Here is a 105093-nt window from a genome sequence, read left to right on the forward strand (position 1 = left end):
CGCGCCGCCGTTCTCCGGGGACCTGCCGGTCGTCCAGCGGCACTCGCGCGCCACCACGTCCATGTCGGCGACGTACGTGCCGACGTCGCAGGCGGTGACGTAGCGCCCGCCGAGGGAGGCCACGAACCGGCCGTAGGCGAGGAGCAGTTCCTCGCTCTTGAGGGTCTCGGGGTCGCCGATGATGACGGCCTTGCCGCCGCCGTGGTCGAGGCCGGCCATGGCGTTCTTGTACGACATCCCGCGGGCGAGGTTGAGGGCGTCGGCGACGGCCTCCTGCTCGCTCGCGTACGGGTAGAAGCGCGTGCCGCCGAGGGCGGGGCCCAGGGCGGTGGAGTGGATGGCGATGACGGCCTTGAGGCCGCTGGAGCGGTCCTGGCAGAGCACTACTTGCTCATGACCGCCCTGGTCCGAGTGGAACAGGGTGTGCAGTACATCAGCAGGTGCGCCGGATACGTCGGTCACGGTGGTGACTCCAAGGTAAAGAGCGGCGGTTGACGTGCGGGTCCCGTATGGGTGGCGGGCTTCCGTGGCTTGAGACTAGAGCCTGGGCGGGGCCGCCATCCGCGCAGTGTTCAGGATCACCCTCCCCCGGAGTACGGTCCGTCTCGGCCGTGGCACGATTCGCCATGGTTTCCCGGTCGCTTGTGCGTGGGTTGCGCGGGTTCGCGCCGGGTTTCGTGTCCGGTCGGTTGGGGAGTGAGCAGGCGTGCCCAAGGTGTCCGCGGTGATCGTCCCGTACGCGTCCTATCTGCGTGTGTACGAGCCGCTGGCCGCCTTCCCGGAGTCGGAGCGCGGCCACTGGGAGCGCTACGCCCGCCGCCCCGAGCGCCCTTCCTACCAGGACGAACTGCGCCGCTCGCTGGCCGACTTGCTGCCCACCCCGCCGGTCCCCGTGCCGGTGCACGAGAGCGCTGACGCGTTCGTGGTGGAGGTCGACGGCGTGGTCTGCGTGTGCCCGTGGCGGACCCGGCTGCGCGGCTGGCAGGCGCTGGGCGAGCTCGGCGAGGAGCTGCCGGAGTCGGTCCTCGACTCGGTCCTGCCCCCGCTCGTACGCCGCCAGGCCGCCCTCGACTACGAACGCTGGCTGGAGCGCAACCCCGACGCCCGCCCGTGGATCCGCACCTCGACCTGGCAGGTGCCGCTGAACTGGTTCGTGCTCGTCTCCGACGAGGAGCGGCTGTACGAGAAGGGTGCTGGAGCCGACGGAGCCGCGCCGGCGCTGCGGTACCGGACGCCGATGGTGCAGGCGCGGCGGCGGACGGCGCGGGCTCTGAAGACGCTCAGGGACACCATCCAGGACGGGCCGCTGATCGACGGTCTGCTGGAGGTCGGGCGCTGGCTGGAGGAGTTCCACCCGCGCTCGCTGGTCGAGCTGGACTACGGCGGGCTCGTGCACGTGCTGCCCGCGGGCGAGCTGGAGGGCGATCACTCGGCCGCGGACGTCCACGAGGGCATCGAGGCGCTGCGCACCGGGGACGGGGCCGCGGCGGGCGAGGCGTACGGGCGGCTGGTGGAGCGCTGGCGGTCGGTGCGCGACCGGCAGTCCGCGAACTGACGTACCGTCGTGCCACGCGTCCGGCGTCGGCCTGTGCCGTCGTCACATGCCGGGCGACTGCGACGTCCGCGCACGGTGGGGAACACTCATCACGGGACGTAGGTCCCTAACCGGCCTTTTGTGTCAATGGCGTGTCAAGCGTGACGGATGGCACTTTCCTGGCCCTTGCGCCCCTTGCCCCTCCTCGTGCCAAAATAGGACAAGGAGCCCGGGGGAGGGCTCCGTCCGCCCACGTATGGGTGGAATCTCAGCATTGCACGCTATGGGGGGTCTCGTGACTCCTGATCGTCCTGTGACTGATCGTCACAGTGGCGTGACTGTCCGCTATGGCATGGTCCATCGGCTTCCGTCGCTGATGAACACCTGGGAGGGCAATTCCATCGGTTTGGCCGACGTGGCTGGACGGATGGTGTAGTTGTAGTGCCGAGGACAAGCCGTTCGTCCTATAACCGACTCGGCCCGCGTCCGCCATTTCGGGCAACGCGGGTCAAGGTGCAGAATTTAGAGGAATGAACCGAGAAGGTTCGGTTCTCCCGAGGAGGCCGCTCATGACCGCTCGCACCCCTGATGCCGAGCCGCTGCTGACCCCGGCTGAGGTCGCCACGATGTTCCGCGTGGACCCGAAGACGGTCACGCGGTGGGCGAAGGCCGGCAAGCTTACGTCCATCCGCACGCTCGGCGGGCACCGCCGCTACCGCGAAGCTGAGGTCCGCGCGCTACTCGCGGGTATCCCGCAGCAGCGCAGCGAGGCCTGAACAAGCGCATAGCCGGGCAAATCGGTAGGTCCCCCAATCTGCCGACTCGTCCGAACCACAGCTCCAAGCGACGCGGGTCCTGCCCCAACGGGACCCCCGCCCGACCCAATTCCATAAGCTTCAAGGGTGCGTCGTAGGTCGCGCTGGACTCCGCCGGGTCCAGCGCGATCTTTTTTGTGCGCTGGTTGCGCACCGGTCGTGCGCTGGGTGACGGGTCTGTGAGCGGGCTTGTGGAAGTCTGGGGAGGGGTGTCGGATCTCCTGTGGGTGTCCTCGCAGGCTGGTGCAATTGCACATATTAAATTGACCAGTTGTAGGTGAGGTGTAAGTTCCTGGGTTTCCAAAAATCATGCGGTGACACCCGTCACATGCCAGAGTCCTTGTCCCCTGCGACGCCTCTGCGCTAGGGGAGTTGGGGGCTCGTGGCGGCTTCGTCCCCGTCGGAGCCTCCGGCGCGGTCGGCCTCGTCGGGGTCCTCCTCGCCCTGTGGCGCGGGTTCCAGGGCGAGCCGCAGGAGCCGGTGGCAGATCGGGCAGTGGCGCGTCAGGTGGCGGTACCCGGAGGCGGCCGCGAGATGGGCGCGGAGCAGGGCTCGCGTCTCGTGCCGGGCGTACGCCGCCATACACACCTCCAGGGCCCCACAGGGGGCGATAGCCCTGGTTTCTGGGTACCGGCGGAATGTGACGACGTCAAGACATGCGCGGGGGCCGGGGCTTCGGGGGCATGACGAAGGCCCCGCTCCGTCGCCGGATGCGGGGCCTCTCGTCTGCTGCGGTCCTGACGGGATTTGAACCCGCGGCCTCCACCTTGACAGGGTGGCGAGCACTCCAAACTGCTCCACAGGACCTTGTTTCGCAGCCACTTGGTCGTGCGCTGGGCTGCGAAAAGAGACTCTACAGGAGGGTTGGGCCCGTGGTCGAACTCACCCACCGTACCCGTGCTGTCACGGGGCGAGAGCGTCGATCGCCTTCACGATGCGCTTGTCGGAGACGGGGTACGCCGTGCCGAGCGCGTGGGCGAAGTAGCTGACGCGGAGCTCCTCGATCATCCAGCGGATGTCCAGGACCTGCCGGGGTACCGGCCGGCCCTGCGGAAGCTGCTCCAGGAGCCAGGCGTACTCGTCCCGCATCTCGTGGACCTTCTCCATCCGGCTGGTGTCGCGCTGGACGTTCGTCGGCATCTGCTGGAGGCGCCGGTCGGCCGCGACCAGATAGCGCATCAGGTCCGGGAGACGGCGCAGCCCGGTCGCGGTGACGAAGCCGGGCCTCACGAGGGCGTCCAGCTGCGCCCGTACGTCCGCGAGGTTCGCGAGCAGCGTCGGGCTCCTGGTGCCCTTCAGGCGGCGCTCACAGGCCTGCCAGGCGGCGAGGACCTGCTGTACCTGGCCGACCGTGCGGACCGTCGTGTCGACGATCTCGGCGCGCACCTTGTCGTAGAGCTTGCGGTAGGACTCCTCGTCCCAGGCCGGGCCGCCGAAGTCCGCGATCAGCTTGTCGGCCGACGCCGTCGCGCAGTCGTCGAAGAGGGCCTGGACGGAGCCGTGCGGGTTCGCGGACAGGGCGAGCTTCTGCGCGTTGCTGAGCTTGTCCGAGGCGAACTTGCCCGGGTTCACCGGGATGTTGCGCAGGATCAGCCGCCGGGTGCCCTTCCACATGGCCTCCGCCTGCTCGGCCTCCGTGTCGAAGAGCCGTACGGAGACGGTGTCGCCGTCGTCCACCAGCGCGGGGTACGCCTTGACCGGCTGGCCGGCCCGGCGGGTCTCGAAGACACGGGTGAGCGAGCCGATCGTCCACTCGGTGAGGCCCTTGCGCTCCAGGGACTCCCCGCCCTCGCGCTCCGCCGTCGCCGCGGCGGCCTGCGAGATCGCCTGGCGCGCCTTCGGCTTCAGCCGGAGTTGCAGCGCCTCCAGGTCCTTGTCCTCGGCGAGCTTTCGGCGCCGCTCGTCGACGATCCTGAAGGTGATCCGCAGATGGTCGGGGACCCGGGACCAGTCGAAGTCGTCGGCGGTGAACGGCACGCCGACCATGCGCTTCAGCTCGCGCGCCATCGTCACCGTCAGCGGCTCCTGGAGGGGCACCGCCCGCTCCAGGAACTTCGTGGCGAAGTTGGGGGCGGGCACGTAGTGGCGGCGGATCGGCTTGGGCAGGGAGCGGATGAGCTCGGTGACGACCTCTTCCCGCAGCCCAGGGATCTGCCAGTCGAAGCCCTCGTCCGTGACCTGGTTCAGGACGTGCAGCGGGATGTGGACGGTGACGCCGTCCGCGTCCGCGCCCGGCTCGAACTGGTAGGTGACGCGGAACTTGAGGGGGCCCTGGCGCCACGAGTCGGGGTAGTCGTCCTTGCTGACGTCCCCCGCCCGCTCGTTGATGAGCATCGACCGCTCGAAGTCGAGGAGTTCGGGCTCCTCGTGCCGCTTGTGCTTCCACCACGAGTCGAAGTGCGCCCCGGACACCACGTGTTCGGGCACCCGCTGGTCGTAGAAGTCGAAGAGCGTCTCGTCGTCGACGAGGATGTCCCGGCGCCGGGCCCGGTGTTCCAGCTCCTCGACCTCGGTGAGGAGCCGGCGGTTGTCGGCGAAGAACTTGTGGTGGGTACGCCAGTCGCCCTCCACGAGCGCGTTGCGGATGAACAGCTCGCGGCTGGCCTCCGGGTCGATCCGCCCGTAGTTGACCTTGCGCTGGGCGATGATCGGTACGCCGTACAGCGTGACCTTCTCGTACGCCATCACCGCGGCCTGGTCCTTCTCCCAGTGCGGCTCGCTGTACGTGTGCTTGAGGAGGTGGCCGGCGAGCGGCTCGACCCACTCGGGCTCGATGCGCGCGTTGACGCGGGCCCACAGCCGGGAGGTCTCCACCAGCTCGGCGGACATCACGAAACGCGGGGGCTTCTTGAAGAGGGCCGAGCCGGGGAAGATCGCGAACTTGGCGCTGCGGGCGCCCAGGTACTCGTTCTTGCCCGTGCTTCTGCCGCCGCCCTCCGCCGAGGCCTCCTTCACGTCCTTCATGCCGATGTGCGACAGGAGGCCGGCGAGCAGGGAGACGTGGACGCTCTGCTCGGGGGCGTCGTCCTCGGTGGGGTGGATGCCCATCTGCTTGGCGACGGACCGCAGTTGCGTGTAGATGTCCTGCCATTCGCGGATGCGCAGGAAGTTGAGGTACTCCTGCTTGCACATCCGGCGGAAGGCGGAGGAGCCGCGCTCCTTCTGCTGCTCGCGGACGTACCGCCACAGGTTCAGGTAGGCGAGGAAGTCGGACGTCTCGTCCCGGAAGCGGGCGTGCTGCTGGTCCGCCTGCGTCTGCTTGTCGGCCGGGCGCTCGCGCGGGTCCTGGATGGACAGCGCGGCCGCGATCACCATGACCTCGCGCACACAGCCGTTCTTGTCGGCCTCCAGGACCATCCGGGCCAGCCGGGGGTCGACGGGCAGCTGGGCGAGCTTGCGGCCGGTGTCGGTGAGCCGCTTGCGTACGTCCTTCTCGCTCGGGTCCAGCGCGCCCAGTTCCTGGAGGAGCTGGACGCCGTCGCGGATGTTGCGGTGGTCCGGCGGGTCGATGAAGGGGAACTTCTCGATGTCGCCGAGACCGGCGGCGGTCATCTGGAGGATGACGGAGGCGAGGTTGGTCCGGAGGATCTCGGCGTCCGTGAACTCCGGGCGGGCCAGGAAGTCGTCCTCGGAGTACAGGCGGACGCAGATGCCGTCGCTGGTACGGCCGCAGCGGCCCTTGCGCTGGTTGGCGCTGGCCTGTGAGACGGGCTCGATGGGCAGCCGCTGGACCTTGGTGCGGTGGCTGTACCGGGAGATACGGGCGGTGCCCGGGTCGATGACGTACTTGATGCCCGGGACGGTGAGCGAGGTCTCGGCGACGTTGGTCGCCAGAACGATCCTGCGCCCGGTGTGCGGCTGGAAGACGCGGTGCTGCTCGGCGTGCGAGAGGCGGGCGTAGAGGGGGAGGACCTCGGTGAAGCGGTAGTTCCTCTTCGTGATCGCGTCCGCGGTGTCGCGGATCTCCCGCTCGCCGGACAGGAAGACCAGGATGTCGCCCTTGCCCTCGCCCTGGAGCTCCTCCACGGCGTCGCAGATCGCGGTGATCTGGTCGCGGTCGCTGTCGTCGCCCTCCTCCTCCAGGAGCGGGCGGTAGCGGACCTCGACGGGGTACGTACGGCCGCTGACCTCGACGATCGGCGCGTCGCCGAAGTGCCGGGAGAAGCGCTCCGGGTCGATGGTCGCGGAGGTGATGACGACCTTGAGGTCAGGCCGCCTGGGCAGCAGCTGGGCCAGGTATCCCAGCAGGAAGTCGATGTTGAGGGACCGCTCGTGGGCCTCGTCGATGATGATCGTGTCGTACGCGCGCAGCTCGCGGTCCGTCTGGATCTCGGCGAGCAGGATGCCGTCGGTCATCAGCTTGACGAAGGTGCCGTCGGGGTTCACCTGGTCGGTGAAGCGGACCTTCCAGCCGACGGCCTCGCCCAGCGGGACGTCGAGCTCGTCCGCGACCCGCTCGGCGACGGTCCTGGCGGCGATCCGGCGGGGCTGGGTGTGCCCGATCATGCCGCGGACACCGCGGCCGAGCTCCATGCAGATCTTGGGGATCTGGGTCGTCTTGCCGGACCCGGTCTCACCGGCCACGATGACGACCTGGTGATCACGGATGGCGGCCGCGATGTCGTCCTTCTTCTGGCTGACCGGCAGCTGCTCGGGATAGCCGATCGCGGGCACCCGGGCGCGCCGCTCGGCCATCCGGGCCTCGGCCCGGGTGGCCTCCGCGTCGATCTCGGCGAGCACGGCGGTACGGGCTTCGGGCTTGCGTATCTTGCGCGCGCCTTCGAGCCTGCGCCCGAGCCGGTGCGCGTCGCGCAGGGACAGCTCGGCCAGACGGGCGGCGAGATCGCCGAGGGCGGGGGCGGGGTGCGTAGACATACGCCGTCCAGGATCTCACCTCGGCGAAATGACTGGCGAACGCTTTTGCGTGGCGGACACCCGGCCCGGCGCCCGCGTGGCCTGGCGCGGGGGACGGACACGGCCGGCGGTGCGGAGAAATATCCCTTGAGCGGCTTTAGGTTGTGCGTTATGTCCGAGATGTCGCACGGTGCCCATGGCAAGCCGCCCACCCGCGGGGAACGGTGGACGTCCTTCAAGGAGTCACCGTTCCTGCCCGCGACCGTGCTCGTCCTGATCATCACCGCGGCGGCGGGCCTCTTCGCGGGCTCGTACACCTACACCATGGCGAATCCGACGCCGCGCCATGTGCCGACGGCGACGGTGGGGGAGTACGACGAGGAGCGCGGCAGGGCCTTCGTGGACGGGATGGAGAAGGCGCTCGACGCCTCGCTGAAGATCCGGTCGTACGAGAGCCGGGCGGCGGCCGTCCGGGCGGTCGACGAGCAGAAGGTCTTCGCGATCCTCGACGTACGGGAGTCGGGCCGGCAGGTCACGCTCGACGTGTCCGGGGCGTCCGGGGCCTCGGTCGCGACGCTGCTGGCCGAGGCGGGCCTGGCCGTCGGCAAGGAGACGGGGGTCGCCGTCACCGTCGCGGACATCAAGCCGCTCCAGAAGGGCGACCCGCGCGGTCTGGCCATCTTCTACATCTCGCTCGCCGCCGTGATCATCGGCTTCGTCGGCGCGATCCAGCTCAGCGTGCACGCGCGAGGGCTGAACCCGTGGGAGCGGATCGCCTTCACCGCCTGCTACGCCCTGCTGGGCGGCTTCACGATCGCGGCGGTGGTGGACTGGCTGCTGGGCGCGCTCGATCTGCCGTTCGTCGAGTCCTGGCTGATCCTCGCGTTCACCATGTTCACGTCGGGCATGGTCTTCACGATGTTCAACACCCTCTTCGGGCGCTGGGCGATGATCCCCACCTGGGGCCTGATGGTCCTCCTCGGCAACCCGTCCTCGGGCGGCGCCGTCTCCTGGCCCCTGCTGCCGTCCGTGCTCGGCTTCATCGGCCGCTGGCTGCCGCCGGGCGCCTCCGTCAACGCCCAGCACACGGCGGTGTACTTCGCCGGCTACCAGCACGCGTTCCCGTTCCTGGTCCTCGCCGGGTGGGCCCTGGTCTCCTGCGCGGTCTTCTGGACGTGGCGGCACCGGCACCCCGGGGGCCGGACGGCCGAACCGGCGCACGCGGCGGACTGACTCGGCGAGTGCCCTGGGAAACGACCCTGCGAAACGGCGAAGACCCCGTCCGCCGGACGGGGTCTTCGGGGTGGTGGCTGGGGCCGGGATCGAACCGGCGACCTATCGCTTTTCAGGCGATCGCTCGTACCAACTGAGCTACCCAGCCACGAAGTTCCTCGCGGAACTTCAGCGGTCCTGACGGGATTTGAACCCGCGGCCTCCACCTTGACAGGGTGGCGAGCACTCCAAACTGCTCCACAGGACCAAGCTGTTGTGTGCGGCTGCGTAAGAAAGTGTCGCACACGGTTTTCCGTGCCCCCAACGGGTGCACATGCAGATGGTTGCAGTTCTGACCAGCGGTGTCCAATCGGTATCGGCCTGCTCGTCATGGAGAGAGAGCTAGCTCACAAAGGCGCCGGTTCACTCGCCCGCGAGCCGTCTGCGGACCATCTCGAACTCGACGTCGGGCGTGAACTCGGGCTCTCCGCCGTCGTGCCGGACGAGCCTGGTGAGCGTCCCCGCGTGCCACCAGTAGACGTCCGGGCTGACCGGGCCCACGGCGTCCCTGAAGTTGGCGGCGGCGAAGACCGTCATGCCGTACAGCGTCGGGAGCAGGGTGGTGTCCCGGTCGGCGGCGATGGGGCGGAGGACCAGTTGGTGGCGGTTGGGCATGGCGACCAAGGCTCCGTCGGGGCCGAGGTCGCGGCCGCCGAGGTCATGGGCGAGCTGGTCGGCGGCCAGGACCCGGCTGGAGGTGAAGAAGGAGTCGCCCGTCACCACGTCGAAGCGCATGTCGTCGGGGCCGTGCAGGACCGTGTGGCTCTCCACCGGGAGCTCGCGGAGGTTCTCCAGCGCGCGGATCCGCAGGCCGACGATGCCGCCCAGCGGTTCCAGCAGGTCGTCGGGGAGTGTCATCACGCTCTCCTGGAGGTCCAGGGCGAGGACCTCGCACAGGCCGGGTGCGACGACGCGGGCGTGCAGGTACGCGCCCGCGTTCGGCTCGATGAAGTCCCGCGCGACCACCCAGGGGCGCAGCCGGGCCAGGAGTTCGTCCGCCGTCATGAGGTCGAGCGGGGAGGGCCCGTCCAGCACCCGCACCAGGCGGCCGATGTGTCCGCGGATCAGCTGGGGCCACCATCTCGGGCCGCGGGGGTCGTTGTGGCAGATCGCCGCGATGTTGCCCAGGCCGAACCGGCGGCCCGCGCTGTCGATCACCGCCCCCGCCAGCAGGGTGACCTCCAGGCCCTGCTCGGCGAAGGCCTCACGGACCTGCGCCCGGAAGTGGGCGGCCTCGTCGACGGAGAAGAAGCCGTACTCGGCGTCACGGGGGGCGGCACGGGAGGCGGCCCGCCGGTCACGCTCCGGCGATCGGCGAAAGTTCCACATGAGGCGGCCTTCCGGGTCGGGTCGATGGTGTCGATCGAGTCCCCTGCTGTCAGGCCACAACGTCGGCCGCCGCGTAAGGGTTCAAATCGGCACCGCCGTGAATCGCCCGGATGCCTTGTCCTGTACGGGATGCAGGGGACGTGCGGGTTGCACGGGATGCAGGAGAGGTACGGGATGCGCGGGGCCCGCGGTGCCCGGCAGTTGCCTCGGCTCCGCGGGCCCGTCCGGTCCGCCTGTGGTGATGCTCGGGCGCGCGCTACCCGTCGGTGCCCTTGCGCAGGGTCACCGCCGACCGCTGCCACCGGGAGACGCCGTCGGCGATCTGGGCCCCGGCCGTTCCCGACCACGCCCGTGCCGCCCGCTCGGTGATGGCCGCCACCTCCGCCTTGGCCGCCGCCGAGATGACGGCCGCGTTCGGCTCCTTGTACCAGGGGCGCAGCCGGATCAGCGCGGGGCGCACACCGGTCGCCAGGAGCAGGGCGGTGCCCTTGGGCAGGGCGCGGATCTTGTCCGGGGGCAGCACCGGGTCCAGCCGGTAGGAGTACGAGCGGGAGGTGCCCTCCTTGCTCCTGGAGATGGAGGGGGTGCGGATGTCCTGGTTGCCGACGAGCTTGGAGATCTTCTCCACGAAGTCGGCGTCGTCCAGACCCGCGCCGAGGAGTTTGACGGTGGCCGCGCTCCACAGGGCGTCCATGCCCGCGTCCCCCCACACCCGGCTGCCCTGGCGGTAGCTCTGGAGGAGGGTGACGACGTTGATCCCGCGGGAGCCGAGGTGGCTGTAGAGGTCGGGCAGGTCGGAGATGCGGCAGACGTTGGCCGCCTCGTCGAGGACCGCCGTCATGGGCGGGTCGAGCCGGCCGCCGGTGCGCTCGGCGGCGACCACTCCGGCCCGCAGCGTCGCGTCGGCGAGACCGGCGATCACGCCCGCGGCCGAGCCGCCGCCGTCCTTGGACAGCAGGTAGAGGGTGTCCTTGCCGAGCACGTGCACGTCCGGCCTGAACTGCGGAAGGCTCGGGTCGGGCGTCACCCACTTGACGATCTCCGGGTCGAGCAGGCAGGCCACGCACTGCCGGGCGGTCTCGTAGATGCCGTCACGGGTCTCGACAGCGCCGCGGACCGTGCCCTGCAACTGCTCCGCCATGGCGACCATGTTGACGTCCCGCAGCAGGTCCACCGGCGTGCGGTCGGCGGGGTCGGCGAGCCAGGCCAGCAGGTCGAGCACGGAGCCCTTGCCGCGGGCCGCGGCGAGGAACAGCGCGGTCAGGGTGTTCTGGGCCGCGGAGATCCAGAAGTCCTTCTTCGACTGGTCGTCGTTGACCGAGGCCACGAAGTGCCCGGCCAGCCGGCGGGCGCCCTCGATGGTGTGGCAGTCGGACAGGATGTCCCACCACATCTCGCGCGGGGCGTGCGCGATGCCCTGCGGGTCGAAGGTCCACACCGTGCCGGCCTTCTCGCGTTCGGCGCGCGTGACGGAGTACACGTCGGACTTGTTGGAGGTCAGCAGCACCGCGCCCTGCGCCCGCAGCACGCGCGGGACGGCGATGCCCGTGGACTTACCGGCGCGCGGGGCCATCAGGTCGAGCTCCACGTCCTCGTAGGAGGAGCGCAGTTCGGGGCCGCTCGGTTCGAGGTCGCCGAGGAGGTTGCCGGTCTCGTCGGGGTGCAGGTGCTCCCGGCCCTTGAGGGAGGGGCGCAGCTCGCGGGCGCGGGCCGCGATGCCGGCCGGACCCATGCCGGCCAACTCCCGCCGTCCGGCGAGGCCCTTGGGCCGTGACACCCAGCGCATCACCAGGCGCGCGACCACGAGGACGACCGCGACGAGGACGCCGAAGAACACCACGATCCCGGCGATCACGCCGGTCGTCGAGGCGTCCGGCCAGAGAGTTTTCGGGCCGTCGGAGAGCAGGGTGCCGAAGGTCGCCAGGGCGAACGGCGGGGGGTTCCAGCCCGAGCCGGTCACGGCGGCGCCCACGGTTCCGCCGAACCAGACGCCCCCGAACATCAGCATGAACCCGCCGGCCACCATCACGATCGCCCACGGCATCAGTTCGCTGCCGTACGTCCGGCCCTTGGGCGCGCCGCCGCCTGTCATGGGGTGAACCTTCTGGCCTGGACCGCGTTCGTGATCACGCGGCTCACCTCCTGTCCATCGGTGTCTTGGAGAGGTCGGGAAGATGCCCGTACGGGTCGTCGGGGATGTGCTCGAAGCCGCCCTCGTTGGCCGGCTTGTTCGCCACCCAGCGCTTGTTCGTGTCGTGCAGGTGCCGCTCGGTGTCGGTGATGGCGACCTTGATCGGGATGCCTGGGCGGCCACCGACCTTGATCAGGAAACGGCCGCGGCCCGGCGGCTCCTCGCGGTCTCCGTGCGCGGCCCAGCCCGGCGGCGAGGACCAGGAGGAGACCAGGGTGATCTCGCGGCGGGACAGGCCCACGATCTGGCCCAGCTCCTCCATCTCCTGGCGCGGCAGTCCGGCGACCACCACCATGCCGGCGCGTTCGACGAAGCCGCGCGCCTTGACGCGGTCGGTGTCGCTGCCCAGCGACTCGGCGTCCTTCAGGGTGTGGGTGATCTTGGCGTCGCCCAGGCCGAGGCTGCGGTTGAGGCGGGTCAGGGCGTCGATGCGGTCGACGATGCCGGAGGCGGCGCGCAGCGGCCGCCACAGCTCGTCGAGCACCGTGAAGAACCAGCGCCGGGGCGCGAGTCCGGCGTCCGCGAGGGCGTGCGAGGCGGCCACCGTGCCAAGGCCGTCGGACCACGAGGCCAGCATCGCCGCCGCGGTGAGCTGGGTGTCGGCCTCGCCGATCCGGGAGATGTCCATGCACACCGCGGTCGAGTTGAGGTTGATGCGGGTGGAGGTCTCGGAGGCGAAGGTGTCGCCGAGCGGTCCGTCGAGGATGCCCAGGAGCGAGCGGTGCAGCGGGTCGACGGCGTCGCGGTAGCGGCTCTCGTCCCCGCGGTCCAGGGTCACGGCCCGCACCCGGTCAGGACCTTCGACGAGGACCTTCACCAGATCGCCCAGCAGCGGCGCGCGGTTCGGCGGGGTGCGCTCGCGCAGATGGTGCAGGGCCGCGGACAGTACGGACTGCTCGTGGTCGTCCATGGGGCGGTCGCGCACGATGGTGATGAGCGCGGCGACCATGTTGAGGACGCGGCCGTGGGTCTCGGCGTGCAGTACGCGCCCCGCCTCGCCGCCGATGCGCCGGGCCGCGGCGCCCATGGCACCGGGGTCCAGGACGTTGATGCCGCCCATGCCGCGGCCGATGGAGATGACCTGGCCGCCCAGGGCGCGCACGGTGTCGGCGTAGTCGGGCTTGAGGTCGCCGAGGACCAGCGGCACCACACCGGTGGCGGCGAGGCCGATCAGCATCCGGTTGATCAGGGTGGACTTGCCCAGGCCCGGCATGCCGAGCATGAACAGCGAGGGGTTGGAGATGTAGTGGGCGCGGGTGAACCACGACAGCGGGTCGCCGCAGACGGTGGCCCCGGTGTAGAGGTGCTGGCCCAGTGGGACGCCGGTCATGGGCGCGCCCGAGCCGGCCGCGAACGGCCACAGTCCGCACGCCTGCACGGTGGTGGCACGCCACATCGTCGGCGGGTCCACGTTGGCGACCTGGCCGCCGCCGGGGCCGTACCAGCCGCGCGGGGGAGCCAGCTTCTCCCTCGGCTCCCTGGGCGCGGCGCCGGGCTTCTTCCTGGCCTCCGCCTTCTTCTTGTTGTTCTTGCCGTCCTTCTTGGGGTTGAGGTCGGGGCCCTCGTCCTTGTACGTGATCGGGGCGTCGTCGTCCTCGAAGGCGGCCTGGTCCCTGCCGCGCGGGTTCTTGGTCCTCACAGTGCTTCCTTCAGTTCGCGCGGCACCAGGGTGTGTTCCCAGGGGAGGATTCCGGCGGGCAGCGTGCAGCTGAACGCCGCCGCCTGCATCCGGTCGGCCGGTCGCATCAACAGCCGTGCTCCGGCGAGCAGGTTGCGGACCGTCACGTTCGCGTCCTCCAGGTCGGCGTCGGAGTCGACCGTGACCGTGACCATGAGCGAGAACTCGACCAGGCCGGCGCCGGTGGCCTCCTCGACGGCCGTCTGCTCGGCGGCGCGCACCTCGTTGGCGGCACGCGCCTGCACCATGCCGCGCTTGGAGGTGGCCATGAACTGCGCGGCCCGTCGGTCGGCCTCCACAATGCGTGCCGAGGTCGCCGGGTCGATGGGCCGGTACAGCAGCGCCACCCGCTTGCGGCGGGTACCGGGCGCGTCCTCCAGCAGACCGCGCAGCACCTGGGCGCGTACCGTGCCGCGCGGCGCGAGGGTGAGCATCCAGGTCCGGGAGACCCCGGAGTCGTGCTGGTAGGCGTTGACCTTCTCCACGGCCGCGGCGGGACCGGCGTCCTCCCATTCCAGGCCGGTGCCGCCGTGCAGGGCGCGGGCCTCCAGGACGTCGGCGGCCACCGCCGGGTCGTAGGCCACGCGGACGACCTCGGCGATGCGCTCGGCGGACAGCGGGGCGGCGGGACCGCCGCCGGCGCCCACGATTCCCTGGAGCAGGCCGGGGATGCGGATGGCGAGGTCGGTGAGGATGTCCTCGGTCTTGCGCTTCTGGCCGGGGGTGACGCCGTAGGTCAGGGCGAGGTAGGTGTGCATCTCGGAGGACGCGCTCGGATACCGCTGCACGACCTCCTCCATCACGGCGCGGGCGGCCGGCGGGGCGTCGGCGGTGATGCGCGGCAGCACCTCGTTGGCCAGCCGGGTGCCGGTGTCCGGGGCGGTCTCCACCACCACGGAGGCTCCGCGCAGACCCGGCTCGCTGGACAGCCGGGCCAGCCACTGGCCCCAGGACGCCACCCAGTTGTCGACCTGGTCGGGGTCGACGAGCGATCCGCCGTCGGGCTCGCAGCCGAGCACGATGGTGTAGAGGTTGCGGCTGCGGTGGTGCAGCACGCCGAACGGCTGGTCGTAGGCGTCCCTGCCCTCGATGACCGTGACCCGGCTGAGCAGTCCCGGCGGGCGGAACTTGCCGCCAGGACGCGGGGACAGCGGACCGGAGATGTAGGAGGTCGATCCCTTGGCCTTGCGCCGGAACCAGCTGATGCGCACGGCGAAGAGCTGGTAGACGTTGCGCCCGTCCTGCGTGCGCACAGCGAGCGGCAGCAGGAAGAAGGTCTGGATGACGAGCACGATCACGGTGAGCTGGAGTGAGACCAGCGACATCATCAGGTCGACGACGAGCCCGCCGAACACCGCGACGGTGCCGATGAGACCGAGTGGCCCGAAGCCGGCTCGCCTGGGCCTGCGCCAGTTCCCGTATGTGGGGTCGACGGCAGCGGCTTGGGTGGACATGGGTTACCTGCTTCCCTTCCGGTGGGTGGAACTGGGGTACGGCGCGGCGGAGTTGGGCCGCGCCCCCGTGCTGTGTCCGGGGGCGCGGCCCCGGCCGCACATGCCGTGCGACCGGGGCACCCAGGGGGAGGTCCACGCCGTACCCGGCCTGGTGGCGGTCAGTTGCCGTCTCGGTCGTTGGAGCCCTCGACCCCGCTCTTGGCGACGTCCGTGACTCCCTTGCCGATCTTCCCGGCCACTTCCGCGGCCATGACCATCGCGGCGAGGGCGGGGCCTCCCGCGGCGGCCTTGCTCGCGCCTCCGCCGCCTCCTCCTGTCGAGGACCCGCTGCTCTTCGTATGGCTGCTGCTGCCGCCTTCGTCCCTGCTCGAACCGGAAGGGCTGCTTCCGTTAGCGCCCGAGGGTCCGGAGGAACCGCCGCCTCCGCTTCTGCCGGCCGAGTCGGCCAGGGACTTCGCTCCGGAGGCCAGGCCCCCGGCGACGCCCATGGTGGCGCTCCCGACCGAGTCGCCGCCGAGGGCCGCGGTCGCCGGGACGATCAGTCTCAGCAGTGCCGGCAGGGCGACGGCCGACAGCAGCAGCAGGCCCATTCCGGCGATCTGGGTGTCGACGTCGCTGTGGGTCTCCGACGAGTCGACCATGATGGCGCCGGAGTACAGCACGAGGGCGACCGTCGGCTTGTACAGCAGCCAGGCGACCAGCCAGCCGATGTGCTTGCGCCACCAGGTGCCGCCCCAGTCCGTCATGGACGCGGCGGCGGCCATCGGGAGCGTGCCCACCAGGACGATCATCACGCCGAGCCGGATCCACATCAGGAGCGAGTGGATGATGCCGGAGATGATGAGCAGGCACCCGACGACCAGCAGCAGCATGTCCGGAACGTTGCCGTTGCAGTTGATGCCCTCCAGCAGGTTGAGGAGGGCGCCCTTGAGGAGGTGGTCGGAGAAGTCGTCCATGAGTTTGACGAACAGGCCGATGACGCTGGTCGCGGCCGTACTGACCAGGATGACGCGCAGAATGCCCCTGAGGGCGGTCGCGCCCGTGTCGCCCTTCCGGTCCAGGGCCATCTTGGCGGCGGCGAAGAGGATCGAGCCGCACGCGAGGTAGACGGTGATCCATTGAGTCTGGACACTGATCTTGTCCGACGCGGCCGCGTTGGTCGAGGAGATGCCTCCCACGGCCAGGAAGATCCCGATGGCGCCCTGGATGATGATCTGGGCCACCATGTTGATCATGGTGCCGATGGGGTCGCCGAACATCCCGAGGAAGTCGAGACCTCCGTCGCACCCATCGCCTGCTGCGGCCAGGAACATCTCACGCCTCCCACATGATGAAGCCATTGGGTGTCGCCTGTTTCACGGACGGGAAGAGAGACCCGTCGTCCAGGAGCACCACCTTCCAGTCGCCGTCCCGCCAGCGCACCGATACCGACGTCGACAGGTAGCCGCCCATCGGATTGGTGACGAGCAGCCGTACCGTCGCGGCGTCGTCCGCGTACGACTCCACGGCGAAGCCGGCGAAGCGTCCGACGGCGTTCTCCCCCGAGTTGGCCTCCTCGGCCTCGGCCTTGCTGACGACGAAACTGTCGCGCGACTTCCCGGGCACGACCTGCTGCTCCGCGACGATGCGCCAGGAGGCGCCGCTCAACTGGACGGGAATGACGTGCGCCGCCAGCACTGCCCCGGTGGGTGTGTGGGCGAAGCACCACCACATGGTGGCGTCGGTGTGCAGCGGGCCTGCCGACGGCGAGACGGGCGTCATCATGGTGACGAGCTGCCGCCACTTCACGTCCGTCGGCGCCGCGGTCGGCCGGGCCGTGTCCCCGTCGTCGGTACGACAGTTCTCCGGCCGGCCGCCCGGCCCCGTCCGCACCTGCTGCGGATCGCCGGGAGACAGCGGGCCGCCAAGCCCGGCGAGCGTCTCCCGCTGGCTCGCGGCGACTTCGCCGCTCGGCGGGTTGACCACGAGGGCCACCAGGGACATGACCACGAAAAAGCCCAGGAATATGGCCGAGTTGATCCAGCCTCGCTGTTTGTAGAAAGGCCCGACAACCGGGTCTCTTTTTCGTTGTGCGCCGAACATGTCGATGGCCTCTCCTGTGATCGGGCGCTACTAGAAGAGGAATTCGACGATGGGTCCCGCGGTGGACACGAGTACGCAGCCGCCCAGCACCATGCCGAGTCGGCTGAAGTGCTCGGAGCTCTCGCCGCGCTTCATGGACACGGCCATCATGATTCCGGTGATGAGGACGCCGGCCACACCGGCGGCGGTGCCCGCCCAGGCGGCTATGCCCAGGACGGTGTCCACCGCCTTGGCGAGGTCGTCCGGCGCGCCCGACACGGGCTTGGGAACTGTGGAGGCGGTCTCGCCGTCGGCCACGAGATTGTGCCCGGCGGCGGAGAGAGAAAGCAGGGTGTCCTTCACGGGATTCTCCAGGTGTTGCGGTCAGCGGTGGATGTTTGACGGTCAGAGAATTGGCACGAGTACGAAATTGACGAGCGGTCCTGCGGCGGTGCCGAGGACGCAGGCGCCAACGACGAAGAACGCCCCTCGGAAATAGGTCGCCCCCTCGCCCATTTCGCCGCGTCGCAGCTGCATGGCCATCTGGATGCCCACGATCATCAGGCCCGCCACAGAGGCGGCCGACACGACCCAGGTGAGGATGCCGAGCAGTTCGGCGGCTTGGTTTCCCGGGACGAAGGGGGTGTCGGGGGCGAACTCGTTGGGGTTGATGTCCGCCCTGAAGATCTCGGCGACCGAGAGGATCATCGCGACCTCCTCGCCTTGCCCGCCGGGGCCGCGACACGCCGTGCCAGCGCCCGCACCGCCCTGGGCAGTTGGTCGATCTCGTCGCCGAGGCGCCAGGCAGGCACCCACGGAACGCGGTGCACCTCGGCCGCCGAACGCAGCACGCGCACGCGCCGGCCGAGTGCGCGCGGCAGCGATCCCGGCGCGTCGGCGACCAGCACGATGGCGACGAGCTCCAGTCCCGCGGGGTGGTCCCCCTTGCGGAGCGCGTTCAGGGCGTGGGACGCCGCCCGCATGCCCGCGTTGTGCGTGCGGGCCACCAGCAGCACCTGGCGGGGTTCGCCCTTGGCCGGGTCGGGCCACCTGCGGCCGAGGTCCGCGCCCCCCAGGACCCGCGCGAGCGTACTCGCCCCGGCCCCGCCGTGCGTGGTGATCCAGGCGACCTGCTCACCGTGGTGCCGCAACGGCGAACTGCTCTCCGGTACGGGTGGTTTGGGCAATGCCGTCCGCACCGAGGGCCGCGCCTGCCTGGCCGGTGCGGTCGGTGCCGTCGTTGCGGTCGGTGTCGTCGTGGCCGTAGGTGCCGGCGCGTCCTGCGCCGGTGCGGCCGGTTGTGCTGTCGGCCCGCGGACCCACATCTGCGAGCCGGCGGATGGTGCCGAAGGGACGCCCATGTGCATCCCCCCCTTCCCTCGTGTCGCGTACTGCGACGGATCCCGGATTGAACTGATGGGCCGTCGTGTCCGTTGCGGCGTGCGTGTCCGCGGTGATCCGTCGGGCAGCGACTACGGGAAATCGGGCGACCTGGTTCAAGGGAGCCCGGGGACGCATGTTCGGCAGGCGAAAGCAAGGGGTGTGACGGGCCGTGGGCGCAAGTGGTGGCGGGGAAGAGGAGAGTTCCTCCGACGCCGGGAAAAACACCGTCTACATAGCCGCCGGTCTCGGCGCCGGGGCCTTCGGCTGCATCATCGGGCCGCTGCTCTTCCTGCTTCTCCTCGCCGGGACGATCGTGATGTGCGCCCTCGGATGGATCTTCTGGCCGATCGTGCTCCTCTGCGAGATCGGCATCCTGCCCTGCGACGCCGACAACAGCGGCGGCGGGGGAGTGGACACCGACCAGATCGTGTCGGCGTTCAACAGCGACGGGAAGGCCGCGCTGAAGGAGGGGGCCGTGCCCGACGAGTACCTGTCGGACATCAAGGACGCCGGGGCCGAATGCAGTCAGATCGGCGCCATCGTGATCGTTTCGCAGATCCAGGCCGAGTCGCAGTTCAACCCGAAGCTGGTCGGACTCGACGGCAAAGAGGGCATCTCCCAGCTGCCGCCGGACAAGTTCAAGGAGTTCGGCGAGGACGACGACGACAACGACAAGACCTCGGCCCTGGACGCCTCCGACTCGATCATGGCGCAGGGCCGGTACATGTGCTCGCTGGCCAAGGAGATCGACACCCTTGTCGCCAACAACGAGGTCAAGGGCAACGTCCTGGACATGACCCTGGCGGCGTACACGTCCGGTCTGGACGCCGTCAAGGCGGCGAAGGGCGTACCCGATACCGACAAGGCGCAGAGCTACGTCGTCAGTGTCAGGTCGTCGTTCGCCCTGTACACCGATTCCGTCGACCTGGGGGAGGACGAAGAGGAGTACCCCAGCCTCAGCCCGCGGCCCACGCCCAGCACCACCTGACCGACAGACCGGCAGACCAGCACAGCAAGGAGGCACGACGTGTTCAGCAGGCGCATCCGTCCGGACCGACAGGGCGACATCGCACAGGACCACAACGCATGGGACGACATCGCACAGGACGACAGCACACCGGACGACTCCGCGCGGACGGCGTCCCCCTTCGACGTGCTCATCGGCCACGACGGCAGAGCGACGGTGGACGGTGAACCCCTCCAGGTGCCGGCGGGTGAACCGGTGCACGTCGCCGTGCTCGACATGCTGCACCGCCACGCCCAGGCCGGCGGCGGTCCCGTCCAAGGGGTGATCTTCGACAGACAGGGGGGCGAGGTCACCCTGGTCGAGGTCGCGCCCGACGGTTCGAGCCAGGTCCTGCTGCACGAGAAACACGACGAGGCGGCCTCGGGGGAGGCGGAACCGTACCCGTCCGCCCCACCGCCGACCGAGGCCCCACCCACGGCCCCCGCCCCACCACCGGCGAGCTCTTCGCCTCCCGAGGCTGCCGCTCCAGTGCCGGTGAGGTCTTCGCCTCCTCCCGAGGTTGCCGCCCCAGTGCCGGTGAGGTCATCGCCTCCTCCCGAGGCTGCCGCCCCAGTGCCGGTGAGGTCATCGCCTCCCGAGGTCGCCGCTCCACCACCGGTGAGGTCATCGCCTCCGGTCGGCGCTCAGCCACCGGCGCCGGGGCCTGTTGCTCCGCAGCCCGTCGCCGCGCAGCAGGTAACGGCCACGCCCCCGGCTGCTGTTGCCCCGCAGCCGGTAACCGCCGCGCCGTCGGCCGTGGTTGCCTCGCAGCCGACAACGGCTGCGGACCCGGACCCTGTTGCCCCGCAGCCGGTAACCACCGCGCCGCCGACGGTCGTTGCCTCGCAGCCCGCCGTGGCCGCGCCCTCCCCCGCCTTCGCCTCGGAGCCCGTGTCGGCAGCGGCGCCGGGGATCGCTCCGCAGCAGGCGACGACCCGGCCCCCGGCGCCTGTTGCCCCGCAGTCGACAACAGCCGCGCACCCCCACCCTGTTGCGCCGCAGCAGGTAACCGCCGCGCCCCCGGCCGCTGTTGCCCCGCAGCCGGTAACGGCCGCGCCGCCTACGGTCGTTGCCCCGCAACCGACACCGCAACCGACACCGCAACCGACCCCACCCCCCACCGCAGCCACACCGCCGGCTCCCGGCCACCCCGACGCCCCGCCGCCCGTCGGCGTGACGCACCCGTCGGCCCCCGAGAACGCCCGCCCGGACGGAACACACCCGGCCGCTGTGGGTGGACGGGTTCCGGAGACGGTGGCAGAGGCGGTTGCCTACCCGGTTCCCGAACCCCGGCCGGAGGCCGTTCCGGACGAACTGGCCGAACTCGTTGCGCTGGTGCGCCGCTCGGTGGACGCCGGCGCGCTGGAACAGGCGGCGGCACTCGCCTTCCGGCTGCGCGAGCACACCGCACGCGCCTTCGGCCCGGAGCACCCGTACACCCTTGAGGCCCACGCGCTGGAGGCGTTCGTCGCCCACCGGAGCGAGAACCACCGTCTCGCGACGGCCACTTGTGTCGAACTCGCCCGGATCCGCCACCGCCAGGGCGACCCCCGTGTGCACGAGGAGTTGACGCGGGCGGCCGCCGCCTGGCTGTTGGTCGACGACGTGCCGACCGCCGTTGACCTCGGCCGCGCCCTGCTCGCCGTACTGCTGGCCATGTCGGCGGACGACGCGGAGCACGGCGGCCGGACGGTCGTGGACGCCGCGTTGCCGCGGCTCGTCAATCGGCGTATGCACGACCTGACTTCGGGGTCGGACACCCGGATAACCGGAGCGGCCTGACCCGGAAAGCCCAGCTCAGACCAGCGACAGCGGTGGGGACGTCCCGGTGCGGACGGCCCCACCGCCATGGATGTTTGGGCTCCGGTTGCGGCTTGAACCGCCCGGGGCATGTCAATCACTCGTCAATACGACGTGGAACCCGGCTCGCGAGACTCCCAGCGATCGGGGCTGTTGGACCGGCCTCGACGCCCGACCTTCGCCACGAGGTCACAGAACGAGGGAGTACGACCTTGAGCTGGACCGTGATGGGATCAACTGGAGCGGTCGCCGCCCGGGAACGAGCGATGCGCACGCTGTACGACGACCACGCCAGAGACCTGTACCACTATGTCCTGCGCCTGCTGGGAGGCGATCGGCACCGGGCCGAGGACGTGGTGCAGGAGACGCTGCTGCGCTGCTGGCGCACCCAGAGCATGGAGGACAACCAGCCGCTGCGGCCGTGGCTGTTCCGGGTGGCCCGCAACCTCGTCATCGACGAGTACCGGCTGCGCATGGCCCGTCCCCAGGAGGTCGACGGCACCGCGTGGCTCGACGAACTGCTCGCCAAGTCCGACGACGTGGACCGCCTGCTCTCCTCGATGATCCTCCAGCAGGCGTTCAAGTCGCTCTCGTCCAAGCACCGGCAGGTGCTGTACGAGACCTACTACACCGGCAGATCGACGCGCGAGGTCGCCCTCGTGCTCGGCATACCGCCGGGCACCGTCAAGTCGCGCCTCTACCACGCGGTGCGGGCGCTGCGGATGGCCCTCGGCATCGTCGAGACCCCCGACGAAGTCGTCAGCGGCAAGCACCAGCCCCAGTGGCACACCCCCGCCGCCTGAGACCCGCCCGGCACCGGCCTCACGTGGCCGTCCGGCTCTCCTGTGCGGGGCGATCCCAGGACGGCATCGGGCGCCGCTTGCGCGCGGCGCCCGGCGAGGCCGCCGGCGGCTGCTGTCCGCCCGCGGCGTGCGACGACTCCAGCCACGCCCGGTGCTTCAGGGCGGCGGTGAGCGCCGAACCGTCCTCGCCCGGGATCTGGTTGCGCAGCCTGACCACGGCGATGCCGGCGGACAGCGCGGGATCCAGCTCGGTGATCTCCATCCAGAGCGCCTGGGCACGGACCGCCGCCGCTTCGGCCCGCTCGCCGTTCCCCTGGTAGTGCCAGCGCTCGGCGACGTCACGGAACAGGTGTACGCCGGCCAGCGCGTCGCCCGACAGGGCGGTGACGCGGGCCCGGATCTCGCGGATGCGCAGGGCGTCGGGGTGGGAGACCCCGAGGGTGCCCGCGGCCTGTTCGTCGAGCCGCGCGGCGAGTCCCGCGGCCTTGGCCACTCGGCCCGTCTGAAGAAGCTTCGTGACCAGGGCCAGCGCCCCGGCGTACTCCGCGGGATCCGAACCGGAGTCCGTCCCGAGCGCCGTGGCGAGATCCGTGGCGGCATCCGTCACGCCGCCGGGCTCCGGGTCGGCCTCGGTCCCGCGGCCGGCGGCGGCCGCCTCGGGCACGGACCGGTTCGACGCGGCAGCGGGGCCGAGGTGACGCGCCGCGACCACCCTCGTACCCGGCCCCGTCCGGCCCAGGACAGCCGTCCGGGGACGCCCGGCGGACCCGGCCTCCGACGCGGTCCCCACGATCACGTCCACGTCCATCTCATCGGCGTCGGCGTCGGCTTCGTCCTCGTCGGCCGCCGGGAACGGCGAACCGACGGGCTCGGGGGCCGTGTCCGCGGCGCGCGCGGCGGCCTTCTCCTGGCGTTTCCTCGTCGCCTTGGCGCGCTGTCCGCCGCCCGGGAGCTCCGCCACCGCTCCGTCGGGGGAGATGACCAGAAGCCACACGGTGCCGTCCGGCTCGGTGGCCTCCGCGCGCACCGGACGGCGCAGGCGAGCGGCCGCCTCCGCCACCGTGGCGACGGCCGAGGCGCGGTTGGGGTGCCCGGCGGCGGGCACCAGCGGGCCGGAGACGTCGACCCGGCCGTCGTCGTGCACGGCGAGGGCGTACACCGGCCAGGCCGGCACCTCCGCGTGCTCGTACGTCGTATGCATGAAATCCCTCCGGGCTATTGGACGGTGACGTCGGCTACCCGCCACGTCCCGTCGGCCGCCGTGCGGGTGAGGTGCAGATACGCCACGACGACGGTGGGCTCGCCCGCCCAGTCGTCGCGGCCGAACGGCGTGGCGGTGACGGTCCACTGCCCCCACGCCTCGGTGTCGGTCTCGCCGGGCATGGCGGCGTCCTCGGCCTTGCTCAGCGTGACGACGGTGTAGGCGCGGTGGCCGGCCCACTCCCGCCACTGGGCGCCGGGCACCGAGCGCGGCTGGTGCTCGCGCAGCCGTGCCGCGTACGCCTTGGTCAGCCACCCCGCGTCCGCGGCTCGCAAACCGGCGTCCTGCGGGCCGCTGTCGACGACCGTGTCGGACGTCCACATCACCTTGAGCGCCGACCAGCCGACCGCGTCGGCGTCCCGCTGGTCGACGTCGCGGGGACGGGCCACGCCTCCCTTGGGGGTGCCCTTGGCCCCCGTCGGCAGCGGCTCGGCCTCTCGGGGAGCGGACGGGGTCGGATAACGGCCGGTGTCGGTCGCGGCGGGAGCCGACGCCCGGTCGGCGACGTCCTGTCCGGAGCCGGAGCCCTTGGCCGAGCCCGAGCCCGAGCCCTTGGACGAGCCGGTGCCCGAGCCGCACCCGCCCAGGGCGAGGGCGAGCGCGAGCACCGTCGCGGCCACGGCCGTGGTGTCCCGCTTGCCGGGGAGTGTCATCCGAACCGCCTTACCTTCTGGGACTTCTGCGCGTAGTAGGGCTCGTCGAGGCTGTTGATCCTGACCACGTCGCCGGTCTTCGGCGCGTGGATGAACTGCCCGTGCCCGATGTAGATGCCGATGTGGTCGAAACTGCCGTTCAGGTTGAAACCGATCACGTCACCGGGCCGCATGTCGTCGCGCTCCACCGACTCGCCCGCCAGGACCTGGAGTTGGGAGACGCGCGGGAGGAGGGACTCACCGCCGCTGGCCTGGTAGACCGAGTACTGGACGAGGGACGAGCAGTCGAACCCGATCGTGTTGGCGCCCTGGGCGAATCCGCGTCCGGGCCCCTCGGGTCCGCCGCCGCCCCACGAGTACGGGGTGCCGAGCCACTTCTTGGCGGCGGCCACCACCCGGTCCCCGAACTCGCTCGCCTGCTCGGTCGGTTGAGCCCCGGTGAAGTCGGTCATCGACTCGATGATCTTGGTGACGTAGGCCTGCGTCTCAGGGTACGGGGGCACGCCGTCGTAGTCCTGGACCGCGCCGGGGCCCGCGTTGTAGGCGGCGAGCATCAGCCGGGTGGTGTCGCCGCCGCCCGCGCCGTGCTTCTTGACCTTGCCTGCCAGCCAGCAGTCGTAGCGCGCCTGGGTCATGATGGCGTCGCCCGGCGTGAACGGGTCGGCCACGCCGTCCGGTTCGGGGCTGCCGTCCCGGCTCGCCGCGTCCACACCCCAGGTCGCCCAGGTGCCGGGGATGAACTGGCTGAGCCCCTGGGCGTCGGCGGGGCTCACGGCGGTCGGGTCCCAGTTGGACTCCGCCTTGATCTGCGCGGCCACCAGGGGCGAGCTGACCTCGTCGCACACCTGGCCCGCGCGCTCTATCCACTCCACGTACTCCGTCGGCACGCCCTTGGCGTCCAGCGTGGTGGCGAACCCGACGGGCGCGGCCTCCTTCTTCTGGTCCACGCCGCCCACCACCGACAGGCCGACCAGGGAACCGATCAACACCAGGACGCCGGTACCCACCAGCATCGTCGATCGTGCCTGCGTATGGCCGGTCATCTGCAACCCCCCAAGGAAACCTGCGATCCAGGAACCAAGCGCTCCGGAAGAGCCTCAACTCGCCCTAAATTTCGTATTTCTGATAAATAATGACTTGTGTTGTATTGCTAACTTATGTGTACTATGGGCTTGTTGAGTCAGCAGTGGAAGGAGTTGCCGTGGCGGGTGAGGTACCGGTCGTCAATCCCTGGTTGCCGCAGTCACGCCCTTCCGGGGGCAGCAACGGGAAATCCCTGCGATCGGTTCAGGACGTGTCCACGGAACTCACCGGCCCGGTGGCTCCGCAGGGGGCGGGAGTGCCGCGGCCTGAGCAGGGGCTGCCCGTCGCGGGGCCGAAGTCCGGTGCCGTGCAGGGCTGGTGGTGGCTCGGCGTGCACGGGGGTGCGGGGGTCAGCACGCTGGAGCGGGCCGTGCCCGGGGGGCAGGACGCGGGGCTCGCCTGGCCCGCGGCGGCGCAGTCCCCGGCGGTCGTGCTCGTCGCCCGGTCCAGCGCGAACGGCATCAAGGCCGCGCAGAACGCCGCGCGGCAGTGGGCCTCGGGCATGGTCCCGGGCGTGGACCTGCTCGGCCTGGTCGTCGTCGCCGACGCTCCCGGCCGGCGCCCCCGGGTCCTGCAGAACCTGGTGCGGCTGGTCTCGGGAGCCGTACCCCGCTTGTGGGAGATCCCCTGGGTGGAGCCGTGGCGACTCGGTGAGTCGCCCATGTCCCACCTGCCCAAGGAGTGCGCGCCGCTGGCGCGCGACCTGTCCCGACTCACCCGACCCGCTTAGGGAGACCCGCGTTGTCCAGCCTGTTGGCGGCCGTTCTGGACGCCTCACCGCACCTGACCCCGCTCGGCCAACTGGCCGCGGCGCCCACCGGCCCGCCGGACGTCGGCGGCGGCGAGGCGCCGCCCGGCGCCGAAGGTCTGCTGACGGTGCTCAAGTGGGTGGCCTGGTGCGTCACCGCACTGTGTGTCGCGGGCATCTTCGGCGTGGCCGCCAGGATGGCGCTCGACCACTCCCGCGGGGGCGGCCGCGAGCACGTCAGGGGGCTCGGCTTCGTCCTGGGCGCCTGCCTGCTCGTCGGCTCCGCCTCGGGCATCGTCGGCGCGCTCGTATAGAGACCGATCCGCCGGTGGGCGACCGTCGGTGATCGATCCATTGGAGACCGACCGCCGGGGATTGACTGCCGGTGGCCGATCCGCCGGTGGCCGACCGCCGAAAGTCGACCGCCGGAAACCGCTCCACCGGAGGTCGCCCGCCGGTGACTGATCTGTCGGCGGTGATCTGCCGGTGGCCGGTCCACCGAGGTCAATCCGTCGGAGGCCGACTGCCGGGGATCGACTGCCGGTGGCCGATCCGCCGGTGGCCGATCTGCCGGAGGTAGACCACCGATGGTCGACCACCGGAGACCACTCCGCCGGAGGTTGACCGCCGATGGTCGGTCACCGCCGGTGACCGATTTGCCGGTGACCGACCATCGGAGACCGCTCCACCGGAGGCCAATCCGTCGGAGGCCGACCTCCGGTGACCGGCCGCCGGTGACCGACCGCCGAAAGCCGACCCCCAAGGTCGGCCGCCGGTGACCGACCGCCGGACCGATCCGTCGGTGACCGACCGCCGGAGACCGGCCCACCGGAGGTCAATCCGCCGGTGACCGGCCTCCGAAGGTCGGCCTCCGGAGCCCGATCCGCTCCGTCGGAGACCGATCCGCCCCAGGTCGATCCACGGGGCGGGCCCGGAACGTCCGGTGTCACGGCCGAGAACCTGACGGTAGGTCAGGGGGTCGGCCGGCATCGTGCGTTGCGACCCGCCCGTCACCCGTCGTCCGACACCCCACGAGGATGAGAGAGGGACCATGGCAGAGCCCGGCGACCGCGCGTCGACGAGCGAGCCGCGCAGCCCGTGGCTGAGCGGCGGTTTCGTCAGCGCCGCCGCGTTCATCGGCTTCATCGCCGTCATCGGGACAGTGCTCGCCGTCACCTCGGACAACTCCGCGGAGAGCGTCCCCACCGCACAGGCGCCCGCCGTCCGTTCGACCGGCCCCCAGCCTTCCGGGTCCGTCGCCGACGGCGCCCCGTGCCCCGAACTGTCCGACGAGCGGCAGGACCTGCCCGCCTCCGCACCCGCGGGCGTGACCTGGAGCCTGTACGACAGCGTCGCCCTCCCCTCCTCGAAGAAGGCGGGACCGGCCCTGGCCGGCAAGGACGTCGCACGCTGCTACGCGCACACCCCCGTCGGCGCCCTGCTGGCCACCAGCCAGATCAGCGTGCGCTACCTGGCCGCCGACGACTGGCTGGAGGTCACCCGCACCCAGACCGTCGGCGCGGGCCGCGACGCCTACATCACCGACCGGACCAAGGCCGAGGCGACGGCGGTCCCGGACGACGGCGCCGGCGGTGGCGCCCACGGGCAGATCGCCGGATTCAGGTTCGTCACCTACAACGACACCACCGCGGTGATCCAGACGGTGTGGCGTTTCCCGGACGGCCGGATGCAGGCCGCCACCACGACGGCGCTGTGGCAGGAAGGGGACTGGCGGCTGGAGTACCCGGCCGACCCCGCCGACCCCGCCCCGGTCGACTCCCTCGCCGGATACATCGAGTGGGGAGGCGTCTGATGGCGGGCTGCGACTTCGGCTGGGTACCCCCCACGGTCGGCGGATACTGCGTCGGCGACGGAACGGGCACGACCCCCAAGGACCTCGGCGACACCGGGTTCGACGACATCGCCGAGAGCGCCGCGCAGGCGGCGAGCACCACGGTCAAGGCGCTCGGCAGCGCCTGGATGAACCTGGGCAGTCCCGACCTGGGCGAGGAGGGTGGCCCGGTCGCGTTCCTGCGCGGCTCCACGATCTGGTTCACCACGTTCACCGCCGTACTGTGCCTGGTCGTCGCGGCCGGGCACCTCGCCTGGCAGCGCCGCGGCGAGCCCGCCCGGCAGGCCCTCCAGGGGCTGCTCAACCTGGTGGTGGTCTCCTCCGCCGGAGTGGCCACGGTCAATCTGCTGGCAGTGTCGGGCGACAAGTTCAGCGTCTGGATCATCGACAGGTCCACCGGCTGCCGGCAGATCAGCGCCACCGGGGACCCGGTGGCCAGCTGCGTGGCGGAGTTCGAGAAACGCACCTCGGCCATGCTGGCCCTCGACAGCGCGGACTCGTCGTTCCTCGTCCTGATCATGGCCATGCTCGTGATCGCGGGCAGTGTCGCGCAGATCGCGCTGATGATCGTACGAATGGCCATGCTGGTGATCCTCACCGGCACACTGCCGCTGTCGGCGGCGGCCAGCTCCACCGCCACCGGCCGGGTCTGGTTCCGCAGGTCCGTGGGCTGGCTGCTCGCCTTCGTGCTGTACAAACCGGCGGCGGCCATCGTCTACGCCGCCGCGTTCTCGATGACCGGCGAGACCCAGGAGAACGAGGTCGTCTCCATGGTCTCCGGCGTCGTCCTGATCGTCCTGGCCTGCTTCACCCTGCCCGCCCTGATGCGGTTCGCCGCCCCCGTCGTCCAGGCGGCGGCATCCGGCAGGGGAGGCGCGGGCAAGGCCTCCGCCGGCGCCGGCAACGCGGCGGCGGCCACGGGCGCGCTGCCCGTACCGCAGCTGCGCGGTCCGGCCGCCGGACGGTCGGTGTCCGGGGCCGCGGTGAGCCCGGACGGGCACGGGACCAGCGGGGCGCGCGTCACCCCGGGCGCGAAGGGGAGCGGGCCGACGCCCGCGATGGGCGCAGACGGGGCACGCGGTGCCCCGGACGGCGAGCGCACCGCGGGCGACACCACCTGGCCGCCGCGTCAGGCGGACCCGGCGGAACCGGACACCGCAGAGACAGAGCCCGAGCACCGCTGGGAGGAGCCGGCCGCCGTGCTGTCGCCGGCCGGCCGGCCCACCGAAGACCAGCAGGAGGATTCCCGTGGCAGCCATTGAGGCGACCCAACCCCGCACCTACGGCAACTTCCGCAAGCCCCGTACGTCCGGTCTGCGCGGTCTGTCCCTCGGGGCGACCCTGCTGCTGTTCGCCGGGCTGATCGCCGTCGTCCTGGCCACACTGGTCTCCATATGGGCCGCGCTGGTCCTGGGGCTGGTGCTGGTGATGGTCCTGGCCCCGCTGGCCATGCGGGACCGGCACGGCCGCACCCTCATGCAGCGCGGCGCGGTCCGGATGGCCTGGCGGCGCACCACCTCGTCCGGCGGCCACCACTACCGCTCGGGTCCGCTGGGCCTGACCGGCTACGGCACCTGCCAACTCCCGGGCCTGGCGGCCGAGTCCACGCTGACGGAGGCGCGGGACGGCTACGGGCGTCCGTTCGCCGTGATCACCATTCCGTCGACCGGACACCACACCGTCGTCATCTCCTGCGACGCGGACGGAGCCGCCCTCGTCGACGAGCAGCAGGTCGACACCTGGGTGGCGCACTGGGGCCAGTGGCTGTCCGCCCTCGGCGCCGAGCCGGGCCTCGTCGCCGCGAGCGTCACCGTGGAGACCGCCCCCGACTCCGGAGTCCGGCTCCAGCAGGAGATCGCGGCCAACGCCGTCGACGGAGCCCCCGACCTGGCCAGATCGATGCTCAGGGAGGTGCTGGCCGCCTACCCCGCGGGCTCGGCGCAGATCGCCACCCGGATCGCCCTGACGTACTCCGGCGCGGCCCGCGAGGGCACACCCCGCCGCAGCGTCGAGGACATGGCGCTGCACATCGGCACCCGGCTGCCGGGCCTGACCGCCGGGCTGTCCATGACCGGCGCGGGCACGGCCGTACCGATGACCGCGACCGAGCTCGCCGAGGCGGTACGCGTCGCCTACGACCCCACCGTGGCGTCCCTGGTGGAGGAGGCGCGCGGCACCGGCGGCACCGGGCTCACCTGGGACCACGCCGGACCCATGGCCGCCCAGGAGTCCTGGGACCACTACCGCCACGACGGGGTGTTCAGCGTGACCTGGGCGATGACGGAGGCGCCCCAGGGCGAGGTGTTCTCCAACGTCCTGACCGCGCTCGTGCAGCCCAACCGCGACATCGCCCGCAAGCGGGTCACCCTGCTGTACCGCCCGCACACCCGCGCCGAGGGCGCCCGCGTCGTCCAACAGGACTACAAGAACGCCCTGTTCAACGCCCAGCAGTCACAGATCGGCCAGGCGCGCGACGACGCGGAGCTGACGGCTGCGCGCAGGACCACCGAGGAACAGGCCCAGGGCCACGGCGTGATCCGCTTCGGGCTGCTGATCACGGCGACCGTCAACTCCGCCGCCGAACTGCCCAAGGCCGCCGCGACCGTGGACAACCTCGCCCCCGCCGCCCGCATCGCCGTACGGCCCGTCTACGGCTCCCAGGCGGCCGCCTTCGCCGCGGCACTCCCCCTGGGCCTGGTGCTGCCGCTGCACACGGCGCTGCCGCAGACGGTGCGGGACTCGATGTAGCGCGGCCACGCGTCACGGGACCCGATCCAGGACAACTCGACCCAGTACAGGGGATGTTCGATGGCACGCAACACCAAGGAACGCCGCCCGCCGCGCCCCACCCCCCGGGGCTGGCCCGGCCACGGCGGCGGCATGGTCGGTTACGTGGATCCCGCCCCGGAGTGGCGTGGCACCTCGGTGCAGGTGTGCGGGCTGTGGCCGTTCGGCGCCGGCGCGGGTACGCCCATGGTCGGCGTGCCGCTGGGCCGTGACCTCGACTCCGGGGCCACGGTCTGCTGCGACCCGGTGTCGTGGTTCACGCGCACTGGCCTGCTGGCCAACCCGTCGATGTTCGTGCTGGGCCGGCCGGGCCTCGGCAAGTCGACGATCGTACGGCGGATGGCGCTCGGCCTGTCCGGCTACGGCGTCCACCCGCTGATCTTCGGCGACCTCAAGCCCGACTACGTGGACCTGATCCGGGCGATCGGCGGACAGGTCATCAGCCTGGGCCGGGGCCGGGGCAACCTCAACGTCCTGGACCCCGGCGCCTCGATGGGCGCCGCGGCCCGGCTCACCGGCGACGCGCGCCACCGGCTCCTCGCCGACATCCACGGCCGCCGCCTCCACATGGTCTCCGCGCTGATCACCATCCTGCGCTCGGCCCCGCCGACCGACCGGGAGGAGACGATCATCTCGGCGGCCCTGAACGTCCTGGACGAGCGGCACGGCCCCGGCGACGTCCCGGTACTCGGCGACCTGGTCCGGGTCATCAAGGAGGCCCCGGAGTCGGTGCGTTCGGTCGCGCTCGACCGCGGCGACATCACCCGCTACCGCGACATCACCGAGAACCTGGAGGCGTCGCTGACCGCACTGCTCGGCGACGGCCGGCTCGGCGGCACCTTCGCCCAGCAGACCACCGAGGAGATGAAGCTGGACCGGCCGGTCTGCTTCGACATCAGCGGCATCGACGACAGCGAGGTCCTGCTCCAGGCCGCGGCGCTGCTGTCCTGCTGGTCCTACGGCTTCGGCGCGGTCTCCGCGGCGCACGCGCTCGCGGACGCCGGACTGGAGCCGCAACGCAACTACTTCCTCGTCATGGACGAGCTGTGGCGGGTCCTCCAGGCGGGCCGCGGCCTGGTCGACCGGGTCAACGCGCTCACCCGCCTCGACCGGCAGCGCGGCGTCGGCCTCGCGATGATCACCCACAGCCTCGACGACCTGCTCGCCCTCCCCACCGAGGAGGACCGCACCAAGGCCAAGGGCTTCGTCGAACGCGCGGGCATGGTGATCTGCGCGGGCCTGCCCCCGGCCGAGATGCCGCAGCTCGCCCAGGTCGTCGAGCTGACCGAGCCGGAGAAGCGTCTGCTGGTCGACTGGTCCACCCCGCCCGCCTGGGACGGCGCCAGCGGCCGCAGGACCGACCCGCCCGGCCTCGGGAACTTCCTGATCAAGGTCGGCAACCGTCCCGGAATCCCGCTGCACGTGGATCTGACGGAGGCGGAACTGGCGGTCAACAACACCAACAAGCGGTGGAACAAGTAACGCGGTTCCGGCACGCGAAGGGGCGGGGCCGGGCGGAGTCGACTCCGCCCGGCCCCGCCCCTCGTGCTCACACGGTGAAGCGGACGGCCTGCAACCAGAGGGAGTTGTCCTGGGTGCCGCCCCAGATGAAGTTGCCGGCCGCCTGGCCCTTGGGCTCGTCGCACGCCAGGCCGCCCCAACGGCCGTTGACGGCCGCGTTCTGGCAGACCGCGCCGTCACCCACGTTGATGACGAAGCCCAGGATGTACGGGTAACCGGCCTTGGTCCTGCCGATGTAGTTGTCGACGCCGTCGGCGGAGCCGTTCCAAGGCTCCTTCCACTTGTCGATGTGGACCCAGGCGCTGGACGCCGTGCCCTTCGTACCAGCCGTCGCCGTGTTGATCGACTCGATCTTCTGGCTGGTGCCCACCCGCCCGGACGTGGTGCCGTCGCAGACCGGCTTCTGCCAGCCGTCCTTGCTCAGGTACACGCGGTAGCAGATGTGCCGCCCGGGATCCCTCACCTGCAACTTCATGACGGCCTCCGCGGCCGTCTCCTTGTGCGGCTTGGGCTTGACCGTCGGCTTGGGCTTCACCGTCACCGTCTTCGTCGCCTTCGGCTTCGGTTTCGGCTTGGCCTTCTTCGAGGCCGAGGCCGAAGGAGAGGCCGAGCGGGAGGGCGAGGCCGACAGCGAGGGGCTGGGGGAGGTCGAGTAGCTCGGCGTGAGCTCCAGCGGTGTGGGCGGAGTGGTGTCGGTCACGGTGGAGGAGTCGGCGGCCTGGTTCTGACCGTCGTGACTCCCACCGCCTCCCGACCCGCTGCCGAGCATGATCAGGGGGACGATGACGACCGCGGCGGCGACGACGCCTGCCAGTCCTATGCCGAGTGGGCGTTTGAGGAAGGCGGGTGGTTCGTATTCGTCGTCGGACTGGCGTTGCATTCTGCTGCGGACGTTGCCGAGGTTGTTGCGGACGTTGCCCAGGCCGATGCTGGGAACGCTGAGGGCGGGGGCCGAGATCCGTGGCCGTGCCCGCTCCGGCCCGATGGCGACGGCTTCTTCCTCGTCGTCATCGTCGTCGTCATCATCGGCATCGTCGTTGAGGGCGGTGCTGGTCGCGGCGGCGTAGCGATCGTCGCCGTCGCCGTCGCCGTCGCCGTCGCCATCGCCATCGTGTTCGTCATCGTCGGAGTCTTCGTGTTCGCTGACGATGATCGGTGCGGGTGGCCCGGTGGTGGGTTCTGTCCGCTGCTCGACTCCGGGGTTCCCGGTCGGGTTGTCGTCCTGGAGTTGTTCGACGAGTCGGCTGGAGCCGTCGGGTGCGACTTCGACGATGGCGATGTATCCGGCGGCGGGGTCGGAGATGGAGGCGGTGACGGTGGTGTCGCGGTTGCGTGCGTATCCGTGGAGTGTGTCGAGGATCGCGATGTCGACGGATTCGCCGCCCATGACGGGTACGGGGACGCCATCGATGGAGGCGGAGCCGTCACCGGCGACGACCACGGGAATGACCCCGGACGCGGCCGGAGCGGGACCCTGTGAGCCGCCGGCCACCGGTTCCCCGGGCGCGAAGTGCTTGTCTCCCGAGATCGGTTCGTCCTCTTCTTCACCCAGGCTCATGCCCATCCCCTCCTGACGTTGCCGCCCGTGTGGCCCCGGTCCGGATCCTCGAAAACGAACCCGGGCCGTCCGGCCAGAACACGGACGCGGTCCCTGCACGACGCCGCAACGGGCCCGGAGGGGAAACAGTTCAATCCGCGGCGCCCGACAGCCTTCGTGGAGCCGGGAGGTGAACCGATCGGCCCTCTTTCCCGTGGAGGTGGCGAGGGCGCCATCCCCCCGGTTGCCCTCCCAGTCGGCGCCGGACCCGGCGGCTCCCATGTCTCGTCACCGGGTCCGGTCCTCTGGAGTCGGACGCTCCGCCTTCACTTCCCCATCGACGCCACGAACTGGAGCCGCAACCGTGGGAATACTGAACACCCTTAAACGGGCGGCGAAGTTTGTCGGAAAGAAGATTCTGAGTACGGCGGTCATCTGGGGGCCCGCGCTGATCGGAGTCGGCATCGGCCTCGCGATCGGAGGCCCGCTGGCCATTCCGCTGGCGATAGCGATGGGCGCCGGGTTCGGGTACCTGGGCATGCGGTGGAAGACGCGCCAGCTGCAGGAACGGAACGCGGCACAGGCGGAGGAAGCGAAGAACTCGGCGAAGCGGGAGCAGTCCCCGGGACAGGATCCGCGGTCGGGGGTGCCGATGGATCCGGCGCAGTTGAAGAGGTTCGAGCAGTTCCAACGGTTTGAGAAGATCCAGGAGCTCGAAAGGGATTTGAAGGCTCTCAAGGCATTCGGGGCATACGAGGGATCACAGGAGGCGGACAAGCACGCCAGGACTTCCCAGCCCCCGACTCCCGCGTCCCGCGATGGTCTACAGCGCTCGGAGAGCGTCCGTACCGACAGGGAAACGTCGCGGTCGCGGTCGGTATCGCCGGCACCGTCGCATTCGGCGGAGATAGCCCGGACAATGCCTCCCGGCTTCTCCACGGACCGGCGGGGCTCGCATGGTCGTGGGGATTCCAACGCGGTGAACGTGCCCACGCAGAACCGTGAACGGAACGCGGGCCGCGGACGCGGAAAGGGCTGAGGTCGTCGACCCCTGCGAAGAAGGGACGCGGCTCGTCAACTCGCAGGTTCCTGCCCGGTGTTTCGCTGACCGGGCACCTCCTCGGGTCACCTTCTCGCCGCCCCGACACAGTCGAAGTCCGGCTGCACCATGAACGCTGGCACCGAGCCGTGCCCATGTCCCGTCCCCGACAGGCCTCTTAGTTCCCTACCTGCTGCGTGACGACGATGTGCCCGGCGTCGGGATCGAGGCTCCCGCCGAGCCGGTCGAACGCTCCGTCCGTCAGGTCGAGGCACTTGGGCTCCTGCGGAGTCTGCGCGAACGTACCCCGGTCGGTGATCCGCACCACCAGGGAACGGCCGTTGGCGACATTGGTGACCTTGACCAGGGTCCCGAACGGCAGTTGGGGCTGCCGACTGAGTGAAGTGGCGGCCGTGTCCGCGTTGTTGTCGTAGAGCTCACCGCTGGAGGTGAGCGCGCCGGCCGGCTGGGCCCCGTAGTGGGTGGCCCAGCACTGTTCGCCGGCGGGCAGGGCGACGGCCAGACCGGCGGACGCCGTCCACTTCTGGTTCGCGGCGCCGGTGCAGGTCCATATCTGGGCCCGCGAACTGTTCGCCGGGTCGTTGTCGGTCACGTCCAGGCATTTGCCGGCCTGCGGATTGACGATGTCGTGCGCGGAGTTGACGGACCAGACCTGGTTCGCCCCGCCGTGGCACGTCCACAACTGCGCCTTGGCACCGTCGGCGGTCGAACGGCCCGTGACGTCAAGGCACTTGCCCAGCGCGCGCAGGGTCCCGTCGGAGCCCACGGTCCACTCCTGGGCGACGGTCGCGTTGCAGTCGTAGAGCTGTACGGGAGTGCCGTCGGCCGGGTTCGCGCCGGCGACGTCGAGACACTTGCCCGCCAGACCGGTGACCGTGCTGGGGACGGGCCCGTCCTGGGCCGTACTGAGGAGGCGCAGGGCGGGGGAGACGCCGAGCAGGCCGAGCGGGAGGGCCAGGACGCCGAGAGCGAGGGCGCCGCGCAACGCGGCGGAACGGCCGGGGGTGCGTGCGACCACGGGGAGGATCACAGCCTTCGTCTGCGGGGGCGGGAGTTGGGCCGGTACGGCTCCGTGTGCCTCATGTCCGACGCCTCAGCAGGCGAGGGTGCCGTCGGGCGTGACCCCGAGGATCCCGGTGAACCGCTGGTAGGCGCTGACGCGGGACCCGACCTGGTCGGGCCGCTTGCCGTCGCATTCCATGGCGCCGTTGATGGAGCGGATCGTCTGGCCGAAGCCCGCCTTGTTCACCATGGCGTCGTGCGGGGTCATGGTGCCGGGGCCCGACTGGGTGTTCCAGTACCAGAGGGCGGTCTTCCAGGCGACGGAGGAGTCGTTCTGCACCAGGGAGGGGTTGTGCAGCAGGTCGATGCCGAGCGCGTCGCCGGCGGCCTTGTAGTTGTAGTTCCAGCTGAGCTGGATGGGACCGCGTCCGTAGTAGGCGCCCTGTCCCGCGGGACAGCCGAAGGGCCGGCTCCAGTCGCAGTAGACACCGTAGTTGGCCACGTTTTCCTCGACGATGCCCGTCAGGGCGCCGGTCTCGTGGCTGACGTTGGCGAGGAAGGCGGCCGCCTCCTGCCTTCTGACGGTGTCGTCGCCGGTGGTGGTGAAGCCGGGGTAGGCGCTCAACGCCGCGGTGAGCCCGCTGTAGCTGTAGAAGGAGTTCCGCTGCGGGAACATCTGGTTGAACTGCGCCTCGCTGACGACGAATCCGGACGGGGTCCCGCCGCCGCTCCGCACCGGCGCCATCTTGGCGATCCACTTCTGGTTCGCGGCGCCCGTGCAGGTCCAGATCTGCAGGCGGGTCCTGTTGGCGCTGAGGTTGTCGCGCACGTCCAGGCACTTGTCCGCGGCGGGGTTGACGATGTCGTGGGCCGAGTTGATCACCCACTGCTGGTTGGGACCCCCGTGGCAGTCCCACAACTGGATCGCCGTCCCGTCGGCGGTACCGAAGTCGAGCGCGTCCAGGCACTTTCCGAGCACTCGCAGGGTTCCGTCACCCGGGTCCGACACACTCTGCGCGACGGTCGTGTTGCAGTCGTAGAGCTGTACGGGAGTGCCGTTGGCCGGGTTCGCCCCGTCCACGTCGACACACTTCCCGGCCAGTCCGGTGATCGCCCCCACCGGCACCGAAGCCTCCGACGCCAGCCCCAGCCTGACCGGCCCGACGGTGAACAACGCGGCGGCGGCAACGGCCAGCACGGCACCGACCGTGAGCCCGACCCGGACGGGCCTCCCGGGCGAACGCCATGCGGAGTGGGGGCTGCTGGACATCATGGACGTCACTCCCTGTGGTCCTCGGTGGATACGGGCGGGCGCCCGGCGATCGTTGTGTCGGCCGGTGCGCGCCCCGGCCGAGCTGGGACCGCCGGGCGCCCTTGCTTGCCCAGGTGGATCGGATCACTCAGAGGCGGTGGTTCAGCGCCTCTTGCCCTTCTTCTTGGGCGCGGTGTCGCTCTCGCTGGCCGAGTCGTAGACGGCGTCCTGCCGGTTGTCGTAGGACTCGTTCGGGAGGTAACCCCCAGCCCCATAACCCCCATTGCCGCCAGACATGTTGGCGTCGGCCATGGTGTACGACCGCGAGTACGCCGGGCTCGTCATCGTTGAGTAACTGGCTCCCGTCGTCGCCGGGTACGAGTCGTAGCTGCCCTGCGTAGTGGGCGCGTACCTGGAGCTGTAGTCGAACCCCGAGCTGACCGCGGGTGCCGTGGCCGTGGACGACGAGTAGTCCGCCCCCGTCGTCATCGCCATCGTTGCCGGAATCGAGGGCATCGACTCCGCCTGCGATGTCGCCGGGAAGTACGAACCCGGCTCGTGGTGCGGCGAGTTCATGTCACCTGGCGACTGGAACGGATCGAACTGCGGGTTGATCTGGGTGCTGAGGTCGTAGTTCGGCTGCTGGAACGTCGGTGGGTGGCTCGTGCTGCCGGCGAAGCTGCCGCCAATCCCTATCAGTCCCCCCCCTTCGAGGCCCTTCTGCTGGCTCTCGGAGGGCCAAGGGGAGTTGCCTGCCGCGGAAAGAAGCCCTCCGACAACGCCGGCCGCCTGGGACGCGGTCTGGGAGAATTCCTGGTTCTCGTAGTTCTGGTAGAGCCGCCTGCCGTCTACGACCGCCCGCGCAAGGCCGCCGCCTGCCGCGATAACGGCGCCCGTGGTGTCGTGCCCCATGGCTTGGGTGATTTTGCCCACGCCTTGGGCGACCTCAGGGACGACAGGACCGATGAACTTGGCGGCGCTCAGGGCCAGGTCGTACAGGTGGCCCTTGTTTTCCGTGACCCACTGCTTTTGGCTCCTGACATACCGCGCGATGGCCCACTCGCCGTTTTCCTTCTGCTTGGCGGCGAACTTGTGCTTCGACGACGACCCCTTGAGCGGCTGCTCCTCGATCTCGAAAAGCGTGTTGTGCCTCTTGGGCGGCCTTGGCCCGTCGACGTACTTCTGCGTCGCTTCGAGGGTGGTGGAGGACCTCCTCCGAGGATTGGGGTTTGCGACTTCGGTCGCGCTGAAACGGCGGTACTGAGGTGTTGCGGATGAGCTGGCGGAACTTTCTCCGTCCATTTGCGGATCTCCTTTCGTCGTGTACCAGATCTGCCTTGCGGAGGGCACAACGGAACCGGAAGGTGGACGGTTCATCGGACGTTCGGGTATGCGGGCCAAGGGCCGCGCCCGGGAAGGCCGATGCGGTTTGACCACACCGCGCCCGGGACCCCTGAGCCTGTCGTTGTCGGCCACGGAGCTGCCTGACAGGATCCGCACCACCTCCACGCCGTCTTGTGAACCGTTCACCGCTCGTCCACGTGGTTGCGACAGATCCGGGGCGCATATCGGAGAGCTGGAGTCCCTGAGGACCAACGATGCCTCTCCCCGCCCGGAGGGAAGAGTGCAGCCGAGAGAAAGCAGGACGGTCATGTCCACTGAGACCGCCGACCTCAACGGAGGCGGGCAGGGCGCCGCTCCCGCGGAGGACCCCGGCGCGAAGACACAGAGCGCGGCTCCCCAGGGGAAGCCTCTGACCCCTCCGCGCTTCATCCTCTACATGGAGGGGCGCGCCTACGCGGAAACGCTACGGCAGTTGACCCTGTGGACCCACCACGTGCTGCTGCCGGTCTACGGCAGGGAAGTCACCTCCTCGGCCCCGTGGTGCTCCCGCTGGTGGGAACACCCTGAAGCGGTCGCCCAACTCCACGGTCTGTGGCTCGCCTGGGGTGACCTGACCGGTCCCGGCTCCGGGATGAGCGGGCCCGCGAACTGGCACCGTGACTACCTGACAGGGGTGATGAACTCCCTGCGGGATCCGATGGGTCCCTTCGCCGGGTGCAAGCCTGGTGGCCACCGGCCGAAGGAGGTCCCTCCCGTCGACGCCAAGGACCCGTTCGGTCCGCCTCCCGGTCCGGCCCGGTAGAGGCGCCACGGGCACCCCCTATACGAACCGGCGGATGTGCGCCTACGCGCACATCCGCTCGTCGTTGCCCGCCACCCACCCAGCTCCCTCAGCTCTTCGGGAAGCTCCACTCATGGTCGTCACGGGCGCTGCACGGGAAGACCGTGACGTTGGTGGTCTCCGTCGCCCTGCTCGTGCGGGCCACGTCGAGGCACATGTCGCCGCTCTTCTGGTTGCGGATCCAGTACGTGCCGTTGGGGCGCTTCTTGAGCCACCAGAGCTGGTTGTCCGTCTCGCGGCCGGGCCGGCAGTGGAACACGCTGACCGGGGTCTGTGCCAGGACGGTGCCGTAGTTCGGCAGGTCCAGGCAGAGGTTGGAACTGACGTTGCGGATCAGATAGAGGCTGGCTCCGCCGGTGCCGCCGTTCCTGGAGACCAGCTTGAGGACCCAGTCCTGGTTGTCGCCGGACGGTTTGCAGCGGTAGTCCTGGACCTTGGTGTCCACACCGACCGAGCCCTCGCCGGGAAGGTCGACGCAGACGCCGTACTTCTTGTTCTTGATCAGCACCCTGCCCGTGGGGATACCGGCCGGCTTCGTCGTCTTGGGAGTCGACTTCGGCTTCGACTTCACCTTGGGTTTCGGCTTCGGTTCGGGATTCGCCTTCGGCCCGGACGTCGCCTTCGGCTTCGTCTTGGTCTTCGCCTTGTCCTTCTTCGACGCGGAGGCCGAAGGCGAGGAGGAGCGGGACGGCGAAGGCGACAGGGACGGGGAGGGGCTGAACGAAGGCGAGTAGCTCGGGGTGAGTTCGAGCGGGGTCGGAGGCGTCTTGTCCTTGACGGTGGAGGAGTCGGCGGCCTGGTTCTGACCCGACGCGTTCCCGGCACCTCCTGATCCGCTGCCGAGCATGATCAGGGGGACGATGACGACCGCGGCGGCGACGACGCCTGCCAGTCCTATGCCGAGTGGGCGTTTGAGGAAGGCGGGTGGTTCGTATTCGTCGTCGGACTGGCGTTGCATTCTGCTGCGGACGTTGCCGAGGTTGTTGCGGACGTTGCCCAGGCCGATGCTGGGGACGCTGAGAGCGGGGGCCGAGATCCGTGGCCGTGCCCGCTCGGGCCCGATGGCGACGGCTTCTTCCTCGTCGTCATCGTCGTCATCGTCTTCGTCCCAGGAGTCTTCGTCGTGTTCGTCATCGTCGGAGTGTTCGTGTTCGCTCACGATGATCGGTGCGGGTGGCCCGGTGGTGGGTTCCGTCTGGTGTTCGACTCCGGGGTTCCCGGTCGGGTTGTCGTCCTGGAGTTGTTCGACGAGTCGGCTGGAGCCGTCGGGTGCGACTTCGACGATGGCGATGTATCCGGCGGCGGGGTCGGAGATGGAGGCGGTGACGGTGGTGTCGCGGTTGCGTGCGTATCCGTGGAGTGTGTCGAGGATCGCGATGTCGACGGATTCGCCGCCCATGACGGGTACGGGGATGCCGTCGATGGAGGCGGAGCCGTCACCGGCGACGACCACGGGAATGACCCCGGACGCGGCCGGAGCGGGACCCTGAGGGTCGGCACCCACCTGTTCCCCCCGTGCGGGGGACTCGTCACCCCGGTTCGGCTCGTCGTCTTCTTCGCCCAGGCTCATGCCCACCCCTTTCCTGGTGTGCCGTTCCTGTGATGTCGGTACCGGATGGCGGTACCGGGGACCGCCGCGGCCCGCGAGCGGCCACAGACAGGGCGACACAGCGGCCCCCGCACCCCGCAACGGGTTGGGGAGGGAAACAGTTCAACTCCGGTGCGGACGGCGCGGATCGGAAGCGGAATCCGTACCCGCGTGCCGGGAGAGGCGGAGAGGGCCGGTGAGCGGCGGCGTTCGACGGCGCGGTCGCGGCGGCCGGTACTCCGGGGCAGACCCCGGTGCCCGCAAGGACATCCGGAGGTTCCCCCGAGGGTCCCTCCACCAGCGCGGCAGGACATCAACTGCCGGTATTCAGGGGCCTGTTACATGTAACGGAAGGGCAGGTTCCGTGCAACAGCGGAACCCCGAGGCCGTCTGGCCCCATCGTTCAATGTGTGAACACAGCATACGAGAACTCTGGACGCTTAACTGATTCCGTGCGATTCGCTGTGCTGGGGCCGGTCCGGGCATGGCGCGGAGACCAGGAACTGGACCTCGGTTCACCACAACAACGCGCTGTACTGGGGGCGTTGCTGCTGCGGCGTGGACGTCCCGTCACGGTCGGCGAGCTCGTCAGCGCGGTCTGGGGCGAGGAGCCGCCGACGGCGGCCGTGTCCGTTCTGCGTACGTATGTGTCGCGGCTGCGGAAGGTGCTGGAGCCCGGCCGCGACGCGGGCGGCTCGCCACAGGTGGTCGTCTCCGCCGCGGACGGATACCTCGCCCATGTTCCCGAGGACGCCCTGGATCTGGGGGTGTTCGAGCAGCGGGTCGCGGGGGCCAAGAGGCTCCGCGCCGCGGGCGAGGTGTCCGCCGCCGCGGAACTGCTGCACGCCGCCCTCGACGAGTGGGAGGGAACCCCGCTCGCGGGACTTCCCGGACCGCTGGCCGAGGCCGAACGTTCCCGGCTGCACGAGGAGCGGCTGAACATACTGGAGAACCGTCTCGATCTCGACGTACGGCTCGGGCGCCACGGTGACGTGATCGCCGAGCTCACCGCACTGATCGGCGAGCACCCGCTGCGGGAGCAGCTGTGCCGGATGCTCATGCTGGCGCTGTACCGGTCCGGACGGCAGGCCGACGCCCTCGCGGCCTACCGCAGGACGCGGCGCACCCTGGTGGCCGAGCTCGGCATCGAACCCGGCGCGGCCCTGCGGGAGTTGCACGAGCGCATCCTGGCGGCGGACTCGTCCCTGGAGCTCTCGCCGTCGGCGAAGGGCGCCGATCCCCCGGCGGCCCCCGCCATCGCGCCGTCCACGTCCGCGGCGGGCCCGTCCCAACTCCCCGCCGACCTCGCCACCTTCACCGGCCGCCGCGCCGAACTGGAGCACGCACAGGCCCTGTTGCCCGACACCGGTAACTACCCGTCCACCGTGCTGATCAGCGCGATCGGCGGCATGGCCGGCATCGGCAAGACCACCCTGGCGGTGCACCTGGCCCACCGGATCGCCCACCGCTTCCCCGACGGACAGCTCTTCATCAACCTGCGCGGCTTCGACCCGACCGGCACGATCGTGCCGCCGAGCGAGGCCATCCGCATCTTCCTCGACGCCCTCGGCGTCCCCCCGCACCGCATACCCGCGGGCCTCGACGCCCAGGCGGCGCTGTACCGCAGTCTGCTCGCCGGCCGCCGGATACTGATCCTCCTGGACAACGCCCAGGACACCGAACAGATCCGCCCGTTGCTGCCCGGCACCCCCGGCTGCCTGGTCATCGTCACCAGCCGCAACCAGCTCACCGGCCTGATCGTCAACGACGGGGCGCGTCCGCTGACGCTGAACCCGATGGCGCCCGCCGAGGCACACGACTTCCTCGCGAACCGTCTCGGCGCGGGCCGGCTGGCGGCGGAGCCCGAGGCGACGGACGAACTCATCGCGCACTGCGCCCGGTTGCCGCTCGCACTGGCCATCGTCGCCGCCCGCGCCGCCACCAACCCGGGCTTCCCGCTCAGCGCCGTAGCCACCGAACTCCGCGACAGCCACGGCAGTCTCGACGCCTTCGCGGGAGGCGACCTCACCAGCGACGTACGGGCCGTCTTCTCCTGGTCGTACGAGGCCCTGTCCGCCCCGGCCGCCCGCCTGTTCCGCCTGCTGGGTCTGTACGCCGGCCCCGACATCACCGCGCCCGCCGCGGCCGCTCTCGCCGGGCTTCCCCTCCGGGAGACCCGCGGTCTGCTCGTCGAGCTCACCCGCGCCCACCTGCTCGCCGAGCACCAGCTCGGCCGCTACACCCTGCACGACCTGCTGCGTGTCTACGCCGGTGAGCGCGCCCAGGCCGAGGAGGCCGGGCAGGACCGCGACCAGGCCGTCGAGCGGCTGCTGTCCTGGTACCTGCACACCGCGGACGCCGCCTACCCGTTCCTCACCCCGCACCGCAGACGGGTCCCGCTCGAACCCCCGCCACCCGACTGCCAGCCGTTGGCGTTCACGACCCACGAGCAGGCCCTGAGCTGGTGCGAGGCCGAGCGGACCCACCTGGTGGCCGCCGTGCACCAGGCCGCCGCGACCGGCAGGCCGGGCATCGCGTGGCGGCTGACCGGCGCCCTGTGGGGCTTCTTCTACCTCCGCAGCCATCTGCACGACTGGTACGACAGCGCCCTGACGGGCCTCACCGCCGCCCGCTCCGTCAGCGACCGCGGGGGCGAGGCCTGGAGCCTCGGCGACGTGGCCGCCTCCCTGGTGCAGATGCACCGCTTCGATGAGGCCGTCGACCACCTGCGGCAGGGAATGACCCTGTGGCGTGAGCTCGGGGACGCGCAGGGCAGGGCCCAGTGCCTCGGCAACCTGGGCAACGCCTATCTGCAGAGCGGCCGGCTCGACAAGGCCATCGAGTACAGCCGCCGGGCACTCGCCGTCTACCGGATCGTCGGAAGCCCGTGGTCCGAGGGGATCATGCTGGCCAACCTGGGCGACGCCTACCAGCGTCTCGACCGGTTCGACGAGGCCATCGAGTGCCTGGAGGAGGCGCTGGTCGTCCTGCGCGCCATCGGCAACCGCTGGGTCGAGGGCGTCACCCTCGACATCCTCGGTACGGTCCACCGCCGGCTCCGGCGTCACGACGAGGCGCTGGAGCAGTACCGCCAGGCGCTGGAGACGCACCGCGACGTCAGCAACCGCTGGGGGGAGGGCCACACCCTCGGCCACGTCGGAGAGGTCTATCTGGCGGCGGGCAGGCTCGAATCCGCCCGCACCACCTGGAAGCAGGCCCAGGCGATCTTCGAGGAGTTCGACCACCCGGACGCCGAGGACATGCGCAGGAGGGTCGACAGCCTCGACGAGGACGCCCGCGCCCTTCCCCCGGGCACCCGACCGGATCCCACGACCGAGAGGTGACGCCGGGTATGTCATCCCCTGATCCCGTTCCTGAACGCACGGTCCGCAGTGGTCGCCGCCGTCGCGGCGAACCCGCGCGTACCGCTCATCAGGAAGTCCTCCAGGGGTGGTCCCGTCATACCGCCCGGCCGGAACACGGCGGCTCGGAACACGGCGGGTCGCATGCCGAAACGTGCCAGACGCGAAAACGGTTCAACTTCCGCCTCCCACCTCGCGATCGTGCCGCGTCGCCACATCCGTGACAGGTCGTACGACGGTGGCGTCGCGGCGATGAACTGTTCACCTCGGCAGCCCGTTGTCGCCTTCTGTCGGTGTCTCCGCCCCATGAGAGAAGGGCACGATGGCCACTCCCGCACCGGATTCGCAGCCGAAGGTGTTGACCGAGCCGCCGCCGCCTCTCACTCCGGAGAAGGAGGACGCGCTCTGGAAGAGCCGTGCGCAGCAGTTGATCAACGAGAACCTGCGAAGCGCCGGGCAGGACGTGACCGAGGAGACCACGAAGAAGGCCTCGCGGCTGCGCGCCTTCTGGGACTACCTGAAACGGCTCTTCTCCTCGCGGCGAGAGCCCGCGTCCTCGACCGGCGGAGGAGGGTCTCAGGAACGCTCCAGGGGCTCTTCCGAGACGGTTGACGCCGACGCGCCTGCCGAGGAGCGGTCGGCCGACAAGTCTGCGGAGCGGCAGCAGGAGTTCTCGACGAAGGACATCGCCGAGCTGTCCGTCGAGAGTGCCGAGAAGCTCACCGCCCACCTGCTGGATCTGATCGTGAAGGACGACAAGTACCGGGAGGCGTACGACAAGAGACAGCTCCCGGTGCTCGAGATGCTCCTGGAGAAGACGGACCCCAAGAACGCGGAGAAGGTCGCCGCCGAGGAGACCGAGTCGACACGCGGCAGGACGTCCTTGGACGCGGCGGAACGGTTCGGCCGGGGTCCGGTGGGAGAAGTCGGGAATGTGGGCGTGAGCGCGACGCTGAACAGTTCCACCGAGGACTTGAGAAGGGCCACGGAATTCACGCAGGGTCTGGACTCGGCGAAGGATCCGGTGAAGAGGTCCCCGACGTTGGCGTCACCGGGTGCTCCACCGCTCGGGCCGTCCGTCGCCTCCCATGTGCTGGCTTCGCATGACTTCCTTGCGAGGAACGGAGATTTCAGGCGTTCCAACAGCTCCAGCGGCAACTCCGTAGCCAGCGAGCCCGTTTCCCCGGCGACGAGCCGTGCGAGCTCCCCCGCACCGAGGAAAAAGAGCCGCAGCTGACACCGCCCCTCATACGCCCCCACGCCACGGGCCGCACCGTTCCTCCGGTGCGGCCCGTGCCGTGTGTGCGGGCACCCACCCGTCAGGAACCCCCGACGAGCGGCACCCTCGCCTCAGTGGGCGTCGCGATAGGCGTTGCCGCTGCCGTTCGGAGCGGTGCCGTTGTAGAGGCCGGTGGGGCTGGTCTGGGTGGACAGGGCGAACCACGCGTAGCGCTCTACGTAGTCCAGGCCGTCCAGCATGGTTGTCGAGGACTGGATGAAGGCGGTCTGCTCCTGTTCGCTCGGGTAACGGGGGGCGCCCTGGGACCAGTCGGTGAGGGCGTACTCCGTCAGCCAGATCGGCTTCTGGTAGCGGTCGTGGACCCGCTTGAGGTAGTCGGCGAGCTGCCCCGCCGCACCCGGCCCGAAGTCGGCGCCGTACCAGTGCACGGGGATGAAGTCGACGCGCAGCCCACGCTGGGCGGCTCCCTGCATGAAGCGGTCGAGCCAGCCGCCGGCTACGTCGGCGTTGGTGGCGACCGCCGGGGCACCCATCCGCAGCCCGGTGCTCTGCAGCCGGGGCCACAGGTCCAGGGCCTGTTCGGGGCTCATGTTGGCCTGGGTGGGCGAGTCCGGCTCGTTGAAGCCGAGCAGGTTCTTGCCCTCCCGTGCGGCGTTGCCCAGTTCGGCGTCGGTCACCGACCCGGCACCCCAGATCGTCGGCACGAACTCCGTACCGGCCGGCTTGGCGAGGTCGCCGCCGGTGGAGGCCCAGTTGTGGTACCAGGTCGAGCCGGAGTCGGCCAGCGCCTGTGCCGTACCGGCGAAGGGGTTGAGGGCGACGCCCTTGTGGGGCGCCGCGACGGTGTCGACGGGACGCTTGACGATGGTCGGGCCGGGGTTGGGGTTGCCGGTGGTGGCGGTGCCGTGGAAGGCGACGGTCAGGCCGCTGCAGCTGCTGCACTGCCGCACGGTCTGGTTGCCCGCCTCGGCGTCCTGCTTGGACCACGCGTACGCCTTGGGGCACTGCTTGGTGATCGCGTCGCTGTACGCGGTCTTCGCGTCCCGGTTCGGATTGACGCACACCAGCGGCTTGTTGGTGCCCTGCTCCCTGGTCAGGTTGTCCGGCGGGCACACGGACAGCAGGTCGCCCGGACAGCCCATCTCGGCGCACGCGCCGCCGTTCGCGGGTGGCGCCACACCGTCGGGGGTGATGGTGATGGGTACGGAGACGGCGTTGACGTAGCTGACGTTGTACCAGGGGGCCAGCGTGTCGGCCGTGTCGAAGTTGAACTCGGCCAGGCTGGCGGGCTGTTCACCGAGGGAACAGCGATCGGCGTACGGTCCGCAGTCGCCGACGGCGCAGTGGAACGTACTGCCCTCCTCGCCGCCGCAGCCCTGGCGGGCGAAGAACTTGCCGCGCCAGTGTCCGGCCCCCGAGCGCTCGGGGATGGTGATGGTGGCGGACTGGCCCGGGTCCAGTGTCGGGAGCCCGGCGAGCGGGGTCGAGCCGTCGGCGTTGACCGTGGCGCCGACCCAGACACGGGCGTCGGTCTGGTTCTTGAAGGTGACGGTGTGCTCGGCGGCGGCGCCCGCCTTGGCGAAGCTGTCGCCCGAGTCGCCGGATCGGGCCTGGACCACCGCGACTGTGCCGGACACACCCACGATGACCAGTAAGAAAGCGAACAGAAGTACCCGGATGCGCATAGGCATGCCTCTCCAGTCAGGCTTGCGTCGGATCGACGATCCAGAGATCGCCTGCGCAGGCACGACGGATGCGCGCGGTGGAAGGTTCACCGAGGTCAAGGAAGGGTGTGGAGAGATCGCGAAGGAGAGCGGCCCACGAGCGGCCTACGAGCGGGACCGGCGACACCGGGGGTGCGGACAGGGCTCGCCGCCCGACGCGGCACAGAAAAATGTCCTCGACCGCGGCATGAGCGCGACAAACGGACCGGATGCCAGGAGAACGTCCCGAACGGATCGAGACAGGACTGGCTGGTGCCCCCAACGGGATTCGAACCCGTGCTACCGCCTTGAAAGGGCGGCGTCCTAGGCCGCTAGACGATGAGGGCTATCGGCCCGCCTGGGCGCCTCACGGCGCGTCGGGGACGTGAGAAGCATATGGGATGGCAGGAGGTATCGCCAAAACGCTTTTAGGGGGCGCTCTCGGACGGAGTCGCGGGCGGCGGCGCGGGCCGCCCCGCAGGCGGGGCCGGAGAAGTCGCGGAGGACGAGGAGGACGCCGAGGACGCAGAAGACGCTGACGAGGGTGTCGTGGCGGACGGCGTGGGCGACCGGACCTCGCCGCCGGGCTTGTTCTCCTCCGGGAGATGGCGGCTGACCTCGGCCGTGGTCAGACCCAGGCCGCCGAGCCGGATCTCGTCCCAGGCCTGGAGCCGGCGGGTGTCCCGGTCGAGGTAGAGGACGGAGGCCTCGATGGGGTCGGGGTGCCGGCCCTCCAGGGCCCGCAGCCCGCTGCCGCCCGTCGACCCCTCGATACGCAGCCGGGTCCCGCCCTTCAGGACCTCCATCTCCTGGTGGTGCAGATGGCCGGCCAGGACCAGCGGCACCTCGCTGTCCGTCTCGCGGGCCGCGTCCGGTTCGTGGGCGATGGCGATGTCGACGGGCGTACCGGCCGCCCGTTGGTCGCGCAGCGCCGACGCGAGCCGCGCCCCGGCCAGCTCCTGAGCCTTGGCGCCCCCCTGGGCGACCGTGCGGTCCGGGGTGAACTGCGGGTCGCCGATACCGGCGAAACGCAGCCCGGCGACCGTGACGGCCCGGCCCTCGTCCAGGACGCGCACGTTCTTGATCTTCTGGAGGTAGCTCTGGGTGATGCGGGAGTCGTGGTTGCCCCTGACCCAGACGTACGGCGCTCCCAGGTCCGCGATCGGGTCGAGGAAGCCGTTCTCGGCCGCCGTGCCGTGGTCCATCGTGTCGCCGGAGTCGACGATCACGTTGATGTCGTACTGCTCCACGAGCGAGGCGATGATCTTCCAGCTCGCCGGGTTGAGGTGGATGTCGGAGACGTGCAGGACCCGGATCGTGGTCGGGTCGGGCTCGTATCCCGGGAGCGTGGACGTGACGTCGTACAGCTTCGTCACGTTCGTCACCAGGCGCGCCAACTCCTTCTGGTAGACGTCGAATTCGCTGACGATGTTGCGGGCGTTGCCGACGAGGGAGGGCGCGGAGGAGAGGAGCCCGGAGAACTTGGGCTCCAGGACCGAGTTGGGGTTCCAGGTGGCGAAGGCGGTCCCGCCGGAGGCCGCGAGGAGGGTGAGGGCCAGGCCGCCCGCCGCGAGGGCCCGACGGGGACGGCGGTAGACCGCGAGGCCGAGTGCGGTGGCCCCGGACACGACGGCCACGCAGGACCGTACGGCCAGGTCGAGCGTGCCGTGCTCCACGTCCCGCGCGACCTCGTCCTGGAGCCCGGAGATCCGCTCGGGGTGGTCGACCAGCGCCTGCGAGCGCTCCGGGTCGAGCCGGTCCACGTCCACGTCCAGGCGCAGCGGCGCCTGGTGACTGCTCAGTTCCAGCGCGCCGAGCGGGGCGACATTGATCTTCGTGCCGCCCGCGAGGGAGGGCCGCAGGGTCATGGTCGTGTCCATCGGCCCGACCGGCACGCGGACGTTCCCGACGATCAGCAGCCCCAGCCAGGCGCCGAGCAGCACGACGGTCATGAGGCCCAGGATCCGGGCGTACGGGTGCGGCTGCGGGACGAGTTGGGTCACCGGGTGGGGGCGGCGGGCCCGGTAACGGCGGCCGAGGGCGACGAGTGAGCGGACGCGGGGTGCCGTCCACGGGGTGCGGGCGCGGTTTCCCCGGGCGGTCCGTGCGGCTTGCTCGGGTCCAGTGGAGGGTGCGGGTCGAGCGGAGGGTGCGGGTCGGGTGAGGCGAAGGTGACGTATGCGGTGCAGGGCGGTGGACACGGCAGCGGGGACGCGGACCATTGGTCGCGTATGCCCAGGTGTGGGGGCGGGTATGCCGGGACGCACCCCCGGGCGGTCCCGGACTCGGTGACTCGGTGACTCGGTGACTCGGTGACTCAGCCCCAGCCCAGTTCGTGCAGGCGCTCGTCGTCGATGCCGAAATGGTGGGCGATCTCGTGGATGACGGTCACGGCGACCTCGTGGACGACCTCGTCCGGGGTCTCGCACATCCGCAGGGTGGGCCCCATGTAGATCGAGATGCGGTCGGGGAGTACGCCCGCGTACCACTCGCCCCGGTCCGTGAGCGGCGTGCCCTCGTAGAGGCCCAGCAGCTCGGGGTCGTCGGCCGCAGGCTCGTCCTCGACGAACACGGCGACGTTGTCCATGACCCGGGTCAGCTCGGGCGGGATCTTGTCGAGGGCCTGGCTCACGAGTTCTTCGAAGGTTTCGCGCGTCATCTCCAGCACAGGGCCATTGTCAGGGGTCGGGCACCACCGCGCTCAGCCGTTGCACCTCCGGGTCCGTGAAGTCCGCGTGACCGGCGGCGGCCCGGACGGTCACGGCTCACGGGCGGCGCGGGTGGCGTTCGTCCGGTTGTGGCGGGTCGCACGCCGGCCGCGCGTGTCTTCTTGTGGGCGGCGGGAGTTGGGCAGGGGGACTCCCCGAACCGCCCTCGGAGGTGGCTGCCCGTGCGCGCCTTGTACGTACCTGTCCGTCTGGCCGCCACCGTCATGGCCGTCGCCGCGGCAGCCGGCTGTATGAGCGTGGGTGACGACGGGGACCGGCCCGCGCCCTCGCACTCGGCGGGGCAGCGGGGCGGCGAGGCCCCCGACGGAGGGACCGCGGAGAGCGGAGGCGGCACCGGGTTCCACGGGGCGAAGGGGTCCCAGGGCGACGGCGGTTCGCCGAAGCCCGGTGAGTCCGTCTCCGGGTCGGCGTCCCCGTCGGCCTCGCTGTCCGCGGGCGCCGAGCCGTCCACGAGGCCCACGGGGAAGGGCGGCCAGGGCGGGCCGGCGGACCCCGCGCCGACCAAGGGGGAGCCGACTCCCACCCGTACGACGGAGGAGCCGGCGCCCGAGCCGCCGGAGCCCTCCGTGTCGACGCCGCCGGTGGTCGAACCGAGTACGGCGGAGCCGTCGTCCTCGGCGCACGAGCAGGCCACGCAGCTGATGGAACGGGAGCCCGCGCCGCGGGCCGGGCAGCCGGTCTAGCGGGTGTCCGGGCGTCACTGTCCCGGACACCGACTCGTGCTCTGACCTGCGATTATCCACACGGTTTGCCTTCGGGGGGCACGAGTGCGTATGGTAGTAGATCGTTTGATACCAATTGCCTGGCGCCGATGAAGAGAGCGCCGCGTGGCGCGTACTCTCCCTTACCGTGGCCGGACCGCATAGAGGCGGTCGATCGCGACTTCACGGAGTTTGGGCGCGTGCCGTAGAACTCCGGAAGGTTCGCATTTCGCATGTCTGTTTCCAGTACTGATCACGTCGTCGTGCCCGAGAACAACGAGAACGACACCGTCACCACCGAGAGCGTCCAGATCGCCGAGACCGTCGAGACGGTCCAGCCGGCCGTCGACGCGACGGTCGAGTCCGCTCCCGAAGCGTCCGAGCCGGCCGAGTCGGCTGACTCGACCCAGTCGGTCGAAGCGTCCGAGACCTCCAAGGCGTCCGAGACCCCGGAGATCACCTTCGGCTCCCTCGGTCTCCCCGACGGAATCGTCCGCAAGCTCGCGCAGAACGGCGTGACCGCCCCCTTCCCGATCCAGGCCGCGACCATCCCGGACGCCCTGGCCGGCAAGGACATCCTCGGCCGCGGCCGCACCGGCTCCGGCAAGACCCTCTCGTTCGGTCTGCCGCTGCTGGCGGCGCTGGCCGGTGGCCACACCGACAAGAAGAAGCCCCGCGGCATCATCCTCACGCCGACCCGTGAGCTCGCGATGCAGGTCGCGGACGCGCTCCAGCCGTACGGCGACGTACTCGGCCTGAAGATGAAGGTCGTCTGCGGCGGTACGTCGATGAGCAACCAGATGTACGCCCTGGAGCGCGGCGTCGACGTCCTCGTCGCCACCCCGGGCCGTCTGCGCGACCTCATCAACCGCGGCGCCTGCTCGCTGGAGAACGTCCAGGTCGCCGTGCTCGACGAGGCCGACCAGATGTCCGACCTGGGCTTCCTGCCCGAGGTCACCGAGCTGCTCGACCAGATCCCCGGCGGCGGCCAGCGCATGCTGTTCTCGGCCACGATGGAGAACGAGATCTCCACGCTGGTCAAGCGCTACCTGACCAACCCGGTCACGCACGAGGTCGACAGCGCCCAGGGCAACGTCACGACCATGACGCACCACATCCTCATCGTGAAGCCCAAGGACAAGGCGCCGGTCACCTCCGCGATCGCCTCCCGCAAGGGCCGCACGATCATCTTCGTCCGCACCCAGCTGGGCGCCGACCGCATCGCCGAGCAGCTCTGCGAGTCCGGCGTGAAGGCCGACGCGCTGCACGGCGGCATGACGCAGGGCGCCCGTACCCGCGTCCTGGAGGACTTCAAGAAGGGCTACGTCAACGCGCTCGTCGCGACCGACGTCGCCGCCCGCGGTATCCACGTCGACGGCATCGACCTGGTCCTGAACGTGGACCCGGCCGGTGACCACAAGGACTACCTGCACCGCTCCGGCCGTACGGCCCGCGCGGGTCGCAGCGGCACCGTCGTGTCCCTCTCGCTGCCGCACCAGCGCCGCCAGATCTTCCGGCTGATGGAGGACGCGGGCGTCGACGCCTCGCGTCACATCATCAACTCCGGTACGGCCTTCGAGCCCGAGGTCGCCGAGATCACCGGCGCCCGGTCGATGACCGAGGTCCAGGCCGAGTCCGCCGGCAACGCCGCGCAGCAGGCCGAGCGTGAGGTCACCAGCCTCACCAAGGAGCTGGAGCGCGCGCAGCGCCGTGCCGCCGAGCTGCGTGGCGAGGCCGACCGCCTGGTCGCCCGTGCCGCGCGTGAGCGTGGGGACGACCCCGAGGCCGCGCTGGCCGAGGCCGCCCTCGTCGTGGAGGCCGCGGCTGCCGAGGCCGCCGCGGAGCAGGCGGCCGTCGCCGCGGCGCCGGTCCGTGAGGAGCGTCCGCGCCGTGACGACCGCGGCAACTACGAGCGCCGTGACCGTCGTGACGAGCGTCCGTCGGGCGGCTCGGGCGGTTTCCGTCGCGATGACCGTCGTGACGACCGTCGTGACGACCGCGGTGGCCGTTCCTTCGAGCGTCCCGCGGGCAACTCGGGTGGTTTCCGCCGCGACGACCGTTCCTCGGGCGGCTTCAACCGTGACCGTCGTGACGAGCGTCCGTCGGGCGGCTCGGGCGGTTTCCGCCGCGACGACCGTCGTGATGACCGCGGTGGCCGTTCTTTCGAGCGTCGTGACGACCGTCCCTCGGGCAACTCGGGTGGTTTCCGCCGCGACGACCGTCGTGACGACCGCGGTGGCCGTTCTTTCGAGCGTCGTGACGACCGTCCCTCGGGCAGCTCCGGTGGCTTCCGCCGCGACGACCGTCCCTCGGGCGGCTCGGGCAACTCCGGTGGCTTCAACCGCGACCGCCGCGACGAGCGGCCCTCCGGCCACCGTGGCAGCGACCGTCCCTTCAACCGTGACCGTCAGGGCGACCGTCCCACCGGCGGCTTCCGCTCCGGCGGCCACGACCGCCCGACCGGCCGCCGCGACGACCACCGTGGCGGCACCGGCACCGGCACCGCCACGGGCTCCTTCGGCCGCCGCGACGACAAGCCGCGCTGGAAGCGCAACGGCTGACGTCCACGCGTGACGCCCGACGTCCGCGAACACTGAGCACCGCCGTGGCCCCCACCGATCCGGTGGGGGCCACGGCGTTTTCATGCTCTCGCCACCCTCACTCGAAAACCCGTTCAGACAGGCCGGTGAACTGGTTGTAAGATCAACCGACTTCCGAGACGGATGCGACGGCCGGGGGGCTGGAGCATCGACAAGCGGTGCGCACCCGTCTCGAACCCTGGGGAGGGTCTTTCGTGCCTCGTCGTTCCTTCGTACGCCTGCGCCTGTTCGCCGCTTCCGCGGTGCTCGCGGCCGGCCTGACCCCGCTGCTGCCGTCCTCGACGGCGCTCGCGGACACGCCCATCCCTCAGGAGACGGTGGTACCGGCGACGTACCGCGGTACGTACACATCGGCGACGCTCCTCAATCCCGACTCCACCGTCGGTGGGGACGGGGCGGGCGGCCAGGGTGTCTTCCACCGCCTCGAAGGTCACTCCGACCCGGTGTGGACGCGCTACGCGGACGGCAGGTCCTTCGACGCGCCGCCGCCGGCCGCCGGCCTGGTGATCCGTGGCGGGACGGGCAGCGACGTCCTGGCGACCCGCTACGGCGACGGCCACGTCGATCTGTGGAACGCCGTCGACGGCACGACCAGCACCCTCCAGGTTCCGGAGGGGCAGAGCGTGATCTCGGGCTTCTACGGCAGCATCGTCATCACCCTGCAGGACGTCACCGCCGAGGACGGAACCGTCACGAAGGTCATCCATCTGCTGACCGCGGGTTCCGACGGGAGCACGCGTGACGTGACCGTCGGCGGCGTGCCCGCGGGCATGAGGCTGGGCGGGCCGGTGCGAGGCGACGGCACGGGGCTGCTCTTCCGCGCGGCGATGGACGGAAGCCCGCGTCTGGTGGTGGTGGACCCGGGGACCGGCCAGGTCCAGAGCTGGTCGCCGCCTCTGCCGACCCCGTACTCGGTCAAGGTCTCGCCCGAGTACCTGGCCGTGTACGGCGGCAGCGGCAGCTCGCAGGTGGCCGTGTACTCCCGCGCCGACCTGACGGCCGCCCCCGTGGAGGTGACCCTGGACGGCGCTGACACCGCGACTCCCGCCGACGACCTCTCGGTGGTCGGCGACTGGCTCGTGCACCGCCCCGGCAGCGGCGGCGTGGTCACCGCCACGCCGATCGACGGCGGTGACCCCGTCACGCTGTTCACCTCCTCGAACAGCGGCGTCTCCGCCGGACCCGACGGCAGCGCCGTCGTCATCGGCCGCACCGGCGCCGACGACTGGGGTGTCCATCGCATCCACGCGGGCGAGGACGGCAGGCCCCTCGCGACCATGGTCAAGGCGCTGCCGAAACCGCCGTACACGATCCAGGGCCTGGCCCTGGAACAAGGGCGGCTGCTCGTCGGCGACGCCAGCTGGGGCAACACCCGCGACAGTTACGTACGGACCGTCGCCGCGACCGGCACGCCCGAGTTCGGCGCGCGCTCCTCGTACGACGGCAGTGACTCGATGCTCTACAACTGCCCGGTGACGGACGTGGGCTGCTCCCAGCTCCACGGCACCGCCGACGACCGTGCGGCGTGGCTGATGAAGGGTTCCGCGAACCATGACCGGCTCTCGGTCAACGGGCCCGCCCAGTACGGCTACTGGAATCGCAACGTCAGCTCCGGCGGGCAGATCACCGACGTATCCGGTGGGTACCTGATCCACACGACGGCGACCGCGCAAGAAGTCCTCAGGATCGACAACGACGGCACCGCCGCCGTTACCCGTGCTCCTGGAGCCGCCGCCCTCTCCGGCGACCTGCTGTGGACCGCCGGTGCCACGCCGGGCAGCGTCACGGCGTACGACCTGAGCACCAGGGGGACCACCGAGACCCTCACCACCGACGCCGGCTGCGCGCCCACCGAACTCCAGGCGCTCGGCCGCTACCTGTACTGGACCTGCGACGGCCGGGCGGGCGTCTACGACCGTACGGCGAAGAAGTCCGTGCCCGTACCGGCCGGCGAGGCCAAGCTCGGTGACGGATACGTCGTCACGCACGACAAGCGGGCCGGAAAGCTGACGCTCACCACGGTCACCGGCGGGACGGCGGCGAGCCGGGTCATCGGGGAGCTGCCCGACACCGGGGTCTCGCAGCGCGATGTGCGCTGGACCGTGGACGAGTCCGGGGCGAACGCGGCGTACGTCGACGACAAGGAGCAGGTGCACCTCGTGCCGTCCGGGGTGCCGCAGCAGCCGCTGCGGCTGCTCGGTCCGGCCCAGAACGCGCCGTACGTCGACGCCCACGAGATCGACACGACACTGGACACGCTGACCACCGTCCTGCTGTCGAAGCCGTCCGCGAGCTGGCGGCTGACCGTGCGCAACCCCGCCACCGGCAAGGTCGTCGACACCCGGGACGGCGGCGCGGCGCGCGGCGAGCTGAGCGTCGGGTGGGCAGGCGACGACCCGACGGTGGGAGGGGACGTGTTCCTGCCGAACGGCCGGTACGACTGGACGCTGTCCGTCTCGCCCGCGGACGGCATAGGCGCGCCCCTCGAAGTCACGGGCACGGTCGGACTGCGAAACGGCAGCCCCGTGCGCCACGACCACCTCGGCGACGACGCAGTCGGCGACCTGCTCACCCTCGACTCCTCGGGCTCGCTCGCCTTCCAGCAGGGCACGGGCAAGGGAACGTTCTCCGGGAAGGTCACCGGCACGGGCTGGACGACGAGCGTCAAGGCGGTGCCCGTCGGCGATCTCAGCGGAGACCGCTGCAACGACGTGATCGTGCGCCTCTCCAGCGGCGCGGCGCGCCTCTACAAGCCGGGCTGCGGTGCCGCGCTGAAGACCTCGACGCCGTACACCACGCTCGTCACCGGCGGCTGGAACGGCTACGACGTCCTCACCGCCCCCGGCGACGTCACCAAGGACGGCCGCCCCGACCTGCTCGCCCGCAACGCCTCCACCGGCGCCGTGTACCTCTACAAGGGCACCAGCACCGGCAAGTTCGCCACGCGCGTGAAGCTCTACGACAACTGGAAGACGTACAAGAAGGTCGTGGGAACCGGCGACCTGAACGGCGACGGCATCGGCGACCTGGTCGCGCAGGACAGAACGAACGCGCTGTACCGCTACTACGGCACGGGGAAGGGCACCTTCGCCTCGCGCGTGAAGGTGACGGCGACCTGGGGGATCAACTACGACGTGGTTGTCGGCCCCGGCGACATCACCGGAGACGGCAGGGCCGACCTGGTCGCACGCGACACCGCGGGCAACCTCTACCGCCAGAGCGGCACCGGCACGGGCTCCTTCGGGACGCGCGTGAAGATCGCCACCGGCTGGCAGAGCTACAAGGGAATCTTCTAGGCGCGGTTTTCGGCCACGTCCTGACGCATGTCGGGCCCCCGGCGAGGGAATCGCTGGGGGCATGACAAACTCAACGCCTGATGCGAGAGCCAGTGGGCTCCCGGAGGGAAACCTCTCCGACGAGGAACGGCTCGCCCAGCTCGGCTACACGCAGGTCCTCGCCCGCCGCATGTCGGCGTTCTCGAACTACGCGGTCTCCTTCACGATCATCTCGGTCCTGTCGGGCTGCCTGACGCTGTACCTGTTCGGCATGAACACGGGCGGCCCCGCCGTGATCACCTGGGGCTGGGTCGCCGTCGGTCTGATGACGCTGTTCGTCGGCCTCGCGATGGCCGAGATCTGTTCGGCGTACCCGACCTCCGCGGGCCTCTACTTCTGGGCCCACCGGCTGGCCCCGCCCCGAACGGCCGCCGCCTGGGCCTGGTTCACGGGCTGGTTCAACGTCCTGGGCCAGGTCGCGGTGACCGCGGGCATCGACTTCGGCGCCGCGTCCTTCCTGGGCGCCTACCTGAACCTCCAGTTCGACTTCGAGGTCACGCCGGGCCGCACGGTGCTGCTGTTCGCCGGGATCCTGGTCCTGCACGGGCTGTTGAACACCTTCGGCGTCCGCATCGTCGGTCTGCTCAACAGCGTCAGCGTGTGGTGGCACGTGGCGGGTGTGCTGGTCATCGTCGGCGCGCTGACCTTCGTACCGGACGAACACCAGTCCGCCTCCTTCGTGTTCACGGAGTTCGTGAACAACACGGGCTGGGGCAGCGGCGTGTACGTCGTCGCCCTCGGCCTGTTGATGGCGCAGTACACCTTCACCGGGTACGACGCCTCCGCGCACATGACGGAGGAGACGCACGACGCGTCCACAGCCGGCCCCAAGGGCATCGTCCGCTCGATCTGGACCTCGTGGATAGCGGGCCTCGTCCTCCTCCTCGGCTTCACCTTCGCGATCCAGTCCTACGACGGCGCGCTCGGGTCGCCGACCGGGGTGCCGCCGGCCCAGATCCTGCTCGACGCGCTGGGCGCGACCACCGGCAAACTCCTGCTGCTCGTGGTGATCGGCGCGCAGCTGTTCTGCGGCATGGCGTCCGTCACCGCCAACTCCCGCATGATCTACGCCTTCTCGCGCGACGGCGCGCTGCCCTTCTCGCACCTCTGGCACACGGTGAACCCGCGCACGCGGACGCCGGTGGCGGCGGTCTGGCTCGCCGCGCTCGGCGCGCTGGTGCTCGGTCTCCCGTACCTGATCAACGTCACGGCCTACGCGGCGGTGACCTCCATCGCGGTCATCGGCCTCTACATCGCGTACGTCATCCCGACGCTGCTGCGGCTGCGCAAGGGCGAGGCGTTCGAACACGGGCCCTGGCACCTGGGCCGCTGGTCCCGCCCGATCGGCATCGTCTCCGTGGCCTGGGTGGCGGTCATCACGATCCTCTTCATGCTCCCCCAGGTCTCCCCGGTCACCTGGGAGACCTTCAACTACGCCCCCGTCGCGGTCCTCGTCGTCCTCGGCTTCGCCACGACCTGGTGGCTGGCCTCCGCCCGCCACTGGTTCCTCAACCCCGACCACGAACGCACCCAGGCCCGCGAAGCGGCCCGCAAGGGTGCTCCCGAACCGGTAGATCCGTAACCTTGTACGCGTTCGGCGCGGCCGGGTCCCCGATACCCGATCGGAGTCCCGGCCACGTCCGGCTATGCTCGGGGATGCGTCGCCACAGCGCCCTCAACGGGACCGCCGTGCCCCGACGCGTGGACCCTTAGCTCAATTGGCAGAGCAGTGGACTTTTAATCCATTGGTTGTGGGTTCGAGTCCCACAGGGTCTACCGGGAAGCCCCAGGTCAGAGCGTTCTGAGCTGGGGCTTCGGTGTGTTCTGAGGGCTTGGAGATCGTTAGCTCAGCCAATGCTCAGCCGAGCGGAAGCGATCATGAATCGCGAACGTCGGAACGACTACTCGTTCCGGATGTCGAGGGCCTCGTCGGCAACTTCGCTCCGGGACGCCGGAGATACCACGCGACGAACTCCCGCAGGATCGCGGACCGGTCGGTGTCGTCGGGTAGGGCCTCGCCGAAGGCGCGCCATTCTTCCGCGGCGATGCGGAAACGGCTGACTGGGGTCTTCGGCTGGTTGGGCATGTGGAGACGGTACCTGGGTGTAGCCACACGGACCAGCGCTAGAGCGCTTGAGGTGTGGCCACACCCGGCGTAAGGTGTGGCCACACCCGGAACTCTTCCGGCTGCAACAGAACGGCCCCACCGCAGTGGTGGAACACCGCGGCAGGGCCTCACCGAGCACCTTGATCACAACAAGGAGTCGGCTCCATGGATCTTCCCATGCCGTCCATCACGTCCGGCAAGCCTTCCGACCCCACCCGCGACCTGCTCGCGGCCGTCCTCGAAGCCCTCGACATCCCCCACCCCGCCACCGTCGGCGACAGCGAGACACACGACCGGATCCTCAGCGACCGCGCTTGCCACGCGAAGATCGCCCTCCGCGCCGTCCTCGATGACAAACCGCTCGGCATCGAGTGGACCACCCAGTACCTGCGCGAGCGTCTCGCCGAGCACTCCGTCACCGGATACGTCACCGCCGACCAGGCGCACGCCGCACTCGACGCCGGCGCCACCTGGTCCGAGGCCGTCACCCTCCCCGCCGGGGAGGACCAGTGAACGCCGAGCCCCGCACCGCCGTGCTGAACATCCTCGTGACCAAGGCACTGGAGATCGACGAACCCGACTGGTGCAAGGGCCACGACGACGACCACGCCGGGCACAAGGGTGACATCACCCACTACGGGCACGAGCACGTCTTCGAGATCAACGGCTTCCAGACGGCGACCGCGATGTTCGCCCGCTCCCCCTACTCGCCGAGCGCCACCCGGGACACCGTCCTCTACGTCGAGTCCGGCTACATCACCGGCTCGTACACCCCCGACGAGGCCGAGCAGCTGGCCGACGCGCTCGTCGAGACTGCGGCACGGCTGCGCGTCCTCGGCCAGCAACTTGCCGAGCTCCTCATTGAGCAGGGCGGTGCGTGATGGCTGCGATGTCCCGTGCGACACGCCTGATCGTCGTCGCGCACCTCACGGAGCGCCACATGACCGTGCCAGAGATCGCCGCCGAGCTGGGGGTTTCCAAGGAAACCGTCCGCAGGGATCTCCACAACCCGCCCCCCGCGGCCGAGCCTGAGACGCCCCCGAATGTGGCCCCGGATGAGCCACCAGTGAGCGCCGACCCGCGGCCCGGCCCGGAGGGCGTGACCCTGCCACCGAGCGAGCAGTTGGGGAAGGATCTGCGACTCCTCGCCGCCTCGTACAAGGGCCAGCCGGAGGACATCGCGCGCCTCCTCATCCACCAGGCTGCGGAGGCCGTGCGCACCCGCATGGCGGCTCGCTTCGCTGCCGCTGAGGCGCAGGGGGTGCGGTCATGAGGTGGCTTCTCCTCGGCGCCCTGTTGGGCCTGCTCCTGGTGCTCTGCCCGTCCGTCGTCCTCGCGGTGGCCGCGAACTCCCTCGTCGTCGCCTTCGGGGTGGGCTTCGCGGTCCGCCCGACGGTGGCCCGGAGCGTGCGGAGGTGGGCGCCGTGACCGAGCCCGTACAGCGGCAGCAGATCGGCTACGACCTCGCGGGCAACCCCATGTACGCCGCGCCCTACGTTCCCGGCCCGGCCCCGGCCGTGCAGCCGCTCTCCCCGATCGTGGCCCGCCCGTGGGGCGCGTACGTGGCCGGCGGATGCCTCGGCCTGCTCGCCCTGGTCGTCGTAGCGTTCATGGTCGTGGCCATCCTGATCGGCCTGTCGATCGCGCTCGTCGTCCTGGCCACCGGCCTCGTCGCCCTCGTGATCTGCCTGCTCGTGCTGCGCGACATGTGGCGTACCTCCCGCAAGGGCTGACCTGGCCCTTCCGTCCTCCGTCAACCACGGTCACCGGGGCCGCGGTTGCGGGGGCGCGGTGGGGCCGGACAGCCCGGCCCACGATCAAGGAGGCCTCATGGCCAAGGAGCCGAAGCTCACCGTCTGGGAGAAGGCCCGCATCGCCGCCATCGAGGCGCACGGCATCAAACGCGCGCTCGCCGGCATCACCGACCAGCCGGACATCGACCGCCGCATCAAGCGTGTCAAGGACAAGGCCCGCCGCCGGGCCAACGGCAGCAAGTAGATCCACCACGGGGCGGCCGCACCCTGCCAGGTATACCGGCCGCCCCGTGCACCCGAACGTCCCGAAGAACGACCGGAGAGACCAGGATGACGGACACCGTCGTTTCCCCGACAGACACGCCACCGAGCACCCCCCAAGCAGCTGCACCCGACCAGCCGAGTGCGCCCGTACCCGTCGACAACCCAAAGCTCCCCGAGCCCGGGGTCACGACCGAGAAGCGGCGCCCGATCCTCGCCCCGTGGCTCCGGTCGACACGCGACTTCCGCGCGACCGTCGAGCGCGCGGCCGGGCATGCCGGGTACGCCACGACCTTCCACGGGCTCCGCCTCCCCTGGTACGGCATGCAGCTCACCCTCATGGCCCCGCGCGGCACGGCCCGCCTGCTCACGTCCACGAACCGGTGGGTGTGGGACCGCGAGGCCGCACCCCTGCGCGACTGGGCCGTACGCCAGGACGACGTAGACGAGTACATGCGCCTCGCCCGGCTCCGCGGCGGACGCGTCCGGCTGCGCGGGTTCGTGACCGTCGTCGCCGCGGTGTTCGGCCTCGGCTTCGCCCTGTGGCTGTACGTCATGGCCCCGGAGCTCCTGTACGTGTTCGCGGCCGGCGGCGTCCTGACGCTGGGCTACTTCGGCCAGCAACCCGACGCCCCGGTCATCGGCCCCGCGGTGATGCGCACCGAACTCCAGAAGCTCACCGGCTCGATCGTGCTCCGCGCCCTGGACGCGATCGGCAACGCGAAGATCTCCGCCGCAGTGAAGAAGGGCGGCGACATGAACGGCATGCGCTTCACCTCGGAGATCACCCGCGACGGGCCCGGCTACCGGGCAGACCTCGACCTCCCGTACGGCGTGGTGCCCGAGGACGTGATGGAGGAGCGCCAGGCCCTCGCGTCCGGCCTGCGCCGCAAGCTGGGCTGTGTGTGGCCGTCCGGCGACCCGACCGAGCACGAGGGCCGGCTGATCCTGTGGGTGGGCGACAAGCCCATGAACGAGACGACGAAGCCGCCGTGGCCGCTGCTGAAGGAGGGGCAGGTCGACCTGTTCAAGCCGGTCGTGTTCGGCAACGACCAGCGCATGCGGGACATGGCCGTGACCCTGATGTTCGCCTCGATCGTCGTCGGGTCCATCCCCCGCATGGGCAAGACGTTCCTGCTGCGCCTGCTCCTGCTCATCGCCGCCCTTGATCCGCGTGCGGAGCTGTACGGCTTCGACTTCAAGGGCACTGGCGACCTCGGCCCGCTGGAACCGGTCATGCACCGGTACCGGTCCGGCGAGGATGACGAGGACCTCCTGTACGTCCTGCACGCCATGCGGGAGCTGAAGGAGGAACTGCGGCGCCGGGCGAAGGTGATCCGCCACCTGCCCAAGTCCCGCTGCCCCGAGTCGAAGGTGACCCCCGCCCTGGCCAGTGACAAGAGCCTCGGTCTGCACCCGATCGTGGTCGGGTTCGACGAGTGCCAGATCCCGTTCGAGCACGAGAAGTACGGCGCTGAGCTGGAGTCGATCTGTACGGACGTCGCCAAGCGCGGCCCGGCGCTGGGCATCGTGGGCATGTTCGCCACCCAGAGGCCGGACGCGAAGAGCCTCCCGTCCGGGATCTCCGCGAACGCGGTGCTGCGGTTCTGCCTGAAGGTGATGGGCCACACCGCCAACGACATGGTGCTCGGGACCGGGGCGTACAAGGCCGGTATCCGCGCCACCATGTTCAGCCGCTCGGACCGCGGCATCTGCTGGATGGCGGGCGAGGGCGATGACCCGTCGATCGTCGCGTCCGCGTTCGTCGACGGCCCGGCCGCGGAGCTGGTGGTTGCTCGGGCCCGGCAGCTGCGCGAGGACTACGGCAACGTCACAGGGCACGCGCTCGGTCAGGGCCCGTCCGCCTCGCGCGGGATGGACGTGCTGGGCGACGCGCTGAAGGTGTTCCGGGCAGACGAGGACGCGCTGTGGTGCGAGCGGATCGCGGCCCGGCTCTCCGAGGCATGGCCGGACGTCTACGGCGCGTGGACGACCGCGGCCGTCGCCCCGGCACTCAAGCCCTGGGGAGTCGCCACAGCGGACGTGTGGGCGACTGCGGAGGACGGGAAGGGCACCACCCGCCGCGGCATCAAGCGGGCCGACCTGGCCGCCGCCCGTGCCCGCCGCGACGCCGACCGGGCAGCCGCGTAGGAGCCGCTCGACGCGGTGCTAGGCCAAGCACCCCACCCTGCTTGGCCTAGCACCCCCACTAGCACCAGAAACCGGCCCTGAGCAGGCGCCTAGCGCCTAGCAGGGCCACCCGCAGGAAACGGGAAACACCCCTCAGAACGGGAGTACAGATGCTCACCCTTGGTGCGTGCGTGGCGCTGGCCGGATGGCTCGCCTACTACCTCGTGCTCTGCGTGGTCCGGCCGTTCGGCCAGTGCCGGCGGTGCGACGGATCGGGCGAGGTCGAGCGGTGGCGGACGACGCGGACGTGCCCCCGCTGCCGGGGGAAGAGACTGCGGCTGCGCATCGGCCGGCGGGCACACAACGCGTGGCGGCGTACGTACGAAGGCGGAGTCCGCTGAGGGCATGGAGCGGCCCCCGTGACGGGAGACGCGTAACCGGTCACGGGGGCCTGAACCCGCCCGCCCCTTCGGGCACGGGGTGCGGGACGGGCGGCTTGACTCGTCACCGGCGCGATCGGCGGCGCACCGGTGACGAGGTCTACCAGCTGGTCTTGCTGTACGGGTGCCAGTGCCGCCCGCTGTGGCCGGTGGGCTCGGTGCAATGCACGGAGGTGCGCGGGTGTTCAGCCCAGCAGTAGCCGCCGAGGCCGAGCGTGTGACGGGGCAGGGTGGAGGCGCTCACCATGTCCTCCGTCCGGCGGTGATCTCGCCGACCACCCAGCGCCACCGTCGGCGCAGCCTGCCAGCATGAGGGCATTCCGTCTCAGGGGTCTCTCGACACCGTGTGCACGTCGTGCAGTGGGTCACCAGGTCCTGGTACTCCGCGGTCGCGACAGGCCGCCGCTTGGTCCGGCTCACGCTCGCGTGCCCTTCTCGGGCGCGGGCTGGTCGGCGAGCGGCACCAGGTCGTAGGCGTTGCGGCAGGGGCGGCAGGCGAACAGGCCGCCGCCACCGAATGCGGAGCCCTGCTCGACGATCCGTACCAATCGGGTGTCATCGCTGACCCCCTTGTGCCAGGCGCACCAGGCGTAGCTGCCCCGGTCCAAGCAGGGCGTGGTGTCTGTCTCGTTGGTGGTCATCCGAATGCCTCCGCGGGAAGTCGTCCGCCGGGCCCGAAGCACGCGCCGAGCACGGTGGTATCCGTCAGGCGCCCGCTGCCATGGGGCCGCGCGAGCCATACGCGGCCGTTTGTCGGGCGGTTGACGGGCGGGCAGTACAGCGGCCACGTAGGCGGGTGCACGGTGAGCCGGGCGACATCGTCCAAGTGCTCTGCGGCGTCGAGCGGTACGAGCCACCAGGCCCGCTCAGCAGCCGGATACGCGAGCACGGGCCCGAGGGTGTCGGGTGGTATCCGCTGCATCGCGTCGACGCTGTGCAGGAGGGGCGCCTCGACGGCGAGCCAGCGCAACCCCGAGGGGACAAGCGCGAGTTCGCCGGCCGACCAGGCTCGGTGTACGGCGTCAGGGGTGGGGGCGCAGTCGGCGAGCCAGTCGCGGCCTGCGTGGCGAGTGCCCGGATTGCGTGTCCGTGTGGCCATGAACAGGACCGTAGGGAGTTCGGTTGCGCGGACGCGCGCCGATTGCGCGGGATTGCGCGAGGAGCCGAGGGTGTTGGGGCCGGTTGCTCACGCGAGGTCGAGAGAGGCCCGCGCACGGGCGATGAGGCGGTGCGCCTGAGGGCCGTAGACGGCTCCCTCATTGAGGCTGTCCCACACCCGCTCGTACAGGGCGACATCCTCGGCCGATTCGAGCGCGAACTCCGTGTTGATCGTCTCGACGACTACCCGCTGTTCGTCGAAGATCCAAAATCCGTGCTTCGGGGTGAGCTTCAGCGGCACACCGAAGGGGACGATGCCGAGCGAGATGGCGCTCATGCCGATCAGTCCGGCGAGCCGATCGAGCTGCCCCGCCATCACATCGCGCGGGCACACCAGGGCGTGAAGGACGGCTTCCCAGATGAGGACACGGAACGTCTTGCCCGCCTCGTACAGCACCTCCTGCCGCCTCATGCGGGCGCGTACGGCCTCGTCGGTGTCCCGTGGGGACTGCATCAACTCGGCGTTGTGGATCAGGAGATGTCGGGCGTAGTCCGGGGTCTGGAACAGGCCCGGGATGACGGTGGCTTCGTACCCCCGCACGGTGGCGGTGCGGCGGTACTCGACGACGTACTTGTCCTGTACCGAGCGGTGACCCGCAGCGAGCTGCCGACGCCATGAGCGCTGCTGTGTCTCCAGTCCGCGCAACCGACTCTTGAGGTCGTCGGCCTCGGTTGGCGCCCCCACCACATCGGCCCACGCGTCGAGGTCCTGCGGTGTCGCGGTCTGCTTGCCGTTCTCCAGGCGGGAGACCTTGGAGCGCTGCCAGCCGAGGCGCTCGGCGATGCCCTTGCCGTCGTACCCGGCCTCGGTACGCAGCTCGCGCAGCCGCGCACCGAGGGCCTCGCGGGCGGTCTGGTAGTCCGTGCTCACACGGAGGAACGTACCTGCGTCCAGGCGTCCGCAGTAGGGACCGCGAAGTGCCGTGCGGCGTCGCGGGCCTGGCACATGGCGAGCACATCGGCAGGATCCTCGATGACTTCCACGCCCGTGGTGGTGTCGGTGTCGTCGATGTGGAAGCGGATCAGGGTGCGGGAGTCGAACAGCCATAGGTCGTGGTCTGGGAGCTTCAGCCGCTTCGCCTCGGATCGGGGCAGCACGCGGATGTCCTCGCCTGCCTCGATGTTTCCCTGCGCGGTGGCCATGAGGAACCGCTGTCCATCGGTAGGCGGCTCGTCGATGATCCGTACGCGCTCGAACCGCTTGCCCTGCGCGGTCTGCGTACGGACGTTGACGTTCCACGAGTGGTCGGGCTCCGGGGCCGGCATGACGCCGCGCATGAAGGCCTTGAAGCGCTCGCCCTGGCGGTCGGAGGCGTAGCCGCGGCGGGTCTCCAGGCGCCATGCAGTGTGCTCGAACTCCGTGAACAGGTAGGTGATCTCGTCGAACGGGACCAGGTCCGGCACTCGGTCTACTCCTTGGGGGCGAAGCGGGTGAGCAGTTCGCGCGGGATGCGTACGAACGTCTCCGAGTCCTTCACGTCCCGCAGCTGCGCGAGGTGCTCGGGGTCCGTCTCCACTTCCCCCTGGACGAGGATCTCGCCAGTCTCGACGACCTCGTACAGGGTGGGGCAGTTGCCGTGTTCTGACGTGGTGCCGAGGAACCTGAGCGTCATGGTGCCCTCCATCTCCGCTGGTTGGAGGTCCAGGATGCTGTGGATCGCGCGGTTGCGCTGGAGGATTGCGCGAGATTGCGCCCACTGCCGGTCAGGTGATCCGTTGCGCGCAACAGCGCCCGGCCCCTCGCGATGAGGTGCCGGGCGCCGGGCGGTCCGCTTCAGCGGCGAGAGCGCTCAATCACTCCGGGCCGCACTTCACGCCCCGGGTCCCTGGGCTCCGCCGTCGGATGGTCCTTGATCCGGGGCCAGTCGTACGCCTCCTGAGGCTTCGGCACAGGCGTGAAGTCCTGCCGCTCGAACCCGTGGAGAGGGCTGCGGCCGGCCAACGCCTCGCGCAGCTCCCGCGCCTCGTCGACCATGCCTTTCTCGTCGAGGTGGAAGTCCGTCCACGCGCGCACGGTGTCCAGCTCACTGTGGTCGACAGCGAACGTGAGGACCGCCCGGCGCGTCGCGTCGTCCCCGAACCGCTCAGCCTCGGCGAGCATCCGCATCCGGCCTGCACGGTCCGCCTCCTGCGCTTCCTTCCATGCGGCCCGGAACGCCGTCATGAGCACGGCCTTGTCCGCGGGGGTGGCGTTCTCGGCGATGCCGGTCCCGACCGGTACCAGGGACTCCAAGTAGGCGAGGCGGTCACGGCGGCGGGTAGTCAGCCGCTCGTACGCGTCCGCGGTTTCCTGCACGTGCGCGTCGTACAGGCCGGAGACCTGCTCCGTCTTGAAGCGGTCCGAGGTGTTGAAGTTCTCGCGGACCGCGCGGGCCTTGGCGACGAACGTCAGCTTCGAGGCACGCGCGGCGAGGTGGTCGACGTCCTCGTTGGGGTGCGCCGTCACGGGTGCGGGGATTGTCATGGTCAGGCGTCCCTTCGGATCAGGGCGTGAACGTTCGTGGGCAGGCCGGAGCCCCGGTCGTGCAGCTCTCCGTCGCGGCCCAGCTCCCGGCCCACGTTGTAGTTCCGCATCTCCCTCGGGTACGTCGCGAGGACGCGGTGCAGGACAACGGCGAGCAGGACCGCGGGACTCATCCGGCGGTAGACCTTGTGCTCGATCGTGACGTTCTCCCCGCCGACCATGTGCGCGAGGGCGCCCTCGGCGCGGCCCTCGCCCTGGATGGGCTGGATGCCGGCCTGCCCCATCAGGCGGCCCCACTTGGCGATGCGGCCGTTGTGGGCCTGGACGGCTTCGCAGACGCCTGTCACGGCGGCCTGGAACGCGTCCACGGCCTTGATGATGCTCTCGGCTCCGTCAAGGTCGGAGGCGGCTTCGGCCCGGATCTGCGCCTTGATCTCTGCCCGCTGGGCTGCGATGCGGGTCTCACGGATCTCGGCGTGGCGGCGCTCGGCGGCCGGCACCTTCAGCGCGGCGTGCTCGGCGGTGGCGCGCAGCTCGGCAAGGTGCTTGGCGGTGAGTGCGTCGGATGCGGGCCCGTGGTTGCCCTTGAGGGTCTCCTCGGCGGTGCGCAGTCGCTGAGCGGTGACGTACGCCTCTTCCTTGGCGTCGGTGAGGATCGCGTCGACCTCGGCGTCAGACATCGTCAGCGGGTCGGGCGGGGCGTTGGTCGGTGTGGTCATGAGCGGGTCCTCCGCAGTTCGGCGAGCCGGTCGGCGTCCTCGAGCGCCCATCGGCCGTGCGCCACGCGCGTGATGCCCGCAGCGGCGGCCAGGCGCCGGACGTGAAACCCCGTCACCCCGAGGCGGCCGGCAAGCTCCCCGGTGGTGACGAGGTCGGTACGGTCCGGATCGTCGCGCGATGTGCGTTTGTCCTGCTCGGGATCGCACATGTGGGCGTACGCGGAGGCCCTCAACACGTCCATCGCGGCCACGACTTCGGGCCGGATGTGGCCGCCGTCCGCGCGGTGGCGGGCGAGGCTGTCGCGGAGGGGCTTCCAGAAGGCGAACGCGACGGACGGCGGGAGGTAGACCCCGCCGTCGTCGAGAACGGCCGGGAGCGGGCCGTGGGCGGGCTCACGCGGCGTCGTCACCGTCGGGCCTGTCCTGGACGCCCTGACGGCTCGCCAGGGCGGTGATGACGGGATCCGGGGCGCGCAGCAGCAGGCTCACGATCTGCGGCCAGTCCGCGGGCCAGAAGCCGTGCGCGTCGAGGCCGGCCTCGCGGTACGCGTCGACCGCGGGCAGTGGCTTGCGGCGGCCCGTGCGCAGCCAGAGGAGGAGCATGCGGGGGCCGCGTACGAGGATCAGGCTCGGGTCGTGTCCGCGCTGGTTCTCGCGCTGGGGGGTGAAGGCGGTGAAGCCTCGTTTCTGGGCTTCGGTGGTGACGCGGTCGTTCCACTCAAGTTGTGCGGATTGGAGTCTCATGGTGCCTCTGATCTGGGGTGATGGTGTTCCCGCGCGCGCATGAACGCGCGGGGCTGGCGGAACCGGATGCCGGGCGGCTCAACAGGTGACGTGTCGGTCGTGGCCGCGTGCGGCCCACTCGGCGTCGAGAGGGAGGTTGCAGGCGATGCAGATGGGGCTGGGGTGCCCTACCTGCCCCCTCCTAAGAGAAGGGGAGGGGGCAGGCAGGTCTGAGGCGCCATGCCCCGACCTGCCCGCAACCTGCCCTGGGCAGGTCTGATCTGGGGTTTCGTCCTGCCCTGCCCCCGAGTCCGGGGCAGGTTCTATTACTCGCGAGTAGGGCAGGCTTGGGGGCAGCCTTCCGCCGCGTTCCTTACGGACCCGAACGACTTCCTCGATCTTCTCCTTGGCGGCCTTGATGCCGAGTTCGTTGAGCTTCTCGGCGGTGCGAGGACGGCCCCAGGAGTAGGGCACCTGCTCTTGGTCGAGCCTCCGGACGATCCACTCAACGGTGCCTTCTGCGGGACCGCGATCGGGCAGCGCGTCGAGGGACTCGAGCACCAGCGAGGTGACGGGCCGGCCGTCGGGCTTGAACTCCCCGTCGAGGCTGACCTTCTTCATACCGAACTGGTGGTCCTCGTCCTCGTCCTCGTCCTTCTGCTTGCCGGACTTGATCGTGAGGGTGGTGTTCGACAGCCGGTCGCCCTTCCGCGAGATCTTGATCTCAGACTGGAGGGAGCCCTTCACGGAGCTGGATCCGCGGCCGTGCTCGCCGACGTGCCCGGTGTGGTGGATCAGGGCTACACAGGCCCCGGTGGAGGTGCGCAACTGGTCCAAGCGGTCGATGACTTGGCCCATCTCCTTGGCGGAGTTCTCCTCGACGCCGAGGGTGACGCGGGCCTGTGTGTCGACGCCGATCAGGGCGGGCCTGATCTCTTTCAACACCTCGATCAGCACCTCCCACTCCGGGCTCATCGCCTGCACCGGCCTGGGGAGGAACAGCACGTTGTCCATGCGGACGCCGTGATGCTGTTCCCAGGCGCGGACGCGCTTGCGGATGCCCTGCTCGCCCTCGGCGACGAGGTAGACGACGTTGCCCTGTTTCACGTACTGGCCGTGCCACTTCATGCCCGTGCCCACGCAGCCGCACATGTCGAGCAGGACGAACGACTTGAAGGTGCCGGACGGGCCGACGAGGCGAGCAAGGGTGTTCATAGCGAGCAGGTCACCGACGAGGGGTTCAAGATCAGGGATCTTGTCGAGGTCGTTGGTGCCGAGGAGTTCCGCTCGGAGGGATTGGACGCGAGCTTTGAAGTACTCCTCGGAGGACATCGTCTCTGGGTTCGGCCGACCGTCGCGGCTGGGGACGTACAGGCCCGAGTCGGTGCGCTGCGGTTCGTCGTCGAACCACAGCGGCCCCGGGGCGGCCCCCGCCGCAGCTCCGGACGCGAGGGGCGCCCGTACATGGAGCGGCGGCGGGGGCACGTCGTGCATGGTCACTCGTTCCCCTGTGCTCTGTTCGTGGGTAGATCGACCTGCTGTCCGTTCACGAGATGCCGGTACCAGCCGGGCCGTCCGGGGATCGCGATGGGCGGCCAGCCCTTGGTGGCCGTGACCTCACGCGGCGGCCGGTTGCCCGCGCGGGCCTGCCTCGCCCGCACGTCGGCTGCGGACTCCATGGCGCCGATCGCCCGTACGCGGCGGCTGGTCTCGCGACGGGCTTCGTCGGTGATCTCGGCCCACCAGACGTCCGGCTCGTTGTCCATCAGCCAGTCGACGCGCGCCCGTTCGTCCTCGGCGCGGCGATGGAGCTCCGCGGCCTCGAGCGTCGCGACGTAGACGCGTGCGTCCTGCGGGTCGAGTCGGAGCCACTCCACGGAGCCGTACGAGGGCCAGTTGTGCACTCCGAGCGCGGCCACCTGCGTCTCGGCCCGGAGTGCGGTGATCTCGCCTGGCGTGGGGTTGGGTGGGACGGCGCGCAGGGGCCGCCCCGACGCCGTGGCGGCGTCGAGGCGGCCCTGCTCGGGACGGGAGTTCACGCGCCGGCCTCGGCGGCCATCATGTCGACCCAGTTGCGCAGCGCGCGCCGTGTCCTGGCCGGGCTGTCCGACAGGCTCAAGGCCCGTTCCATGGCCTCGATGGCGGTGCTGAACGCCTCCGCGCCCTGGGCCTCCTTGAGCGGCATGTCACCGACGTCCGGCCGCGCGAGGTGCTCCGCGGAAACGTCGTCGATCGCGCGGTGCAGCTGCTCGGCGCGGTCCCGGGGGTGGGTGGTGAGCCCGGCCAGGCTCGCGGCCACCGCCTTGGTGATGGCGTCCTCGGCAGCTGCGACGGCGCTCTCGGTGCGGAGCCGTGCGACAACGCGGGGGACCTCGGACTTGACGACCTGCGGGTCAGTGCCGTGCTTGAGGCTGTCCGCGAGGAGATCGAAGATGAACCCGACGTCTTCACCGCTCTCGGCGCGGCCGTGTTCGACGACGATGTAGGCCCACAGGAGTTTGGCGGCCTCAGGCAGCACGGCCGCGGTGACGTCGGGCGCGATGTTCGCCTCTCGGAACGACCGGGCCAGGACGTCGGGCAGGGCATCGGCGATGTCGTCGAGGGTCTTGGCGGGGGCGGCTTCCTTGCGTGCCTCGTCGTAGAGCTTGGTGACGATGTAGATCGCGGCGGCCTGGTGGGTGAGGCGCGTCTCGCCGTCGGTGTGTTCGCTGGTGCGCTGGTCTCTGGAGTCCGGCGTCACCATTGACGCCTGGGGGATTACGCTGGTCATGAGCGTGCTCTCTTCTACTTGCCAGTGGATTCGGTAGTGCGTTCGGCAAGCGGCGTCAGGGGTGCAACCCTGGCGCCGTCGCCGTTCTCCTCGGTGATGCCGAGGAAGCTGAGAAGGTCGCTGCGGCGTGCACGGAGCTGTCGGCCCACCCGCAGGACTGGGATGGGCAACGCGCCCTCGCGCGCCAACTGATAGGTGGCCGTGCGGCCGAGCTGGCAGGCGGCGCCCACGGTCGGCCAGACGTCGAACATCACGGGGAGTTCCAGAGCCTCCGTGATGGTCAGCCCCTTACGGCGGGCAGCGACAGACGGTTGGGTCATTTTGGAGCAACTCCTAGCCATGTTCGGGTCATTCCGACTCGATCGGTGGCTGGACTCTACGGCACGGGTTGACACGGTGCAACCTCTCGCGCATCTTGGATCGATATGGAGCAAGAGGACTGGGTGACACGCATTGGCACTTCGATCGCCAGGGAGATTCGGCGTCATCGGCTAGCTGCCGGCATGAGTGCTCAACAGTTGTCGGACGCGTGCGGCAAGCTGGGGGCGCCAATCCCGCGCACGGTCATCTCGAATATCGAAAACGGAAGGCGAACGAATGTCTCCGTAGCAGAGGTGATTGTTCTGGCTAGGGCATTGAGGATTCCTCCCATCGCCTTCATCTTCCCTGCGGGGTACGAAGCGGAGGTGGAGTATCTGCCGGGGCGTCGTATTGACACTATTCGTGCAATCAACTGGTTCTCTGGCGTGACGCAAATCGACGAAAGGTCGACCTTGGATGTGATGCCACGCGACGAGTGGGCACTCACTATTTCCCGTGAGCATCGGTCACTTGAGCACCGCATCAGCCGCATCTACAAGGACATCTTCGAAGACGATATCTCACACGAAAACGATTTCTCAGGTCCAGAAGGCGACGCTGCTCGGGAACGTGCGAATATGCTAAGTCTTGAACTCAAGGCGCTTCGCGAAGAGATGGTGCGACGGGGCTTGAAGCTGCCGAAAACTTATCTGAAGGTCGACGATTTGCCAGTGCCCGAGAATTCTTCAAAGGAAGGCGAAGGGTACTGGATGTACAAGGGGCAATTCCCGCCGTTCTGACGTCAAGAGAGGTCCACATGCCTCACGCTCGCCGCGCCGGCGGCATCAGCAAGCGGTGTGAGTGCCGCGGCACGGACGGCAAACGGCTCGGCACGAAGTGCCCGCAGCTGCCGAAACGGTCGCACGGCAAGCACCGCGTCAACCAGGAACTCCCCGACAGCGAAGACGGCACCCGGCGTCGCTTCCAGCGCACCGGCTACACCACAGTCAAGGACGCGCAGGCCGACCTTGACCGCATCCGCGCCATCCTCGACCTTCCCGGCGACGACGAGGACGGGCAACGCCGAGTCGGCGACCTCCTTGCCGAGCTGCAGACGTCGCGCGGCGACATCCCCGACCCGACCGAGGTGTCCCGCAAGCTCGGCGTGGGCATCCCGCTGGACGGCAAGACGCTCATCGGCGACTGGCTCGACCAGGTCATGACCAAGAAGGCGACCAGGACCACCACGAACCACGGCTACGACAGCCACATCCGCGTCCACCTCAAACCCGCCATCGGGCACCTGCGCCTGGACCGCCTGTCCGTCGGCCACGTGCAGGACATGTTCAACGCGATCGACGACCGCAACGACGTGACAGCCGCCGAGAACGCCGCACGCCGCGAGCAAGTCACGCGGTCCAAGCGAGGGAAGCCCGGGGCGCCGAAAGCCGCCGAGCGGGCCCAGCTCGCCGCCGAGCGGGAGAAGCTCGCGGGCATGCCGCCCTTCCGCCGGATCACCGGCCCCGCCACGAAACAGGCGATCCGCCGCACGCTCCGCATGGCGCTGAACAAGGCGATCGCCGCACAGCTCATCACCTTCAACGCCGCACAGCACGTCGAACTGGCGACGGCCGCCCGGCCGAAGGGCCTGCTGTGGACGGACGAGCGGGTCGCGCGCTGGCGGGAGACCGGGTCGAAGCCGTCCCCCGTGATGGTGTGGAACCCTGCCCAGCTCGGAGCGTTCCTCGACGCCGCCGAAGGCGACCGCCTGTACGCCTTCTTCCACCTGATCGCCCACCACGGCCTGCGCCGCGGCGAGGGGGTGGGCCAGGACTGGGAGAACTTCAGCGCGGCCAAGAAGACGATCCTCGTAGCTACCGAGATCGTGGTCGACGGCTGGACGCCGATCGAGACGACTCCCAAGACACAGGACTCCGCGTCGACGGTGAAGCTGGACGCGGGCACGGTCGCCGTCCTCGAAGAGCACCGAGCCCGGCAGCGAGCCGAGCGCGACGCCTGGAACACACGGGCCGCCGCCGAGCGGGAGCAGGGCAAGGACACGGCGGACTGGGTCGACACCGGCAAGATGTTCACGACCGAGTCGGGGGAGTGGCTGCACCCCGACGTCGTCTCGAAGGCATTCAAGCGGATCATGGAAGCCGCCGACCTGCCGCCCATCAATCTCCGCGACCTGAGGCACGGCGCAGCGGCGCTCGTGAAGGCCGGCGGCGGAGACATGAACGACGCGAAGGTGAAGCTGCGGCACTCGACCTACGTGCTCACGGTCGACACCTACATGGAGCTGTTCGAGGAGTACGAGGAGGAGCTCACGGAGAAGGCGGCGGCCGCCGTGCCGCGCGCCAGGCGGGCACAGAGCGAGGCCCCGCCGCCGGGTGCTGCACCGGAGACGGGGCCTGCCGCGTCGCAGCCAGCGAGCGCTGATGTGGATGGCTCCACGATAGTTGGCAGCACTGACAACGGGGAGGGCCCGGCGTAGAGTTGAGTGGAACGAACGAGGCCTCGTCACCCCAGGTGGCGGGGCCTTTCTGCTCAGCCAATGCTCAGCCGAATGCCCCGGAAGTAGTCGACACGGAGCGGCACAGAGCGACAGTACGAGGGGTGCGCGGATTGCGAGTACCTTGCCGTGACCAGCACGGACCGGTGCACACCGACAGAGGGCGACACAGGGCGGGAAAGTCCGGCCCAATGGATCCACAGACTTTTAATCCATTGGTTGTGGGTTCGAGTCCCACAGGGTCTACCGACAAGGCCCAGGTCAGAGGGGATCTGACCTGGGCCTTCGGTGCGTTTTGAGGACCTGGAGACCGACAGCTCGCCCCATGCTGGGTCGAACTGTCAGCGATTTAGCTGTGATGCGGCAGGGAGCGAGCTCACGGGATCTCCCCGCTCTGCGAAGGATGCCGGGGGCGCTTCGGGCAGCTCGGTCCGCACTCGTAGACCTCGACGCTCAGGTCGTGCACGCCGGTCTTGCCTGGCGCCCGGCCGGCCGATCTCGCGCCCCGGAGCAGTGGTGTGCCGCACCAGCAGCAGTTCCAGCCGGAGTACTGGGCGTGCGTCAGGTGATCGACGTGCGGAGGGGTCGGCTGCCAGTTCATGGTCGGTCGGCGAGGGTGACCGGGTCGTGACGCCGTGCGCCGGGACCGGCACCACAGTGCGTGCTCGTGCCCCCCACAGGCTGCATGTCCACTCCAGTCCGGTGTCGCGCGGAGGACGGCCCGCCGCGTTCTGGCAACACTTCTCGACGCGGACCCCGCCCGGATGCACCCGGGCGGGAAAATTCTTCCGACATGCCAAACCCCGGCGCACGCCGCGGTGTTGGGCTTCCGCGGAGCGCCGGGGTGGGCGATGGAGAGGGGGGATCGGGACGCGCGTACGTCAGCCCGCCGTGAGTTCCGTCAGCTCACCCAGCGGGAGCGTGTGGTGGGTCTGGAGGACCTTCGCGCGGAGGTAGCGGACGTTGTGGGCCGTGGTGAAGACGCCGGTCGGGACGCGGTGGGAGACGGTGACGCCGAGGTCGCGGAGCTGGTCGGCCTTGTCGGGGTTGTTGGAGAGCAGGTCCAGGGAGTCGACGCCCAGGGCCTGGAGCATCTGCGCGGCGGCCGTGTAGTCGCGGTCGTCCTCGGGCAGCCCGAGCGCGGCGTTCGCGGCGTACGTGTCGAGGCCCTGGTCCTGGAGGGCGTACGCGTCGAGCTTGTTGTAGAGGCCGATGCCGCGGCCCTCCTGTCGGAGGTAGAGCAGGACGCCGCCCCGGTCCGCGATCCGTTCCACCGCCTCGCGCAGCTGCGGCCCGCAGTCGCAGCGGGCCGAGCCGAAGACATCGCCCGTCAGGCACTCGGAGTGCAGCCGCACCAGCGGCGTCGCCCCGGGGTCGCCGAGGACCACGGCCAGGTGTTCCATGCCGTCGGCGAGGCCGTGGAAGGTGACCAGCTCCGCGTCGACCGAGTAGCCGTCGCCGAAACGCAGGGGCACGGCGACGCGGGTGCGCACCGTGGCGGTGGGGAAGTCGCGCATGTTGTTTCTCCGGTCCGGCGGGCTCGTTCGGGTCGACCCGACGCTTCAGATTTGAAGCACATCGTCGGAATCAGACAGTACACGCTGCTTTAAAGTTCAAGCAATCACGTCCGAGCAATCGAGTTCGAGTTCGAGCACTCAAGCTCAGGCGATGGAGTCCGAGCAGTACGTGTCGCCGCTTACGCGGTGTCCCGTACGTCTCACCGTTCGCGCAGCCCGCGCCTCATGGCGTGGATGATGTGGATGAACGTCGCCGCCACGGCAGATCTTCCCCGTACAGGCCCGGACTCCCGCCCTGGATCCCCCGCGTGACGCTCCCGCAGATCTCCTCCAACTGCCCCACCTGCTCGGGGGTCAGATGGTCGAAGAGCGCCGCCCGGACCGTCGCCACATGCCCCGGCGCCGTCCGCTCCAGCACGGCCATGCCCTCGTCCGTGAGGACGGCGACGTGCCCGCGCCTGTCGGTGGGGCACCCCTCCCGGCGTACCGTGCCGTCCTTCTCCAGCCGCGTCACGGCGTACGTCAGCCGGCTCCGGGTGATCTTCAGGATCTCCGCGAGTTCGGTCATCCGCAGCCGCCGGTCCGGCGCTTCGGAGAGCATGGCGAGGATGGAGTAGTAAAGGTGGGGCATCCCTGCCCGCGCCTGGAGCTGCCGGTCGATCGCGTCCTCCAGGAGTGAGGTGGCGGAGACGTACGAGCGCCAGGCGCGCTGTTCGGCGGGGGAGAGCCAGCGGGTCGTCATGCCCTCAGTCTAGGTATTGTTTAAAACTTGAACCACTGAGAGCCGAGAGCTCGGAGCTGGAGGCGGCACCCCATGCCCCACCCCTACGTCCTGCTGTCCGCCGCCGTCTCCCTCGACGGCTTCCTCGACGACACCGGCCCCGAACGGCTGCTCCTCTCCGGCGCCGCCGACTTCGACCGGGTCGACGAGGTACGGGCCTCCAGCGACGCGATCCTGATCGGCGCCGGCACCCTCCGCACCGACAACCCCCGGCTGCTGGTCAACTCGCCCGAGCGGCGCGCGGCCAGGGTCGCGGCGGGGCGCTCCGCGTACCCGCTGAAGGTCACGGTCAGCGGGTCCGGCGACCTGGATCCCGAGGCGCGGTTCTGGCACACCGGCGGCGAGAAGGCCGTCTACACGACCGACAAGGGCGCCGAGCGCCTGCGCGGCCTCGGCCTGCCCGCCGACATCGTCCCGGTCGGTCCCGAGCTGGACTGGCGGGCCGTCCTCGAACACCTGCATGACGTACGGGGTGTGCGGCGCCTGATGGTCGAGGGTGGCGGCCGGGTGCACACGCAGTTGTCGCGGGAGGGCCTCGCGGACGAGATCCAGCTCGCCGTCGCACCGCTCTTCGTCGGCGAGACGGACGCGCCCCGGCTCTTCGGGCCCGGCCCCTACCCCCCGGGGCGGCTGCGGCTCGTGGAGACGCGAGCCGTCGGGGACGTCGTCCTGATGCGGTACGTCCCCACCGCGCCCGGAGCCGGCGGGCTCGCCTCCGCCGCGGACCGGCGCCGGCTGGAGACCGCCTGCGAGCTGGCGGCGCTGTGCCCGGCGTCGGAGACCGCGTTCAGTGTGGGGGCGGTCGTGGTGGCCGCGGACGGGACCGAGCTGGCGCGTGGGTACTCCCGGGAGGGTGGGGATCCCGTGGTGCACGCGGAGGAGGCGGCGCTCGGCAAGATCGACCCCGCCGATCCTCGGCTCGGGGGCGCCACGGTCTACAGCAGCCTTGAGCCGTGTGCGCGGCGGGTGTCGCGGGCCGTGCCGTGCGCTCGGCTCATCGTCGATGCGGGGGTGCGGCGGGTTGTCACCGCGTGGCGGGAGCCGGACACGTTCGTCGCCGGGGCCGACGGGAACGGGGTTCTGATGGCCGCGGGGGTCGAGGTCGTCGTGCTGCCGGAGTACGAGTCTCGGGCGATGGCGCCCAACCTGCATCTGCTGGGGTAGCTCCTCCGTAGCCCGTGTTTTCTCGCCCCCTCCGCCCCTTCCCGTCCCGTTCCTGGGGGCTGCGCCCCCAGACCCCCCTTTCGCGCTTCGCGCTCGTCCTCAAACGCCGGACGGGCTGAAAGATCGTCCCCGTGCGGGCTAAGAGATCCTGCGACCCCCCGCTCCCCACGTCAGGCTGCTCCTGAGCCGACTCGGAGGTAGGAGCAGCCATGGGTTCAGTGGGGCGGCGTTTGACGGCGGTGCTGTTGGCGCCGGTGCTGGTCGGGGTGGTGGCGTCGTGCGGGATGTCGGCGCAGACGCGGACGGTGCGGGCGCGGTCCGCGGACGCGGCGTTCGCGCACCCCGGGGTGCTGGTCAGCAAGGACCAGCTGACCGCCGTACGCGAACACGTGGAAGCCGGAAAGCAGCCGTGGCTCCAGGCGTTCCTGGACATGCGGGACAGCAAGTACGGGTCGTACAGGTACGAGGCGAAGCCGTACACGACCGTGGAGTGCCCGCCCGGCGACCGGGCCGGGCACGGTTGCGTCGAGGAGCGCGAGGACGCGATCGCGGCGTACACGCAGGCGCTGCTGTGGAGCATCACGGGCAAGCTGGAGCACGCGGACAAGGCCGTCCAGATCATGGACGCCTGGTCGGCGAAGGTGAAGAGGCACACGGCGGGCAACGCCGGTCTCCAGACCGCGTGGGCCGGGTCGACGTGGGCGCGGGCCGGGGAGATCGTGCGGCACACCGGGGGCGGCTGGCCCGCGGCCGGCGTCGCGCGGTTCCAGGGCATGCTGCGGACCGCCTATCTTCCCGAGGTCAGCAGGAAGGTCCCCGACTACAACGGGAACTGGGACCTCGTCATGACCGACGCCGCCATCGGCATCGCCGTGTTCCTCGACGACCACAAGGCGTTCGACGACGCCGTCGAGCGGTTCCGGCAGCGGGTGCCCGCGTACTTCTACCTCGCCAAGGACGGGAAGGTGCCGCTGACGCCCGCGGGCAGCACCGTCGACACCCCGCAGAAGCTGACCACGTACTGGTTCGGGCAGCAGCGGTACACGGACGGGGTCTCGCAGGAGACCTGCCGCAACTTCAAGCACGTCGGGTACTCGCTCGCCGCGACCGCGCACATCGCCGAGACCGCCTGGCACCAGGGCGTGGACCTCTACGGCGACGTCAAGGACCGGCTGAAGGCCGCGCTCGACTTCCACTCCAGGTACCAGATGGGGGAGACGGCGCCCGGGTGGCTGTGCGGCGGGCGGGTCGACCGGAACATGGGGCCCGACCTGGAGGTCGCGCTCAACCACCTGGAGGACCGGCTCGACGTGCACGTCCCGGCCGCCCACCGGCTGGCCGAGCAGACGCGGCCGGCCGGCACGGACGATCTCTTCGTGTCGTGGGAGACGCTCACGCACAACGGTAATCCGGCCGGCTGAGGGGTGGGCGGCAACTGTGGTGCGGGGCGTCCTGCGAGTGGCGTATAGTTGGGTTTAACGACGCGGGGTGGAGCAGCTCGGTAGCTCGCTGGGCTCATAACCCAGAGGTCGCAGGTTCAAATCCTGTCCCCGCTACTTGTGGCCTAGGGCCGGAACTCGGATTCACGAGTTCCGGCCCTAGGTGTTTTCGCGTAGCGGCGCTTCCGCCTGGCGGTGCCGTCTTGCGGTGTTTCCGTCTCCCGTCCCGTCCCGTCCCGTCGGTCGCGGATCCGGTCCCCGGCGTCGCCCGGTCGGCCCACACCGGTCGCCGCCCGGCCCCGCTGCCGGAAACCTGGACGGGTGCGGCAGCGAGCAGGTGCGCAGCGGTCGGGAGACCCGCCCGGACCGGCGGGAGAGAACCGGCGCGGGATCTCCGGCACGCGAAGGTTCGTCCGGGTGCTCCCCGTGCTGCTCATCCTCACCGGGGCCGTATACGAATACTTCACCCCGCGCGACTTCACCGGCGGCCCCCTCCTCACCGCGGCCCCGCTCGTGGCGGCGCCCCTCTACACGCTGCGCGGCACCGTCCTCACCGGCGCCGGTGCCGTCGTCCTGCTGGTCGCGATCCACATCAGGCTCGACGTCGTCCTGCTGGCGGAGGCGGTCACCGAGACGGTCACGGTGGCCACGGCCGCGGTCCTGGCCGCTTTCATCAACGTCCTGGTCCGCCGCGGTAACGCACGGCTCGCCTCCGTCCGCGAGATCGCCGAGGCCGCCCAGCGGGCCGTCCTGCCGCAGCCCGAGAAGCGGATCGGCGGGCTCGACATCGCGGCGCGCTACGAGGCGGCGCAGCAGGACGCGTTCATCGGAGGTGACCTGTACGCGGTGCAGGACTCGCCGTACGGGGTACGCGTGATCCTGGGCGACGTACGGGGCAAGGGCATGGGCGCGGTCGCCGTCGTCGCCGTCGTCATCGGGGCATTCCGGGAGGCCGCCGAGCAGGAGGCGTCGCTGGAAGCGGTGGCAGGGCGCCTGGAGCGGGCTCTGGCGCGAGAGGCCGGCAGGCGCGACGACCTGGACGCCTTCGAGGGGTTCGCCACGGCGGTGCTCGCGGAGATCCCGCACGGCGCGGAGACCGTACGGCTCGTCAACCGCGGCCATCCGCCGCCGCTGCTCCTGCACGCGGACGGCTCGCTCGTCGTGCTGGACGCCGGGGAGCCCGCGCTCCCGCTGGGCATGGGCGGGCTGAACGTCTGGGCCGACCTCGCGCAGGAGGCGGTGTTCCCCGAGGGGGCGACCCTGCTCGCGCACACGGACGGGCTGTCCGAGGCGCGTGACGAACGCGGACGTTTCTACGATCCCGCGGCGCGCCTCGCCGGGTGGACCTTCCCGGCGCCCGAGGCGCTGCTGACCGCCCTCGCGGAGGATGTCCGGCGGCACTCGGGCGGCGGCCTGACGGACGACATGGCGCTGCTCGCCGTACGTCGGGCACCTCGCAGCACCGCGTCGACGAGTGGACCGCCCCCTTGGTCACCGGGAGTGATCGAATGACGCCCCTCCGCATAACAACTGACATACCGTCAGCGGAGGTGTGACGGAAGCGGTGTGGCCAACTCGCCCGTTTTACTCCGGTGATGACCTGAAAGTCCTGGCCGCGAGCGTTAATGATCAATCAGAACAGCTTGGAATCCAGGGCCCGCGTCTATTAACGTTCGATAACGCAGCGCGGTCGTCCCAGCCGTCACGAGAGACGGCTCCGTGCGCACGCGCCTAATCCCGAAAGGGAGCCGGGGAACCACCAACTTGGGGTGAATCGAGCGTCTTTCGCGGTGGAGACACCGCCGTTTGACGCGCGTAGGAGACCTTCCTGCTCCGAACCCGTCAGCTAACCCGGTAGGCGAGAAGGAAGGAAAGGAGCACGCCCACGTGGCGTCCAACGGGCCTGCCCAGGCACCCTCGTATCCGCCGAGCGGAACGCACACCTTCGGTTTCGGCGCTGACGACGAGGGCCCCCGGGAGGAGTGGAATCCCACCGCGGACTCCCTCGCTCCCATCCGCGGCCGGCACCGCGTCTCCAAGCAGCGTGGAGGCGGCGGACTCGCGCGCAGCTCCACCGTTCTGGGCGTCGGTGTCATAGCCGCCGTCGGCGCGGGCGGTATGGCCACCGCGGCCCCCGGCAAGCCGCCGGTCTCGATCTCACTGCCCGACCTCCCGTCCGTGGGCACGATCCTCTCGGACGACACCTCCCCCGAACCCGCGGGTTCAACCACGCCGTTCACCTCCGCCGGCCTGACCACGGCCGACACCGAGCAGGGCGCCACGGACGCCGGCGAGGTGCTGCGCGCCCGCATCATGCAGCAGGCCGAGGTGCAGCAGGACCAGGCCGACACCGCGGCGCAGCAGGCCGCCCAGGCCGCCGCCGTGAAGAAGGCCTCCGACGCCGCGAAGAAGGCGGAGGACGCGGCCGAGGCCAAGGCCGCCGCGGCGAAGAAGAAGGCGGAGGAAGAGGCGGAGGCGAAGGCCGAGGCCGAGCGTCTCGCCGAGCTCGCCAAGAGCTACACGCTGCCGACCTCCTCGTACACCATCACCTCGACCTTCGGTCAGGCCGGCGCGCTGTGGTCCTCCGGCTACCACACCGGCCTGGACTTCGCGGCGCCCACCGGCACGCTGATCAAGGCCGTGCACAGCGGCACCATCACGGAGGCGGGCTGGGCCGGTTCCTACGGCTACCGCACGATCCTCACCCTCGACGACGGCACGGAGCTCTGGTTCTGCCACCAGTCGTCGATCAGCGTCAGCGTCGGGCAGAAGGTCGCCACCGGCGATGTCATTGGCCGCGTGGGCGCGACCGGCAACGTCACCGGCGCACACCTCCACCTGGAGGTGCACCCCGGCGGAGCCGAGACCGGGATCGACCCGATGGCCTGGCTCCAGAGCAAGGGCCTCACCCCCTGATCGTGCGAGTTCCCTGACCTTCCGGCGGCTTTGACGGCGATCCCCCGACGTCGGTGCCGCCGGTCAGGCATGTCCGGAATACGGCTGTCCGCCGGGCATGTTGAAGTTGGGCATGACTTCTCTTCGCAAGCTCGGCTCGTCCGACCTCGAGGTCTTCCCGCTCGCCCTCGGCGGCAACGTCTTCGGCTGGACCGCCGACGAGGCCCAGTCCTTCGCCGTCCTCGACGCGTACACGGCCGCGGGCGGCAACTTCCTCGACACCGCCGACTCGTACTCGGCGTGGATCGAGGGCAACCACGGCGGTGAGTCCGAGACCATCATCGGCAGGTGGCTGAAGGCGCGCGGCAACCGCTCGGACGTGGTGATCGCCACCAAGGTCAGCCAGCACCCCGAGTACCCCGGGCTGTCCGCCGCGAACATCAGGGCCGCCGCCGACGCGTCCCTGCGCCGCCTGGGCACCGACCACATCGACCTGTACTACACGCACTACGACAAGACCGAGGTGCCGGTCGAGGAGATCATCGGCGCGCTCGACGGGCTGGTGAAGGCGGGCAAGGTGCGCGACATCGGCGCGTCCAACATCACGCCCGCGCGGCTCCAGGAGTCCCTGGACCTCTCCGACCGCGAGGGCCTCGCCCGCTACGTCGCCCTCCAGCCGCACTACAACCTGGTCTCGCGCGACACCTACGAGGGCCCGCTCCTCGACATCGCCTCCCGCTCGGGCCTGGCGGCCGTCCCGTACTACGCCCTCGCCGCCGGTTTCCTCACCGGCAAGTACCGCCCCGGTACGACGGTCGACTCCCGGCGCGCGGCGGGCGCGGGCAGGCACCTGGAGACGGAGCGGGGCCCGCGCGTGCTGGCCGCCCTCGACGAGGTCGCCGGGGCCCACGACGTCCCGGTGGCCACGGTCGCCCTTGCCTGGCTCGCCGCCCAGCCGACGGTCGCGGCCCCGATCGCCTCGGCGCGGACCGTGGAACAGCTCCCGGCACTGCTGGGCGTGGCGGACCTCGTCCTCACGGACGCGGAGCTGGCCCGGCTGACGGAGGCGTCGGCCTGACCACCGCCTCGGGTACTACGGGCCGTACGGGTTGTACATGGGCCTGTTGTACGTCGAGTACGGCGCCGGGGCTCCGTAGGGCTCGCGGTGGGGTTCGCCGTACGGCTGGCCCACGTACCCGTGGGCGGGGTGCGCGGGCCAGGGCGCCGGGACCGGTGCCGTCGCCCGTGCCGCGTACCCCAGGGCCGGGCGCGCGACCTCACGACGGCTCCACAGCTCGTGGAGCAACTCCCGCTCCCGCACGGCGAAGTCGGCGCCCGCGCGGCCGTCGCGTCCCCGGTGCCGCAGGAACGCCAGCGAGGTCGCGTACGCCTCGTACTCGGCGACGGAGCGGGCGGCGGGCCTGCCGAGATGGCGGGCGGCGTACTGGCGGGCGATACGGCGGGCCCGCATCGAGCCGAGCACGTGCGGTTCGGGCGGGGACAGCCAGCCCGCGGCGGCGTAGGCGGGCAGTTCCGTGCGCACGGTGCGCAGTTCACGCTGCCGGGACCGGACGGCCAGCCAGGTCAGCAGGGCGAACGCGGGCACCATGAAGACGGCGTACACCGCGAAGAACCCGAACTCCCCGAAGTTCGACGAGCCGTTCCACATGGCGTGCATGCCCATGGCGAGGAGGAGTCCGGTCAGGGGCAGCAGGACACGGCGTACGTGGTGGCGCTCGGCGGACAGGGCCGCGATGCCGAAGCCGATGCCGGTCAGGACCGTGAAGAGGGGATGCGCGAAGGGCGACATCACGACGCGGACGAAGAAGGTGGCGGCGGTGACGGACATGAACCCGTGTTCGCCGTTGAGCTGGTCCGTGCCGAAGGCGGTGCCCAGGTAGAGGATGTTCTCGGTGAAGGCGAAGCCGGTGGCGGTGACCCCGGCTATGACGACCCCGTCGACGATCCCGGTGAAGTCCCTTCTGCGGAACAGGAACACCAGCAGCACGGCCGCCGCCTTCGCGGACTCCTCCACGACGGGCGCTATGACGGTCGCGCCGAGGGTGTCGGCGTTGGTCGGGTCCGCCGTCGCGGTGGCTATCCATCTCGTCGCGAAACTGTTGGCGACGATCGCGATGAGCGCCGCCGCGCACGCGCCCCACGCGAAGGCGAAGAGCAGGTTCCGCCAGGGCCCGGGGTCGACGCGGTCCAGCCAGCGGAACACGGCGACGAGCAGCGGGACGGGGAACACGGCGAGGCCGAGACCGACCAGGAAGCCCTCGGTGCCGGTCTGCTCGCGGACGAGCGCGAGGATCACCAGCCCGGAGGTGGCGAGCAGGGTGCCGAGCGCGCCGTAGCGCACCCACTTTCTCCGCCACCACCGCCCACGCCGCCGCGGGGCACCCTCGGCGGGGCCTGCGTGGTGCGTCGGGTACGGAGGGCTGGTGGCCACGGCATCGACCCTAACGAGGGAGGGACGCCGCCCGCGACGGTGTGCTGTCAGGTGCCGTCTTCGGGCGTCAGTCGCCGACGGGTTGCTGGTCCTGCTGGTCTACGAGTGGGGGTACGCGCCGGAACAGCAGGTCGTTCACCACATGACCCTTGTCCAGTCCCTGGCCCTCGAAACGAGTCAGCGGCCGGAAGTCCGGACGTGGCGCGTAACCGCCGTCGGGCCGGGTGTTCTCGAAATCCGGGTGCGCGCTCAGCACTTCGAGCATCTGTTCGGCGTACGGTTCCCAGTCGGTCGCGCAGTGCACGAGGGCGCCCGGCGCGAGGCGGGCGGCGGCGAGATCGAGGAACTCCGGCTGGATCAGCCGCCGCTTGTGGTGCCGCTTCTTGGGCCAGGGGTCCGGGAAGTACACGCGCAGGCCGCTCAGCGAGTCCGGCGTGAGCATCTCCCTGAGCAGGATGATCGCGTCACCGTTGGCCACCCGGATGTTGGACAGTCCGTCCCGGTCCGCGAGATTGAGCAGGTTGCCCTGGCCGGGGGTGTGCACGTCGACGGCGAGAATGCCGGTCTCCGGGTCCTCGGCCGCCATCTGCGCGGTGGCCTCGCCCATCCCGAACCCGATCTCCAGCACGACCGGACGTTCGCCGCCGAACAGCTCCGCGAGGTCCAGCGTGCGCTGTCCGTCGATGTCCAGCCCCCACTTGGGCCACAACCGCTCCAGCGCGTCCGCCTGCCCGGCCGTCACCCGGCTCCGCCGCGGCTGAAAACTCCGGATCCGCCGCTCGAAGTGCGACCCGGCGGGATCGGGCTTGGGCCCGTCGGGAAAACGGGGCTCGCCCTTGGCGCGGGGGGCGGGGGCGGATGAGGGTGCGGGTGCGGGGGAGTCATGGAAGTCAGACACAGTGGGGTCGATTTTAGGGTCTTCCAGCACGGGGACCTCCCGCACAGCCCGTCCGGCGTTTGAGGACGAGCGCGAAGCGCGAAAGGGGGGTCTGGGGGCGCAGCCCCCAGGAACGGGACGGGAAGGGGCGGAGGGGGCGAAAACCCTCACGCCTCCGCCAGCGCCGCCAACGCCCTCCGGGCAACCTCCCGCCCGATGGGCAGCGAAGCCGTGGCGGCAGGCGAAGGCGCGTTCAGCACATGCACCGTCCGAGGCGCCTCCCGGATGAGGAAGTCGTCCACCAGCGTCCCGTCACGAAGCACCGCCTGCGCCCGAACCCCCGCACGGGCAGGCACCAGGTCGTCCGGAGTGACCGCGGGCAGCAACCGCCGCACCGCCGCCGTGAACGCCCCCTTGGACACCGACCGCCGCAGCTCACCCGCCCCGTACCGCCAGTGCCGCCGCGCGATCCGCCAACTGCCGGGCCACGCCAGCGTCGCGCCCAGCTCCCGCGGCCGTACGACACCCCATCCGTAGCCCTCGCGGGCGAGCGCCGGCACCGCGTTCGGTCCGATGTGCACGCCTCCGTCGATGCCCCGGGTGAGGTGCACCCCGAGGAAGGGGAACGCCGGGTCGGGCACGGGATAGACCAGGCCGTGGACGAGCTCGGGCCGCGCCAGCGTGTAGTACTCGCCGCGGAAGGGCACGATGCGCATCCCGGGATCGTCGCCGGCGAGGTGGGCGATCTCGTCGCAGCGCAGGCCCGCGCAGTTGACCAGCACCCGCCCGCGGACGACCGTCCCGTCGGCCGTGCGGACGGCGGCGCCCAGCGCGGGGCGGCGGTCGACACGGACCACCTCCGCCCCGTAACGGATCTCCGCCCCGGAGGACTCCGCGAGCTGCCTGGCCACCGCGACGAAGTCGCAGACGCCGGTCGAGGCGACCTGGATGGCGGCGAGACCGCGCACCTCCGGCTCGACCTCGGCTATCTGGGCGGGGCCCAGCTCCCGGACCGCAATGCCGTTCTCCCGGCCGCGCTGGACCAGGCCGTGCAGCCGGGGCAGCTCGGCCTTCTCGGTGGCGACGATCAGCTTGCCGGTGACGGCGTGGGCGATGTCGTACTCCGAGCAGAACTTGATCATCTCGGCGGAGCCCCGCACCGCGTATCTCGCCTTGAGGGAGCCGGGGCGGTAGTAGATCCCGCTGTGGATCACCCCGCTGTTGCGCCCCGTCTGGTGGCGGGCCGGGGCCCGCTCCTTCTCCAGCACCGTCACCCGGGTGCCCGGCGCGGCACGCGTGATCGCGTACGCCGTCGACAGCCCGACGATCCCGCCGCCGATCACCAGCACATCGCAGTCGTATCCGGTCCGCACCCGCACCACCTCCCGGCTTCAAGAGTGCACTGCGCCACTGACAATGCCTTCAAACCCGGGAAGCGGGCTGTGCCCCGAAGGGCGCGGGAACTGCGCGACCGGCCACGGACCACCCGGACCGGGAAGGCAGGGCGGGCGGGGCGGACGCGATACGGGCCCCGCCCCGGGCCGAAGGACCTAGGGGGTGTCGTTTGGATCAGCCCGGGTCCGCGACGCCTGGCACGGCACCTCGCCGCGTTGTCGCATCACCCGAGTACACCCAGTACGCGGATGACGCTCCGCCTTGCGATGCACCGCACCAGACGCCGCGGCCTGATCCGGCCTGATCCAAACGACACCCCCTAGGCGGGAGCCATCAGCAGCGGCCGTGCGCGCTCCCGCAGCTCCACCACGCGCGGTTCGTCGCCGTACGGCTCCAGCCGGTGCAGGAGGTCCTTCACGTACTCCGTGGTGCGCGCGGAGGAGATCCGTCCGGCGACCTCCACCGCCCGTACGCCCTGCTCACAGGCAGCGTCCAGGTTGCCCGACTCCAGCTCGGCGACGGCCGACACCACCAGACGCAGACCGTGGGAGCGTACGAACTCCTCGGTCGGCTTCGACAGCGCCTGCTCGGTGAAGCGGCGCACCTGGCGCGGCGCCTTCAGGTCGCGGTAGCACTCGGCGGCGTCGGCGGCGAAACGGTCGTACGAGTAGAAGCCGAGCCAGGAGGGGTCGTTGTCGCCGTCGCGGGCCCGCTCCAGCCAGCCCTCCGCCGCCCGCAGGGCGGCCCCCGCGGCATGGGCGTCACCGGCGCGCGCGTGCGCGCGTGCCTCGACGAGCCGGAAGAAGCTCATGTTGCGGGCGGTGGCGAGGCCGCGGTTGCGCTCCAGGGCGGCCTGGGCGAGGTCGACGCCCTCGTCGCCGAAGCCGCGGTAGGTCGCCTGGAGGGACATGGAGGCCAGGACGTAGCCCCCGAGGGGGACGTCGGCGGCGGCCCTTGCCAGGCGCAGGGCCTGGATGTAGTAGCGCTGGGCGGCTTCCTGCTGGCCGGTGTCGAAGGCCATCCACCCGGCGAGACGGGTGAGTTCGGCACTCGCCCCGAACAGCGCCCTGCCGACCTCGTCGGAGTAGGAGCCGAGCAGCAGCGGCGCCGCCTCCACCCGCAGGCACTCGGGCACCATGGACGAACGCCAGTCACCGCCCCCGTACTTGGAGTCCCAGCGCCTGGCGTCCTCGGCCGCCTCGCGCAGCTTCAGCACATCGCTGTGGCCGACTTTCTGCGGTGCGCCGGAGCCCTCTCCGGGGCTCACCTCGCGCGCCACCGAACTGTCGGCCGGGGTTATCAGCCATCGCGAAGCGGGGGTCGCGTAAGCGCTCACTGCGAAGGATCCGGCCAACGACTGCCAGATGCCGCCGCCGGCCCGGCGCCCGGCCAGGTCGAGGCGGTACAGCTCGGTGGCCGACCGCACCGCCTGTCCGACGTCGCGAGGGAACGCCAGGCCCACCTCCGGCGCGGGATCCGCGTCCGCCAGGCCGATCTCGTGGAGCGGCACGGGCCGGCCGAGTTTCTGGCCGATCGCGGCCGCGATGAGGTGCGGCGCGGCACCCTGGGGCACCATTCCCTTCGACACCCATCGCGCCACGGACGTCTTGTCGTAGCGAAGAGTCAACCCGCGTTGAGCGCCAAGATCGTTGACGCGACGCGCGAGTCCTGCGTTGCTGATTCCCGCGAGGGCGAGAACGGTGCCGAGTTTTTCGTTCGGCCCGCGTTGCTCCCTGGACATGCGCCACCCCTCGACACAGACGGCTGCCGCGCTGGCATAACCACGCGGCATTCGTAAACCCAGCGTAGTTCGCTGCATCCCAAGCGTTAAGAGGCGTAGTTCCGGATGGCGGGATTGTGGTCCGCACGACAGTACGGACTGTTGCGGTGTGCTCCCGTTGTGTGGCTGTGCGCCCGTCCGTGCGCTCTTCTCCGGCCATCGGGGGAGCGCTTCCATGGATGGTGCGTGGGTCGGCCCGCTGTACTGGATCCAGTGGGCTGGGGGACACCGCCGCCTACATCCCCGCGGGCGGCGGACCGGTCCGGGAGGCGAACTCCGCCTCCCGGACTGTGCGTTGGCCGAGCAGTGCGGAAGGCATGTACGGAGCGTGTGCGGACCTGACCGGCAAAAGCCGATTTGGCTGAAAACAGACGGTGGTCTTTGCGGGCAAATACCGCTCCTACCACGTCACTTGAGGGCGCGCGGGGTGTCCTTGGGGAGTGTATCGGGGGCGCATTCAGGTCGCGGATTCGGTGGTGGGTTCGTCGTCGGTCCGCCGCCGGGGCGTCGTCGCACGATCGACGGATAGCCGCCGGACGGTCGACGGTTCGCCGTCGAACGGTCGAGGGTTCGCCGTCGGACGATCCCAAAACGCCCCTCCGGGGGCGCACTTCAGGGAGCGCAAGGCGCCCCAGGTGCTCTCCCGTGTGCCTCCTTCGTGGCAGCATGGTGCCCAGTTCGTGCGGTGCACTGGTTGTCCACAGCCTGTGGAGGCGGCGATGCGATGGTTGGTGGGGTGGAGCAGCACCGTCGCCAGAGCGCCCGAGATCGGCTCGGCGGGCGCCACGGGCAGCGACGGCGAGACCGTCCACCCGGTGGGATCCCAACTCCTGTGGGGCGACCCCGATCCGCTCTGGGCGGTGGGTGACTGGCGCCCCGACGAGGTGCGGGTCGTCAGGGCCGACGAGCAGAACCGGATGGCCGTACTGGGCACCTGCGGAGCCTCCGACGAGGAGTTGCGAGTGGGACTGTTCGCCGCGCGCGGCGGGGCACTCCGCCACCTCACCGCCTGGGCCGGCAGCTACACCGCCGTCGTCCAGGTCGGCCGCCGGCTCATGGTCGCGGGCGACCTCGCGGGCGCGCGGCCCGTTTTCTACACCCCCTGGGCGGGCGGTACGGCGTACGCCACCGCCGCCCTGCCCCTCGCCGACCTCATCGAGGCCAACCTCGACTTCGGCCACCTGGCCGCGATGCTCGCCGCGCCCGACGTACCGGCCGCGGTGCACGACTCGACTCCGTACGACGGCGTGCGACGCATTCCCCCGGGGCACGCGTTGATCCTGCGCGCCGGGGCGCGTGAGATCGCCGGCTACGAGCAGGTCGCCTCCCTCGCCGTCGCCGCCCCCACGGCGGATCCCACCAGCGCGGTGGACGCCGTGCGGGACGCCCTCGTGGAGGCCGTACGCACCCGTCTCGCCGCTCCCCGGCACGTGCCGGGGAGCGATGTGGACCCCGGGCCCGTACCCGGCATGGGGCCCGCCGAGCGCCGGGCCGCGCGCGGGATGCCCGTTCCGGGGATCGGCGCCGACCTCTCCGGAGGGCCCGCCTCCGGAACGCTGGCGCTGCTCGCGGCGGGGCTTCCCGGGGCGCCCGGGACCGTCCTGGGGCACGGCACGGGCGCCGGTGAGCGCCTCCTCGCGGTCACCTTCAACGACCTCGCCGTCGGCGGGCGGGAGTCCGAACTGGAGAGGGCGGGGTCCCTGGCCGCGAATCCCCGGCTGCACCATGTGGTGGTCGCCGGGGGCGAGGAGACACTTCCGTACGCCGACCTGGAGGGGCCGCTCACCGACGAGCCGGGGCCCTCGCTGGTGACCGCCGCGCGGCACCGGGCGCGGCTGGCCTCGGGGAGCGCGGACCACTTCACCGGGTACGGCGCCCGGCAGGTCCTGGACGCCCACCCGGCCCGGCTCGCCGACCTCCTGATGGACCGCAAACGACGCCACCTGGTGAAGCCCGTCGCCGCGCTGGCCAAGGCCGACGGGTCCGTCATGGTTCCCGCGCGCGTGTACGGCGCGGCGCGCAAGCTCGCCCGTACGCCGTACCGCAGCGGAGTCGACGTGCTCGCCGACCGGCTGATGCAGCGGCGGTTCGACGAGCCCGGCGGCGCGGTCGGGGCGTCGCTCGCGGCGCTCACCTGGGCGAGACCCGGGCCCGCCGCGCGCTGGCTGACCGGCGAGGCGCTCGCTGAAGTATCGGTTCGCCTGCAGGTCGCGTCGGGTCGGCCCGACGTCGGGCCCGGGCAGCGGCCCGGCGACTTCCGCGCCCGTGCGGCTCTCGCGCGGCACGCGGCGGATCTTCGCGTCCTGGAGCAGGCCGCCGAGATCCGCTTCCAGCGGTTGCACGCGCCGTTCCTCGACAACCAGGTCGTCCGGGCCTGCCGTGCGCTTCCGGAGGCGCTGCGGGTGCAGCCCGGTGCGCGGGCGGCGATTCTCCGTACGGTCCTTGAGGGGGCCGGGGTGGCGGATCTGCCGGCCGGGTGGGGGGCGCCGTCGCACGCGTCCTCGACGGCGGCGGCGCGTACGGGGTTGCGGGTTGCCGCGCATTCCCTCATCGGGCTCTTCGACACGCCGTTGCTGGCGCAGGCGGGGCTGGTGGAGGCGCGGGTCGTACGCAAGGCGCTGCGGGCCGCCGCGGAGGGGGAGCCGTTGCCACTCGACGGGCTCGCGGATCTTGTCTCCGTGGAGCTGTGGTTGCGGCGGTTGCTGGCTCGGCGGGGGACGTGCTGGACGGGGACGCCTGCGCGGCAGCGGGCGGTGCCGGCAGGGATCGTTCCTCAGGGGCGGGCGTTGGGGGCGGCTCGGCGGGGCTAGTCGCCCCGGGGTGCGTGTACGCCGGGGGCTGGTGGGTGGGTCGGGGCCGGGGGCCGGTACATCCGCCCGTCGCCGCCGGATCAGACGCCGGTTGAGTGGGGACGGGTCCGGTGACGCGGGCGTACGCGACGGGCATGTGATGTACCGGCCCCCGGCCCCTTCCGCCGGTGGGCGGCTTTCCCTCATCAGTTCCGGCTGGCTGTATTCAGCCCGTCCGGCGTTTGAGGACGAGCCCTTCGGGCGTTCGGGGGTCTGGGGGCGGAGCCCCCAGGTATGGGATGGGTAGGGGCGGAGGGGGCGAGGAAAAGGTGGGGCCTGCCTGGGGTGGGGGCTCGCCGGGGGAAGGTGGTGCTGCGGGGGGTGGGGGCGGTGAGAATGGGTGGGTGCGGTACGGGATTCTGGGGATCACCCAGGTGAAGGACGACCGGGGGGCCCTGGTCGCGGTGGGCGGCCCCCGGGTACGCGCGCTGCTCGCGGCACTGGCCCAGCACCCCGGGCGCACGGTCGCCCCGGAGACCCTGATCGACGAGGTGTGGGCGGCCGAACCCCCACAGGACGCCCCCGCCGCACTCCAGGCCCTGGTCGGCCGCCTCCGCCGGGCGATCGGCAAGGACGCGGTTACCTCGGAGACGGGCGGCTACCGCCTGCGCGCCGCCAGGGACGACGTGGACCTGTTCGTCTTCGAGCGACTCGTGGGCGAGGGCAGAACCGCACTCGCCGACGACGACGCCGTGAGCGCCACCACCCACTTGCGCGACGCCCTCGCACTGTGGCGCGGACCGGCCCTCGCGGACCTCCCCGACCGCGGCGCCGCGATCCGCCCGGAGACCCTGCGCGTGGAGGCGACCCGGACCCGTGTCGAGGCCGACCTGCGACTGGGCCGCGCCGACGACGTCGTACCGGAGCTGAAGGAACTGACAGAGGCCCACCCGTACGACGAAGCCCTGCACGCCCTGCTCATCCGCGCCCTGCGTGACGCCGGCCGTGGCGCGGACGCCCTGGCCGCCTACGAGAAGACCAGGCGCGGCCTGATGGACGGGCTGGGCACGGACCCCGGACCGGAACTGCGCGCACTGCACATCGAGTTGCTGGACGGGGTGACGCGCCCTGCGGGTGCGGGGGTGCGGGCTTCCGGGGCGGCGGTCGGCCCGAAGGTGACGGCTCGTGAGGTGGGCGGTCCCGTGGGCGGGGCAGACCTCTCGCGTGCTGCCCGGAACGGCAACATTCGTCCGCGTCTGAACTCATTCGTGGGGCGGGAACCCGAAATCGGTGCCATCCGTTCGGATGTGCAGAGGGCACGACTGGTCACTCTGACCGGACCGGGGGGTTCGGGCAAGACCCGTCTCGCCGAGGAGGCCGCCGCCGGGCTTCCCCAGGCGTGGCTGGTGGAGCTCGCTCCGCTCGACCGGCCGGAGGCGGTTCCCGGCGCCGTGGTCAGTGCTCTCGGTCTGCGCGAAACCGTGCTGATCACCAACGAGATGGCAGGACCGCAGGACGACCCGGTCGCCCTGCTCGTCGAGTACTGCGCCTCGCGCAGCCAGCTCCTGATCCTTGACAACTGTGAACACGTCATAGAGGCCGCGGCCGAACTCGCCGAAACCCTGCTGACGCACTGCCCCGGGCTCACGATCCTCGCCACCAGTCGTGAACCCCTGGGCGTGCCCGGCGAGTTGTTGCGCCCGGTCGAGCCCTTGCCGCCCGTCCCGGCACGCCGTCTCTTCCTGGAGCGGGCGTCGGCGATGCGCCCCGACGCGGATGTCGCCCTCCACGACTCCGCGGCGGTGGACGAGATCTGCCGGCGGCTCGACGGTCTGCCCCTGGCCATCGAGTTGGCCGCCGCGCGGCTGCGGCTGCTCACGGCCCGGCAGATCGCCGACCGGCTCGACGACCGTTTCCGGCTCCTCACCTCCGGAAGCCGCACGGTGCTGCCCCGCCAGCAGACCCTGCGCGCCGTCGTCGACTGGTCCTGGGACCTGCTCGACGAGCGGGAGCGGACCGTGCTGCGAGAGGCGTCCGTCTTCGCGGGCGGCTGGGACCTGGCAGCCGCCGAGGCCGTCTGCACGGGCCCCGCCGCCGAACTCGTCGGGGCGCTCGTCGACAAGTCCCTGATCGTCGCGACCCCTTACGAGGGCTGTGCCGGCTCCGGGGACGAGAGCGGTGGGGAGAGCGGTGGGGAGAGCGAGGGCCGTGGCGGTGGCGCTGGCGACGGAATCGACGCGGGCCCGGTGGGCGCGGTCGGTGCGGGGAGCGGCGGGTGCGCCGGTGGCGGTGACGGCGGGGGCGGCGGTATGCGGTACCGCATGCTGGAGACCATCCACGAGTACGCCACCGAGCGGGCCGCCGAGGTTCCCGAGCTGCGGGCCGAGGCCGAGCGGCGGCATCGCGCGTGGGTGCGCGCGCTGGTCGAGGAGGCCGAGCCACGGCTGCGTTCCGGTGAGCAACTGTCCTGGATCCGGCGCCTGGAGACCGAGCTCGACAACATCCGGGCGGCCACCTACCGCGCTGTCCTCATCCGCGACGAGGAGGAGGCCGGCGCCCTTGTCCTCGCCATGGGCTGGTTCTGGTGGCTGCGCAACTTCCGCCACGAGGGTGCGGAGTGGACCGGCCTGGTGCTGCGGCTGTGCACGGCCAACGACAAGGGGCCGTCCGCACCCCGCGCAGGCGAGGACGGCCGCCCGGGTGCCTCTCCCGGTCCGGGGCGGGGCGACCCCCTGGCCTACCTGACCGGCGTCGACCCGGTGGCGGCCTTCCTCGAAGTCCCCGCGTCCGCCGCCGATGACGACGAGCGACACCCGCTGTTCGCGCCGCGGATGAGGCTGCGCATGCTGGACCTCTTCATGAAGGTGGAGACCGACCCGCTGGTCGGACAGGAGAAGGGGCCGATGCGGGAGTACATCGCGCGCGTGCGGTCCGTCTTCGAGAAGGGCGGACCGGAGGCCGCGCGGATCCCGGGCATCATCTGGCCGATGGCCGCCTACTTCATGGGCAGTACGGAGAACCTGCGGCCCGCGATGGACGCGGCGGTCGCCAACTGCCGCGAGTACGGCGGCGAGTGGGAGATCGGCTTCAGCCTGATGTTCCGCACGCACATGGTCGTCGACGCACCCGGCGGTATGCAGGGCGTGGACGACGACCTCGCGGAGCTGCGCGTGCTCAGCCGCCGGGTGGGCGACCGCTGGATGCGGGCCCAGGTGTGCGGCGCGGCCGGTGAGGCGGCCATCGCGCGCGGTCTCTTCGACGAGGCGAAGGAGGAGTACGAGGAGGCGCTGCGACTCGCCTACGAGGTCGGCGCGTACGCCGAGGCGCCCTTCCTGCTGGCGCGGCTCGGAGAGGTCGCCTACCGCGCGGGCGAGCGGGGCCGCGCGGTGGCGATCCTGGACGAGGCGAGCGCCGCGTCCGACCTGTACGGGGTGCCGGACGCCCGGACGTTCGTCCATCTGCTGCGCGCCCAGCTGGCCCTGGACGAAGGGGAGTTCGCGCACGCCCGCGAGCTGCACGGGCAGGCGGTCGCGGCGAGTGCTCTCGGTACCCCGCCTCCGCATTTCGTGGCGGCGCTGGACTCGATCGACGCGCTCATCACGGCCGCGGAGCGCGGCCCGGAGCACGGTCTGCGGAAACTGTCCGACGCCCTGTCGGCGGCGAGGGCAGGACGCTGCGCCGAAGTGGTGCTGGCAGGCCTCGTCGACGGCGTCGCGGGCCTGCTCTCCGGGCTGGGCGACCACCGGCGCGCGACGCGGCTGCTCGGCGTCGGTACGCGCTGGCGTGGCGGCCATCCCCGCCCCGCGCAGGAACTCGCCGTGGCCGAGCGCACGGAGGCCGCCGCGATCGCCGCCCTCGGCGTCGTCGACTACGAGTCCGAGCGCGCCACGGGAGCGGACTTCACCAGTGACGACGCCCTGGAAGACGTGGCCGAGGCACTGAAGGAGCACCCCGCCGACGCGTAGTCGCGCCGCCCGGACGAGCTCCCCGCCGAACCGACCGTGTCGGCCCTGCCGTAACCGCTCACAGCTCACCGCTTCACGGCGTCCCGGCGTCAAGACGCCGTGGCGTCACGAGTTCACTCGCACATGAACTTCGACTCCGCCCAGTCCGCCAGTGCCGTCGAGTCGAGGGCGGAGTGGGGTTCGACGACGAGGCGGATGGTCTCGCGGCCGGTGAGGTTCACGTGGACGGGGACCGCCTGGTCGCCACCCTCCACCAGGGGCGACTGCCACATGCGGGAGCCGTCGGCGTACACGGAGAAGCGCACCTTCCCCAGGCCCAGAGTCATGTCGTCGACGCCGACCATCGCGTCGTACGCCGAGCACTCGCGGTTGAGGTCGATGGTGACCGAGGACCTGCCGTGGACGGTCACCCCGTGCGCGTACCGCGTGTCCGCGATCGACACCCCGAAGCGCTGCCACACCCAACTGCTCTCGCCGAGCCGCATCTCGGGCCGGGTGCCGTCGCCGTTGACGCCGTACCGCAGCTCGCTCCACTGGTAGACCACCGGCGCGGGCGGGGGCGGCGGGGGCGGTGGAGTGGGGGTCGGCGTCGGGGTGGGGGTGGGCGTGGGCTTCGGCTTCGCCGGGGTGGGTGTCGGCGAGGGGGTGGGGGTGGCGGCCGGTTTCGGGGTGGGCCCGGGTTTCGTGGGGGTGGGGGTCGGCGTGGGAGCCGTTTTGGGCGCCAGCACCGGTGGCTTGGGCGCGGGGGCCTTCTTCGGTGGCCGGGGTGACGGCAGTGGCATCTCGGCGGCGGGCGAGGCGGCCGGTTTGGCGTCGGCCTTCTTGGGCGGGACCTCGTTGCCCGCCAGGGCGAGGGCCACCGCCGCCGCGGCCACCGCGACGACTCCCGCGGCGATACCGGCCTTGACGGGCGCGCCGAGCCCCTCCGACGCGGCCGCGCCGCCACCCGCGCTCGCCCCGCCGGACGCGCCGCCCGCCGCGGAGGCCGCCCCCGCCGCTCCGGCCGCGCCGACGCCGGTCCCGCCGGCGATGAGCGCGGCGGCCTTCGCGTACCCGGCGGCACCGAACCAGCCGATGACCGCGACCGGCACGATCGCCGGGATCCCGTTGGCGACCTCTTTGATCTGGCCGGCCGCCAGGCGGCACTTGACGCACTCCTCCAGGTGCTTGCGCAGCCCGCGCTCGGCGCGGGTGCGCAGGCCGCCGCGTGCGTAGGCGCCGAGCCGGTCGGCGTAGCGCGCGCACTCCTCGTCCATGGTGAGCGTGGCGCTCACATGTGCCTGGAGATAGGCCTGCTTGAGACCCTCGCGGGCGCGACTGGCCAGCACACGCGTGCCGTTGGCGTCGAGACCGAAGAGCGTGGCGACGTCGCTCGGCGACTCGTCCTCGACCTCGGTGTGCCAGAGCACGGCCTGCCAGCGCTCCGGCAGCGACCGGAACGCCTGCATGGCCATGGACTGCTCGGCCTCGTGCATCGCGCGCACGTCCGCGCCGAGGTCGAGAGTGTCGTCGTCGGACACCTCGGAGCCGCGGGCGGCCTGCGCGGCGAACACCGCGAAGTCGTCGACCAGTTGCTCGCGCCTGGCCGTCTTGGTCCAGTTCGCGGCGACCCGGCGGACGGTGGTGAGCAGATACGCGCGTACGGCGTGCTCGGGACCACTGCCGCCGCGTACGGCCTGGAGCATGCGGGCGAACACCTCGGCCGTGAGGTCGTCCGCGGTGTGCGCGTCCCGGCAGCAGGTGCGGGCGTACCGGCGCACGGCCTCGGCATGGCGCCGGTACAGCCCCTCGTACGCCGTGTCGTCGCCCGCCCGCATCCGCTCGATCAGATCGGCGTCCGACGGCGGGGAGTCGAACGGGGGAGGCAGGACGCCGCCGAAGTCCCGCCGGTCGAACCGGTCGCGCTGCGGCGGAACGCTGGGGTCGGGTCCGTCGCCGAAGGCCCCGGCACCGGAGAGCGCGCCACCCGGAGCGCCGCCCTGCGGCCCGCCCTGACTGGGCACCTGCGGGGACGCCTGATCGGGTACTTGCGGAGGCGTCTGGCCCGGCACAGTCGGATCGGGTCCCTGCGGAGTCGTCTGGCCGGGCACAGCCTGGCCGGGTCCCTGCGAAGACGCCTGGCCCGGTACCCCCTGGCCCGGTACCTGAGGGGACGGCTGCCCGCCGGTCTCCGTGCCGCCGTCCGCGCCACCCTCGCCGGGTGACTCGTCCCGCCCGTCAACGCTCATCGCGGAAAGCCCCCGCCTGCACACTCGGACCCGAATACCGGGCAAGACTGCCACAGGCTCCAGGGGCACGACGTCCCCGTACGGACCAACCACTCGTCCGTGGGGTTTTCCCAAACGGCAGCACTAACCGTCACTCGTTTGGGGAATAGTCAACGAACTTCTCCGGGCGGGGAGTTGGCGCCGTACCCGAAATGCCCGGAGCGTGGCAGGCGACCCTGGGTGCGGGTGCCGCGATGACGCGGCACCCGCACCCGGCCGAGACCCGGTGATCCGTGCGGTAGCTCACGACGGGCGTGAGCGCAGACCCTCCAGCAGGATGTCGAGCAGCCGCGCCGACGCGGCCGCCTGCTGCGCCGCGTCCGGCAGCGAGGGCGCCGCCGTCGCGATCACCAGCAGGACGTCCGCCACGGTCACGTCCGGCCGCAGCTCGCCCGCCGCACGCGCGCGATCCACCAGCCGTCCGACCACCTCGAGCAGTTGTGCCGCCCCCGCGTCGTCCGCGGCAGCGATCAGTACCTCCTCCGCGGGTACTGGCCGCTGCTCGACGAGCCGCAGCTCGGGAGCGAGTTGGGACCGCTGCTGCGGCACCCGCGCGTCGTCGGTCTCCGAGCCGTCCTCCGCGACGCCGACCCGCAGCACCTGCGGCGGCAGCAGCCGCCCGGCACCCGAGGCCACCGACGTGCGCAGGAAGCGCGAGAGCGCCGACCACGGCTCGTCCTCCTGCCCGAGCGCGGCACGCGCCTGCTCCGTCAGCCGGGAGGTCTCCTCCTCGGCTATCCGGCGGACCAGGACGTCCTTGCTCGGGAAGCGCCGGTACACCGTGCCGACACCGACCCGGGCGCGCCGCGCCACGTCCTCCATCGGCGCGCCGTATCCCAGCTCGCCGAAGACCTCGCGCGCCGCGCGCAGTACGTGCTCCAGATTGCGCTGTGCGTCCACGCGAAGCGGTGTCGTACGCGATCCCTTGCTCGGACCGCGACCGTCACCGCCCGCTGCGGTCCCGGCCATGCCACCGGACGCGGTGGCAGACGCGGATGACCAATGAGATTCCTGAATGTGCATAAGCGTTCCCCCGTAATGACGTCTCCCCCCGGAGACTCTCCCCGCCTTCGGCAGTCGGAGCGAGTGGAACAGGCTTGTGTGCACGAGCCCGTCGCACGGACTCGTCTAGCGCATCCCCCTACACCCCGTCGACACACGAACATAGTTGAGAGGGGGTCAATTCAGAAGGGGCAGGTTCCGCACGGAGCGCCCCCCGATCGGAGTACGGGTCGTATACCTCCCGGTTAGGCCCCCTCCAGGCACCCCCTGTACCCCGACTGACCTGCGCGTCTTCCGCGCATTCCGGCGATTCGGTCATCTCCGCGCGTTGACGGCCGCCGGTCACACAAATTGTCGGGGCTGTGGACAAACTCCAGAGCTGGGTGCGTCATGGGGTGGTGAAGGAACGTACGCGCATTCTCATGGTCGGCGGCGGCTACGTCGGGATGTACACCGCTCTGCGTCTCCAACAGAAGTTGAAGGCCGAACTTAAACGGGGGGAAGTCGAGATCACGGTCCTCTCACCGGACCCCTATATGACTTATCAGCCGTTTCTTCCAGAGGCCGCCGCGGGCTCGATCTCGCCGCGCCACGTGGTCGTCCCGCTCCGCCGGGTCCTGGACCGGTGCAGGATCGTCATCGGCGAGGCCCGGTCGATCGACCACGCCAAGCGCACCGTGACCCTCACGACCCTGGCCACCCAGGAAGAGGGCGCGGGCGCGGAACACCTCTCGTACGACGAACTCGTCCTCGCCCCCGGCTCGGTCTCGCGCACCCTCCCCATCCCCGGTCTCGCCGAGTACGCCATCGGCTTCAAGACCGTCGAGGAGGCCATCGGCCTGCGCAACCACGTCATCGAACAGATGGACATCGCCTCCTCCACCCGCGACCCCGCGATCCGCGACGCGGCCCTGACCTTCGTCTTCGTAGGAGGCGGTTACGCCGGAGTGGAGGCACTCGGCGAACTGGAGGACATGGCCCGCTACACCGCCCGCTACTACCACAACGTCCAGCCCGAGGACATGAAGTGGATCCTCGTGGAGGCCTCGGACCGCATCCTCCCCGAGGTCGGCGAGGAGATGGGCAAGTACACGGTCACCCAGCTGCGCCGCCGCAACATCGACGTACGGCTCGGGACCCGCCTCGACTCCTGCGCCGACCGGATCGCCGTACTCAGCGACGGCGCCCGCTTCCCGACCCGCACGGTCGTGTGGACCGCCGGGGTGAAGCCGCACCCGGTCCTCGCCGCCAGCGACCTCCCCCTGAACGAGCGCGGGCGCCTCAAGTGCACCCCCCAGCTGACCGTCGACGGCGTCACGCACGCGTGGGCCGCGGGAGACGCGGCAGCCGTCCCCGACGTCACCGAGAAACCCGGCACCGAGACCGCCCCCAACGCCCAGCACGCGGTACGCCAGGCCAGGGTCCTCGGCGACAACATCGCGCGCTCCCTGCGCGGCGAGGAGCTGGAGACGTACTCCCACAAGTACGTCGGCTCGGTCGCGTCCCTGGGGCTCCACAAAGGTGTCGCGCACGTCTACGGGCGCAAGCTGAAGGGCTATCCTGCCTGGTTCATGCACCGCGTCTACCACCTGAGCCGAGTGCCCACCTTCAACCGCAAGGCCCGTGTGCTCGCCGAATGGACTCTGTCGGGGCTCTTCAAGAGGGAGATCGTTTCTCTCGGTTCGCTCGAACATCCCCGCGCGGAGTTCGAACTCGCGGCCGGTGGAAAGCCTCCTCTCGACCCGAACCTCGGCCCCAAGGGGTCGTCCTGACCGGACCCAGGAACTCCACCGGCCGGGCCCGCGTCTGACGGATGCCGGTCCGGTCGGCCAGACTGGTCCACGACTTGGGCGGGCCCACCGCTCGCCCTTCTAACCCACGAGGCCTTCCCCACAGTGAACTTCACGCGCTGGAGCGCCCGGCTCCCCGGAACGCAACGCCGCACCGCGGCGCGGACCGAGCACACGGTCTCCCCGGACCGGCGAGCGGAAGGCGCCCCCGTGCCGGCGGCCCGCGCCGAGCAACTGACCGACGACGCGCCGCCGGTGCCCGGAGTCGACGAACTGCCGGTACGCGACGTCCTGGACCGCGTCCCGGCCCTCGTCGCCCTCGTCCACGGCGCCGAACACCGCGTGGCATACGTCAACGACTCCTACACGGCGGCCTTCGGCACACGACCGCTCGGGGAGCCCGCCCGCGACGCCCTCCCCGAACTGGACGAACTCGGCCTGCTCCCGCTCCTGGACCAGGTCCTGCGCAGCGCCAAATCCCGTACGGTCAAGTCCCGCAAGACGTCCAACGGCCGCTCGTACACCTTCACCTGCACCCCCGTGGACACCTCCCCGGACGGCCAGGGCGCCGGCGTGCTGATCTTCGCGACCGACGTCACCGACCACGCCGAGGCCGCCGAGCGGCTGCGCGCCAGCGAGCGCAGCCAGCGCGAGACCGCCGTCACCCTCCAGCGCTCCCTGCTCCCGCAGGAACTGGAGGAACCCGACGACCTGCGCATCGCGGCCACCTACCAGCCCGGCGGCACGGAGGCCGCGGTCGGCGGCGACTGGTACGACGTGATCACCCTCGGCGGCGGCCGCACCGCGCTGGTCATCGGCGACGTCATGGGCCGCGGGGTGCGCGCCGCGGCGGTCATGGGCCAGCTGCGCACCGCCGTGCGCGCGTACGCCCGCCTCGACCTGCCCCCGCACGAGGTGCTGCAACTCCTCGACGGCCTCGCCACGGAGATCGACGCCAACCAGATCGCCACCTGCGTGTACGCCGTCCACGACCCCAACGAGGGGCGGCTGATCTACTCCTCCGCCGGCCATCTGCCGATCCTCGTCCGGGACGAGAGCGGCGCCGTGGTGCGCGCCGACGAACCCACCGGACCGCCGCTCGGCACCGGCGGCTGGCTGCACACCTCCGGCTCCGTCCCGCTCGGCCCCGGCTCGACGGCCGTCCTCTACACCGACGGCCTCGTCGAGCGCCGCGACGAGGACCTCGACGAGGGAATCGCCTCCCTGGAACGTGCCCTCTCCGGAGCCACCGGCACCCCCCAGGTCGTCTGCGACCGGCTGGTCCGCTCCTTGGGCGTCACCGCCGACCACGACGACGACGTCGCCGTCCTGGTCCTCCAGCACCCCGCCCGCAGGGGACCGGACGCCGAACTCTTCCGCAACGCCGCCCTGGAGCTGCTCGGCGGCGTGGAAGCGGCTCCACGCGCGCGTGCCTTCGCCTCCGGCGTCCTGACGAGCTGGCGCTTCCCGGGCGACCTGCACGACCTCGGCGTCCTCGCCACCAGCGAACTCGTCGCCAACTCCCTCCAGCACGGCACCCCGCCGATGCGCCTGCGCCTGCGCCGCACCGACCGCCGCCTGATCATCGAGGTGACGGACGGCGACGACCACCTGCCGCGCAGGCGCCGAGCCGAGCCCGGCGACGAGGCAGGACGGGGCATCGCCATCGTCGCGACCATCGCCACCAGTTGGGGGGCACGGCGCACCCCGGGCGGGGGCAAGGCGGTGTGGTGCGAGTTCGCGCTGCCACGGACCTGAACGACCGTGTCGCCGCGCCGGACTCCTGGGAACCCGGACTCCTGGGAACACGGTGAGTCCACTCCCGCGCGCCACCTGGCCGCGAGACCCACCCGGTGCTATTAGCTCACTCATGGCAGACGAAACGGGCTTTCAGCTCAGCGGCAGCGCCCCGGAGCGATACGAGCGGTACGTCGCGCCGATCATGGCGCCCTTCGTCGCGGCGATCCTGGACGCGGCGGACCTGTCCCCGGGCGCCACGGTCCTCGACCTCGCCTGCGGCACCGGCTTCGTGGCCCGCGCCGCAGCCGCCCGGGTCGGCCCAACCGGCCGCGTCTCGGGCGCCGACGTCAACGAGGGCATGCTCGGCGTCGCCAAGGCCCACGCCCCCCGCATGTACCCGGACATCGAGTTCACGACGGCCTCCGCGGAGGAACTCCCGTACCAGGACGCCACCTTCGACGCGGTCGTCTGCCAGCAGGGGGTCCAGTTCTTCCCCGACCTGCCTGCCGCCCTCGCGGAGACGGCCCGGGTCACCCGCCCCCAGGGCCGTTTCGCGGCCACCGCCTGGGCGGACCGGCAGCTCAACCCGTACTTCGTCGCCCAGCACGCCGCTGTCAGGGAGCACGTGGGCCCAGAAGTCGAACAGAGCTACGAAGCCGCCTTCTCCGGAACCCCCGACCGCCTCACCACACTCCTGCGCGACGCCGGCTTCCACGAGGTCACCGTCCACCAGGTCACCTTCGGCATCGCCCTCCCGCCCCTGGCCGACTACGCGGCGGCCCAGCTCTCCTCGGTGCCCTGGGGCCAGGTGATCGTCGACAACGGCGGCCACGAAGCCCTCGCACAGGCGGGCCGCGCGATCCACGCCCACCTCAAGGACCGCACCGCCGCCGACGGCAGCGCCACCCTCCCCTTCACGGCCAACCTGGTGACGGGCGTGCGCTGACGACAAGCGAAACGGCCGCCACCACTGAGAGAAGTGGTGGCGGCCGTCGTACATCCGTCAGGCCTCGGCACCCACCGGCGCCGCCGTCGCCCCGCCCTGCGCGACCACCCGGCTCCGCGCGAGCGACGGCTGGTCCTGTACGGGCGTCAGCTGCCGCCCCAGCCGGATCGCGAGGTAGGTGATGCCCAGCGAGAACAGCAGGAACGTCACGACGTACGGCCCGTGCAGCGAGGCCCCCATCGGACCGCCCACCGCCGGACCGATCGCCAGCGCGAGCTGCTTCACCAGGGCGAAGGCCGAGTTGTACTGCCCTGCCATACCGGCCGGTGCCAGATCGGCCACCAGCGGCGCGACGGTCGGCGACAGCATCGCCTCACCGAGCCCGAAGAGGGCGTACGTCGAGACGAACGCGGCGGTGGCCATGGTCTGGCTGCCGTGCCCGAGGCCCGCGTAACCCGCCGCCAGCCACGCCACGGCCCAGATGACCCCCACCGCGGCGATCACCCGCGACCGCTTCCGGCGCTCGACGAACCTGAGCACCGCGAACTGCGCGACCACGATCATCGCGGTGTTCGCCGCCATCGCCGTACCCAGCGCCGAGGTCGAGATCCCGGCCGCCTCCACGCCGTACGCCGAGAGCCCCGACTCGAACTGCCCGTAGCAGGCGAAGAACAGCACGAAGCCCAGCACGGACAGCCGCACCATGGCCCGGTTGCCGAGCAACTGCTTCCAGCTGCCGCCCTCGGCCCGCGGCGCCCCCTCGACCTTCGGCGCGTGCGGCAGCCGCACGGTCGACATGATCACGACCAGCAGCAGGAACATCGCCGCCTCGATCGAGAACAGCAGCGTGAACGAGCCCGCCCGCGAGGTGTCGACGATGTGGCCGCCGATGAGCCCGCCGACGCCGAGTCCCAGGTTCTGGAGGAAGAACTGCGTCGCGAACGCACGCGACCGGGTCTCCGCCGACGAGCAGTCCACGATCATCGTCGCCAGCGCCGGCTGCATCACGGCCTGCCCGGCACCGAGCGCGGTCGCCGACAGCACCACGGTCGTGGCGCTGTTCGCGAGCCCGAGGCTCAGCGCGCCGACAGAGGCCGTGACCAGGGCGACCAGCAGGACCGGCAGCGGGCCGCGCCGGACAATGGCCCGCCCGGCGAACGGCAGCACCACGAGAGCGGCCACGGCGAAGACGGCGAGCACGACGCCCGCCGTCATGGAACCGAGTCCCCGTACCTGCGCCACGTAGACGTAGAGGAAGGGGACGGTAAAGCCGAGCCCGAACGCGCTGAGTGCGTTGCCCACGTGGATCCGGCGCATCGCTGCGCCCATCGCCCTGGTCACTTTTCACCTGCCCTGGTCGTGAGGTCCCCAGAGCGCATGCCGGTGCATGAGTGCAAGCCTGAAGACTTCAAAGCTAAAGTTAGGATCTAAACAATACACATCGAAGGACTTCAACGCCAAGCAGGCCCGTGCGATACTTCGGCCATGGGCGACACCCCCGGCGGCGGCGAGCCGACACTCGACGAACAGATCGCTGCCTACCAGCGCGAGTTCCGGGATCTCGACCCCCAGGTCGAGAAGATCGTCTCGGCCCTCAGCCGCCTCAACCGGCGGATGAACGTCGCCTACGGCCGCCAGACCGCCGCGCTCGGAATCAGTAACGCGGACTGGGAGGTCCTCAAGGCCCTGGTCCTCTCCGGCGCCCCGTACCGCATGGGCCCGAGCGACCTCGCCAAGCGTCTGGGCCTGACCCCGGCCGCGATGACCCATCGCATCGACCGCATGGTCGCCGAGGGGCTGGTCACCAGGGACCGCGACGAGTCGAACCGCGTGCGCGTCATCGTGGAGCTCACCGACGAGGGCCGCGAGAAGTGGCTGGAGGCCATGCGCCTCGCCTCGGGCTTCGAGGAGGACCTGCTCCAGGACCTCTCCTCCGACGAGCGCGGTGTCCTCGGCGAGGTACTGACCCGCCTCCTCCGTCGTGTGGAGCACGCCCAGCCGGACGCCGGTGGCCGGCTCACCGACCTCGATTAAAGATCTTGACAGGGGTGGTTGACACCCCCCTGGCAGACACGTAGGGTTCTTCGAGTTGCCACGGAGCCGTAACGGTTCTTCGACGACACCTCCGCCGCAGAAGCGGCACCCAAACCACCAGCACGATCTCCCAACGGGGTTGAATTCGGCATGCTCGAATTCAATTCGATTTGGGGCCGACGGCCCGATTAGGAACCGCCGAGAGGATCCGCTAAAGTTTGGGACGTCGGAACGGCCGAAGGGCCGGGAAGACAAGCCCCGCTGACTGGGAATCAGGCCCGAAAGGATCTGATAGAGTCGGAACCGCCGGGAAAGGGAAACGCGAAAGCGGAAACCTGAAAGGCACCGAGGAAATCGGAACCGGAAACGGTCTGATAGAGTCAGAAACGCAAGACCGAAGGGAAAAAGCCCGGAGGAAAGCCCGAGAGTTTCTCGGGTGAGTACGAAGGAAGCGTCCGTTCCTTGAGAACTCAACAGCGTGCCAAAAATCAACGCCAAGTTTGTTGATACCCCGTCTCCGGCCGTTCGGTCGGGACGAGG

The 105093-nt window shown here is 70.8% G+C and carries 89 protein-coding genes, 6 tRNA genes, 1 pseudogene and 1 riboswitch (1 of these 97 cut by a window edge); of the genes and pseudogenes, 43 read left to right on the top strand and 53 right to left on the bottom strand.

Annotated features, from left to right (window positions below; all coding sequences use genetic code 11):
* Positions 1-462, bottom strand: partial view of a Leu/Phe/Val dehydrogenase gene (locus tag ACIP79_RS07875; protein WP_401220654.1) — the beginning only. It extends 642 nt beyond the left edge of the window; the window shows 462 of its 1104 coding nt (coding positions 1-462); its start codon is at positions 460-462; the stop codon falls past the left edge of the window.
* 244 nt (positions 463-706) lie between these two features.
* On the opposite strand from ACIP79_RS07875, the gene ACIP79_RS07880 reads away from it, so the two are divergent.
* Together ACIP79_RS07880 and bldC are read left to right on the top strand one after the other, a co-directional pair.
* Positions 707-1555: a hypothetical protein gene (locus tag ACIP79_RS07880; protein ID WP_383680068.1), complete on the top strand. Its 849-nt coding sequence runs from the start codon at positions 707-709 to the stop codon at positions 1553-1555.
* Between the two features lie 548 nt (positions 1556-2103).
* The gene (gene bldC, locus ACIP79_RS07885) at positions 2104-2310 is read left to right on the top strand and encodes a developmental transcriptional regulator BldC (protein WP_003949541.1); all 207 of its coding nucleotides are present in this window, start codon (positions 2104-2106) and stop codon (positions 2308-2310) included.
* Between the two features lie 402 nt (positions 2311-2712).
* Here bldC and ACIP79_RS07890 read toward each other — a convergent pair whose 3' ends face one another.
* The 3 genes from ACIP79_RS07890 to hrpA all read right to left on the bottom strand — a co-directional run bounded on the left by ACIP79_RS07890 (position 2713) and on the right by hrpA (position 7224).
* The gene (locus ACIP79_RS07890; protein WP_401220657.1) at positions 2713-2931 is read right to left on the bottom strand and encodes a DUF6274 family protein; all 219 of its coding nucleotides are present in this window, start codon (positions 2929-2931) and stop codon (positions 2713-2715) included.
* Positions 2932-3081: 150 nt separating this feature from the next.
* A tRNA-Asp gene (locus ACIP79_RS07895) sits at positions 3082-3156 on the bottom strand.
* Positions 3157-3252: 96 nt separating this feature from the next.
* A complete protein-coding gene (gene hrpA, locus ACIP79_RS07900) occupies positions 3253-7224 on the bottom strand; it encodes an ATP-dependent RNA helicase HrpA (RefSeq protein WP_401220660.1) in 3972 nt (1323 codons plus the stop codon).
* 159 nt (positions 7225-7383) lie between these two features.
* Here hrpA and ACIP79_RS07905 point away from each other — a divergent pair, with 159 nt between their 5' ends.
* Positions 7384-8436 carry an ABC transporter permease gene (locus tag ACIP79_RS07905; protein WP_401220966.1) on the top strand — a complete coding sequence of 351 codons (1053 nt, stop codon included), beginning with the start codon at positions 7384-7386 and terminating at the stop codon, positions 8434-8436.
* Between the two features lie 71 nt (positions 8437-8507).
* Here the strand turns inward: ACIP79_RS07905 and ACIP79_RS07910 are convergent.
* The 11 genes from ACIP79_RS07910 to ACIP79_RS07960 form a co-directional block, all read right to left on the bottom strand.
* Positions 8508-8584, bottom strand: a tRNA-Phe gene (locus ACIP79_RS07910).
* A 24-nt stretch (positions 8585-8608) separates the two neighbouring features.
* A tRNA-Asp gene (locus tag ACIP79_RS07915) sits at positions 8609-8683 on the bottom strand.
* 155 nt (positions 8684-8838) lie between these two features.
* The gene (locus ACIP79_RS07920) at positions 8839-9804 is read right to left on the bottom strand and encodes a hypothetical protein (protein WP_401220662.1); all 966 of its coding nucleotides are present in this window, start codon (positions 9802-9804) and stop codon (positions 8839-8841) included.
* A 256-nt stretch (positions 9805-10060) separates the two neighbouring features.
* A complete protein-coding gene (locus tag ACIP79_RS07925) occupies positions 10061-11896 on the bottom strand; it encodes a type IV secretory system conjugative DNA transfer family protein (RefSeq protein ID WP_401220665.1) in 1836 nt (611 codons plus the stop codon).
* A 43-nt stretch (positions 11897-11939) separates the two neighbouring features.
* The gene (locus ACIP79_RS07930) at positions 11940-13457 is read right to left on the bottom strand and encodes an ATP/GTP-binding protein (protein WP_401220969.1); all 1518 of its coding nucleotides are present in this window, start codon (positions 13455-13457) and stop codon (positions 11940-11942) included.
* A gap of 173 nt (positions 13458-13630) precedes the next feature.
* Positions 13631-15127, bottom strand: a complete 1497-nt coding sequence (locus ACIP79_RS07935) for an SCO6880 family protein (RefSeq protein WP_401220668.1) — start codon at positions 15125-15127, stop codon at positions 13631-13633.
* A gap of 158 nt (positions 15128-15285) precedes the next feature.
* Positions 15286-16440, bottom strand: a complete 1155-nt coding sequence (locus ACIP79_RS07940) for a hypothetical protein (RefSeq protein WP_401220671.1) — start codon at positions 16438-16440, stop codon at positions 15286-15288.
* Between the two features lies 1 nt (position 16441).
* A complete protein-coding gene (locus tag ACIP79_RS07945; RefSeq protein ID WP_401220674.1) occupies positions 16442-17110 on the bottom strand; it encodes a hypothetical protein in 669 nt (222 codons plus the stop codon).
* Between the two features lie 129 nt (positions 17111-17239).
* Positions 17240-17539 carry a hypothetical protein gene (locus ACIP79_RS07950; RefSeq protein WP_401220972.1) on the bottom strand — a complete coding sequence of 100 codons (300 nt, stop codon included), beginning with the start codon at positions 17537-17539 and terminating at the stop codon, positions 17240-17242.
* Positions 17540-17593: 54 nt separating this feature from the next.
* A complete protein-coding gene (locus ACIP79_RS07955; RefSeq protein WP_401220677.1) occupies positions 17594-17896 on the bottom strand; it encodes a hypothetical protein in 303 nt (100 codons plus the stop codon).
* Positions 17893-18375, bottom strand: a complete 483-nt coding sequence (locus ACIP79_RS07960) for a DUF6668 family protein (RefSeq protein ID WP_401220679.1) — start codon at positions 18373-18375, stop codon at positions 17893-17895. Before ACIP79_RS07960 ends, ACIP79_RS07955 begins: the two co-directional genes overlap by 4 nt.
* A gap of 365 nt (positions 18376-18740) precedes the next feature.
* Here ACIP79_RS07960 and ACIP79_RS07965 point away from each other — a divergent pair, with 365 nt between their 5' ends.
* From ACIP79_RS07965 to ACIP79_RS07975, 3 genes are all read left to right on the top strand, one after another.
* Entirely contained in the window at positions 18741-19559 is an 819-nt protein-coding gene (locus ACIP79_RS07965) for a transglycosylase SLT domain-containing protein (protein WP_401220682.1), read from the top strand.
* Between the two features lie 1272 nt (positions 19560-20831).
* On the top strand, positions 20832-21359 hold the full coding sequence (locus ACIP79_RS07970; RefSeq protein WP_401220685.1) for a hypothetical protein: 528 nt from the start codon (positions 20832-20834) through the stop codon (positions 21357-21359).
* A gap of 230 nt (positions 21360-21589) precedes the next feature.
* A complete protein-coding gene (locus tag ACIP79_RS07975) occupies positions 21590-22180 on the top strand; it encodes a sigma-70 family RNA polymerase sigma factor (protein WP_401220688.1) in 591 nt (196 codons plus the stop codon).
* 19 nt (positions 22181-22199) lie between these two features.
* On the opposite strand, the gene ACIP79_RS07980 is transcribed toward ACIP79_RS07975, so the two are convergent.
* From ACIP79_RS07980 to ACIP79_RS07990, 3 genes are read right to left on the bottom strand one after another with little or no spacing between them, the layout of a single operon-like run.
* Entirely contained in the window at positions 22200-23381 is a 1182-nt protein-coding gene (locus ACIP79_RS07980; protein ID WP_401220691.1) for a hypothetical protein, read from the bottom strand.
* A gap of 14 nt (positions 23382-23395) precedes the next feature.
* Positions 23396-24094, bottom strand: a complete 699-nt coding sequence (locus ACIP79_RS07985) for a hypothetical protein (protein ID WP_401220694.1) — start codon at positions 24092-24094, stop codon at positions 23396-23398.
* On the bottom strand, positions 24091-25137 hold the full coding sequence (locus tag ACIP79_RS07990) for an NlpC/P60 family protein (protein WP_383680093.1): 1047 nt from the start codon (positions 25135-25137) through the stop codon (positions 24091-24093). Before ACIP79_RS07990 ends, ACIP79_RS07985 begins: the two co-directional genes overlap by 4 nt.
* Positions 25138-25388: 251 nt before the next feature.
* Between ACIP79_RS07990 and ACIP79_RS07995 the strand changes: the two genes are divergently transcribed.
* The 6 genes from ACIP79_RS07995 to ACIP79_RS08020 all read left to right on the top strand — a co-directional run bounded on the left by ACIP79_RS07995 (position 25389) and on the right by ACIP79_RS08020 (position 32046).
* On the top strand, positions 25389-25907 hold the full coding sequence (locus ACIP79_RS07995) for a DUF6668 family protein (RefSeq protein WP_383680094.1): 519 nt from the start codon (positions 25389-25391) through the stop codon (positions 25905-25907).
* Positions 25908-25918: 11 nt separating this feature from the next.
* Complete coding sequence (locus ACIP79_RS08000) at positions 25919-26239, top strand: hypothetical protein (RefSeq protein ID WP_387182519.1); 321 nt, start codon at positions 25919-25921, stop codon at positions 26237-26239.
* Positions 26240-26976: 737 nt separating this feature from the next.
* Positions 26977-27738, top strand: a complete 762-nt coding sequence (locus ACIP79_RS08005) for a hypothetical protein (protein WP_401220697.1) — start codon at positions 26977-26979, stop codon at positions 27736-27738.
* On the top strand, positions 27738-29039 hold the full coding sequence (locus ACIP79_RS08010) for a hypothetical protein (protein ID WP_401220700.1): 1302 nt from the start codon (positions 27738-27740) through the stop codon (positions 29037-29039). Before ACIP79_RS08005 ends, ACIP79_RS08010 begins: the two co-directional genes overlap by 1 nt.
* The gene (locus tag ACIP79_RS08015; protein WP_401220703.1) at positions 29026-30525 is read left to right on the top strand and encodes an SCO6880 family protein; all 1500 of its coding nucleotides are present in this window, start codon (positions 29026-29028) and stop codon (positions 30523-30525) included. The genes ACIP79_RS08010 and ACIP79_RS08015 overlap by 14 nt, the downstream gene beginning before the upstream one ends.
* A 60-nt stretch (positions 30526-30585) precedes the next feature.
* On the top strand, positions 30586-32046 hold the full coding sequence (locus ACIP79_RS08020) for an ATP/GTP-binding protein (RefSeq protein ID WP_401220706.1): 1461 nt from the start codon (positions 30586-30588) through the stop codon (positions 32044-32046).
* Between the two features lie 67 nt (positions 32047-32113).
* On the opposite strand, the gene ACIP79_RS08025 is transcribed toward ACIP79_RS08020, so the two are convergent.
* Positions 32114-33643 carry a hypothetical protein gene (locus ACIP79_RS08025; protein ID WP_401220709.1) on the bottom strand — a complete coding sequence of 510 codons (1530 nt, stop codon included), beginning with the start codon at positions 33641-33643 and terminating at the stop codon, positions 32114-32116.
* 343 nt (positions 33644-33986) lie between these two features.
* Here ACIP79_RS08025 and ACIP79_RS08030 point away from each other — a divergent pair, with 343 nt between their 5' ends.
* Positions 33987-34661 (top strand): hypothetical protein, encoded by a 675-nt coding sequence (locus tag ACIP79_RS08030; RefSeq protein WP_401220712.1) that lies wholly within the window; start codon positions 33987-33989, stop codon positions 34659-34661.
* Positions 34662-34839: 178 nt separating this feature from the next.
* Here the strand turns inward: ACIP79_RS08030 and ACIP79_RS08035 are convergent, their stop codons facing one another.
* The 4 genes and pseudogenes from ACIP79_RS08035 to ACIP79_RS08050 form a co-directional block, all read right to left on the bottom strand.
* Positions 34840-35184 carry a septal ring lytic transglycosylase RlpA family protein gene (locus ACIP79_RS08035; RefSeq protein WP_401220975.1) on the bottom strand — a complete coding sequence of 115 codons (345 nt, stop codon included), beginning with the start codon at positions 35182-35184 and terminating at the stop codon, positions 34840-34842.
* A 3-nt stretch (positions 35185-35187) separates the two neighbouring features.
* A pseudogene (locus tag ACIP79_RS08040) lies at positions 35188-35667 on the bottom strand (ricin-type beta-trefoil lectin domain protein); the annotation flags it as partial.
* A 108-nt stretch (positions 35668-35775) separates the two neighbouring features.
* Entirely contained in the window at positions 35776-36954 is a 1179-nt protein-coding gene (locus tag ACIP79_RS08045) for a glycoside hydrolase family 19 protein (protein ID WP_401220978.1), read from the bottom strand.
* A 144-nt stretch (positions 36955-37098) separates the two neighbouring features.
* On the bottom strand, positions 37099-38238 hold the full coding sequence (locus ACIP79_RS08050) for a hypothetical protein (RefSeq protein WP_401220717.1): 1140 nt from the start codon (positions 38236-38238) through the stop codon (positions 37099-37101).
* A 478-nt stretch (positions 38239-38716) separates the two neighbouring features.
* Between ACIP79_RS08050 and ACIP79_RS08055 the strand changes: the two genes are divergently transcribed.
* Positions 38717-39082, top strand: coding sequence for a DUF4913 domain-containing protein (locus tag ACIP79_RS08055; RefSeq protein WP_383688263.1), 366 nt, complete (start codon positions 38717-38719; stop codon positions 39080-39082).
* An 88-nt stretch (positions 39083-39170) separates the two neighbouring features.
* Here ACIP79_RS08055 and ACIP79_RS08060 read toward each other — a convergent pair whose 3' ends face one another.
* Entirely contained in the window at positions 39171-40691 is a 1521-nt protein-coding gene (locus ACIP79_RS08060) for an RICIN domain-containing protein (protein WP_401220719.1), read from the bottom strand.
* Positions 40692-41161: 470 nt separating this feature from the next.
* Between ACIP79_RS08060 and ACIP79_RS08065 the strand changes: the two genes are divergently transcribed.
* Complete coding sequence (locus ACIP79_RS08065; RefSeq protein WP_401220722.1) at positions 41162-44053, top strand: AfsR/SARP family transcriptional regulator; 2892 nt, start codon at positions 41162-41164, stop codon at positions 44051-44053.
* A 340-nt stretch (positions 44054-44393) separates the two neighbouring features.
* Entirely contained in the window at positions 44394-45308 is a 915-nt protein-coding gene (locus tag ACIP79_RS08070; RefSeq protein ID WP_401220725.1) for a hypothetical protein, read from the top strand.
* 113 nt (positions 45309-45421) lie between these two features.
* Here the strand turns inward: ACIP79_RS08070 and ACIP79_RS08075 are convergent, their stop codons facing one another.
* From ACIP79_RS08075 to ACIP79_RS08090, 4 genes are all read right to left on the bottom strand, one after another.
* Positions 45422-46948 carry a glycosyl hydrolase gene (locus ACIP79_RS08075; protein WP_401220727.1) on the bottom strand — a complete coding sequence of 509 codons (1527 nt, stop codon included), beginning with the start codon at positions 46946-46948 and terminating at the stop codon, positions 45422-45424.
* Positions 46949-47285: 337 nt separating this feature from the next.
* Positions 47286-47361, bottom strand: a tRNA-Glu gene (locus ACIP79_RS08080).
* 81 nt (positions 47362-47442) lie between these two features.
* Entirely contained in the window at positions 47443-49236 is a 1794-nt protein-coding gene (locus ACIP79_RS08085; protein WP_401220730.1) for a metallophosphoesterase, read from the bottom strand.
* A gap of 95 nt (positions 49237-49331) precedes the next feature.
* On the bottom strand, positions 49332-49682 hold the full coding sequence (locus tag ACIP79_RS08090) for a metallopeptidase family protein (RefSeq protein ID WP_401220732.1): 351 nt from the start codon (positions 49680-49682) through the stop codon (positions 49332-49334).
* 222 nt (positions 49683-49904) lie between these two features.
* On the opposite strand from ACIP79_RS08090, the gene ACIP79_RS08095 reads away from it, so the two are divergent.
* From ACIP79_RS08095 to ACIP79_RS08115, 5 genes are all read left to right on the top strand, one after another.
* Entirely contained in the window at positions 49905-50426 is a 522-nt protein-coding gene (locus tag ACIP79_RS08095) for a hypothetical protein (RefSeq protein ID WP_401220735.1), read from the top strand.
* Between the two features lie 251 nt (positions 50427-50677).
* Entirely contained in the window at positions 50678-53005 is a 2328-nt protein-coding gene (locus ACIP79_RS08100; protein WP_401220737.1) for a DEAD/DEAH box helicase, read from the top strand.
* A 233-nt stretch (positions 53006-53238) separates the two neighbouring features.
* A complete protein-coding gene (locus ACIP79_RS08105) occupies positions 53239-56340 on the top strand; it encodes an FG-GAP repeat domain-containing protein (RefSeq protein ID WP_401220739.1) in 3102 nt (1033 codons plus the stop codon).
* 61 nt (positions 56341-56401) lie between these two features.
* Positions 56402-57961 (top strand): amino acid permease, encoded by a 1560-nt coding sequence (locus ACIP79_RS08110; protein WP_401220742.1) that lies wholly within the window; start codon positions 56402-56404, stop codon positions 57959-57961.
* Positions 57962-58082: 121 nt separating this feature from the next.
* Positions 58083-58155: transfer RNA gene (locus ACIP79_RS08115), tRNA-Lys, on the top strand.
* Positions 58156-58255: 100 nt separating this feature from the next.
* On the opposite strand, the gene ACIP79_RS08120 is transcribed toward ACIP79_RS08115, so the two are convergent.
* Positions 58256-58465, bottom strand: coding sequence for a hypothetical protein (locus tag ACIP79_RS08120; protein ID WP_401220744.1), 210 nt, complete (start codon positions 58463-58465; stop codon positions 58256-58258).
* A 186-nt stretch (positions 58466-58651) separates the two neighbouring features.
* Here ACIP79_RS08120 and ACIP79_RS08125 point away from each other — a divergent pair, with 186 nt between their 5' ends.
* The 8 genes from ACIP79_RS08125 to ACIP79_RS08160 all read left to right on the top strand — a co-directional run bounded on the left by ACIP79_RS08125 (position 58652) and on the right by ACIP79_RS08160 (position 63032).
* Positions 58652-58999, top strand: a complete 348-nt coding sequence (locus ACIP79_RS08125; protein ID WP_401220747.1) for a hypothetical protein — start codon at positions 58652-58654, stop codon at positions 58997-58999.
* The gene (locus ACIP79_RS08130; RefSeq protein WP_401220749.1) at positions 58996-59367 is read left to right on the top strand and encodes a DUF6907 domain-containing protein; all 372 of its coding nucleotides are present in this window, start codon (positions 58996-58998) and stop codon (positions 59365-59367) included. The genes ACIP79_RS08125 and ACIP79_RS08130 overlap by 4 nt, the downstream gene beginning before the upstream one ends.
* 8 nt (positions 59368-59375) lie before the next feature.
* A complete protein-coding gene (locus tag ACIP79_RS08135) occupies positions 59376-59759 on the top strand; it encodes a DeoR family transcriptional regulator (RefSeq protein ID WP_401220751.1) in 384 nt (127 codons plus the stop codon).
* Complete coding sequence (locus ACIP79_RS08140) at positions 59756-59914, top strand: hypothetical protein (protein WP_401220754.1); 159 nt, start codon at positions 59756-59758, stop codon at positions 59912-59914. The genes ACIP79_RS08135 and ACIP79_RS08140 overlap by 4 nt, the downstream gene beginning before the upstream one ends.
* On the top strand, positions 59911-60219 hold the full coding sequence (locus tag ACIP79_RS08145) for a hypothetical protein (protein WP_401220757.1): 309 nt from the start codon (positions 59911-59913) through the stop codon (positions 60217-60219). The genes ACIP79_RS08140 and ACIP79_RS08145 overlap by 4 nt, the downstream gene beginning before the upstream one ends.
* 97 nt (positions 60220-60316) lie before the next feature.
* Positions 60317-60484: a DUF6257 family protein gene (locus ACIP79_RS08150; protein WP_401220760.1), complete on the top strand. Its 168-nt coding sequence runs from the start codon at positions 60317-60319 to the stop codon at positions 60482-60484.
* An 86-nt stretch (positions 60485-60570) separates the two neighbouring features.
* Positions 60571-62652, top strand: a complete 2082-nt coding sequence (locus ACIP79_RS08155) for a cell division protein FtsK (protein ID WP_401220763.1) — start codon at positions 60571-60573, stop codon at positions 62650-62652.
* A 149-nt stretch (positions 62653-62801) separates the two neighbouring features.
* Positions 62802-63032: a hypothetical protein gene (locus ACIP79_RS08160; protein WP_401220766.1), complete on the top strand. Its 231-nt coding sequence runs from the start codon at positions 62802-62804 to the stop codon at positions 63030-63032.
* A gap of 139 nt (positions 63033-63171) precedes the next feature.
* On the opposite strand, the gene ACIP79_RS08165 is transcribed toward ACIP79_RS08160, so the two are convergent.
* From ACIP79_RS08165 to ACIP79_RS08230, 14 genes are all read right to left on the bottom strand, one after another.
* On the bottom strand, positions 63172-63315 hold the full coding sequence (locus ACIP79_RS08165; RefSeq protein ID WP_401220769.1) for a hypothetical protein: 144 nt from the start codon (positions 63313-63315) through the stop codon (positions 63172-63174).
* Between the two features lie 172 nt (positions 63316-63487).
* Positions 63488-63712 carry a hypothetical protein gene (locus tag ACIP79_RS08170; RefSeq protein WP_401220772.1) on the bottom strand — a complete coding sequence of 75 codons (225 nt, stop codon included), beginning with the start codon at positions 63710-63712 and terminating at the stop codon, positions 63488-63490.
* On the bottom strand, positions 63709-64170 hold the full coding sequence (locus ACIP79_RS08175) for a hypothetical protein (protein ID WP_401220775.1): 462 nt from the start codon (positions 64168-64170) through the stop codon (positions 63709-63711). The genes ACIP79_RS08170 and ACIP79_RS08175 overlap by 4 nt, the downstream gene beginning before the upstream one ends.
* An 87-nt stretch (positions 64171-64257) precedes the next feature.
* Positions 64258-65100, bottom strand: a complete 843-nt coding sequence (locus ACIP79_RS08180) for a helix-turn-helix domain-containing protein (protein WP_401220777.1) — start codon at positions 65098-65100, stop codon at positions 64258-64260.
* Positions 65097-65633 (bottom strand): DUF6879 family protein, encoded by a 537-nt coding sequence (locus ACIP79_RS08185; protein ID WP_401220780.1) that lies wholly within the window; start codon positions 65631-65633, stop codon positions 65097-65099. Before ACIP79_RS08185 ends, ACIP79_RS08180 begins: the two co-directional genes overlap by 4 nt.
* Positions 65634-65638: 5 nt before the next feature.
* Positions 65639-65842: a hypothetical protein gene (locus tag ACIP79_RS08190; RefSeq protein ID WP_401220782.1), complete on the bottom strand. Its 204-nt coding sequence runs from the start codon at positions 65840-65842 to the stop codon at positions 65639-65641.
* A 161-nt stretch (positions 65843-66003) separates the two neighbouring features.
* Positions 66004-66693: a hypothetical protein gene (locus ACIP79_RS08195; protein ID WP_401220785.1), complete on the bottom strand. Its 690-nt coding sequence runs from the start codon at positions 66691-66693 to the stop codon at positions 66004-66006.
* Between the two features lie 2 nt (positions 66694-66695).
* Positions 66696-67412 (bottom strand): hypothetical protein, encoded by a 717-nt coding sequence (locus ACIP79_RS08200; RefSeq protein ID WP_401220788.1) that lies wholly within the window; start codon positions 67410-67412, stop codon positions 66696-66698.
* Positions 67409-67822, bottom strand: coding sequence for a hypothetical protein (locus tag ACIP79_RS08205; protein WP_401220790.1), 414 nt, complete (start codon positions 67820-67822; stop codon positions 67409-67411). The genes ACIP79_RS08200 and ACIP79_RS08205 overlap by 4 nt, the downstream gene beginning before the upstream one ends.
* The gene (locus ACIP79_RS08210) at positions 67806-68156 is read right to left on the bottom strand and encodes a hypothetical protein (protein WP_401220792.1); all 351 of its coding nucleotides are present in this window, start codon (positions 68154-68156) and stop codon (positions 67806-67808) included. The genes ACIP79_RS08205 and ACIP79_RS08210 overlap by 17 nt, the downstream gene beginning before the upstream one ends.
* 78 nt (positions 68157-68234) lie before the next feature.
* The gene (locus tag ACIP79_RS08215; RefSeq protein ID WP_401220795.1) at positions 68235-69629 is read right to left on the bottom strand and encodes an AAA family ATPase; all 1395 of its coding nucleotides are present in this window, start codon (positions 69627-69629) and stop codon (positions 68235-68237) included.
* A 2-nt stretch (positions 69630-69631) separates the two neighbouring features.
* A complete protein-coding gene (locus ACIP79_RS08220; protein ID WP_401220796.1) occupies positions 69632-70174 on the bottom strand; it encodes a hypothetical protein in 543 nt (180 codons plus the stop codon).
* Entirely contained in the window at positions 70171-70905 is a 735-nt protein-coding gene (locus ACIP79_RS08225) for a hypothetical protein (protein WP_401220799.1), read from the bottom strand. Before ACIP79_RS08225 ends, ACIP79_RS08220 begins: the two co-directional genes overlap by 4 nt.
* A gap of 14 nt (positions 70906-70919) precedes the next feature.
* Entirely contained in the window at positions 70920-71225 is a 306-nt protein-coding gene (locus ACIP79_RS08230) for a DNA-binding protein (RefSeq protein ID WP_401220801.1), read from the bottom strand.
* Positions 71226-71330: 105 nt separating this feature from the next.
* Between ACIP79_RS08230 and ACIP79_RS08235 the strand changes: the two genes are divergently transcribed.
* Positions 71331-72005 carry a helix-turn-helix domain-containing protein gene (locus tag ACIP79_RS08235; protein ID WP_401220804.1) on the top strand — a complete coding sequence of 225 codons (675 nt, stop codon included), beginning with the start codon at positions 71331-71333 and terminating at the stop codon, positions 72003-72005.
* Between the two features lie 17 nt (positions 72006-72022).
* Positions 72023-73702 carry a tyrosine-type recombinase/integrase gene (locus ACIP79_RS08240; RefSeq protein WP_401220807.1) on the top strand — a complete coding sequence of 560 codons (1680 nt, stop codon included), beginning with the start codon at positions 72023-72025 and terminating at the stop codon, positions 73700-73702.
* 394 nt (positions 73703-74096) lie between these two features.
* Here ACIP79_RS08240 and ACIP79_RS08245 read toward each other — a convergent pair whose 3' ends face one another.
* The 3 genes from ACIP79_RS08245 to ACIP79_RS08255 all read right to left on the bottom strand — a co-directional run bounded on the left by ACIP79_RS08245 (position 74097) and on the right by ACIP79_RS08255 (position 75979).
* Positions 74097-74321, bottom strand: a complete 225-nt coding sequence (locus ACIP79_RS08245; RefSeq protein ID WP_401220810.1) for a hypothetical protein — start codon at positions 74319-74321, stop codon at positions 74097-74099.
* A gap of 280 nt (positions 74322-74601) precedes the next feature.
* Entirely contained in the window at positions 74602-75237 is a 636-nt protein-coding gene (ribA, locus tag ACIP79_RS08250; protein ID WP_401220813.1) for a GTP cyclohydrolase II, read from the bottom strand.
* Positions 75238-75460: 223 nt separating this feature from the next.
* Positions 75461-75979 (bottom strand): MarR family winged helix-turn-helix transcriptional regulator, encoded by a 519-nt coding sequence (locus ACIP79_RS08255; RefSeq protein ID WP_401220816.1) that lies wholly within the window; start codon positions 75977-75979, stop codon positions 75461-75463.
* A gap of 72 nt (positions 75980-76051) precedes the next feature.
* On the opposite strand from ACIP79_RS08255, the gene ACIP79_RS08260 reads away from it, so the two are divergent.
* The 6 genes from ACIP79_RS08260 to ACIP79_RS08285 all read left to right on the top strand — a co-directional run bounded on the left by ACIP79_RS08260 (position 76052) and on the right by ACIP79_RS08285 (position 82594).
* Positions 76052-77182 (top strand): dihydrofolate reductase family protein, encoded by a 1131-nt coding sequence (locus ACIP79_RS08260; RefSeq protein ID WP_401220819.1) that lies wholly within the window; start codon positions 76052-76054, stop codon positions 77180-77182.
* A gap of 209 nt (positions 77183-77391) precedes the next feature.
* The gene (locus ACIP79_RS08265; protein WP_401220821.1) at positions 77392-78603 is read left to right on the top strand and encodes an alginate lyase family protein; all 1212 of its coding nucleotides are present in this window, start codon (positions 77392-77394) and stop codon (positions 78601-78603) included.
* A 61-nt stretch (positions 78604-78664) separates the two neighbouring features.
* Positions 78665-78738, top strand: a tRNA-Met gene (locus ACIP79_RS08270).
* Between the two features lie 204 nt (positions 78739-78942).
* Entirely contained in the window at positions 78943-80133 is a 1191-nt protein-coding gene (locus ACIP79_RS08275; RefSeq protein WP_401220824.1) for a PP2C family protein-serine/threonine phosphatase, read from the top strand.
* A gap of 206 nt (positions 80134-80339) precedes the next feature.
* Positions 80340-80497, top strand: a riboswitch (cyclic di-AMP (ydaO/yuaA leader).
* Positions 80498-80508: 11 nt separating this feature from the next.
* Positions 80509-81537, top strand: a complete 1029-nt coding sequence (locus tag ACIP79_RS08280; RefSeq protein ID WP_383681225.1) for a M23 family metallopeptidase — start codon at positions 80509-80511, stop codon at positions 81535-81537.
* Between the two features lie 112 nt (positions 81538-81649).
* Positions 81650-82594 (top strand): aldo/keto reductase, encoded by a 945-nt coding sequence (locus tag ACIP79_RS08285; protein WP_401220828.1) that lies wholly within the window; start codon positions 81650-81652, stop codon positions 82592-82594.
* Between the two features lie 15 nt (positions 82595-82609).
* Here the strand turns inward: ACIP79_RS08285 and ACIP79_RS08290 are convergent, their stop codons facing one another.
* The 4 genes from ACIP79_RS08290 to ACIP79_RS08305 form a co-directional block, all read right to left on the bottom strand.
* On the bottom strand, positions 82610-83968 hold the full coding sequence (locus ACIP79_RS08290) for a PrsW family glutamic-type intramembrane protease (protein ID WP_401220830.1): 1359 nt from the start codon (positions 83966-83968) through the stop codon (positions 82610-82612).
* A 67-nt stretch (positions 83969-84035) separates the two neighbouring features.
* A complete protein-coding gene (trmB, locus tag ACIP79_RS08295) occupies positions 84036-84866 on the bottom strand; it encodes a tRNA (guanosine(46)-N7)-methyltransferase TrmB (RefSeq protein ID WP_401220833.1) in 831 nt (276 codons plus the stop codon).
* Between the two features lie 146 nt (positions 84867-85012).
* Positions 85013-86227: an L-2-hydroxyglutarate oxidase gene (gene lhgO, locus ACIP79_RS08300; RefSeq protein WP_401220836.1), complete on the bottom strand. Its 1215-nt coding sequence runs from the start codon at positions 86225-86227 to the stop codon at positions 85013-85015.
* Positions 86228-86559: 332 nt separating this feature from the next.
* Positions 86560-87981, bottom strand: coding sequence for an MFS transporter (locus ACIP79_RS08305; RefSeq protein WP_383681233.1), 1422 nt, complete (start codon positions 87979-87981; stop codon positions 86560-86562).
* A gap of 758 nt (positions 87982-88739) precedes the next feature.
* Here ACIP79_RS08305 and ACIP79_RS08310 point away from each other — a divergent pair.
* Positions 88740-90830 carry an asparagine synthase-related protein gene (locus ACIP79_RS08310; protein ID WP_401220840.1) on the top strand — a complete coding sequence of 697 codons (2091 nt, stop codon included), beginning with the start codon at positions 88740-88742 and terminating at the stop codon, positions 90828-90830.
* Positions 90831-91213: 383 nt separating this feature from the next.
* Positions 91214-94774 (top strand): AfsR/SARP family transcriptional regulator, encoded by a 3561-nt coding sequence (locus ACIP79_RS08315; RefSeq protein ID WP_401220843.1) that lies wholly within the window; start codon positions 91214-91216, stop codon positions 94772-94774.
* Between the two features lie 113 nt (positions 94775-94887).
* Here the strand turns inward: ACIP79_RS08315 and ACIP79_RS08320 are convergent, their stop codons facing one another.
* Complete coding sequence (locus tag ACIP79_RS08320) at positions 94888-97002, bottom strand: sigma-70 family RNA polymerase sigma factor (protein WP_401220846.1); 2115 nt, start codon at positions 97000-97002, stop codon at positions 94888-94890.
* 282 nt (positions 97003-97284) lie between these two features.
* Positions 97285-98064 (bottom strand): TetR/AcrR family transcriptional regulator, encoded by a 780-nt coding sequence (locus tag ACIP79_RS08325; protein ID WP_401220849.1) that lies wholly within the window; start codon positions 98062-98064, stop codon positions 97285-97287.
* A gap of 374 nt (positions 98065-98438) precedes the next feature.
* Here ACIP79_RS08325 and ACIP79_RS08330 point away from each other — a divergent pair, with 374 nt between their 5' ends.
* The 3 genes from ACIP79_RS08330 to ACIP79_RS08340 all read left to right on the top strand — a co-directional run bounded on the left by ACIP79_RS08330 (position 98439) and on the right by ACIP79_RS08340 (position 102519).
* Positions 98439-99815 (top strand): NAD(P)/FAD-dependent oxidoreductase, encoded by a 1377-nt coding sequence (locus tag ACIP79_RS08330; RefSeq protein WP_383681249.1) that lies wholly within the window; start codon positions 98439-98441, stop codon positions 99813-99815.
* Between the two features lie 123 nt (positions 99816-99938).
* Positions 99939-101591, top strand: coding sequence for a SpoIIE family protein phosphatase (locus ACIP79_RS08335; protein ID WP_401220851.1), 1653 nt, complete (start codon positions 99939-99941; stop codon positions 101589-101591).
* A 112-nt stretch (positions 101592-101703) separates the two neighbouring features.
* Positions 101704-102519 carry a class I SAM-dependent methyltransferase gene (locus ACIP79_RS08340; protein ID WP_401220854.1) on the top strand — a complete coding sequence of 272 codons (816 nt, stop codon included), beginning with the start codon at positions 101704-101706 and terminating at the stop codon, positions 102517-102519.
* Positions 102520-102576: 57 nt separating this feature from the next.
* Here the strand turns inward: ACIP79_RS08340 and ACIP79_RS08345 are convergent, their stop codons facing one another.
* Complete coding sequence (locus ACIP79_RS08345; RefSeq protein WP_401220857.1) at positions 102577-103848, bottom strand: MFS transporter; 1272 nt, start codon at positions 103846-103848, stop codon at positions 102577-102579.
* 156 nt (positions 103849-104004) lie between these two features.
* Here ACIP79_RS08345 and ACIP79_RS08350 point away from each other — a divergent pair, with 156 nt between their 5' ends.
* On the top strand, positions 104005-104553 hold the full coding sequence (locus tag ACIP79_RS08350; protein WP_383681247.1) for a MarR family winged helix-turn-helix transcriptional regulator: 549 nt from the start codon (positions 104005-104007) through the stop codon (positions 104551-104553).
* The last annotated feature ends 540 nt before the right edge of the window (positions 104554-105093 follow it).

It is taken from the genome of Streptomyces sp. NPDC088747, from assembly GCF_044751025.1.
In the GTDB taxonomy this organism is placed as follows: Bacteria; Actinomycetota; Actinomycetes; order Streptomycetales; family Streptomycetaceae; genus Streptomyces.

Excerpts from the sequence above, each read along its gene's own strand:
- ACIP79_RS08195 (WP_401220785.1), bottom strand. The coding sequence starts at position 66,693 with ATGACAATCCCCGCACCCGTGACGGCGCACCCCAACGAGGACGTCGAC.
- ACIP79_RS08055 (WP_383688263.1), top strand. The coding sequence starts at position 38,717 with ATGGAGGGGCGCGCCTACGCGGAAACGCTACGGCAGTTGACCCTGTGG.
- ACIP79_RS08110 (WP_401220742.1), top strand. The coding sequence starts at position 56,402 with ATGACAAACTCAACGCCTGATGCGAGAGCCAGTGGGCTCCCGGAGGGA.
- ACIP79_RS08085 (WP_401220730.1), bottom strand. The coding sequence starts at position 49,236 with ATGGTCCGCGTCCCCGCTGCCGTGTCCACCGCCCTGCACCGCATACGT.
- ACIP79_RS07920 (WP_401220662.1), bottom strand. The coding sequence starts at position 9,804 with ATGTGGAACTTTCGCCGATCGCCGGAGCGTGACCGGCGGGCCGCCTCC.
- ACIP79_RS08215 (WP_401220795.1), bottom strand. The coding sequence starts at position 69,629 with ATGCACGACGTGCCCCCGCCGCCGCTCCATGTACGGGCGCCCCTCGCG.
- ACIP79_RS07945 (WP_401220674.1), bottom strand. The coding sequence starts at position 17,110 with ATGTCCCTGGTGGCCCTCGTGGTCAACCCGCCGAGCGGCGAAGTCGCC.
- ACIP79_RS08070 (WP_401220725.1), top strand. The coding sequence starts at position 44,394 with ATGGCCACTCCCGCACCGGATTCGCAGCCGAAGGTGTTGACCGAGCCG.
- ACIP79_RS07905 (WP_401220966.1), top strand. The coding sequence starts at position 7,384 with ATGTCGCACGGTGCCCATGGCAAGCCGCCCACCCGCGGGGAACGGTGG.
- ACIP79_RS08005 (WP_401220697.1), top strand. The coding sequence starts at position 26,977 with ATGGCAGAGCCCGGCGACCGCGCGTCGACGAGCGAGCCGCGCAGCCCG.
- ACIP79_RS08190 (WP_401220782.1), bottom strand. The coding sequence starts at position 65,842 with ATGACGCTCAGGTTCCTCGGCACCACGTCAGAACACGGCAACTGCCCC.
- bldC (WP_003949541.1), top strand. The coding sequence starts at position 2,104 with ATGACCGCTCGCACCCCTGATGCCGAGCCGCTGCTGACCCCGGCTGAG.
- ACIP79_RS08260 (WP_401220819.1), top strand. The coding sequence starts at position 76,052 with ATGCCCCACCCCTACGTCCTGCTGTCCGCCGCCGTCTCCCTCGACGGC.
- ACIP79_RS08170 (WP_401220772.1), bottom strand. The coding sequence starts at position 63,712 with ATGACCACCAACGAGACAGACACCACGCCCTGCTTGGACCGGGGCAGC.
- ACIP79_RS08160 (WP_401220766.1), top strand. The coding sequence starts at position 62,802 with ATGCTCACCCTTGGTGCGTGCGTGGCGCTGGCCGGATGGCTCGCCTAC.
- hrpA (WP_401220660.1), bottom strand. The coding sequence starts at position 7,224 with ATGTCTACGCACCCCGCCCCCGCCCTCGGCGATCTCGCCGCCCGTCTG.
- ACIP79_RS08045 (WP_401220978.1), bottom strand. The coding sequence starts at position 36,954 with ATGTCCAGCAGCCCCCACTCCGCATGGCGTTCGCCCGGGAGGCCCGTC.
- ACIP79_RS07990 (WP_383680093.1), bottom strand. The coding sequence starts at position 25,137 with ATGACCGGCCATACGCAGGCACGATCGACGATGCTGGTGGGTACCGGC.
- ACIP79_RS08120 (WP_401220744.1), bottom strand. The coding sequence starts at position 58,465 with ATGCCCAACCAGCCGAAGACCCCAGTCAGCCGTTTCCGCATCGCCGCG.
- ACIP79_RS08310 (WP_401220840.1), top strand. The coding sequence starts at position 88,740 with ATGCGATGGTTGGTGGGGTGGAGCAGCACCGTCGCCAGAGCGCCCGAG.
- ACIP79_RS08150 (WP_401220760.1), top strand. The coding sequence starts at position 60,317 with ATGGCCAAGGAGCCGAAGCTCACCGTCTGGGAGAAGGCCCGCATCGCC.
- ACIP79_RS07935 (WP_401220668.1), bottom strand. The coding sequence starts at position 15,127 with ATGTCCACCCAAGCCGCTGCCGTCGACCCCACATACGGGAACTGGCGC.
- ACIP79_RS08175 (WP_401220775.1), bottom strand. The coding sequence starts at position 64,170 with ATGGCCACACGGACACGCAATCCGGGCACTCGCCACGCAGGCCGCGAC.
- ACIP79_RS08240 (WP_401220807.1), top strand. The coding sequence starts at position 72,023 with ATGCCTCACGCTCGCCGCGCCGGCGGCATCAGCAAGCGGTGTGAGTGC.
- ACIP79_RS08100 (WP_401220737.1), top strand. The coding sequence starts at position 50,678 with ATGTCTGTTTCCAGTACTGATCACGTCGTCGTGCCCGAGAACAACGAG.
- ACIP79_RS08125 (WP_401220747.1), top strand. The coding sequence starts at position 58,652 with ATGGATCTTCCCATGCCGTCCATCACGTCCGGCAAGCCTTCCGACCCC.
- ACIP79_RS08210 (WP_401220792.1), bottom strand. The coding sequence starts at position 68,156 with ATGAGACTCCAATCCGCACAACTTGAGTGGAACGACCGCGTCACCACC.
- ACIP79_RS08340 (WP_401220854.1), top strand. The coding sequence starts at position 101,704 with ATGGCAGACGAAACGGGCTTTCAGCTCAGCGGCAGCGCCCCGGAGCGA.
- ACIP79_RS08230 (WP_401220801.1), bottom strand. The coding sequence starts at position 71,225 with ATGACCCAACCGTCTGTCGCTGCCCGCCGTAAGGGGCTGACCATCACG.
- ACIP79_RS08235 (WP_401220804.1), top strand. The coding sequence starts at position 71,331 with ATGGAGCAAGAGGACTGGGTGACACGCATTGGCACTTCGATCGCCAGG.
- ACIP79_RS08350 (WP_383681247.1), top strand. The coding sequence starts at position 104,005 with ATGGGCGACACCCCCGGCGGCGGCGAGCCGACACTCGACGAACAGATC.
- ACIP79_RS08020 (WP_401220706.1), top strand. The coding sequence starts at position 30,586 with ATGGCACGCAACACCAAGGAACGCCGCCCGCCGCGCCCCACCCCCCGG.
- ACIP79_RS08255 (WP_401220816.1), bottom strand. The coding sequence starts at position 75,979 with ATGACGACCCGCTGGCTCTCCCCCGCCGAACAGCGCGCCTGGCGCTCG.
- ACIP79_RS07955 (WP_401220677.1), bottom strand. The coding sequence starts at position 17,896 with ATGATCCTCTCGGTCGCCGAGATCTTCAGGGCGGACATCAACCCCAAC.
- ACIP79_RS08025 (WP_401220709.1), bottom strand. The coding sequence starts at position 33,643 with ATGAGCCTGGGTGAAGAAGAGGACGAACCGATCTCGGGAGACAAGCAC.
- ribA (WP_401220813.1), bottom strand. The coding sequence starts at position 75,237 with ATGCGCGACTTCCCCACCGCCACGGTGCGCACCCGCGTCGCCGTGCCC.
- ACIP79_RS08140 (WP_401220754.1), top strand. The coding sequence starts at position 59,756 with ATGAGGTGGCTTCTCCTCGGCGCCCTGTTGGGCCTGCTCCTGGTGCTC.
- ACIP79_RS08010 (WP_401220700.1), top strand. The coding sequence starts at position 27,738 with ATGGCGGGCTGCGACTTCGGCTGGGTACCCCCCACGGTCGGCGGATAC.
- ACIP79_RS07985 (WP_401220694.1), bottom strand. The coding sequence starts at position 24,094 with ATGACACTCCCCGGCAAGCGGGACACCACGGCCGTGGCCGCGACGGTG.
- ACIP79_RS08345 (WP_401220857.1), bottom strand. The coding sequence starts at position 103,848 with ATGGGCGCAGCGATGCGCCGGATCCACGTGGGCAACGCACTCAGCGCG.
- ACIP79_RS08305 (WP_383681233.1), bottom strand. The coding sequence starts at position 87,981 with ATGTCCAGGGAGCAACGCGGGCCGAACGAAAAACTCGGCACCGTTCTC.
- ACIP79_RS08060 (WP_401220719.1), bottom strand. The coding sequence starts at position 40,691 with ATGAGCCTGGGCGAAGAAGACGACGAGCCGAACCGGGGTGACGAGTCC.
- ACIP79_RS07890 (WP_401220657.1), bottom strand. The coding sequence starts at position 2,931 with ATGGCGGCGTACGCCCGGCACGAGACGCGAGCCCTGCTCCGCGCCCAT.
- ACIP79_RS07980 (WP_401220691.1), bottom strand. The coding sequence starts at position 23,381 with ATGCATACGACGTACGAGCACGCGGAGGTGCCGGCCTGGCCGGTGTAC.
- ACIP79_RS08050 (WP_401220717.1), bottom strand. The coding sequence starts at position 38,238 with ATGGACGGAGAAAGTTCCGCCAGCTCATCCGCAACACCTCAGTACCGC.
- ACIP79_RS07925 (WP_401220665.1), bottom strand. The coding sequence starts at position 11,896 with ATGACAGGCGGCGGCGCGCCCAAGGGCCGGACGTACGGCAGCGAACTG.
- ACIP79_RS07940 (WP_401220671.1), bottom strand. The coding sequence starts at position 16,440 with ATGTTCCTGGCCGCAGCAGGCGATGGGTGCGACGGAGGTCTCGACTTC.
- ACIP79_RS08135 (WP_401220751.1), top strand. The coding sequence starts at position 59,376 with ATGTCCCGTGCGACACGCCTGATCGTCGTCGCGCACCTCACGGAGCGC.
- ACIP79_RS08265 (WP_401220821.1), top strand. The coding sequence starts at position 77,392 with ATGGGTTCAGTGGGGCGGCGTTTGACGGCGGTGCTGTTGGCGCCGGTG.
- ACIP79_RS08320 (WP_401220846.1), bottom strand. The coding sequence starts at position 97,002 with ATGAGCGTTGACGGGCGGGACGAGTCACCCGGCGAGGGTGGCGCGGAC.
- ACIP79_RS08285 (WP_401220828.1), top strand. The coding sequence starts at position 81,650 with ATGACTTCTCTTCGCAAGCTCGGCTCGTCCGACCTCGAGGTCTTCCCG.
- ACIP79_RS08225 (WP_401220799.1), bottom strand. The coding sequence starts at position 70,905 with ATGACCAGCGTAATCCCCCAGGCGTCAATGGTGACGCCGGACTCCAGA.
- ACIP79_RS08325 (WP_401220849.1), bottom strand. The coding sequence starts at position 98,064 with ATGCACATTCAGGAATCTCATTGGTCATCCGCGTCTGCCACCGCGTCC.
- ACIP79_RS08245 (WP_401220810.1), bottom strand. The coding sequence starts at position 74,321 with ATGAACTGGCAGCCGACCCCTCCGCACGTCGATCACCTGACGCACGCC.
- ACIP79_RS08200 (WP_401220788.1), bottom strand. The coding sequence starts at position 67,412 with ATGACCACACCGACCAACGCCCCGCCCGACCCGCTGACGATGTCTGAC.
- ACIP79_RS08155 (WP_401220763.1), top strand. The coding sequence starts at position 60,571 with ATGACGGACACCGTCGTTTCCCCGACAGACACGCCACCGAGCACCCCC.